Origin of the sequence: Celeribacter ethanolicus (assembly GCF_002407265.1) — a bacterium.
Taxonomy (GTDB): Bacteria; Pseudomonadota; Alphaproteobacteria; order Rhodobacterales; family Rhodobacteraceae; genus Celeribacter; species Celeribacter ethanolicus.
On record NZ_CP022196.1, the window covers coordinates 2,056,269 to 2,171,611 of the forward strand.

General features: G+C 62.0%; 94 protein-coding genes, 2 tRNA genes and 1 CRISPR repeat array (1 of these 97 only partly in view). Of the genes, 44 read left to right on the forward strand and 52 right to left on the reverse strand.

The features are described 5' to 3' along the window. The 5 genes from CEW89_RS10150 to lpdA form a co-directional block, all read left to right on the forward strand. On the forward strand, positions 1-1,223 hold the final stretch of the coding sequence (locus tag CEW89_RS10150) for a 2-oxoglutarate dehydrogenase E1 component (protein WP_066711074.1). It extends 1,738 nt beyond the left edge of the window; 1,223 of the gene's 2,961 nt are visible here — the last part of the coding sequence; its start codon lies beyond the left edge, outside the window; the stop codon is at positions 1,221-1,223. Positions 1,224-1,227: 4 nt separating this feature from the next. After that, entirely contained in the window at positions 1,228-2,733 is a 1,506-nt protein-coding gene (odhB, locus tag CEW89_RS10155) for a 2-oxoglutarate dehydrogenase complex dihydrolipoyllysine-residue succinyltransferase (protein WP_066710885.1), read from the forward strand. A gap of 63 nt (positions 2,734-2,796) precedes the next feature. Continuing rightward, positions 2,797-3,360 carry a GIY-YIG nuclease family protein gene (locus tag CEW89_RS20810; protein WP_157779822.1) on the forward strand — a complete coding sequence of 188 codons (564 nt, stop codon included), beginning with the start codon at positions 2,797-2,799 and terminating at the stop codon, positions 3,358-3,360. After that, the gene (locus CEW89_RS10160) at positions 3,357-3,752 is read left to right on the forward strand and encodes an MAPEG family protein (RefSeq protein WP_096805823.1); all 396 of its coding nucleotides are present in this window, start codon (positions 3,357-3,359) and stop codon (positions 3,750-3,752) included. The genes CEW89_RS20810 and CEW89_RS10160 overlap by 4 nt, the downstream gene beginning before the upstream one ends. A 90-nt stretch (positions 3,753-3,842) precedes the next feature. Further along, entirely contained in the window at positions 3,843-5,237 is a 1,395-nt protein-coding gene (gene lpdA / locus CEW89_RS10165; protein WP_096805824.1) for a dihydrolipoyl dehydrogenase, read from the forward strand. Positions 5,238-5,284: 47 nt separating this feature from the next. On the opposite strand, the gene CEW89_RS10170 is transcribed toward lpdA, so the two are convergent. The 3 genes from CEW89_RS10170 to CEW89_RS10180 all read right to left on the reverse strand — a co-directional run bounded on the left by CEW89_RS10170 (position 5,285) and on the right by CEW89_RS10180 (position 7,215). After that, on the reverse strand, positions 5,285-5,755 hold the full coding sequence (locus CEW89_RS10170; RefSeq protein ID WP_096805825.1) for an acyl-CoA thioesterase: 471 nt from the start codon (positions 5,753-5,755) through the stop codon (positions 5,285-5,287). Positions 5,756-5,834: 79 nt separating this feature from the next. Further along, complete coding sequence (locus CEW89_RS10175; protein ID WP_066710873.1) at positions 5,835-6,488, reverse strand: GntR family transcriptional regulator; 654 nt, start codon at positions 6,486-6,488, stop codon at positions 5,835-5,837. Positions 6,489-6,519: 31 nt separating this feature from the next. Continuing rightward, complete coding sequence (locus CEW89_RS10180; protein WP_096805826.1) at positions 6,520-7,215, reverse strand: M48 family metallopeptidase; 696 nt, start codon at positions 7,213-7,215, stop codon at positions 6,520-6,522. A gap of 163 nt (positions 7,216-7,378) precedes the next feature. Between CEW89_RS10180 and CEW89_RS10185 the strand changes: the two genes are divergently transcribed. Together CEW89_RS10185 and CEW89_RS10190 are read left to right on the forward strand one after the other, a co-directional pair. Next, positions 7,379-7,693, forward strand: a complete 315-nt coding sequence (locus CEW89_RS10185; RefSeq protein ID WP_096805827.1) for a TIGR02300 family protein — start codon at positions 7,379-7,381, stop codon at positions 7,691-7,693. Between the two features lie 152 nt (positions 7,694-7,845). Continuing rightward, positions 7,846-7,921 (forward strand) — tRNA-Ala (locus tag CEW89_RS10190). A gap of 99 nt (positions 7,922-8,020) precedes the next feature. Further along, positions 8,021-9,384: a CRISPR direct-repeat array (repeat unit 32 nt; unit sequence GTTTCTATCCACGCGCCCGGGTGGGGCGCGAC). Between the two features lie 174 nt (positions 9,385-9,558). Here CEW89_RS10190 and cas2 read toward each other — a convergent pair. The 9 genes from cas2 to CEW89_RS10230 all read right to left on the reverse strand — a co-directional run bounded on the left by cas2 (position 9,559) and on the right by CEW89_RS10230 (position 18,388). Then, on the reverse strand, positions 9,559-9,849 hold the full coding sequence (gene cas2 / locus CEW89_RS10195) for a CRISPR-associated endonuclease Cas2 (protein WP_096805828.1): 291 nt from the start codon (positions 9,847-9,849) through the stop codon (positions 9,559-9,561). Between the two features lies 1 nt (position 9,850). Then, positions 9,851-10,885 (reverse strand): type I-C CRISPR-associated endonuclease Cas1c, encoded by a 1,035-nt coding sequence (gene cas1c / locus CEW89_RS10200; protein ID WP_066710863.1) that lies wholly within the window; start codon positions 10,883-10,885, stop codon positions 9,851-9,853. Further along, positions 10,882-11,526: a CRISPR-associated protein Cas4 gene (cas4, locus tag CEW89_RS10205; RefSeq protein ID WP_096805829.1), complete on the reverse strand. Its 645-nt coding sequence runs from the start codon at positions 11,524-11,526 to the stop codon at positions 10,882-10,884. The genes cas1c and cas4 overlap by 4 nt, the downstream gene beginning before the upstream one ends. A gap of 15 nt (positions 11,527-11,541) precedes the next feature. Then, positions 11,542-12,453 (reverse strand): type I-C CRISPR-associated protein Cas7/Csd2, encoded by a 912-nt coding sequence (cas7c, locus tag CEW89_RS10210; RefSeq protein WP_096805830.1) that lies wholly within the window; start codon positions 12,451-12,453, stop codon positions 11,542-11,544. Beyond that, positions 12,450-14,261: a type I-C CRISPR-associated protein Cas8c/Csd1 gene (gene cas8c, locus CEW89_RS10215; RefSeq protein WP_066710854.1), complete on the reverse strand. Its 1,812-nt coding sequence runs from the start codon at positions 14,259-14,261 to the stop codon at positions 12,450-12,452. Before cas8c ends, cas7c begins: the two co-directional genes overlap by 4 nt. Beyond that, a complete protein-coding gene (gene cas5c, locus CEW89_RS10220) occupies positions 14,258-14,926 on the reverse strand; it encodes a type I-C CRISPR-associated protein Cas5c (protein WP_096807199.1) in 669 nt (222 codons plus the stop codon). Before cas5c ends, cas8c begins: the two co-directional genes overlap by 4 nt. A gap of 63 nt (positions 14,927-14,989) precedes the next feature. Next, positions 14,990-17,227: a CRISPR-associated endonuclease Cas3'' gene (locus CEW89_RS10225; protein WP_096805831.1), complete on the reverse strand. Its 2,238-nt coding sequence runs from the start codon at positions 17,225-17,227 to the stop codon at positions 14,990-14,992. 141 nt (positions 17,228-17,368) lie between these two features. Next, positions 17,369-17,503 (reverse strand): hypothetical protein, encoded by a 135-nt coding sequence (locus tag CEW89_RS21415; RefSeq protein ID WP_280522616.1) that lies wholly within the window; start codon positions 17,501-17,503, stop codon positions 17,369-17,371. A gap of 24 nt (positions 17,504-17,527) precedes the next feature. After that, positions 17,528-18,388: a DMT family transporter gene (locus CEW89_RS10230; RefSeq protein WP_096805832.1), complete on the reverse strand. Its 861-nt coding sequence runs from the start codon at positions 18,386-18,388 to the stop codon at positions 17,528-17,530. 166 nt (positions 18,389-18,554) lie between these two features. Between CEW89_RS10230 and CEW89_RS10235 the strand changes: the two genes are divergently transcribed. The 9 genes from CEW89_RS10235 (at position 18,555) to CEW89_RS21025 (ending at position 31,640) form a co-directional block, all read left to right on the forward strand. After that, positions 18,555-19,931, forward strand: a complete 1,377-nt coding sequence (locus tag CEW89_RS10235) for an aminotransferase-like domain-containing protein (RefSeq protein ID WP_244906047.1) — start codon at positions 18,555-18,557, stop codon at positions 19,929-19,931. A 204-nt stretch (positions 19,932-20,135) separates the two neighbouring features. Next, positions 20,136-22,064: a methyl-accepting chemotaxis protein gene (locus CEW89_RS10240; RefSeq protein ID WP_096805833.1), complete on the forward strand. Its 1,929-nt coding sequence runs from the start codon at positions 20,136-20,138 to the stop codon at positions 22,062-22,064. A gap of 487 nt (positions 22,065-22,551) precedes the next feature. Next, complete coding sequence (gene acs, locus CEW89_RS10245) at positions 22,552-24,495, forward strand: acetate--CoA ligase (RefSeq protein WP_198403549.1); 1,944 nt, start codon at positions 22,552-22,554, stop codon at positions 24,493-24,495. 177 nt (positions 24,496-24,672) lie between these two features. After that, positions 24,673-24,930: a DUF4212 domain-containing protein gene (locus tag CEW89_RS10250; protein WP_096805835.1), complete on the forward strand. Its 258-nt coding sequence runs from the start codon at positions 24,673-24,675 to the stop codon at positions 24,928-24,930. A 12-nt stretch (positions 24,931-24,942) separates the two neighbouring features. Then, the gene (locus CEW89_RS10255; RefSeq protein WP_096805836.1) at positions 24,943-26,697 is read left to right on the forward strand and encodes a sodium:solute symporter family protein; all 1,755 of its coding nucleotides are present in this window, start codon (positions 24,943-24,945) and stop codon (positions 26,695-26,697) included. A 119-nt stretch (positions 26,698-26,816) separates the two neighbouring features. Next, positions 26,817-28,634: a DUF294 nucleotidyltransferase-like domain-containing protein gene (locus tag CEW89_RS10260; RefSeq protein ID WP_096805837.1), complete on the forward strand. Its 1,818-nt coding sequence runs from the start codon at positions 26,817-26,819 to the stop codon at positions 28,632-28,634. An 18-nt stretch (positions 28,635-28,652) separates the two neighbouring features. Beyond that, on the forward strand, positions 28,653-29,144 hold the full coding sequence (locus CEW89_RS10265; RefSeq protein ID WP_096805838.1) for a hypothetical protein: 492 nt from the start codon (positions 28,653-28,655) through the stop codon (positions 29,142-29,144). Between the two features lie 11 nt (positions 29,145-29,155). Beyond that, positions 29,156-29,545: a response regulator transcription factor gene (locus CEW89_RS10270; protein WP_096805839.1), complete on the forward strand. Its 390-nt coding sequence runs from the start codon at positions 29,156-29,158 to the stop codon at positions 29,543-29,545. Further along, positions 29,535-31,640 carry a 3'-5' exonuclease gene (locus CEW89_RS21025; RefSeq protein ID WP_096805840.1) on the forward strand — a complete coding sequence of 702 codons (2,106 nt, stop codon included), beginning with the start codon at positions 29,535-29,537 and terminating at the stop codon, positions 31,638-31,640. The genes CEW89_RS10270 and CEW89_RS21025 overlap by 11 nt, the downstream gene beginning before the upstream one ends. Here CEW89_RS21025 and CEW89_RS10280 read toward each other — a convergent pair. From CEW89_RS10280 to CEW89_RS10305, 6 genes are all read right to left on the reverse strand, one after another. Beyond that, positions 31,637-32,242 carry an NUDIX hydrolase gene (locus tag CEW89_RS10280; protein WP_096805841.1) on the reverse strand — a complete coding sequence of 202 codons (606 nt, stop codon included), beginning with the start codon at positions 32,240-32,242 and terminating at the stop codon, positions 31,637-31,639. The two genes, CEW89_RS21025 and CEW89_RS10280, sit on opposite strands and share 4 nt — an antisense overlap. Before the next feature lie 21 nt (positions 32,243-32,263). After that, positions 32,264-33,430, reverse strand: a complete 1,167-nt coding sequence (locus tag CEW89_RS10285) for an HlyD family type I secretion periplasmic adaptor subunit (RefSeq protein ID WP_096805842.1) — start codon at positions 33,428-33,430, stop codon at positions 32,264-32,266. Positions 33,431-33,432: 2 nt separating this feature from the next. Beyond that, positions 33,433-35,571: an ATP-binding cassette domain-containing protein gene (locus tag CEW89_RS10290; RefSeq protein WP_244906209.1), complete on the reverse strand. Its 2,139-nt coding sequence runs from the start codon at positions 35,569-35,571 to the stop codon at positions 33,433-33,435. Between the two features lie 449 nt (positions 35,572-36,020). Beyond that, positions 36,021-37,364, reverse strand: a complete 1,344-nt coding sequence (locus tag CEW89_RS10295) for a TolC family protein (protein WP_198403404.1) — start codon at positions 37,362-37,364, stop codon at positions 36,021-36,023. 65 nt (positions 37,365-37,429) lie between these two features. Further along, positions 37,430-40,579 carry an Ig-like domain-containing protein gene (locus CEW89_RS10300; protein WP_096805844.1) on the reverse strand — a complete coding sequence of 1,050 codons (3,150 nt, stop codon included), beginning with the start codon at positions 40,577-40,579 and terminating at the stop codon, positions 37,430-37,432. Between the two features lie 241 nt (positions 40,580-40,820). Beyond that, entirely contained in the window at positions 40,821-43,259 is a 2,439-nt protein-coding gene (locus CEW89_RS10305; protein ID WP_096807202.1) for a heavy metal translocating P-type ATPase, read from the reverse strand. 101 nt (positions 43,260-43,360) lie between these two features. Between CEW89_RS10305 and CEW89_RS10310 the strand changes: the two genes are divergently transcribed. From CEW89_RS10310 to CEW89_RS10320, 3 genes are all read left to right on the forward strand, one after another. Further along, positions 43,361-43,561, forward strand: coding sequence for a heavy-metal-associated domain-containing protein (locus tag CEW89_RS10310; RefSeq protein WP_066702916.1), 201 nt, complete (start codon positions 43,361-43,363; stop codon positions 43,559-43,561). Positions 43,562-43,630: 69 nt separating this feature from the next. Further along, positions 43,631-44,371, forward strand: a complete 741-nt coding sequence (locus CEW89_RS10315) for a 2-dehydro-3-deoxygalactonokinase (RefSeq protein ID WP_096805845.1) — start codon at positions 43,631-43,633, stop codon at positions 44,369-44,371. After that, positions 44,368-45,363, forward strand: a complete 996-nt coding sequence (locus CEW89_RS10320; RefSeq protein ID WP_096805846.1) for an aldose epimerase family protein — start codon at positions 44,368-44,370, stop codon at positions 45,361-45,363. The genes CEW89_RS10315 and CEW89_RS10320 overlap by 4 nt, the downstream gene beginning before the upstream one ends. A gap of 34 nt (positions 45,364-45,397) precedes the next feature. Here the strand turns inward: CEW89_RS10320 and CEW89_RS10325 are convergent, their stop codons facing one another. Further along, positions 45,398-46,633, reverse strand: coding sequence for a urate hydroxylase PuuD (locus CEW89_RS10325; protein ID WP_096805847.1), 1,236 nt, complete (start codon positions 46,631-46,633; stop codon positions 45,398-45,400). Between the two features lies 1 nt (position 46,634). Beyond that, positions 46,635-46,994, reverse strand: a complete 360-nt coding sequence (uraH, locus tag CEW89_RS10330; RefSeq protein WP_096805848.1) for a hydroxyisourate hydrolase — start codon at positions 46,992-46,994, stop codon at positions 46,635-46,637. Positions 46,995-47,145: 151 nt separating this feature from the next. On the opposite strand from uraH, the gene puuE reads away from it, so the two are divergent. The 4 genes from puuE (at position 47,146) to CEW89_RS10350 (ending at position 51,180) form a co-directional block, all read left to right on the forward strand. Continuing rightward, positions 47,146-48,573 carry an allantoinase PuuE gene (gene puuE, locus CEW89_RS10335; protein WP_096805849.1) on the forward strand — a complete coding sequence of 476 codons (1,428 nt, stop codon included), beginning with the start codon at positions 47,146-47,148 and terminating at the stop codon, positions 48,571-48,573. 9 nt (positions 48,574-48,582) lie between these two features. Then, on the forward strand, positions 48,583-49,413 hold the full coding sequence (locus CEW89_RS10340) for a bifunctional allantoicase/(S)-ureidoglycine aminohydrolase (protein WP_096805850.1): 831 nt from the start codon (positions 48,583-48,585) through the stop codon (positions 49,411-49,413). Further along, entirely contained in the window at positions 49,410-49,904 is a 495-nt protein-coding gene (locus tag CEW89_RS10345; protein ID WP_096805851.1) for an ureidoglycolate lyase, read from the forward strand. Before CEW89_RS10340 ends, CEW89_RS10345 begins: the two co-directional genes overlap by 4 nt. A gap of 82 nt (positions 49,905-49,986) precedes the next feature. After that, positions 49,987-51,180 (forward strand): serine hydrolase domain-containing protein, encoded by a 1,194-nt coding sequence (locus tag CEW89_RS10350; RefSeq protein ID WP_096805852.1) that lies wholly within the window; start codon positions 49,987-49,989, stop codon positions 51,178-51,180. A gap of 92 nt (positions 51,181-51,272) precedes the next feature. Here CEW89_RS10350 and CEW89_RS10355 read toward each other — a convergent pair whose 3' ends face one another. Continuing rightward, positions 51,273-54,857: a hydantoinase B/oxoprolinase family protein gene (locus tag CEW89_RS10355; protein ID WP_096805853.1), complete on the reverse strand. Its 3,585-nt coding sequence runs from the start codon at positions 54,855-54,857 to the stop codon at positions 51,273-51,275. 163 nt (positions 54,858-55,020) lie between these two features. Here CEW89_RS10355 and CEW89_RS10360 point away from each other — a divergent pair. Beyond that, a tRNA-Met gene (locus tag CEW89_RS10360) sits at positions 55,021-55,097 on the forward strand. 127 nt (positions 55,098-55,224) lie between these two features. Here CEW89_RS10360 and CEW89_RS10365 read toward each other — a convergent pair. The 8 genes from CEW89_RS10365 to CEW89_RS10400 form a co-directional block, all read right to left on the reverse strand. Next, positions 55,225-56,394, reverse strand: a complete 1,170-nt coding sequence (locus CEW89_RS10365; RefSeq protein ID WP_096805854.1) for a M20 aminoacylase family protein — start codon at positions 56,392-56,394, stop codon at positions 55,225-55,227. Between the two features lies 1 nt (position 56,395). After that, positions 56,396-56,890: an L-2-amino-thiazoline-4-carboxylic acid hydrolase gene (locus CEW89_RS10370; protein WP_226553762.1), complete on the reverse strand. Its 495-nt coding sequence runs from the start codon at positions 56,888-56,890 to the stop codon at positions 56,396-56,398. After that, positions 56,887-58,188: an NAD(P)/FAD-dependent oxidoreductase gene (locus CEW89_RS10375; protein WP_096805855.1), complete on the reverse strand. Its 1,302-nt coding sequence runs from the start codon at positions 58,186-58,188 to the stop codon at positions 56,887-56,889. The genes CEW89_RS10370 and CEW89_RS10375 overlap by 4 nt, the downstream gene beginning before the upstream one ends. Further along, positions 58,185-59,810, reverse strand: a complete 1,626-nt coding sequence (locus tag CEW89_RS10380; protein ID WP_096805856.1) for an aminotransferase class V-fold PLP-dependent enzyme — start codon at positions 59,808-59,810, stop codon at positions 58,185-58,187. Before CEW89_RS10380 ends, CEW89_RS10375 begins: the two co-directional genes overlap by 4 nt. Positions 59,811-59,819: 9 nt before the next feature. After that, on the reverse strand, positions 59,820-61,466 hold the full coding sequence (locus CEW89_RS10385) for an ABC transporter ATP-binding protein (RefSeq protein WP_096805857.1): 1,647 nt from the start codon (positions 61,464-61,466) through the stop codon (positions 59,820-59,822). Beyond that, entirely contained in the window at positions 61,463-62,338 is an 876-nt protein-coding gene (locus tag CEW89_RS10390) for an ABC transporter permease (RefSeq protein ID WP_096805858.1), read from the reverse strand. The genes CEW89_RS10385 and CEW89_RS10390 overlap by 4 nt, the downstream gene beginning before the upstream one ends. Beyond that, positions 62,335-63,324, reverse strand: a complete 990-nt coding sequence (locus CEW89_RS10395; RefSeq protein WP_198403405.1) for an ABC transporter permease — start codon at positions 63,322-63,324, stop codon at positions 62,335-62,337. The genes CEW89_RS10390 and CEW89_RS10395 overlap by 4 nt, the downstream gene beginning before the upstream one ends. A 78-nt stretch (positions 63,325-63,402) precedes the next feature. Then, on the reverse strand, positions 63,403-65,016 hold the full coding sequence (locus tag CEW89_RS10400; protein WP_198403406.1) for an ABC transporter substrate-binding protein: 1,614 nt from the start codon (positions 65,014-65,016) through the stop codon (positions 63,403-63,405). Between the two features lie 198 nt (positions 65,017-65,214). On the opposite strand from CEW89_RS10400, the gene CEW89_RS10405 reads away from it, so the two are divergent. Genes CEW89_RS10405 through CEW89_RS10415 form a run of 3 tightly spaced genes read left to right on the forward strand, consistent with a single transcriptional unit; the run spans position 65,215 to position 67,319 of the window. After that, entirely contained in the window at positions 65,215-65,925 is a 711-nt protein-coding gene (locus CEW89_RS10405) for an SDR family oxidoreductase (RefSeq protein ID WP_096805859.1), read from the forward strand. Between the two features lie 24 nt (positions 65,926-65,949). Next, positions 65,950-66,810: a VOC family protein gene (locus CEW89_RS10410; protein ID WP_096805860.1), complete on the forward strand. Its 861-nt coding sequence runs from the start codon at positions 65,950-65,952 to the stop codon at positions 66,808-66,810. Next, positions 66,807-67,319 (forward strand): Lrp/AsnC family transcriptional regulator, encoded by a 513-nt coding sequence (locus tag CEW89_RS10415; RefSeq protein ID WP_081423757.1) that lies wholly within the window; start codon positions 66,807-66,809, stop codon positions 67,317-67,319. The genes CEW89_RS10410 and CEW89_RS10415 overlap by 4 nt, the downstream gene beginning before the upstream one ends. 18 nt (positions 67,320-67,337) lie before the next feature. Here CEW89_RS10415 and CEW89_RS10420 read toward each other — a convergent pair whose 3' ends face one another. Further along, positions 67,338-68,255 (reverse strand): LysR family transcriptional regulator, encoded by a 918-nt coding sequence (locus CEW89_RS10420; protein WP_096805861.1) that lies wholly within the window; start codon positions 68,253-68,255, stop codon positions 67,338-67,340. Positions 68,256-68,562: 307 nt separating this feature from the next. On the opposite strand from CEW89_RS10420, the gene CEW89_RS10425 reads away from it, so the two are divergent. From CEW89_RS10425 to CEW89_RS10480, 12 genes are all read left to right on the forward strand, one after another. Further along, on the forward strand, positions 68,563-69,342 hold the full coding sequence (locus CEW89_RS10425) for a 5-oxoprolinase subunit PxpA (protein ID WP_096805862.1): 780 nt from the start codon (positions 68,563-68,565) through the stop codon (positions 69,340-69,342). Positions 69,343-69,371: 29 nt separating this feature from the next. Further along, entirely contained in the window at positions 69,372-69,605 is a 234-nt protein-coding gene (locus tag CEW89_RS10430) for an acetyl-CoA carboxylase (protein WP_096805863.1), read from the forward strand. Between the two features lies 1 nt (position 69,606). Then, entirely contained in the window at positions 69,607-70,983 is a 1,377-nt protein-coding gene (locus tag CEW89_RS10435; protein WP_096805864.1) for an acetyl-CoA carboxylase biotin carboxylase subunit, read from the forward strand. After that, positions 70,980-71,855, forward strand: coding sequence for a 5-oxoprolinase subunit B family protein (locus CEW89_RS10440; RefSeq protein WP_096805865.1), 876 nt, complete (start codon positions 70,980-70,982; stop codon positions 71,853-71,855). Before CEW89_RS10435 ends, CEW89_RS10440 begins: the two co-directional genes overlap by 4 nt. Further along, positions 71,845-72,816, forward strand: coding sequence for a 5-oxoprolinase subunit C family protein (locus CEW89_RS10445; protein ID WP_096805866.1), 972 nt, complete (start codon positions 71,845-71,847; stop codon positions 72,814-72,816). Before CEW89_RS10440 ends, CEW89_RS10445 begins: the two co-directional genes overlap by 11 nt. A 132-nt stretch (positions 72,817-72,948) precedes the next feature. Beyond that, positions 72,949-74,013, forward strand: coding sequence for a TMAO reductase system periplasmic protein TorT (gene torT, locus CEW89_RS10450; protein ID WP_096805867.1), 1,065 nt, complete (start codon positions 72,949-72,951; stop codon positions 74,011-74,013). Positions 74,014-74,080: 67 nt separating this feature from the next. Then, positions 74,081-75,583 carry a sugar ABC transporter ATP-binding protein gene (locus CEW89_RS10455; RefSeq protein ID WP_096805868.1) on the forward strand — a complete coding sequence of 501 codons (1,503 nt, stop codon included), beginning with the start codon at positions 74,081-74,083 and terminating at the stop codon, positions 75,581-75,583. Beyond that, positions 75,580-76,596 carry an ABC transporter permease gene (locus CEW89_RS10460; RefSeq protein ID WP_066702812.1) on the forward strand — a complete coding sequence of 339 codons (1,017 nt, stop codon included), beginning with the start codon at positions 75,580-75,582 and terminating at the stop codon, positions 76,594-76,596. Before CEW89_RS10455 ends, CEW89_RS10460 begins: the two co-directional genes overlap by 4 nt. Before the next feature lie 450 nt (positions 76,597-77,046). Next, positions 77,047-78,666, forward strand: coding sequence for an OpgD/OpgG family glucan biosynthesis protein (locus tag CEW89_RS10465; protein ID WP_096807206.1), 1,620 nt, complete (start codon positions 77,047-77,049; stop codon positions 78,664-78,666). Between the two features lie 2 nt (positions 78,667-78,668). Beyond that, positions 78,669-78,851 (forward strand): hypothetical protein, encoded by a 183-nt coding sequence (locus CEW89_RS10470; RefSeq protein WP_155846059.1) that lies wholly within the window; start codon positions 78,669-78,671, stop codon positions 78,849-78,851. Between the two features lie 13 nt (positions 78,852-78,864). Then, positions 78,865-80,661, forward strand: a complete 1,797-nt coding sequence (gene mdoH, locus CEW89_RS10475) for a glucans biosynthesis glucosyltransferase MdoH (RefSeq protein WP_096805869.1) — start codon at positions 78,865-78,867, stop codon at positions 80,659-80,661. Continuing rightward, entirely contained in the window at positions 80,648-81,865 is a 1,218-nt protein-coding gene (locus CEW89_RS10480; protein ID WP_096805870.1) for an OpgC family protein, read from the forward strand. The genes mdoH and CEW89_RS10480 overlap by 14 nt, the downstream gene beginning before the upstream one ends. Positions 81,866-81,969: 104 nt before the next feature. Here the strand turns inward: CEW89_RS10480 and CEW89_RS10485 are convergent, their stop codons facing one another. From CEW89_RS10485 to urtA, 12 genes are all read right to left on the reverse strand, one after another. After that, positions 81,970-82,713 (reverse strand): sugar phosphate isomerase/epimerase family protein, encoded by a 744-nt coding sequence (locus CEW89_RS10485; RefSeq protein ID WP_244906048.1) that lies wholly within the window; start codon positions 82,711-82,713, stop codon positions 81,970-81,972. A 63-nt stretch (positions 82,714-82,776) separates the two neighbouring features. After that, on the reverse strand, positions 82,777-83,787 hold the full coding sequence (locus CEW89_RS10490; RefSeq protein WP_066702802.1) for an ABC transporter ATP-binding protein: 1,011 nt from the start codon (positions 83,785-83,787) through the stop codon (positions 82,777-82,779). A gap of 3 nt (positions 83,788-83,790) precedes the next feature. Beyond that, positions 83,791-85,083 (reverse strand): MGH1-like glycoside hydrolase domain-containing protein, encoded by a 1,293-nt coding sequence (locus tag CEW89_RS10495; protein WP_096805871.1) that lies wholly within the window; start codon positions 85,081-85,083, stop codon positions 83,791-83,793. Then, on the reverse strand, positions 85,080-86,291 hold the full coding sequence (locus CEW89_RS10500) for a carbohydrate ABC transporter permease (protein WP_066702798.1): 1,212 nt from the start codon (positions 86,289-86,291) through the stop codon (positions 85,080-85,082). Before CEW89_RS10500 ends, CEW89_RS10495 begins: the two co-directional genes overlap by 4 nt. Before the next feature lie 88 nt (positions 86,292-86,379). Beyond that, positions 86,380-87,627, reverse strand: a complete 1,248-nt coding sequence (locus CEW89_RS10505; protein WP_096805872.1) for a carbohydrate ABC transporter permease — start codon at positions 87,625-87,627, stop codon at positions 86,380-86,382. Positions 87,628-87,693: 66 nt separating this feature from the next. Further along, a complete protein-coding gene (locus CEW89_RS10510; RefSeq protein ID WP_096805873.1) occupies positions 87,694-89,043 on the reverse strand; it encodes an ABC transporter substrate-binding protein in 1,350 nt (449 codons plus the stop codon). Between the two features lie 25 nt (positions 89,044-89,068). Next, on the reverse strand, positions 89,069-90,163 hold the full coding sequence (locus CEW89_RS10515) for a LacI family DNA-binding transcriptional regulator (RefSeq protein ID WP_066702792.1): 1,095 nt from the start codon (positions 90,161-90,163) through the stop codon (positions 89,069-89,071). Positions 90,164-90,312: 149 nt separating this feature from the next. Then, positions 90,313-91,011: an urea ABC transporter ATP-binding subunit UrtE gene (gene urtE / locus CEW89_RS10520; RefSeq protein ID WP_096805874.1), complete on the reverse strand. Its 699-nt coding sequence runs from the start codon at positions 91,009-91,011 to the stop codon at positions 90,313-90,315. Positions 91,012-91,023: 12 nt separating this feature from the next. Continuing rightward, positions 91,024-91,773 (reverse strand): urea ABC transporter ATP-binding protein UrtD, encoded by a 750-nt coding sequence (urtD, locus tag CEW89_RS10525; RefSeq protein WP_096805875.1) that lies wholly within the window; start codon positions 91,771-91,773, stop codon positions 91,024-91,026. Beyond that, entirely contained in the window at positions 91,770-92,996 is a 1,227-nt protein-coding gene (urtC, locus tag CEW89_RS10530) for an urea ABC transporter permease subunit UrtC (RefSeq protein ID WP_096805876.1), read from the reverse strand. Before urtC ends, urtD begins: the two co-directional genes overlap by 4 nt. A gap of 3 nt (positions 92,997-92,999) precedes the next feature. Beyond that, a complete protein-coding gene (gene urtB, locus CEW89_RS10535) occupies positions 93,000-94,952 on the reverse strand; it encodes an urea ABC transporter permease subunit UrtB (protein WP_096805877.1) in 1,953 nt (650 codons plus the stop codon). A 64-nt stretch (positions 94,953-95,016) separates the two neighbouring features. Further along, positions 95,017-96,312, reverse strand: coding sequence for an urea ABC transporter substrate-binding protein (gene urtA / locus CEW89_RS10540; protein WP_096807207.1), 1,296 nt, complete (start codon positions 96,310-96,312; stop codon positions 95,017-95,019). Between the two features lie 510 nt (positions 96,313-96,822). On the opposite strand from urtA, the gene CEW89_RS21225 reads away from it, so the two are divergent. From CEW89_RS21225 to CEW89_RS10555, 3 genes are all read left to right on the forward strand, one after another. Next, positions 96,823-99,411 carry a methyl-accepting chemotaxis protein gene (locus tag CEW89_RS21225; protein WP_157779823.1) on the forward strand — a complete coding sequence of 863 codons (2,589 nt, stop codon included), beginning with the start codon at positions 96,823-96,825 and terminating at the stop codon, positions 99,409-99,411. Positions 99,412-99,614: 203 nt separating this feature from the next. Then, positions 99,615-101,006 carry a bifunctional enoyl-CoA hydratase/phosphate acetyltransferase gene (locus CEW89_RS10550; RefSeq protein WP_096805879.1) on the forward strand — a complete coding sequence of 464 codons (1,392 nt, stop codon included), beginning with the start codon at positions 99,615-99,617 and terminating at the stop codon, positions 101,004-101,006. Then, the gene (locus CEW89_RS10555) at positions 101,006-102,169 is read left to right on the forward strand and encodes an acetate/propionate family kinase (protein ID WP_066702768.1); all 1,164 of its coding nucleotides are present in this window, start codon (positions 101,006-101,008) and stop codon (positions 102,167-102,169) included. The genes CEW89_RS10550 and CEW89_RS10555 overlap by 1 nt, the downstream gene beginning before the upstream one ends. A 119-nt stretch (positions 102,170-102,288) precedes the next feature. Here CEW89_RS10555 and CEW89_RS10560 read toward each other — a convergent pair whose 3' ends face one another. Further along, entirely contained in the window at positions 102,289-104,799 is a 2,511-nt protein-coding gene (locus CEW89_RS10560) for an ABC transporter permease (RefSeq protein ID WP_096807208.1), read from the reverse strand. A 20-nt stretch (positions 104,800-104,819) separates the two neighbouring features. Beyond that, complete coding sequence (locus tag CEW89_RS10565) at positions 104,820-105,500, reverse strand: ABC transporter ATP-binding protein (RefSeq protein WP_096805880.1); 681 nt, start codon at positions 105,498-105,500, stop codon at positions 104,820-104,822. Here CEW89_RS10565 and CEW89_RS10570 point away from each other — a divergent pair. Then, positions 105,499-106,197, forward strand: a complete 699-nt coding sequence (locus CEW89_RS10570; protein WP_096805881.1) for an arylesterase — start codon at positions 105,499-105,501, stop codon at positions 106,195-106,197. The genes CEW89_RS10565 and CEW89_RS10570 overlap by 2 nt on opposite strands. On the opposite strand, the gene ccoS is transcribed toward CEW89_RS10570, so the two are convergent. The 8 genes from ccoS to ccoN all read right to left on the reverse strand — a co-directional run bounded on the left by ccoS (position 106,194) and on the right by ccoN (position 114,132). Next, positions 106,194-106,352, reverse strand: coding sequence for a cbb3-type cytochrome oxidase assembly protein CcoS (ccoS, locus tag CEW89_RS10575; protein WP_066702757.1), 159 nt, complete (start codon positions 106,350-106,352; stop codon positions 106,194-106,196). The genes CEW89_RS10570 and ccoS overlap by 4 nt on opposite strands. Further along, a complete protein-coding gene (locus tag CEW89_RS10580) occupies positions 106,349-108,526 on the reverse strand; it encodes a heavy metal translocating P-type ATPase (protein ID WP_096805882.1) in 2,178 nt (725 codons plus the stop codon). Before CEW89_RS10580 ends, ccoS begins: the two co-directional genes overlap by 4 nt. A gap of 9 nt (positions 108,527-108,535) precedes the next feature. Further along, a complete protein-coding gene (locus CEW89_RS10585; RefSeq protein WP_066702751.1) occupies positions 108,536-108,994 on the reverse strand; it encodes a FixH family protein in 459 nt (152 codons plus the stop codon). A gap of 3 nt (positions 108,995-108,997) precedes the next feature. Next, positions 108,998-110,443, reverse strand: a complete 1,446-nt coding sequence (ccoG, locus tag CEW89_RS10590) for a cytochrome c oxidase accessory protein CcoG (RefSeq protein ID WP_066702748.1) — start codon at positions 110,441-110,443, stop codon at positions 108,998-109,000. Positions 110,444-110,728: 285 nt separating this feature from the next. Next, on the reverse strand, positions 110,729-111,607 hold the full coding sequence (gene ccoP, locus CEW89_RS10595; protein ID WP_066702746.1) for a cytochrome-c oxidase, cbb3-type subunit III: 879 nt from the start codon (positions 111,605-111,607) through the stop codon (positions 110,729-110,731). Continuing rightward, the gene (locus CEW89_RS10600; protein ID WP_066702731.1) at positions 111,604-111,783 is read right to left on the reverse strand and encodes a cbb3-type cytochrome oxidase subunit 3; all 180 of its coding nucleotides are present in this window, start codon (positions 111,781-111,783) and stop codon (positions 111,604-111,606) included. Before CEW89_RS10600 ends, ccoP begins: the two co-directional genes overlap by 4 nt. A gap of 12 nt (positions 111,784-111,795) precedes the next feature. After that, the gene (ccoO, locus tag CEW89_RS10605; RefSeq protein ID WP_066702728.1) at positions 111,796-112,521 is read right to left on the reverse strand and encodes a cytochrome-c oxidase, cbb3-type subunit II; all 726 of its coding nucleotides are present in this window, start codon (positions 112,519-112,521) and stop codon (positions 111,796-111,798) included. Between the two features lie 15 nt (positions 112,522-112,536). Beyond that, the gene (ccoN, locus tag CEW89_RS10610; protein WP_066702725.1) at positions 112,537-114,132 is read right to left on the reverse strand and encodes a cytochrome-c oxidase, cbb3-type subunit I; all 1,596 of its coding nucleotides are present in this window, start codon (positions 114,130-114,132) and stop codon (positions 112,537-112,539) included. A 366-nt stretch (positions 114,133-114,498) separates the two neighbouring features. Between ccoN and CEW89_RS10615 the strand changes: the two genes are divergently transcribed. After that, positions 114,499-115,338 carry a universal stress protein gene (locus CEW89_RS10615; protein ID WP_066702719.1) on the forward strand — a complete coding sequence of 280 codons (840 nt, stop codon included), beginning with the start codon at positions 114,499-114,501 and terminating at the stop codon, positions 115,336-115,338. The last annotated feature ends 5 nt before the right edge of the window (positions 115,339-115,343 follow it).

The following is a 115,343-nucleotide window of genomic DNA, read 5'->3' on the forward strand; positions in this document are numbered from 1 at the left end:
GCGGCCAGACCGCCATTTCCGAAGAGACCATGGCGCAGGTCGGTCGGTCGCTGACCACCTCGCCCTCCGATTTCAACATCCACAAAACCGTGGCCCGTCAGCTCGAAGCCAAGGCGCAGATGTTCGAAACCGGCGAAGGCTTCGACTGGGCAACCGGCGAAGCGCTGGCCTTCGGCTCGCTTCTGACCGAAGGCTACCCGGTGCGTCTCGCCGGTCAGGACTCGACACGCGGGACCTTCTCCCAGCGTCACTCCGGTCTGATCGACCAGAAATCCGAAGAGCGCTACTACCCGCTCAACCACATTCGCGAAGGTCAGGCGCATTACGAGGTCATCGACTCGATGCTCTCCGAATATGCCGTGCTCGGCTTCGAATATGGCTACTCGCTGGCCGAACCGAACGCGCTGACGCTCTGGGAAGCCCAGTTCGGCGATTTCGCCAACGGCGCGCAGATCATGTTCGACCAGTTCATCTCTTCGGGTGAGCGCAAATGGCTCCGCATGTCCGGCCTCGTGATGCTTCTGCCGCACGGGTTCGAGGGCCAAGGTCCGGAGCACTCCTCCGCCCGTCTCGAACGCTTCCTGCAACTCTCCGCCGAGGACAACTGGATCGTTGCCAACTGCACGACGCCTGCGAACTACTTCCACATCCTGCGTCGCCAGTTGCACCGCTCCTACCGCAAACCGCTCGTCCTGATGACGCCGAAATCGCTTCTGCGTCACAAGCTGGCGACCTCCACGGCCAAGGACTTCCTCGAAGGCTCCTCCTTCCACCGCGTGCTCTGGGATGACGCCGATGCCAATTTCGGCACCGCGAAATCCGATCTCAAACTGAAAGCGGACAAGGACATCAAGCGCGTCGTGATCTGCTCCGGCAAGGTCTACTACGACCTTCTCGAAGCCCGCGACGCCGCCGGCAAGGACGACACCTATATCCTGCGTCTCGAACAGTTCTACCCGTTCCCGGCCCTCTCCATGGTCAAGGAGCTTGAGCGCTTCAAAAACGCCGAGATCGTCTGGTGTCAGGAAGAGCCGAAAAACCAGGGCGGCTGGACCTTTGTCGAGCCGAACATCGAATGGGTGCTGACGCGTATCGGCGCCAAGCACACGCGCCCGGTCTACGCCGGACGTGCCGCCTCCGCCTCTCCCGCCACGGGTCTGGCCTCTCAGCACAAAGCACAACAAACGGCGCTCGTGAACGATGCGCTCAATATCGAAGGATAACCACATGTCTGTTGAAGTCCGCGTCCCCACTCTGGGCGAGTCCGTCACCGAGGCCACCGTCGCCACCTGGTTCAAGAAACCGGGCGACACCGTGGCCGTCGATGAAATGCTCTGCGAGTTGGAAACCGACAAGGTGACCGTCGAGGTCCCCTCTCCCGCCGCTGGCGTGCTGGGCGAAATCGTTGCCGCCGAGGGCGAAACCGTCGGCGTCGACGCGCTGCTCGCCACGCTCAACGAAGAAGGCAACGCCGGTCCCGAGGAAGTCGCCCCGCGTCATCATTCCGAAATGATGGAAGACAAACCGGCCGCCGCCGGTGCCGCCGCGACTGTCGATGTCATGGTGCCGACCCTTGGCGAATCCGTGACCGAAGCCACCGTCGCCACCTGGTTCAAAGCCGTGGGTGACAGCGTTGCCGCCGACGAGATGCTCTGCGAGTTGGAAACCGACAAGGTCTCCGTCGAAGTGCCCGCCCCCGCCGCGGGTGTTCTGACCGCGATCCTCGCCGCCGAAGGCGCGACCGTCGCCGCCGGTGGCAAACTGGCCGAAATGTCCGCAGGTGCCGGCGCTGTTGCCGCTGCTCCGGCCCCGGCTGCCGCTCCGGCTGCACCCGCCGGTGACAAGGACATCGAAAACGCCCCCTCCGCCAACAAGCTGATGGCGGAAAAAGGCATCAACCCCGCTTCGGTCTCCGGCACCGGCAAAGACGGGCGCATCATGAAAGAGGACGTGCTCAAGGCGATGACCTCCGCCCCCGCTGGCACGCCTGCCCCCGTCGCCGCACCGCGTGCGCCGGTTGCTGCCGATGACGCCGCCCGCGAAGAGCGCGTGAAAATGACGAAACTGCGTCAGACCATCGCGAAACGCCTCAAGGAGTCGCAGAACACCGCCGCCATGCTCACCACCTACAACGAGGTGGACATGACCGAGGTGATGGCGCTGCGCAACCAGTACAAAGACCAGTTCGAGAAGAAACACGGCGTGCGCCTCGGCTTCATGTCCTTCTTCACCAAGGCCTGTGTCCACGCGCTGAAAGAAGTCCCCGAGGTGAACGCCGAGATCGACGGCACCGACATCGTCTACAAAAACTACGTCCACATGGGCGTGGCTGCGGGCACCCCGCAGGGCCTCGTCGTTCCGGTCATCCGTGACGCCGACAGCATGTCCTTCGCCGAGATCGAGAAAGCCATCGCCGAGAAAGGCCGCCGCGCCCGTGACGGCAAGCTCTCCATGGCGGAAATGCAGGGCGGCACCTTCACCATCTCCAACGGCGGTGTCTACGGCTCCCTGATGTCCTCCCCGATCCTGAACCCCCCGCAGTCCGGTATCCTCGGCATGCACAAAATTCAGGACCGTCCGATGGCCATCAACGGTCAGGTCGTCATCCGTCCGATGATGTACCTCGCCCTGTCCTACGACCACCGCATCGTCGACGGCAAAGGCGCCGTGACCTTCCTCGTGCGCGTCAAAGAAGCGCTCGAAGATCCGCGCCGTCTGCTGATGGATCTGTGAGAGCAAGAGGGCGGACCTTCGTGTCCGCCCATTTCGTTGCTCACATCCGCAAGGAAACTGTAGATGTCTTCAATCAAATGTTACGGCGTTCATTACGAACTCGAAATGGTTGAAAAAAACAACTTCAATATTTTTGGATGGGAACCAACCTACGAAGATTGGCGGAGTGAGCCAAGAGATCCAGAATTTGTCTTGAACGATCAAAGAGGCGTTTACATTTTACAGGATGTTAACAGAACGCCTCTTTACGTCGGGCGTGTTGGAACTGGGAAAAAACGGCTCGGGAACCGGCTTTGGGATCACACACGGAATGACAACCGAAAGAGATGGACACATTTCTCATGGTTTGGATTGAATGAACCCAGCCCGTATCAGCCAGCTGAGAACGCGAGTATCACTACGAGCGATCTGGGCGTGGTAAGTTTGGAGAACAAAGATGAAACTTCTTTGGAAGAACTCGAAGCATTCTTGATCTCTGCAATAGACCCACCGCTAAATAAAAAAGGTGGCGATTGGGGGAGTGCCCGGAAAATTCTACAATGGTCACCTTGGGAGAAAGTTTCTTTATCTGAACTCAGTGAAGAGCTTCATAAACTGCGCCGAGAACTAAAAAAGATTTCCCAATGACCCCCCTCCTCACCCTCCTCGCCCTCGCAGGCCTCTTGCACATCGCGCAATTCGTGGTGGCCTCTTACATGGCGAATGTCGATCTGGGGCCGGGGTACACCACCTCTCCACGCGACCGCGCCCCCTCGCGCGAGATGCGCCCCGCCACCGGACGGATGCTGCGCGCCTATGACAATCACATTCAGATGTTCCCCTTCTTCGCCGCGGGCGTGTTCCTGATCCACCTGACGGATCAGTCGAGCGCCGTCACGCTTGGCGCGGCATGGGTCTATCTGATCGCACGGGTGCTCTATGTCCCCGCCTATGCCTTCGGCTGGCAGCCGTGGCGGAGCTACATCTGGATGCTCGCCATGCTCTGTTGTGCCACCCTGTTTATCGCCGCGCTCGTCTGAGCGCTTAACCAAAAATGCCCGACGGATGTCCGACACAAGTCCGACGCAAATCCGACACTGAAAAACGACTTAAAGACCAAGGAGAAGACCATGGCATCTTATGACGTCATCATCATCGGCGCTGGCCCCGGCGGCTACGTCTCTGCCATCCGCTGCGCCCAACTGGGCCTCAAGACCGCCGTGGTCGAAGGCCGCGAGACGCTGGGCGGCACCTGCCTCAACGTCGGCTGTATCCCCTCGAAAGCGCTCTTGCACGCCTCGCACCTGCTGCACGAAGCGGAGCACAATTTCGCCGACATGGGCCTCAAGGGCAAATCCCCGTCCGTCGACTGGGACCAGATGAAGAAATACAAGGACGACGTCATCGGCCAGAACACCGGCGGCATCGAATTCCTGTTTAAAAAGAACAAGATCGACTGGCTCAAAGGCTGGGGTTCGATCCCGGCTGTGGGCAAGGTGAAAGTCGGTGACGAGGTCCATGAGGCCAAGAACATCATCGTCGCCTCCGGTTCCGTGCCGACCGCCCTTCCGGGGGTCGAAGTGGACAATGACAAGGGCATCGTCGTGGACTCCACCGGCGCTCTGGCCCTGCCGAAGATCCCGAAGAAAATGGTCGTCATCGGCGCCGGTGTGATCGGTCTGGAGCTTGGCTCCGTCTACGCCCGTCTCGGCGCGGAAGTGACCGTGGTGGAATACATGGACTTCATCACCCCCGGCATGGACGGCGAAGTGCAGCGCCAGTTCCAGAAAATCCTTGGCAAGCAAGGCTTTACCTTCATCCTCGGCGCTGCCGTGTCGGGTGTTGAAGCCTCGAAAACCAAGGCGAAAGTGAACTATAAGCTCAAAAAAGACGACTCTGAGCACTCGCTCGACGCCGACGTCGTTCTGGTCGCCACCGGGCGCAAACCCTTCACCGACGGTCTGGGTCTTGCCGAGCTGGGCGTCGAGTTCACCCCGCGCGGTCAGATCAAAACCGACGCGCATTGGGCCACCAATGTGCCGGGCATCTACGCCATCGGCGACGCCATTGTCGGCCCGATGCTGGCCCACAAAGCCGAAGACGAGGGCATGGCCGTCGCCGAGGTGCTGGCTGGCAAACATGGCCACGTCAATTACGACGTGATCCCGGGCGTGATCTACACCACGCCGGAAGTCGCCTCCGTCGGCAAAACCGAGCAGCAGCTCAAGGAAGAAGGCCGCGCCATCAAGGTCGGCAAATTCTCCTTCATGGGCAACGCCCGCGCCAAAGCCGTGCATCAGGGCGAAGGTTTCGTCAAACTGATCGTCGACAAGGACACCGACCGCGTTCTCGGCTGCCACATCATCGGCCCGGGTGCCGGCGATCTGATCCACGAGATCTGTGTCGCAATGGAATTCGGCGCCTCGGCGCAGGACATCGCCCTGACCTGCCACGCCCACCCGACCTTCTCCGAAGCGGTCCGCGAAGCCGCTCTGGCCTGTGGCGACGGCGCGATCCACGCTTGATGCGTTTGAAATCAAAAGAAAAGGCGCTCTCCGGAGCGCCTTTTTCGTTAGCCCTTTGCGGCCTCTTCCAACCGCTTGGCATGTTCGCGCCGCAACTCTTTGCGCAGCTCCGCTGCCCGCCAGCGTTGCTTGTCCACCTCGGTCTCCAGCGTGAATTGCGGCACAGTCACGGTCTTGCCGTCGTCATCCACCGCCACCATGGTGAAGTAACAGGAATTGGTGTGGCGCACCCGATGCGTTCGAATGTTTTCCGCCTCGACCCGGATACCGATCTCCATCGAACTGCGGCCCACGTAATTCACCGTCGCCCGGAAATGCACCAGCTCCCCCACATGGATCGGCTCCTTGAACATCACCTGATCAACCGACAGCGTCACCGCATATTGCCCGGAATAGCGCGACGCACAGGAAAAGGCGACCAGATCCAAGAGCTTAAGAAGAGCGCCCCCGTGCACCTTGCCGGAGAAATTCGCCATGTCCGGCGTCATGAGTTCGGTCATTTCCAGATAGCGCGCCATGGCAGTCCCCTTGCCTGTTCCCTTGCACCCAGAACACTCTGCGGCGCAGCAAAGGTCAAGCGCCCGGTCGCGCTTTGCCTCAAACCGCCAGCATCCGCAGCCCCTGCGTCACGTCAGACCGCACCGCAAGCCGAAGTCCCGGCTCATCGCCTGCCCTGAGCGCCGCCACGATCAGCCGGTGATTGTGTGGCACTTCCGTGCGGTTCAGACGGGCATATAACGCCCGCATCGTCGGCCCCAATTGCAGCCAGACGGTCTCCGTCAACGCCAGCATCGCCGGCGCCTGCGCCCGCAGGTAAAGCGTGCGGTGAAATTCGAGATTGGTACGGATATAACCCACGTCATCGTGTTTCGCGACCGCCTCGGCAATCGTGCTGTTGATCGCCTGAAGCCGGTCGATCAGCGCGATATGCGCCCGCGGCAAAGCGCGCGAGGCCAGTTCCGGCTCGATCAGCGCCCGGATCGCCGCCAGTTCCTCAATGCGCTCGTTCGACAGCTCCGGCGTCGACACCCGCCCCGAAGCCGAGAGGTTCAGCCCGCCATCCGCCACCAGCCGCCGCACCGCTTCGCGCGCGGGGGTCATGGAGACGTCGAACATCTTGCCGATGCCGCGCAGGGTGAGCGCCTCGCCTGGGCGAAATTCGCCATGCATGATGCGCGTGCGCAAGGCCCGGTACACCCGGTCATGGGCGGCGGAGGAATGGTCGGTCGGTCGGGGGGATGGATGGATCATGGCTGCTATGTGATCACAAAAAGCGGCAAGGTCAATCCGTCTCGAACCGCCAGCCATGCAACTGCTCACCCTCGCGGCGCAACCAGTCACGATGCGCCTTGTGTCCCGGACAGATGCGCGCCACATGCGCCCAGAACCGCTCCGAATGGTTCATCTCCAGCCGATGCGCCATCTCATGTGCCGCGACATAGTCCAGCACCTCAGGCGGCGCCATCACCAGCCGCCAAGAATACATCAGATTGCCCTGAGACGTACAGGATCCCCAGCGCGACCGCGGATCGCGCAAAGTGATCCGCCCGTAGCCGACGCCAAGCGCCTCCGCATAGCGATCAGAGGCCGCGCGCAGCCGCATCTGCGCCTCGAGCCTGAGAAAGGCCCGCACTTTCGCCGCCACGCTCTCGGGCCCGCCCGGCACCTGCAAAGCGCCGTCCATGACCTGCGCCCGCCGTCCCTGCCCCGGCATGATCATCAACTCACGCCCCAGAAACGGCAGATGCGCTCCGAACACCGGCATCCGGTCCGGGCTGCGCCCTGCGAGATGCTTGCGAATCCAGTCCTGCTTTTCCTCGACGAAGGCGATCGCCTCCGCCTCCGGCAGCCGCTGCGGCATCGACAGCGTCACCCGCCCGTCGAGACGCGACACCCGCAAAGACAGCCGCCGCGCCCGCGCGGAGCGCTTCAGCGTCACGGATACGGGCGGTTCCCCCGGCAATCGGATTTCGCGCATTTTTGACCTTTCGCCCCGGTTTTTCCTGCCATACCCTGCCTGTAGCGCCCAGACCATGGTCTTTACGGTTTTTTGAGGGAAAAGCCTTTGACACCTCTGTCACGATATGGCATGGCCCGCAAAATCTCCGCAATGGATCAGTGATTAACGAAAGGGATTCATCATGCCCAAAGAGGAATGGGGTACCAAACGGCTTTGCCCCACCACCGGCAAACGGTTCTATGACCTGAACCGCGACCCGATCGTGTCCCCCTACACCGGCGAAATCGTGACCTTCGACGCGAACAACAAATCGCGCGTCGCCATCGCCGAAAAAGTGCAGCCGCGCAACGACGAAGATCTCGACACCGATGACGATCTGCTGCTCGACGACGACGCCGACATGGATCTCGACGACGATCTGCTCGACGATGACGACGACGACGACAACGTGTCGCTCGACGACATCACCGATGTCGCGGCCAACGACGACGAATAAGCCGTCCAAAGTGGCGGGCTGAAAATTTCACAGGATTTTTTCAGGCCCGTCATTTTTTCGCTTGCAACCCCAGGCGAGACAAAATAGGAAGCGCGGGCGGACGGAAAACGCCCTCCCGCGAAACGCAAGACCGGCGTCACAACGGTCGATTTGGGGCCTTAGCTCAGCTGGGAGAGCGCTTGCATGGCATGCAAGAGGTCAGGGGTTCGATCCCCCTAGGCTCCACCAAATTTCCTTTGAAAAGCACCAGACGAGCCCGACTTTGTTGTCAGAGGATTTGCCTCTGCCGCGCAGACCGGTGTCGTTTTCCCTCAAAAATCTTATGCTGTTTCTATCCACGCGCCCGGGTGGGGCGCGACGCGACGAGGGTGTGCCGGTGATGTACGTCGGTTGGTTTCTATCCACGCGCCCGGGTGGGGCGCGACGCGGGATACGGCCTCACCGTCTGATCCAACCATTTGTTTCTATCCACGCGCCCGGGTGGGGCGCGACCCGCATCCCCGATGATGGGGCAATCATCAACTGTGTTTCTATCCACGCGCCCGGGTGGGGCGCGACCGCAGCCTCGTCGGCGTTGGTCTTGAAAAGGACGTAGTTTCTATCCACGCGCCCGGGTGGGGCGCGACGGGATATATTTCTTTTCCCGCTGCATCATCTCTGGTTTCTATCCACGCGCCCGGGTGGGGCGCGACCAATGTCTCCCGCCGCCTCGTCCGCGTTGGTTTTGTTTCTATCCACGCGCCCGGGTGGGGCGCGACTTCATCCCGTGGTGTAAAAAAAAGTGAGGCAATGTGTTTCTATCCACGCGCCCGGGTGGGGCGCGACGTCCGACACGTTCCGTTGACCAAAGACATACTGAGTTTCTATCCACGCGCCCGGGTGGGGCGCGACGGGTTTTTGTCGATCAAACGACGATAGATACGGGCGTTTCTATCCACGCGCCCGGGTGGGGCGCGACGTTTTGAGCGGCGGGCAGATGTAATGGAGGTTTGTTTCTATCCACGCGCCCGGGTGGGGCGCGACCAAGACCAAGATCATGAGCGACATTCTGAGCTACAGTTTCTATCCACGCGCCCGGGTGGGGCGCGACCCGTGGACCCGCCCCCCATCACGCCGCGTTGGTAGTTTCTATCCACGCGCCCGGGTGGGGCGCGACCGCGGTCCACGTCGCCAAACTCTGCCGATGCAAAGTTTCTATCCACGCGCCCGGGTGGGGCGCGACGTGCTGGGCAAAGCGCTGGCGTCGTCGGGCCGGATGTTTCTATCCACGCGCCCGGGTGGGGCGCGACAATTGCGCGCGGGCATATTCCTCGCTCGTGGAGCCGTTTCTATCCACGCGCCCGGGTGGGGCGCGACAAATGTGGTGCACGGTCGTGCCCTCCATAAAGATAAAGTTTCTATCCACGCGCCCGGGTGGGGCGCGACGATCGCGTCGTCCGTCGTGCTGGCGAACGCCGGGTTTCTATCCACGCGCCCGGGTGGGGCGCGACATTCGGTTGTGTCGCAACAGATCAAGCGAGATCTGGCGTTTCTATCCACGCGCCCGGGTGGGGCGCGACGAATTGTTGGTGTCGAGACCGATACCACGAACCGGTTTCTATCCACGCGCCCGGGTGGGGCGCGACTCGGTCACGCGATGGACACCGCCGACGGACTTCGGTTTCTATCCACGCGCCCGGGTGGGGCGCGACGCTCTCTTCATAACCCTTTGAATGCGCACGCGAAACAACAACTGCTCCGCGAACCTGAGGAAACAATCGACGCGCCCCATATCCTGCGATATCGAGATTCGCCATCCACTTGAAAGATAAGTATATTTCCGCGCGCGAACCCTCCCATGCCTGGCGGGGCGCTTGGGGTTCGCATCAGAAGATCAGGGGGCCATCGAAATCGGTCGCGGGTTTCGCCCCGACATGCTCCACCTTTGAGCGCCAGTTGGCGCCGAACATGTAAAACCGCAAGCTATCGTGCTCCGGCTCGATCAACGCGGTCAGGCGGGCGCGCAAAGCGGTCCAAAGCGCCGGGGGCAGGTCGCATTCGAACACCGAATACTGAACCCTCTGGCCGTAATCCTCACAGGCTCTGGCCACCTGTCTCAGACGTTTGCGGCCGGCCGGGGTGTCGGTGCGGACATCGTAAGTGATCAGGACCAGCATGTCACCTCCAGATCCAGGCGGGATAACCGTCCAGTTCGCCACGCAGGTGGCGGGCAAGGAGCTGCGCCTGCATCTGCGGGAAAAGGCCGAGCGGAACCGTTTCCTCGAAGAACGGGTGGCGGACGGTTTCACGCTTGCGGTCCTGCCAGGCCTTGAGCACCGTTTCACGCCCTTCGTCACTCAGCAGCACCGCACCGGTTTCCTCAGGTCGAAAATCACGGACGGACAACTGGCGACGATTGAGCAGGGTCAGGCAGGTGCGATCGGCCAGAGGCGCGCGGAACTCTTCCATGAGATCGAGCGCAAGGCTCATGCGCCCGGGGCGATCACGGTGCAGGAAGCCCATCTGCGGGTCGAGCCCATGGGTCTCGCAGGCCGCACGGCAATCTTGTGCCAACAAAGCGTAGAGCAAGGAGAGCACCGCATTGACCGGGTCGCGCGGAGGGCGGCGGTTGCGACCCTGAAAGGAGAAATCAGGGTTACGGAGAACCTGCGGAAAGGCGGTGAAATAGGCGTTGGCGGCCTCGCCTTCCTGTCCGCGCAGGCTGTCGAGATCCGGCGCGTCAAGGGCGAGGCGGGCGGCATCCGACAGGCGGCGTTCACAGCCGTCGAGCAGGGCGTAAGGCTCCGGCCCCATCGCCTTGCCGTAATCGCGCAGACCGCGGCGCAGCAGGCCACGCTGATTGGCGATCTTGGCGGCGACCATGGCCTGCGCAACAGGCAGGGCGCGTTCGGGATCGTCGGTCATCCTGTGCTGGGCCCGACGCAACAGGACATTGCCGGTTTGCGGCCCTTCGACCCGGGCAAGGAAGCGCCCGGTGGTCGAGAGGAAGGCGATGGAAATGCCGCTCTCGGCGCAAAACGCCATCAGGGGCGGGCTGATCACCGCCTGTGCGAAACAGACGATCTGCCCGAGCAGATGGGCGGGCGCGCGGCCCCGGTCATGGCCGTCGATGGCGATCACCACGGCCTGCCCTTCCTTGCGCAGGCTCGCCCCTTCAGACGTGACATAGAGCGTGTTGAGAAGTTTCTTCATTCGGGACCTTCCGGAACGGTGTCGCTGTCCAGCGCCCGGCTGAGCCAGGCACGGATCGCGGGCGGGTGTTCGAGGCTTTGCGGGCGACAGAGCTCCAGCAGGGAACAGGCCTTGCAACGCCCCGGAGCATAATGCGCAGGCGGCAGTTCCCCCTGCGCAAGCGCGCTGCGGGCCTCATCCGCGACAGACGATGTCAAAGAGCGCAGGTCCCGGTCGAACGCCACGACCACACGGCGCCGGGTTTCGCCGTAGAACAGGGCACCTTCGGGCACCGCTTGCCCCGTCATCTCCTCAAGACACAGGGCCTGGGCGCAGAGCTGCACCTCGTCGGCCTGGTGCGGTTTCGGGCGACCGCGCTTGTATTCGACCGGATAAAACCGATCGCCATGCACCTCGACCACATCGGCCACGCCATGAAGCCCCAGCCGCTCCGATCCGAGTTCGACCGCACGCAGGGTACGAATGCCCTTGTGCCGGTCGGTGGTGCCGCCATCGGCCCGGGCGTGCAGCACACGCCCCTCGGCCGTGAGGCTGTTCTCGGCCCAGAGCCGTTCGACATGGATCAGGGCACATTGGCGCGGACAATAAAGCCAGTGTTGCAGCGCCGAGATCGGCAGGCTCATCTGCTCCGCCGTCTCCATGTCACAGGGTCCATCTCACCATGGGCGCAAAAGCGTCACACCAGAGGGCAGATCCGTGTCATTCACCCGAATCTCGTAATCCGAGAAAGCCCGTGCCGGCGGCCAGTTGTGGCTGCGCGGATCGCCGACAGGAACAGTGTCCTCACCGGATTTTCGGAAGACCTCGATCCGCTCGAACAGGCGATGTGCCTGCGCATTCCCCAAGGCGCTGTCGTGTTTGAAGATGACCAGATCCTGCGCCGCCATCTCGCCGCGCGCCGCCGAGCGGTCGAAATCGAACATGTCGCGCAGAGCGGTCCAGAACAGATCGAGATCCTCGTCCGAAAACCCGGTCTTTTCCGCCAGTTTGGCGTTGATGAAGCCATGCACCACGTACAGGCCGAAGGGCACGATATGCTTGCGGCCCATTTCCCCTTCTTCCTTGTCGACGTCAGTGACACGGGTAATGGTCAATTCGAGTGGCATAATTGGCTCCACCGACCGTGCGAACCCAAGTTGAATCGGACCACGCACTTGGCCCGCATTCGGCCCAGTCGACATGACAGCACCAAACGCCCTGATGTCATAATACTGCGCGCAAAGCCATTCTTGCAGGAGGCGAATATCCTCTTGGGACCGTGTCTTGGCGAGCTTGGTTTCCCATTTCCCACTTGTATTTTGAAAAGTTGGCAGCTCTTTGACCTCGCAGGCTTCAGCGATTTTCTTGTTCAAGGGCTCCTTTTCCTTGATGAAAATCGCGTATCCTGGGCGCTCAAGCATATTGACATAATTGCGCACTTTACGTTTCAGCGCGACATCGGTGACCAGACCGTTGTTGGTCTCCGGGTCCATGCGCGGCAGGTTGCCCGCATCGGGATCGCCATTCGGGTTGCCGTCCTTGACGGTGAAGAACAGCGCGAAATCGTAACGATTGGTCAATGCGGTCATGTGGTTTCCCCCTCGACGACCGAAAGGTCGGACTCGGCGTCTTTCGGCTTTTTGTAAAATTTCTGATGGTAATACCCGGCCACGAACCGCCCCTGATCCTCCAGTGTCAGACTCCCCGGCAGGTTCGGGTCGAGCCCGCTCCAGATCTCGCCAATCTGCTCGTCGAACCAATACGCAAGCCCGCCCTTGTCGGACTTGCGCAGATTGGCGAGGTGATGGGTGGCCGTCTTGGTCAAAAGCGGAAAGACCCGTGCGGGCGTTGCCGAGGCGGCGGCGAAATACCGGTCACGGATCGTCGCGTTCAGCCCTGGCAACGCCGCCTGCTGGATGCTTTCGAGCACGGCAAAGAGGCGCCCGAGCCGATAGGCCGGGCTCGGGTTGTCTGGATCGAGGCTCACGGGAAACTCCTCCTTGAGATTGCGGGTCAGAACGGCTTTGCAAATGGCGGCACGGGCGCCATTGATCACCCCGTCGGCGCGGATGCGTCCGATCACGGCAGACAGCAGCGTGCGCGGATAAGGTGTCCCCATCAAGACGGCGCGCATGAGATCGCCGCCCAACCGGGGCGGAATATTTTCCGCCTTATGCTGCAATGCGGTCTCATACAGCAGCGCCCAGACGGCGGGCGGGCGCCGCCATGGCGCGGGTTCGATCCGCAGATCCTCGCGAAACCGCTCCACATGACGGGCAAAATCGCCCAGCGTCCCCGGCAGCCAGAACCGCACCGACAACCGCGCCGCATTGGGCGCAAGGCCCAGCACATAGACCCGTGTCGAGGGCGCAAATCGCGGATCGTCGGGCGCGCTTCCCCTGGCCAGAGCCTCCATGGTGATCTGCAACTTGCGATGCGCGGTCTTTTCATCTTCGCTCATGGCCTCGGTGTCGGGCGGATCGAAGAAATCAGCAAAAGCCATTTCCGCGGCTTCGTCGGTCTCCCGCCGGTCGGTCTCCGCCCAGAACACCGCCGTGGTCTCGCCGATACGCAGCGTGCGCCGCCCCGCCTTGCCGGAGCGCGCGAGCAGCGCGTTCAGAGCCGTGCCATAGGCGAAAGCCGCATGTTCCGAGACCGGTGCGTTGTCGCCTTGTTTGTGGCCGAAGGACTCAAAGGCCGAAGCGTTGAACGACACCAGAGAAGCGCCTGAGCTTTGTGACCCCATCACGCCCTTGATGCTTGGGTGCAGCCGCGCAGGCGCCGCCTGCGCCCCGGTCACGAGGCACAGCGGCCCCTTCGCCTCCGGTGCGCATGCGATCAGCGCACGGGCCGCAGCCCGACGATGCAGGTATTGACCACGCGCCTCGAAACTGAACACGACATTCTGGTCGAGCATCTCGCTTGGCAGGCCACGTCCAGAGAAATCCTCCCAATTCCAGTGATCGAGAAAGATCAGAAGGGCCAGCAAGCCCGGATCTTCGGCGCCACCGAGCCGTTCTCGATGCAGCGCAACAAAATGGGCATGTTCATCCGCCGTACGCCGCTCCTGACAGGGCTGCAATCGCCCCTCGGCATCGGCAAGAGGCTTTTTCTTCTCGTCCTTGAGCGCGGTCACGCCCAACACATAGGACGTCTTGTCCCACAGAAAATTCGGCGCAATCCCAGAGGACCGTTTGATCGCCGCCGGAACCGACAGGTTTTCCGGCACCATGCGCTTGCCATCCTGCGTCATAAGCGAATGCCACGCGATCAACTGCCCCTCGGCATCAATCACCAGTTCCGCACCGATCTTTTCCGTTGAATAGCCCGGGGCCGGGGCCTCCCCCGCCTCTTCCATGCGCTCATAAAGCGCCGCCAGAGCCGAGAGGATCGTCATCGCGCAAGCCCCTCTTGCCGGGCCTTCTCCAGGTCGATCACCCCGTCCTCCAGACGAGCATGAAAGAACATCGCCTCACGCCCCCGGTCATAGGCAATATCGTAGAGCATCCAGCCCAGATCGCGATTGCGCTCCGCCTCCGGCAGCGTGCTCTCCGGAAACTCCTCCACCAGTGTCACATCGGCGGGAAACTCGCGCACACCGAGGCAAGGCTGATGGAAATGCTGGCCTTTCTCCGCACGCCGTCGCGCCATTTCGATATGTTTGGCGGGATTGTCCTCCGCTCCGGCGCGTGGCGTCATTTCGAGATGCGCCTCGACGCCATAGACCACATGCCTGAGCGCCATCATGGCGCGTTGCTGGCGGTCCTCATCGACATTGAGATGCAGCCCCGACACGGTCCTCGCCTTCATCGCGGTTTTCACAGTGCTGGCGGAAATTTTCGACGCGATTTCATTGCGGCGGATGTTTTCAAACCGGACCGGCGCCAGAACGTGAATGCGGTCGATCACCCAGCGGATCGCCGGTTTCCAATGGATCGCTTCGATGACGCCGCGCGCCGCAGAAGGAGTCATCACATCGTAGGACACACGCTCGACCTTCATCTCCGGTCGCGTAAAACAGGCGTAATCGCCCTTGATCAAAAGTTTGAGGCCGTAAGACATTTCAAAATCCAAATTTGCCTCAGATTGGGACCGGTTCGGTCCCTCTGTCAAGCATACCGCGCTTTAGAAACTCAGAAACCCGAGATCATCCCAGTCGTCCCATTTCAGCCCCGTCTCGGGATCGTAAAGCTCCGGCCGATCGAGGATCAGGAACTGGTCTCCGAACTCCTCTGGCCGCAACACCGCTAGCAGCCCCGCGCCAAGCATCTTTTGCCGCACCTGTCTCGGCACCTGCACCTGATAGCTTTGCAGCCCCCGCGCGACGGCGCCCGCGCTGACGACATGCTGCATCGTCTGCCACTCCGCCTCCGGCACCCCCCAGTCGCCACCCCGGATCACCACCGGAAGCGCGCCCTCCGGAATCATCCGAAAAGCCTTTGCGACGGAGCCATAGGGCATGCCCTCCTTGTCACCGGCCTCCGCGATGCCAGAGAGGATGGGATACTCCCGGCCATCCACCTTGCCCGCATCCATCTTCTGCTTCTTCTCCCAGAAGACCTCCGCGAAATAGGACCGCACCGCCTCAAGCGACAGCGGATCGTCCGGGAAGAGCTCCAGCACACGGCGGGTCACCTCCGCCATCTGCTGCAATTCCATCGGCGGGCTGAACCCCTCGCCCGCTTCCGCCTCGAACACCACCACGCGCCCCAACTCCTCGCGTTCGGCATTGCGGTTGCAGCGCCCGGCCGCCTGCACGATACTGTCGAGCCCGGCAAGCGCCCGGTAGACAGTCGGAAAACTGACATCGACGCCCGCCTCGATCAGACTCGTGCTGACCAGACGCACCGGAGCGCCCTCCCGCAACTCTTGTCGCACCGTCTCAAGCACCGCCCTGCGATGGCGCGCAGTCATGTTGGTCGAAAGATGAAAGGCATGAGGACACGCCCGGAGCAGGTCGAAGACGGCCCGGGCCTGACGCCGGTTGTTGAGGATCGCCAGCCCACCCTCCCCCTTCGACAGCCGCCCGGCCAATGCTGCGTTGTCGAGTCCCCCCGCCTGCTCCACCCGCACCCGCTTCAGCGCCTCGTAGAGCGCCGCCGGGTCGGGCGCGAGTTCTCGCAGCGGCAAACCTCCCCCCCGCGACAGGGCTTCCGGGTGGGGGAATTTGTCTTCCTGCAAAACCGCAGGCTGGGTCGCCGTACACAGCACCAGAGAGCTGCGATACCCCCGGGCCAGTTCCCGAATGGCCGCCAGACTCGGACGCAGAAGATGCCGCGGCAGGGTCTGGGCCTCGTCGAGGATCACCACCGCATTGGCAATCCGGTGCAGCTTGCGACAGGGCGAGGTCCGTGCGGCATGAAGGCTTTCGAAAAACTGCACGGCAGTGGTCACGATCACCGACCGATCCCAGCGCTCAGCGGCGGTTTTGAGGTCGCGCGCCTCGTCGTCGCCCTGCCCCGGCCAGTCGAAGGCGGAATGGTGTTCGAGCACGATCTCGCCTTCGGGATCGCCCAGAACCTCGCGGAACACCGCCGCTGTCTGTTCCACGATGGAGGTGTAGGGAATGACGAAGATGACGCGCGCCTGACCGTGCCGGATCGCATGATCCAGAGCGAACCCAAGCGCGGCCAGCGTCTTGCCACCCCCTGTCGGCACAGTCAGGCTGAACAGCCCCGGATCGCACCCGGCCCTGTCGCGGACATGGCGGTGGATGTCCTGCCGGAGCGCATTGACCGCCCCCTCCCCCGACATCTGCGCCATATGGGCATCAAGTCGGTCGCGCAACTCCGTGAGCGAAACCGCGACCGGTTCGCAGACGACCCGCCCTTCGGCACGCTGGTAAAACGCCCGCGTCTCGCTGCGGTCCGCATCGACAAGCGCCGAAAACAGCATCCGTCCGAGAAACGTCACCGGGTAATTGACCTCCCCCCTGCCGAGCCCCCTCAGCGGCATCGGGAATTCGGTCATCCCCGGAATATTCCAGTCGTCAGGCGGGGTTATTTCCGCCTCCTCTTCGAGCCGGGCCTGAAAAATACGCCCCGCATCGCCCCCGTCGGCCAGTCCCGCGTGATGGCCAAGAACGACCTGCGCCATCACGGTGGACAAGAGCCCGGGCTGGCGAAAATACAGATAGCGTGCGCCCACGCCAGCATGCGGCTCATGGATTGCAGGATCGTTCAACCGTGCCTGAAACCGCGGTTTCATCTTGCCGAGATCATGTGCCCAGCCGAGAATCTCCGCCATTTGCGGCGCGAAACCCGCCGCATTGCGCCGCGCCGCATGTGCGACCGCGGCGGAGTGATCGAAAAGCGTTTCCCAGAGATCGGTCGAGCGATCCGGTAATGAATGCGCATAAATCATGCCGTTTCACGCTCCCTTTAGCGGTCGCATCTTCAATACGATGCCGGACACCCCCTGTGACCCGGCACGTCTCCTGCGCCGGGGGGATGACATCCATTCTGGCGGGGAACTGCGCCGCAGGCCATCTTTTTCGCACAGATCTCAGCGCCCGAACGCATCAGGCGCCTGCTTGCGCGTGCCCTGACGACACGCCTGACGCCGCTGCAAGCCGGCGGCGGCATCCAGCCCTGTCGCCCGGGACATCATCCGCAAAAACCAGAGAAGCATCTGAAACATGGCGATTTCCTTTGACCGTTCGCGTCAGGCGAGTTGTCTGGCACCGGCCACGCAGAGCACGGTGAGAACCGCGCAGGCGATCATCTGCCATGCAATCGGTTCGTGTAAGAGCAGGCCCGCCAGAAGGAACCCGAAGAAAGGCTGCAAAAGCTGCAATTGTCCAACCTGCGCGATGCCACCGAGGGCGAGACCGCGATACCAGAAGACGAAACCCAGCATCATGCTGAACACCGCCACATAGCCAAGGCTCCCCCAGGCCGCAGGAGAAATCGTCGTCAGCGCCGCAGGCCAGGTGATCCTCATCACGCCCACCATCACCGGGCACGCGATCAGCAGCGCCCAGGAGATCACTTGCCACCCGCCCAGGCGCCGCGACAGCGTCGCGCCTTCGGCATAGCCCAGACCGCAGACCGCGATGGCCGCCAGCATCCACAGATCTCCACGCAACGCGCCACTTGTACTTTGCGTCAGAGCAAAGCCCGAAACCGTTGCCGCACCGAGAAGCGAAAAGAGCCAGAAGCCGGGTTTGGGCCGCTCACCGCCGCGGAGCACACCAAAGAGCGCGGTCGACAGCGGCAGAAGTCCGATAAAGACGATCGAACGCGCCGCCGTGATGGATTGCAGCGCCAGCGCGGTCAGGAGCGGAAACCCGATGACCACACCGAGCGCGACCACCGCCAGCGCCACGAGATCACTTCGTTCCGGACGGCTTTGCCGCAGAACCGCAAGGCAAAGCACCCCCAGAAGAGCTGCAATCACCGCCCGCGCGGAGGTCAGGAACAGGGGCTCGAACTCCGCCACAGCCACCCGTGTCGCGGGCAGCGAGCCGCTGAAAATCAGCACACCGATCCCCCCGCTGCCCCAACCCGTCAGTTTTCGATCCATGCTGCCTCACCTCTTTGTCTCTTGGCCCTTTATCTCTGGGCCCTTTATCTCTGGGTAAGTGCGCACGGGTCGTGTAGACAGAGACAATTCCATACAATTCCTACAAACTGTATGGGATCACTGTGCGATACAATTTCGCGATGGAATTGCAAAATGGACGAGAATGATGGCCGGACCGAAAACGGAAAGCCTGATGCAGGCCCTGCGCGACCGGATCGCCAGCCGCGCCCTTGGGCCGGGCGATCGCATGCCGTCGGTCCGCCGCTTTGCCGCACAGATGAATGTGTCCCCGTCCACGGTTGTCGAGGCCTATGACCGGCTTACCGCCGAGGGCATGATCCGATCGCGGCCCGGTTCCGGCTTCTATGTGACGAACACACATCTTCCGCCCATGAAAGTCGCCGGGATGGGACCGCCGCGAGCGCGCAATGTCGATCCGTTCTGGGTGTCGCGGCAATCCCTCGACGCCCGCCCCGGCACATTGCAACCGGGCTGCGGCTGGCTGCCGGAAGACTGGATGCCGCAAGACGCGCTGCGCAAGGGACTGCGGGCGCTGGCGAAAAGCGATGCGGCCCTCCTGACCAACTACGCCTCGGCGCGCGGCTCGGAGACCTTGCGGCGCTGTCTTCTGGGCCGCTTTGCCGAAGATCATCTGAGCCCCACACCGGGCCAGCTCATGCTGACCGCATCCGCATCCCAGGCCATGGACCTGATCTGTCGGCTGTTGTTGCGCCCCGGCGACACGGTTCTGGTCGACGATCCGGGCTATTTCAACTTTCACGCTCTGCTCAGGACACATCAGGTCCGGATTGTCAGCATTCCCTACACCCATGACGGGCCCGATCTCACCGCCTTCCAATCCGCCCTGTCCGGGGCGCCCCGGCTCTACATCACCAATTCAGCCCTACACAATCCGACCGGCGCAACCCTCTCGCCGCAGGTCGCACATCGGCTGCTGTCCCTGACGGCACAGACCGATCTGACAATCGTGGAAGACGATACGTTCGCCGATCTCGAACCCGATCCCTCCCCCCGGCTCGCGGTGCTCGACGGGCTGAACCGGGTGTTGAGAATCGGCGGGTTTTCCAAAACCCTCTCGGCGTCCGTGCGCTGCGGCTATATCGCCGGGCGCGCCGACTGGATCGAGGCGCTCGTCGATCTTCAGGTCGCCACGAGCTTTGGCGGACCGAGTCCGGTCGCCACCGAATTGCTCGCCCAGGTGCTGACTGGCGGGAGCTACCGCAAACATATCGCCGAACTGCATCGACGGCTGGCCCGGGCACGCAAAACCGCGATCACACGCCTCGCCCCACTTGGCATCACCCCATGGGTCCTGCCTCAAGGGGGATTTTACCTATGGTGTCGCTTCCCGGAAGGCACCGACACCGGTCAGGTTGCACAACGCGCCATGGAGGCTGCCGTCATGCTGGCTCCCGGCAACGTCTTCAGCCCCTCACAAACCGCCGCAAGCTTCATGCGTTTCAACGTCACCCAAATGGACGCCCCCCGCGTCTATGACGTGCTGGCGGCCGCGATGCGCTAACCCCGGGAGGCCTGTGGGGCGGAATCTCCCCCTGCCATTCCTCAACCGTCGCACCGGAAAATCCCGTTCTTTGTCGCCCGGCAAAACCCAAGCGCCCCACTTTCCAACGCGAACTTTGACAATTTGCGACGGAATCCACAAAAAATTAACGGGTCGCCGTCAGGATGCAGCCAAATGACATCCAGTTCCAGAAAGCGGTCCACGATGCTTCGAGCCCACCTGTCCAAACTCTCCACACGCATTTACGCGATCGTTGCCGTTGCCGTCATCATGATCGCCGCACTCACGCAAATCATCCTCAACATCGCCTATGATTCCGCCTTCAGCATGCGGGAACAACACCTGAGCGATGTGGTCGACACCGCGATCTCAAGCCTGGAAGAGCTCCAGCAGGATGTCCAATCCGGCGCCCTGACCCCGGAAGAGGCCAGGGACACGGGGCGCGAGGTCCTCATGGGGCTGCGCTATGACGAGACCGGCTACTTCTTCGCACTCGACTTCAACAACCGCATGATCGCCCACCCGATCAAGACCGAATGGATCGGCCAGGATCAATCGGACTATACCGACACCCGCGGCACCCAGATCTTCGTTGCCATGTCCGATGTCGCCAAGGCTCAGGGCGGCGGCACCATCACCTATTTCTTCGACAAGCCGGACGGCAGCGGCGACGAAGAGAAAATCAGCTATGTCAAAACATTCGAACCCTGGGGCTGGATCGTCGGCACCGGCTCCTACCTTTCGGACATCCACGCCCAGCTCGCCTGGATGACGAAGATCGGCTATGGCGTTCTGATCGCAACCCTCGTGATCCTCCTGACCATTTCGACCCTGCTCGTCCGCAGCGTCACCCGCCCGCTCGACGCCATCAAGCTGCGCATGTCCCACATGTCCGAAGGCGACACGGAAACCCCCGTACCGATGACCGAAGCGGAAAACGAGATCGGGCAAATGGCCCGTGTCCTCGAAGTGTTCCGCCTGGCCCTGGTGGAACGTGCAGAACTGGAAAAAGCCCAGACTGCCAAGGACGCCGAACTGGCACGCGAGCGTGAGGAAAATGCCGAGCGCGAACGCCAGGCCCATCTGCGCGAGGAGGCCGCCGAAGCGAAACGTCGCGAAGAGCAGGACGCCGCGCGTCAGGAAAAAGAGAAGGCCCGCGAAGCCGCCGAACGAGAACGCGAGAAAAACCTGCAGGAACAACAACGGGTCGTATCTTCCCTCGCTGAAGGCCTCGGCGCCATGTCCCGCGGCGATCTCACCGTACGCATCGAGGAAAGTTTCCCCGAATCCTATGAGAAACTGCGCAATGACTTCAACGATGCCGTCGAAAAGATCGCACGTCTGGCAGGCACCATCGTCGAAGGAACGACAACGATCATCTACGAGACCGACAACCTGAACAGCGCCGCGATTGATCTGAGCCGCCGGACGGAGACACAGGCCGCCTCGCTCGAGGAAACCGCAGCCGCGATCACCGAATTGGCCGCTTCCGTCGACAGTTCCGCAAAGAGCGCACGCGACGCAGCGACAACCGTCGGACAAACCAAGCAACGCTCCATGGCCGGGCGTGACGTTGTCCAGCGCACAGTGAAGGCCATGAGCGACATCGCGGAAAGCTCCACTCAAATCTCGAAAATCACCAGCGTGATCGACGACATCGCCTTCCAGACCAATCTTCTGGCACTGAACGCCGGAGTGGAAGCGGCCCGGGCCGGCGAATCGGGACGCGGTTTCGCCGTCGTCGCCTCCGAGGTGCGCGCCCTGGCCCAACGCAGTTCGGAAGCCGCCAACGAAATCGCGAAACTCATCGAGACCTCCGGGCGTCAGGTGGACGAGGGCGTGGAACTGGTCAACGCCTCCGGCGATGCGCTGGTCGAGATCGAGACACTCGTGTCCAATCTCGACGCCTTGATGAGCACGATCGCCACCTCTGCCTCCGAACAATCCGTCGGCCTGTCGGAAATCACCACGGCGGTCGGGCAACTGGATCAGGTCACCCAACACAACGCGGCGATGTTCGAAGAAACCACGGCCGCCCTCCAGTCCCTGAAGGCTCAGGCAACCGCTCTGGAACGCGACAGCTCACAACTCAAGACCAGGCAGAACGATGAAGCGGTCAGACTCGCGTCCTGACCCCTGACATCGACATACCGGCGCCTCTGCCTGGTGCCGGTATTTTTGCACCGCGCATTTTTCACACTGCATTTCCACCGTGACAATCCAGCCCGGACGATCAGACCTGTCATGAAAGCCTGCGCGCGAGTCGCACACTCCCGTGCCCGGCGATGAAATGCCACGCGTTCCCGCCACATCCGGCTTGAAGGCCCCGCTTGTCAATCGCCCAGGCGTCGCGCGCCCCGATCACCAATCCTCTTCCGCGCTGAAAACCTAACAATCTGTAAAGTAACGCATTTTGTCCGAACTCAGCGATATTTGTAAATAAAATTAACTAAAAGTTGTAAAATTCGTCAATTACTTTACTAAAAAATCCATTCAATGCAGCAACTTAAAGGCAAGTTCACAAAAAGATTATAAAGATAAAGGCGAGGAGGAGGTCCGCGGGACAAGCGGGCCACATGTGATATTTCTGGGAGGCCACATGTCTGACGACACGAACAAGATGACCGTTCCCTCGGAGGCGTTTGCCTCAGAGGCCTTGATTTCCGCGACGGATTACGAGGATCTGTACCGCCGCTCGGTGGAGGATCCGGTGTCCTTCTGGGCCGAGCAGGGCAAGATCCTCGACTGGATGGAACCCTACACCCAGGTGAAGAAGACCTGTTTCGATTTCGGTCGCGTCGACATCAAATGGTATTCGGACGGCGTTCTGAACGTCTCTGCCAACTGCATCGACCGCCATCTGGCGCGCAAATCCTTGCAGACCGCAATCATTTTCGAGCCCGACGATCCCAACGAACCCGCCCGCCACATCACCTACAAGGAGCTCTCCGACAAGGTGAACCGCATGGCCAACGTGCTCCTGAGCCAAGGCGTCATGCGCGGCGACCGGGTTGTGATCTACCTGCCGATGATCCCCGAGGCCGCCTATGCCATGCTCGCCTGCGCCCGCATCGGCGCGATCCATTCCATTGTTTTCGCAGGATTTTCCCCCGACGCCCTCGCCAACCGCATCAACGACTGTGGCGCCAAGCTGGTCATCACCTCCGACACAGCACCCCGCGGCGGTCGTCGCACGCCTTTGAAGGCCAACACCGACGCCGCCCTGCTGCACTGTTCCGACAAGGTCCGCTGCCTCGTCGTCAAGCACACCGGCGACCAGATCTCCTGGGTTCAGGGCCGCGATGTCGATGTCAAATACCTGATGGAGCACGCCAGCCCCGATTGCCCGCCGCGTCCGATGAATGCCGAAGACCCGCTCTTCATTCTCTATACGTCTGGCTCCACCGGCAAACCAAAAGGCGTCGTCCACAGCTCCGGCGGCTACCTCGCCTATGCCGCGCTGACCCATAAATACGTCTTCGATTACCACGACGGCGACGTGTTCTGGTGCACCGCCGATGTCGGCTGGGTCACCGGCCACAGCTACATCGTCTACGGCCCGCTGGCCAATGGCGCGACCACCGTCATGTTCGAAGGCGTGCCGACCTACCCCGACGCGGGCCGGTTCTGGGCCGTTTGCGAAAAGCACAAGGTCAACCAGTTCTACACCGCCCCCACAGCGCTGCGCTCCCTCATGGGCCAGGGCAACGAATGGGTCGAGAAATACGACCTCTCCTCGCTCAAAGTGCTGGGCTCCGTCGGTGAGCCGATCAACCCGGAGGCCTGGAACTGGTACAACGAGGTCGTCGGCAAGGGGAACTGCCCGATCGTCGACACCTGGTGGCAGACCGAAACCGGCGGCCATCTTCTGACCCCGCTGCCGGGCGCGATCCCGACCAAACCGGGCTCCGCCACCCTGCCCTTCTTCGGCGTGCAACCGGTCATTCTGGATGCCACCACCGGCGAGGAAATGACCGAGACGGAGGCCGAAGGCGTCCTCTGCCTCAAGGACTCCTGGCCCGGCCAGATGCGCACCGTCTGGGGCGATCACGAGCGCTTCCAGGAAACCTATTTCCAGCAATACAAAGGCTATTACTTCTCCGGCGACGGCTGCCGCCGCGATGCCGATGGCTATTACTGGATCACCGGCCGCGTCGACGACGTGATCAACGTGTCGGGCCACCGCATGGGCACCGCCGAGGTCGAAAGCGCCCTCGTCGCCCACGCCAAGGTCGCCGAAGCGGCGGTCGTCGGCATGCCGCATGAGCTCAAGGGCCAGGGCATCTACGCCTATGTGACGCTGATGAACGACGTCGAACCCTCCGACGCGCTGCGTGCGGAACTGGAGAAATGGGTCCGCACGGAAATCGGCCCGATCGCCAAACCGGACTTCATCCAATGGGCGCCGGGCCTGCCCAAGACCCGCTCCGGCAAAATCATGCGCCGCATCCTGCGCAAAATCGCCGAGAACGACACAGGCTCCCTCGGCGACATCTCAACCCTCGCCGAACCTCAGGTCGTCGACGAGCTCATTCAGAATTCGCTTTACCAAAAATCTGCGTGATTTTTCACAGATATGGTAGGCTAATGTATCGCCCCCACGAAATGAGGGGCGGTGCACCCAAGGCCCAGAGGGCCATCAAGGAGAAAAAGAACGGTTTCCGCGAGGAGGCGGGGCCGTCACTTTGGAAGACCCGCCCCCATCGGGATCGCGGGTCGGGGACAAAAGGGAGGACCGCTCATGGCGGACAATTCAGACAACAACGCCTATTGGTCGGCAAACAAGCGGATCATCGGCATCTCACTGGTGATTTGGTTCATCTGCTCTTTCGGCTTCGGCATTCTGCTGCGTCCGATGCTTTCGGGCATCAAAATCGGCGGCACGGATCTCGGCTTCTGGTTCGCCCAGCAAGGCTCGATCCTTGTCTTCCTCGTGCTCATCTTCGCCTACGCGGCCCGGATGAACAAACTCGACAAAGAACACGGCGTCGACGAGTAAGGAGCGACATCCATGGATCAGTTTACCCTCAACCTCATCGTTGTGGGCGCGACCTTTGCGCTCTACATCGGGATCGCGATCTGGGCCCGTGCGGGTTCCACATCTGAATTCTATGCCGCCGGCCGGGGCGTTCACCCGGTTCTCAACGGCATGGCCACCGGCGCGGACTGGATGTCTGCCGCCTCCTTCATCTCCATGGCGGGGATCATTTCCTTCGGCGGCTACAATACCTCTGCCTATCTGATGGGCTGGACCGGGGGCTATGTGCTTCTGGCAATGCTTCTGGCGCCCTACCTGCGCAAATTCGGCAAATTCACCGTGCCCGAGTTCATCGGCGACCGGTTCTACAGCCAGACCGCGCGCACCGTGGCCGTCATCTGCCTCATCACCGCTTCCATCACCTACGTCATCGGCCAGATGACCGGTGTGGGCGTCGCCTTCTCCCGTTTCCTCGAAGTGGACAAGACGACCGGTCTTTTGATCGGCGCGGCCATCGTGTTCTTCTATGCGGTCATCGGCGGCATGAAAGGCATCACCTACACGCAGGTCGCCCAATACGTCGTCCTGATCATCGCCTACACCATCCCGGCGATCTTCATCTCCCTGCAACTGACCGGCAACCCGATCCCGCCGCTCGGCCTGTTCTCCGACCATGTCGGTTCCGGCGAACCGATCCTTGCGACGCTCAACGGCCTGCTGCAGGATCTCGGCTTTGCAGAATATACCAAGCAAAGCGACACCACCCTGAACATGTTCCTGTTCACCATGTCGCTGATGATCGGCACCGCAGGCCTGCCGCACGTCATCGTGCGCTTCTTCACCGTGCCGAAAGTGTCCGATGCACGGTCGTCCGCAGGCTGGGCGCTTGTCTTCATCGCGCTTCTCTACCTGACGGCCCCGGCGGTTGCGGCCATGGCACGCGTCAACCTGATCGACACCTTCTACCCGAACGGCACTTCGGAAGCTGCGCTTTCGCTCGCTGAAATCGAAGCTGGCGTCGACAATCAGGGCAATCGGGTCGACTGGGTCCGCAACTGGGAAACCACCGGTCTTCTCGCCTTTGACGACAAAAACGGCGACGGCCTGATCGAGTATAACGCCTCTGCCGAAAACGAGCTGACGGTGAACAACGACATCATCACGCTGGCGAACCCGGAAATCGCGAACCTGCCCGGCTGGGTGATCGCTCTGGTCGCCGCCGGTGGTCTGGCTGCCGCTCTCTCGACCGCTGCGGGTCTCCTGATGGCCATCGCCTCCGCCGTGTCGCATGACCTCATCAAGTCGCAGCTCAACCCGTCGATCTCGGAAAAAGGCGAGCTGATGGCCGCACGGATCGCCATGGCCGTGGCCATCGCGGTGGCGACCTACCTCGGCATGAACCCCCCGGGCTTCGCCGCGCAAACCGTGGCTCTGGCCTTCGGTCTGGCCGCCGCCTCGATCTTCCCGGCGCTGATGATGGGCATCTTCTCGAAGCGCATCAACAACAAGGGTGCGGTCGCGGGCATGGTCTCCGGTCTGGTGGTGACGATCGTCTACATCTTCCTGCACAAAGGTTGGTTCTTCATCGCGGGCACCAACTCCTTCACCGATGCCGATCCGCTGCTGCTGTCGATCAAATCGACCTCCTTCGGCTCCGTCGGTGCGCTGGTGAACTTCGCGGTCGCTTATGTGGTCTCCAACGCCACGGATGAGCCGCCGGCGGAAATCCAGGACCTGGTCGAAAGCATCCGCATCCCGCGCGGTGCCGGTGCGGCCGTCGATCACTGAGATCGGTTCGGGCTGGCCTTCAGGCCCGCCCCACACCATACTCGGGGCGCGGGGGCATTCAGCTTTCGCGCCCTTTTTCAAAGCCCCGCGTTTTACCGCCCCGATCGCTGGAGCCCGCGATGTCCGACACCGCCAAAATCATCGGCTTTCTCCAGACCACCCATCCCTATGACGTGCTGCCGCAGGCCGAGCTCGAAGAGCTGTCCGCCTCCTTCTCGCGGAAAAGCTTTCGCGAAGGCGAGACGATCTATGCCCATGGCGATCTGCTCGAAGGGCTCTATCTGATCAAGGACGGATCGGTCGAGATCACCGACGTCAACGGCGGGCAGGTTTCGCTCCTGCAAAAATCCAACCATTTCGGCGAACGCGGATTGCTGCGCGACGGGGTGGCCGCCACAACGGCCACCGCCGCCACCGACTGCACGCTCCTGCTTCTGACGCCCGAGGCGTTTAAAACCGAAGTCGCGGCCAACGCCGCCTTCGCCCGCTATTTCAATCGCGGTCAGGCCCGGCCCAAAGCCGCCTCCGGCCTGATGACCCAACATGTCTCCGATCTCATGGCCCATGCGCCCGTGACCTGCTCGGAGACCACGCCCATCGCGGATTGCGCGCGGCTGATGCGCGACGAGAAAGTGTCCTCCGTGGCCGTGACCGAGGGCGAGCGCCTTCTGGGCCTCGTCACCGTGCGCGACATGACGAACAAGGTTCTGGCCGAGGGCCGCGACACCGCCCTTCCCGTTTCCACCATCATGGCCCGCGATCCGATCACCCTCGATCCCGGCGCGCTTGGCACCGATGTGATCCACGTCATGCTGGAAAACCACATCGGCCATCTGCCCATCGTCGAGGGCGGCAAATTCGTCGGCATGGTGACCCAGACCGACATCACCCGGTTCTTCGGCTCGTCGCAGACGCAAATGGTCTTCGATCTGAGCAACGCCAAAACCATCGCCGAGATGGCTGCCGTCACCGCCCGCCTGCCCGACTTCCTAATGCAGCTCGTCGGATCGCATCTCGCTCATGACATCGTCACCCGCAAGGTCACCGACATCGCCGACATCGTCACCCGGCGGCTTTTGAAAATGGCCGAAGAGGAATTCGGCCCGCCGCCCGTGCCCTATCTCTGGGCCGCCTGCGGGTCTCAAGGACGGCGCGAACAGACCGGCGTGTCGGATCAGGACAATTGCCTGATCGTCGACAATGCGGCCACAGACGCCGACATGGACTATTTCCGCCGTTTCGCGCGCTTCGTCTGCGACGGTCTGGACGCCTGCGGCTATGTCTATTGCCCCGGCGAAATGATGGCGATGACCGAACGCTGGTGCCAGCGTCTCTCCGTCTGGGAGGGCTATTTCAACAAATGGATCGCCGCCCCGGACAACGAAGCCCAGATGCTCGCCTCCGTCATGTACGACCTGCGCCCCATCGGCGGCGACGAGCGCCTGTTTGCGCCCTTGCAAAAGACCGCGCTTGAGGCGGCGTCGAAGAACTCCATCTTCGTCGCCCATATGATCTCCAACTCGCTCAAACACACCCCGCCTCTGGGCCTTTTGCGCGGTTTCGCCACGATCAAATCCGGCGAGCACCGCAATGCGCTCGACATGAAGGCCAACGGCGTCGTGCCCATCGTCGATCTCGGTCGGGTCTATGCGCTTCAGGGCAAGCTCCCCGCCGTCAACACCCGCGCCCGCATCGTCGGCGCCATCGAAGCCGGGATCATTTCGGAAACCGGCGGCAAAGACCTTTTGGCCGCCTATGACACCATCGCCACCGCCCGTCTCGAACATCAGGCGGCGCAGGTGCGCGACGGTCAAAAGCCCGACAATTTCCTGAGCCCCTCTGCGCTTCCGGCCTTCGAACGCTCTCACCTGCGCGATGCCTTTGTCATCGTGCGCACCATGCAATCCTCGCTCGGCTCCGCGTCCGCGCGCTCATAACAGAAGGGACCAATCCCCATGCTCCTCGAATTCATCGCCACGATTTCCGCCGGTGTCGGCGCCGCCGGTCTCATGGTCGCCCTGCGCAAATTCACCCGTGGCGGCCTGCCGAAATGGCTGGCCCCCGCCGCCGCCGGTCTCGCCATGCTCGCCTTCACCATCTGGTCGGATTACTCGTGGTTCGCCCGCGCACAGGCCACTCTGGGTCCCGACAAGATCGTCGCCACCTCGGTCGAAAAGCAACAGATCTGGCGACCCTGGACCTATGCCGCGCCCGTGACCACGCAGTTCATCGCGCTCGACAAAGCCAAGACCACGGTCGACGGCGCCATGGTCGGCACCGACATGTACCTCCTGTCCCGGCGCGGCGACAGCGCCATCGTGCCCGTCACCTTCGACTGCCTGATGTCGCGCCGCACCGATGCGCATGGCGAACTGACCGGCGCGGATTGGATCAGCATGGATCAAAACGATCCGATCCTGCGCACCGCCTGCGACCGGCTGAGGTAAAGGAACTCATCATGGCCGGACCGTCCCGCATCCTGCTTGTCGAAGACGAGGACAACATCGCCATCGCGGTCGAGGTCCTTTTGTCGCGTCTCGGTCATGACATACTGCGCGTCGCCGATGGCGATCAGGCCCTGCCGAACATCCGCGCACAAACGCCCGCTCTGGTGATCCTCGACGTGACCCTGCCCGGCCGGTCGGGCTACGAGATCTGTCAACAGATGCGCCGCGACCCTGCCCTCACCCCGATCCCCGTGCTGATGATGTCCGCCCGCTGTTCCGAGCCGGAGAAACGCAAGGGCTTCGCCATGGGGGCCGACGCTTTCCTGAGCAAGCCCTTCGCCACCGAGGACTTGCGCGGCACGGTCACACGACTGATCGAAGGAGGCCGCCATGAAACTTGAGCACTGGTCCCTGCGCCTTCGGGTCTTCCTGTTCTTCGCCTTCCTCGCCGTGGTCGCGATCTCCGGCGAGGCGGTCGGGCTCTATCTCGGCTTCACCCGGATGGACGATCCCGCAGCCCTCGGGGGCTTCGTCTTTGCCGGTGTCATCGCGGGCTTCGCCACATTGGCCGTCGTCGCTTGGGTCTGGTTCCTGTTCGACGAACATGTCGCCCGTCCGATCCAGCGCCTCGCGGGCGCGCTTCTGGCCCGCGCGCATGCCGATGTCGAGGAGGCGCTCGATGCCAAAACCGCGCGCTACCTCGGCGATCTCGCCCCGGCAGCACAGGCGGTGACCGCGAATCTCGCCGCCACCCGCAACAAACTCGCCGAAACCGTCGCGCAGGAAACCACGCGCCTGGTCGAGGAAAAGCAAAAGCTCACCGCCCTGTCCGCCGAGATGCCGCACGGCGTTGTGCTGTTGTCCGGCCTGCACAAGATCGCCTTTTACAACGGTGCGGCGGCGGAACTTCTGTCCGCCGATCATCCTCCCGGTCTCGATCATTCGATCTTCGATCTGTTGCGCGCCCGTCCGATCCTCTCCGCCTATGCACGGCTTTGCGCGGGCGAAGGCGGCGACGGCCATGTCCTGCCGCTCACCGTGGCGACCGTGCATGGCGCCGAGGTGCTCTCCGCCCGGATGCGTCTCATGCATGCCCCCGACGAGGGCGATATTTCCCCGCCCTATGTGCTCACGCTCGATGACGTCACCGCCGATCTGGCACTACATGCCGAGCGGGAGCGCCTTCTCTCCCGTCTCTTCGACCGGCTTCGTCCCTCGCTCACCGCGCTGCGTACCGCACTTGCCGCCCGCATGGAAGAGAACGGGCAGGACGATCCACGGCTCGACACCGCCCTCACCTCCGAGATCGAGCGCCTCACCGATGAGGTCGCGGCGCTCGATGCCGAATACGAAGCGCATAAATCCGACTGGTGGCCGATGGCACAGGTCCGCGCCAGCGAGCTTTGCGATGCGCTCACCGCCCAACTCGCCGAAGAGGACATCGCGCTTGCCGCCGACACGACCGACCCCATGGCCCTGACGCTCGATGCCGTGCAGATCGTCGCTTTGCTCGCACACATCGTTCGCCGCCTGTCCGCCGAAGGGGCGCGCGCCTTTTCCTTTCTGATCAGCCGCGACGAAGACGCAGGCGCAATGCTGGCATTGGGCTGGAGCGGCGAGCCGCTTTCGGTCGATCTTCTGGAAAACTGGCTCAGGGAACCGCTCGACGTCGGTCTCGCGGACATGAGCGGTCGCGCGATCCTGCGCGTTCACGGCACCGAAGCCTGGCCCGAATTCGGACGCGGCTCGCGCGCGGTTCTGAAACTGCCGATCCGCGAGGCGCGTCGGCTGCGCCGCAGTTTCGGCGACGGTCGTCGCACCGCCACCTACGATTTCGATCTGCTGAGCCGCACCCCGCCCAAAGAGTTGATGGACAGCCCGCTGTCCGATCTCGCCTATGTCGTCTTCGACACAGAAACCACCGGGCTCCTGCCCTCGCAAGGCGACGAGATTTGTCAGATCGCAGCGCTTCGCGTGGTCAACGGCAAGGTGGTCGAGACCGAAAGCCTCGATCAACTGGTGAACCCCGGGCGCGCTATCCCGCCCTCGGCCACCGCCGTGCATCACATCACCAACGAGATGGTGAAGGATGCGCCAAAGATCGACGTGGTCGGGCGGCAATTGCACAGTTTCGCGCGCGGGGCGGTTCTGGTCGCCCATAATGCGCCCTTCGATCTCGAATTCCTGCGCCGTCACGAGGCCGGGATCGGTGCGAAATTCACCAACCCGGTACTCGACACCGTGCTTTTGTCCGCCATCGTCTTCGGCCAGTCGGAAGAGCACACGCTCGATGCGATCTCCACGCGGCTCGGCGTGAAAATCCCGCCAGAGGCCCGGCATACCGCCATGGGCGACACGATCGCGACAGCAGAGGTGTTCATCAAACTGCTGCGCATGGCAGAGGAAAAAGGCATTCGCACCTTTGGTGACGCGCTCACCGAGATGCGCAAGCACAAGCGGTTGTTGCAGGACGCGAACGAGAGAACCGACGCCTAAAACAGCGCTCTGATCTGTCCCACCGTGCCCCGGTGATCGTAGAACGGCACATGATCGGGCGGCATCGCCCGCCCGAACGCCGCTTCGATCTCCGCCAGAACCACACGGGTCACAAACGGCAGATCAAAGCCCCGCGCACCGTGCAGCGTCACCCATTGCAGATGCGACAACTCATCCTCGGCGGCGGAAAAATCGTCGGCATCGCAATCGAGATGCGCCGCATTCACCAGGAAGAAACGCGCATCGAACCGCCGCGGCCGCCCCGGCGGCGTGATGGCGCGAAAGACGAATTGCAACTCCGCCACGGAGGGCAGCACCAACCCGGTTTCCTCCCGCAACTCCCGCAGCGCGGCATTGGCCAGCGCCGCGCCCAGCCCCGGCGCGCTCTCCGCCGACAGCCGTCTCTGCGTTACCGGATCGAGCGCCCCGGGCAGAGGCGCCTCAAAATCCGCCGCGTCCACGGCCCCGCCGGGAAACACGAACTTGCCGGGCATGAACACCGCACTGCGCCCGCGTTGCCCCATCAGGACACGCGGCCCTTCCGCGCCCTCGCGCAAAAGGATGACCGTGGCGGCATCGCGGATCGGAAGTTCACTGCTCATGCCAGCAACCCTACCCGGCTCTCACGGTTCGCGAAAGGCCTCACGCGATTTGTAGAGCGGTTTCAGAAGATATTGCAGAAAGGTCTTCGAGCCGGTGTGCAGTTCCACCTGCGCCCGCATGCCGGGCCGGATCTCGATCTTTTGCTGCCGCTCGGTAAGGCTGTCGAGATCGACCGTTGCCGTCACCCGGTAATAGGGCTGGGCATTCGGGTCGCGCTCGTCCTTGAACGTGTCGGCGGAGACCACCTGCACCGTCCCCTTGAGAGAGCCGTAAATCGTGTAATCATAGGCAGATAGCTTGATCGTCGCCTCCTGCCCCGGCTCGACATGGGCGATGTCCTCGGGCCGCACATGCGCTTCTATGAACAGCTCCTCGTCGACCGGAATGATCTGAACCAACTCCTCACCGGGGCGGATCACGCCACCGATGGTGGTCACCGTCAGGTTGTTGACGATGCCGCGCATCGGCGCGGTAATCACCGTCCGCCCCAACTGGTCCTGCGCCAGAGTCAGCGCCTGTTTTACCGAGGCCAGTTCCTTGAGCGTATCGGAATAATCCTCCGCCCGCTCAAGCTCCGCCTGCGTCACGATCTCGTTGTATTTGAGCTGTGCGTCCGAATGCGCCTTGCGCGCCCGCGTCACCTCGATGAGCGCCACGACGTTTTTCTTGAGCATGTCCTCCATCATCGAACGCTCCGCCTCGGCCTGTTTCAAAACCGCCATGGCCCCGTCCTTGCGCGCCAGATAATCGTCCACCCGCGCCGACAAAAGCGCCTTCTCGGAGGCCAGAACATTGGGCACACGGGCCGCAAGATCATCGGGCACGTCAAAGGCGTCCTCGCCCGCCATCTCCGCCTCAAGCCTAAGCCGCCGGACCTCCAAAGCATCCAGCTTTTCCTGGAGATCATCGGCGGAGGTGCGAAATTCCGTGCCCTGCAACCGCGCAAGCACCTGCCCCTGCTCGACCTCCTGCCCCTCATGGACCAAAAGCTCCGACAGGATTCCACCTTCGAGGTTCTGCACGATCTGTGGCCGGGACGAGGAAATCATCTGCCCGTCGGCGCGCACGATCTCGTCCACCCGCGCAATCGCCGCCCAGATCAGGAACAAAAGCACCACGAGCGCAGAGATTTTGATCACCCATCCGGGACGATCCATATCGCGGGCCAGAACATCGTCGAACGCCATTCTCACCCGTCCTTCCGGCTCAGATGCGCCATGACCTGCTCACGCGGTCCATCGACCTTGAGACGCCCCTGATGGAACACCATGCAGCGATCCGTGAGCCCTACGATGGGCATGCGATGCGTCGCGATGATCGCCGTGCGCCCGGCCAGCCAGCCCTGTAACCGCGCAACCAGCGCGCTCTCAAGCCCCTGATCCAGCGCGGCGGTCGGCTCGTCCAACAGGCACACGGAGGGGTTCTGCAACCACAACCGCGCCCAGCCGATGGACTGGCGCTGCCCGACCGAAAGCCCCTCGCCGCCGTCACGGATCTCAAGGTCGAGCCCCCGGTGATGCGACCTCACAAAGGCCCCAAGGCCTGCGAAATCCAGCGCCGCCAAGAGCCGGTCGTCGTCGCGCTCCAGCCCCCCAAGATTGAGGTTGTCGCGCAGCGTCCCGGCAAACAACCGCACGTCCTGCCCGAGATAGCCAACATTGCGGCGAATGTCGCGCGGGTCGATCTGGCTCATCTCGGCGGCATCGAGCAGGATGCGGCCCTGCGACGGCGCATAAAGCCCGGCCAGAAGTTTCAGGAATGTGCTTTTTCCCGATCCATTTGCGCCAAGAACCGCAATTCTCTGTCCTTGTTTTACATCGACAGCGGGCAGGTCCAGCGTCGGCGCGCCTTCCGCATCGTAGCGAAACTGCACCTCGCGCAGGGCATAATCCCCCCGAATCTCCGGACGGCGCAAAAAGTTGCGATCCTCGCCCGCATCCTGTGGCGCAGTGGCAATCGCGTCGAGCCCGTCGAGCGCGGTTTTGACATTCGTCCAGCGCGCCATGGTGCCCGACAGTTGCGTCAGAGGCGCCAAAGTTCGCGAGGTCAGAATCCCCGTCGCGATGATCGTCCCCACGGTGAATTCCCCCGCGAACACAAGATAGGTCCCCGCAACCACGGCGGACACATAGGTCAGTTGCTGCACCCCCTGCGACCAGAAGGTCAGCATGCCCGAGAGCTTGCGTTGCTCCGAGGATTTCGCCGCCGACAACAGGTTCAGCTCGTCCCAGATCCGCCGCACCCGCTCTTCGCCGCGCTGGGTCTTGATCGTATCAAGTTCGAACACCGCCTCATGCAATAGGCGCGATGCTCTGGCAGAGGCGCCCTGCGTCTCCTGCGTCAGCCGCATCATGCGTTTCTGCATGACATATCCCGGCACCACCATGATCACCGCGCCCAAAAGTAGGATGAACACCACCGGCCCGGCGATGGAAGCCACCAGCGCGAAGAACAGAAAGATGAACGGAATATCCGCCACCGAGCCGATGGTCGAGGCCGTGAAAAATTCCCGCACCGAACTGAATTCCCGCATCGCCGAGAACAGACCCGAAGGCGTCGTCGGGCGCGCATCGGAGCGCATACCCAACAGCCGCCCCATCAGCATCGACTGCACCCGCATCTCGATCTGCCGTCCCGCGCCATCCATCAACCGCGACCGCGCGAGCTTGAGAACGGCTTCAAGCGCAATCGCCATGACCGCACCCAGAGCCAGCACCCAAAGCGTCGCCTGCGACTGGTGCGGGATCACCCGGTCATAGACCTGAAGCGAAAACATCGCGACCGCGACGGCCAGCATATTGGCCACCAAGGAGCCCAGAGCGATCTCGCCGATCTGGCGTCTGAACGCACCAAACTGACCCCAGAACCAGTGTTTTTTTGACAAATCCGGCACATATTGCGCCGAAATCGTCTCCAATGTTTTCCCGGCCCGGACCAGCACCCCGGTGAAAAACGGCGCGAATTCCGCAAGCGACACATCCGCGCGCTGATCCGGCGCGGTGGTGTCATGGATGGTCAGCACATCGCCCTTTTGCTTGAGCACAAGAACGACATGCCCCGAAGACATATAGACCAGCGCCGGCCAGAGCTTCGCCGTCAGAGCGCCCGGACGCGCCAGTTCGGCGGTCAGCCCCGTGCCCCGCACGGCGCGCAACATCGCCTCGGGAGGGATCTCCGCGCCGGTCTGATCGGCAAGGCTCTCGATGATGTCGGAGACCATCGCCCGTTGCCCGAGATGACTGGCCAGCGCCACGACCAGTTCGGCGCGCTGAATGATCTGCCGCGAAAACACCGGCTGGGCCAAGGGCGGCATGGCAGGCTCCGGCATCGGTTCCGCAACGGCTGAGGGCACGACTGCCATCTCCGGGGTCGCGCCCGGCGCAGGCATGGGCGCAGCCTCATGAACCGGCTCCCGCAGCTTTGCAGCAGCCGTGATCCCGGCGGTCGCATCCGCAGCCTGGCGTGCGCGCTCCAGCCTCTGTGCCTTCGCCGTCTCACGTCCCTCACGCTCGGCCTCGATCTCCCGCACACGTGCCGTTTCACGCTCCTGCGCCGCGCGCGTCGCCTCGGCCGCCTTGCGCCGGAGCGCCTCTTTGGCGGCCTGTTTCTTCGCCTCGACCGGATCGCTGGAAAGCTTAGGTTGCGCGGGCCGCGCCTCCACCTTCGGCGCGCCGAGATGCACCGTCAGAGGCGCGGGCGCTTTCGGATGGTTCGACACATCCTCAGGCACCTTGGGGCGCGCCGTGCTCAGGGTAAAGGCAAGTTTCGGGGACCGGCTCAAATCGCCCTCCCCTCGGCCAAGGCCCCTTTGTCGCGTGCGATCTCCAACTCGGTCAGAGCGATTTCGTATTTGAGATCGATATGTTTGAGCTCCTCGCGGATCATCTGCTCATAGACGTTCAGCACATCCATGACGGATTTCTGACCGGCTTCGAACTGATCCTGAAAAATCCGGTAATTGGCGCGGGTCTGCTGCACCAGATCGGCGGCGTCCCGCTCCTGACGGCGCAGCGCCGTCAAATGGCTTTCGGCCCGCGCGGCGCGGCGGGCGGCGGTTTCCTGCGCCTGCGCGACCGTGGCCTGAGCCGCCGCCTCACGCGCCCGGCTCGCTTCCATCTCGGCGGCGGTGCCCAGCCCCAGCCCGCCGCCTTCATAGCCAAGCCCCGAACTGTCCGATTGTCCGAGCAAGGTCGAAGCACTCAGCGTCGGCAACATCGCGGCCCGTTCCGCCTGTGCCTCGGCAACGGTACGTTTCGCCTCCGCCTCGGCGCGCAACACATCGAGAGGGATCAGCGCGCCCGACGGGGCCGCAATCCCCGTGGCCTGCTCCAGCACCGGAAGCGCCGCACCGCCGGTCAGTGTCGCAAGCTCCTCGCGCGCGCTGGTTTCGGCCTCGCGATGGGTGCGTGCCTCATGTTCCATTTCCGAGATGATAGACCCGACCACGCGCTGGTCCGACAGGCTCGACGCCCCGCCCTTGACGCGTTCGGTCACTACCCGGTTGAACTCGCGCATCCGGCCCAGACCGCGCTCGGCCATATCCGCCTTTTCGCGCGCCTCGGAAATCGTGATGTAAAGCGTCAGCCCCTCATAGACCCGGTCGTTCATGTCCTGCGACAGGGCGACGGCGGAGACCTCGACATCGGCGGCGGCAAAGGCGCGTTCCGCCTTGCGCTTGCCATTGTCATAAAGCGTCGCCTCGACCAGCAACCCGCCCGCCAGCTTGCCCAGAGAACTGAGCGAAATGTCCGGTCCGATGGTCGGCAGCCAGTTCTTCTCCCGCGCCACCGCGCGCATTTTCGAGGCCCGAAGCTCCGCCTGCGCCAGCCCCGAGGAGGTGGCGAGTACGGCGGAGGCAACCTGCCCGTAAGCGGAACCTGCGGGCAGGACCGACGGACGCGCCAAGAGATCGGAAATCAGCGGAGAACCCTCGCCTTCATTGGCGTCGGACAGGGCGTGGTCGGAGACCGGGGCTTGTCCCGATCCGCTGTCGAACCGGTCGGTCTTGAACATTGCAACCGGAGACAGGCCGGCCCCTGTGCCGCCGACACAGCCACCCAGCCCCATGGCGGAGACCAAAAGCGCACCGATCGCGATGCCGAACTGTGGTCGCACGCTCATGCCCTTGTTGCTCCTCACCTCCGTTGCCATACGGGCGGGATGCCCCCGCCCGTAGTCGGCCTGCCTCAGGGCAGAACGACTTCGATGTCGTGATCGACCAACACCTGATCGTCGCCCAGCGTATAGATGTCATAGGTGTTGCCATCCTCGGTCACGCTGCCGGAGAGTGTTGCGCTCTCCTCGAACACCACACGATCGTCTTCGCCACCGTGAATGGTCAGCGTGCCCTCTTCGCCCAGAAGCCGGTCGAGATCGGCGGAAGACAGGCTCACTTCGCCACCGTTGACGAACTGAAGATCAATCGCGCCGAGGTCGAACTGATCGAGGCCGGAATTGTCGAGATCCACTTCGAAATAGGCGCCATCGGGCCGTTCGTTCGTCGTATCGAGCACCAGAAGCGTGTCAGAGCTGTTCCCCGCCGCATCTTCGGCGGTGATGACGATCTGATCGCCGTTCGACACATGCTCACCGAAGCTCACGAACAGCGTGTCGCCGAGATCGGTATCCGTATGCGTGATCGCGCTGACCGTTCCGCTCTCGTCCAGGGCATAGACCGACATCTCGTCGCCCGTGTCGGTGACCATGACGGACCCGACCCCGTCGACATAGCGCATGACACCTTCGATACCGGTGCTGTCGATCTCCGTGTCGACGGTGATCGTCGTGGTCTCCGACAGGGTGTTGCCCGCCGCATCGGTCGCCGTCACCACGACATCGGTCTCGTAAGTGCCTTCGGCAATCTCACCCGAGGCAAAGGTCACGCTCCAGTTGCCATCCGCATCGACACTGGCCTGGCGGGTCACCCCCTCCAGCGTCACATAAACGGTGGAGCCGACCTCCACGATCCCGGTCAGGGTCGCGCCGTCATTGATTTCCTCGAGGTTGAGATAGAGATCGCCCCCCGCATCCGCCGAAAGCTCCAGCGCGTTCACATAGGTGTCGTAGCTCAGCGTCTCGGTCAGGGTCGATGTGTTGCCCGCCGGATCGGTCGCGGTGACCGACACATCCGCCGATCCTTCGCCCGACGGCAGCGCCGAGGCCGGGATCGCAGCGCTCCAGTTGCCTGAGGCATCGACCGTGGCGGTGTAGCTCTGGCCATTGAAGGACAGCACCACGGTGGACCCCACCTCGACCGTGCCCGAGAGCACGACGCCGGAGCTTGCTTCCGCCGCGTTGATCACGCCATCCGCGCCACCCTGTACGCCGGTTTCCGCGAAATTCGACACATAGGTGTCGATCTCCACCGCCGCCTGCACGGAGGCGGTGTTGCCCGCCGCGTCGGTCAGCGTTGCGGTGACCGTGCTGTCATACTCGCCCGCCGTGATTTCGGAGGCGGCGAAGAAGGCCGAATAGGTGCCGTCCGTCGTCGAGGTCACCGTGTGCGAGACCCCCGCCAGCGCCACGGTCACGGTTTCGCCCGCCGTCGCCGTGCCTGTGATCCAGACCCCGTCGGAGGCCTCGGTGGCGTTGATCACATTGTCCCCCTCGATCGGCGTCGTCAGCGTGATATTGCCCGCAACCGTGTCGACATGCACCACGCTGGTGCTGCTCGCCGTATTGCCCACCGCATCGGTGGCAACGGCGGTCAGGGTGGTATCATATTCACCGCCCGCCAGCGTTCCCGCCGCATAGCTCGCGGTCCAGGTGCCAGTGTCATCGGCCATGGTGGTGACCGACACGCCTGCCAGCGTCACAACGACCGTCGCCCCCGCTTCCGCCGTGCCGGTAAAGCTCATCGTCTGCTGGCTCTCGGAAAGGTTGACGGTCTCATCGCCGCCGGAATGGCCCGCATCAATCGCAACGCCCGTGGTGGTGTCGATGTGGAACGTGCCGGTCGCGGATGTGCTGTTCCCGGCCAGGTCGGTCGAGGTCGCGGTGACCTCCGTGCTGTAGGTGCCTTCCGGCAACGTGCCGCTCTCATAGGTCACCAACCACGATCCGTCCTCCGTCACGGTCGTCGTGCGCGACACACCCTCGACCGTCACCGTGACCGACGCCCCCGCCTCGCCCGTGCCCGTGAGCGTCACACCGCCAGCCATTTCGGAGGCATTCACCGTGCCGTCGCCGCCCGCGCTGTCGTCGTCCACGGTCAGCGAGGTCTCAAGGTCGATGGAAATCTCATGCGTGTAGGTCGCGGCATTGCCATAGGCATCGGTGACCGTCGCGGTGACCGTGCTGTCATAAGTGCCCGCGGGCAGGCTGCTGCCATCGAAGGTCACCGACCAGGTGCCATCTTCCGCCACGGTGGTCTCGACCGTCTGACCTTCGAGCTCGACCACCACGGTCGCGCCCGCTTCGGACTGGCCGGAGACGATCACATCGTCGGAGGCTTCCGCGATATTGACCACATCGTCGCCCTCGACCGTGTCGAAACTCAGATCCTCCGCCTCGGTGTCCACGACCAGCGTGTCTGTCACCGTGGTCGAGTTCCCCGCCGCGTCCGTCGCCGTGACGGTGACGCCGGTGGTGTATTCGCCCGTGTCGATGGAGCCGCTCTCGAAGGTCGTGCTCCAGGTGCCGTCCGTGCCGACCACGACCGTTTGCGTCGTCCCGTTGATCTCGACCGTGACCGTGGCCCCAACCTCGCCCTCACCGGAAATCACATAGCTGCCGCTGTCGTAAATCGCGCCGTTCACATAGTCGCCGGAGCTTTCCACGCCCGACAGGATCGACACATCCGGCGCCGTCGTGTCGGCATTGCCATTGCCGCCCTTGCCGCCGCCATCGCCATCCAGCAGGTCGTCCACGACCGCAATCCCGGCCACACCGGCCGCCGCCACCCCTGCACCGCCGAGCCAGCCGAACCCTGCCGCCGCAATCGGCGCGACCACCGGCTCGACCCGTTCGAGATCGAGGAAGGCAAGCTGATCATATTCGCTCCATTTGCCGCTCAGGTCGATGTCCTGATACCCCGCGACAAGCGGTCCTTCGCCCTCGTCCACGAAATCGACCCGGGTCATCGCCCCGTGCTCGGAGAGCAGCAACTCATGCTCGCCCTCGAAATAGCCTTCAAGAACAATCGTCTTGCCACCGACAAGCCCGATCACCAGATCGCCGCCCTGACGGGTATAACCGCTGACCGCGGCGCTCGACATGTTCAAAGAGATATCTTCGACGTCCTGAACCGCGATCACTTCGCTGTTGCCGGACAAGGAAAGCGTGCCTGTGCTAACGCTGCCCGCATGATCGCGGACGGAATATTGCAATCCCAACATTTTACCAATTCACTTCTGCTCGAGGAACATCCGCGTCCGGGGAAATCCGCCGCGGCTTTTCGTTTCTGTCGCGCAGAAATTACGGGAAAGGCGATTCTCAGGCTAGGGGAGAAATGCACAGCCGTTAACCATTTTGACCTTTTCGCCACAAAATCAACGCAAGGTTGTGGCTCCCCCTCCAGATGTTGCGAAATGGCCAAGATATTGCAGCCACGCCGCAACTACCGCCCTTCCAGCCGATTCAAAATGCCGCAGCCATCCGTCGCAGCCTGAGCGCATTCGACACCACGAACACCGAAGACATCGCCATCGCACCCGCCCCCAGCATCGGCGAAAGCTGAAGTCCGAACCCGGGATAGAGCACGCCTGCCGCCACCGGGATCAGCACCGCGTTATAGGCAAAGGCCCAGAACAGGTTCTGCCGGATGTTCACCATGGTCTTGTGGCTGACGTCATAGGCGGTCACCACCGCCGACGGGTCACCGCCCATCAACACTACATCCGCCGCCTCGATCGCGACATCCGTGCCGGTCCCGACCGCGATGCCGACATCCGCCGAGGCCAGCGCCGGCGCGTCGTTGATCCCGTCACCGACGAAACCGACCGCGCCATGGGTCTCCTTGAGCGCCGCGACGATCTTGGCCTTGCCCTTGGGCAGCACCTCTGCCTCGACATGATCAATCCCGAGATCCCGCGCGATCACTTCGGCGGCGCGGCGGGTATCCCCCGACACCATCGCCACCTTGATGCCGCGCGCATGAAGCGCCTCGACCGCCTTGCGCGAAGCGGGCCGCACCGGATCGGAAATCCCGATCACCATCACCGCCACGCCATTGCGGGCCACAAGAACCGGCGTGCGCCCCCGGTCTGCCAGCGCCGCCAACGGCACCTCGAACGGCGCGGTGTCGATCTTTTCGCGGGTCATCAGCCGCATGTTCCCGACATGCAGCGTCACGTCGCCGATCTCCGCCTTGATCCCGTGCCCGGCAATCGCCCGTGCCTTGTCGACCTGCGGCAAAACCAGCCCCCGCGTCTCGGCGGCACGCTCGATGGCCCGCGCGATGGGATGTTCGGATTTCGCCTCGACCGCCGCGACCTCGGAAAGAAGCGCGTCTTCCTCGCCCGCCAGAACCGTCACCTCGGTCACATCCGGACGGCCCTCGGTCAGCGTGCCGGTCTTGTCAAAGGCAATCACCTTGACCTCCTGCAAGCCCTGCAACGCATCACCCTTGCGAAACAACACGCCAAGCTCGGCGGCCCGCCCGGTGCCCACCATGATCGAGGTCGGCGTTGCCAACCCCATGGCACAGGGGCAGGCAATGATCAGCACCGCAACGCCCGCGACCAGAGCATGCGCCAGCGCAGGCTCCGGCCCGAAGATCAGCCAGACCAGCACGGTCAGCGCCGCCAGCCCCATCACGACCGGAACGAAATACATCGTCACCTTGTCGACCATCGACTGGATCGGCAGTTTCGCACCCTGCGCGTCCTCGACCATGCGAATGATCTGCGCCAGCATGGTGTCGGCGCCGACCTTTTCGGCCAGATAGGTCATCGTGCCTTCGCCATTGACCGTGCCCGCGATCACCGGCGATCCTTCGGCTTTCGCCACCGGAAGCGGTTCGCCCGAAATCATCGCCTCATCGACATGGCTGTCGCCCGACAAAACCTTGCCGTCCACCGCGATCTTCTCGCCCGGACGCAGGTGCAGCACATCGCCCACCTTGATCTCTTCGATCGGAACCTCGACCACCGCGCCGTTCCGCTCGACCCGCGCGGTCTTGGCCCGCATCCCCGCAAGTTTGCGGATCGCCTCGCCCGTGCGCCCCTTGGCCCGCGCCTCAAGCCAGCGACCCAGCAGGATCAGGGTCACGATCACGGCGGCAGCTTCGAAATAGACGTTCTGCGCGCCCATCGGCACGGCACGGGGCCAGAAGGTCACCACCGTCGAAAACAGATAGGCCGCGCCTGCGCCCAGCGCGACCAGCGCGTTCATATCCGGCCCGCCCTTCAGGAGCGCAGGAATGCCCTTGGCAAAGAACACCCGCCCCGGCACCGCAAGGATCACCGTCGTCAAGGCAAATTGCACCATCCGCCAGAGCCATTCCGGCACGGACATCATCCACCAATGATGCAGAGCCGGGATCAGATGCCCGCCCATCTCGATCAGGAAAATCGGCAGGGTCAGCACAGCGGCGAGGATCAGCTTGCCGCGGATCTCCCGCGCTTCGCTTTCCTTGCGGTTCACCGGTTCGGCCGTCGTATCGACCCGCGGCTTTGCCTCATAGCCCGCCCCGGCGATGGCCTTGGTCAGGCTTTCGGCATCCTGCACGCCCGTCAGATACGTCACCGTCGCCGTCTCGGTCGCGAGATTGACGGAGGCTGCCGTCACCCCCTCGACCGCCTGCAAGGCCCGTTCGACCCGCCCGACACAGGAGGCGCAGGTCATGCCCTGCACATCGAACGTCAGTTCCTCCACCCGCGCCGGATAGCCCGCCTTGTTGAGCACCTCGACCAGACGCGCCACATCGACACCGTCGCCGAAGCGCACATCCGCCGTTTCGGTCGCAAGATTCACATTGGCCGCCTCAACGCCCTCCGTCCCCTTCAAAGCGCGCTCGACACGCCCCACACAGGAGGCGCAGGTCATACCTTCGACGGAGAAACGGGTGCTGTGCATCTTTTCCACTCTGGTCTTCTGACGGATCGGAGTTAGATATAGTGCAGAGCCACGGCGCGTTCGAGCGATCCGTGCGGTTTTCTCAAACAAGGGTCTAAAATATGTCCGTCTTTTCCGTTCCCAACATGACCTGCGGCCATTGCAAGGCCGCCATCACCGAAGCGCTCGAAGCCATCGACGACACGGTCGAGATCGAGGCCGATATGAACGCGCACGAAATCGACGTCTTTTCTGAGGCCGGCGACGAGGCCATTCTCGACGCGCTGAAAAAGGCGGGCTACCCGGCCGAACTCAAAAGCTGATCGACGCCAGCGCCCCATTGCAACCCCGTGCCCCCCGCGCCATAACGGTGTGACACGAGGGAGGCACGGATGAGCGCACAGGCGGGGATCTTCGACGGGACGGAGCTATGGCTCTGGGATCTCGAAAGCGCCTCCTCCGCCCCGCTCCTCTCCGAAGCCACGGAGCGCAGCGGCCTTTCTGTCATCGCAGGCACCTCTGCACCCGCCCGCAATCTGCCCTGCACCGCCCTGCCCGACGCTCTGCCCTCTCCCGACATCCCGCCGCTGTCGCAGGATCATCCCCGCACCGTCACACAGGGCGAAGAGGTGACGCTGGCCGGGTTCATCGCGCAAAATCCGAAATTCGACGGCATCCTCTGCCTGCCCTCCGCCACGTCGACCCTCTGGGCCCATGCCAGCGCCGAGGAAATCGTCTCCATGCGGCGGTTTCTGACCGGCACCATGGTGAGCGCCGCCTTCGACGGGCTGACACTCGGCGACCCAGAGGCCTTTACCGAGGCGCTTTCCGACACCATGTCCCGCCCGGAACATGCCGCGCTGCGGCTTGCCACCCTGAAAACCCAACGCGATCTGGACGAGATCACCCCCACAGAGGCCGCCTCCCGCGCCACAGCCGCAATGATCGGCGCCGAACTGGCCGCCACGCGGGCCTATTGGCTTGGCCAACCCGTGGCCATCATCGCCCCCGCTCCCCTCCGCGCCCCCTATCGCGCCGCATTGGAGAGCCAGTTCGTTCCGGTCTCACAGGCAGATGGCAATGTCATGACCCTCGCCGGGCTCAGATTGGCCCGCGAAAGGCGGCGCGCATGAAGGAACTTTTCGGTCATCTGAAAGACGGGCGCCGCGTCGACGCGATCACACTGACCGCTGGTGATCTGAGCGTCACCATTCTGTCCTATGGCGCAATCCTCAACGACGTGCGCCTGCGCGGCGTGCCCTATGGGCTGACGCTCGGCGGATCGGAAATTGCCGCCTATGAACACGGACCAATGGAGTATTTCGGTGCCATCGTCGGCCCGGTTGCCAACCGGATTTCCGGCGCGCGGGCGGAGCTTGACGGGCGGGAACTGGGGTTCGAAGCCAACGAGGGCGAGACGCTCCTGCATGGCGGCCCCCAAGGGCTGCATACCGAGCTGTGGAAGATCGCCGCCCTGAGCGCCACCTCCGTGACGCTGACCCTGACCCTGCCCGACGGCAAGGGCGGCTTTCCCGGCAACCGCCTGATCACCGCGCGCTATACGGTCGAGGCCCCCGCGACGCTTCGTCTTGAACTCACCGCCACCACCGATGCGCCGACGCTTTTGAACCTCGCCAACCATTCCTATTGGAACCTCGACGGCACGGCGACCACCGACGGCCATTGGCTTCAGGTCTTCGCCGACCGCTACACCCCGGTCGACGGTCGGATGATCCCCACCGGCGTGCTGGACGTCAGCGGCACGGGTTTCGATCTGAGCGAAGGCCATGTGCTGCGCCCCTCGGACGCCCAGCGCTATGACCACAATTTCTGCCTTGCGGACGGGCCGGGCAAGATGAAACCCGCTGCGATCCTGCGCGGCACCAGCGGCGTAACGCTGCGCATGAACACGACCGAACCGGGGCTTCAGGTCTTCGACGCCGCTCCCATCGGCAGCGGCGAGATGAACGGCCATCGCGGCGTGCCCGAGGTCGGATTTTGCGGCGTGGCGCTTGAGGCCCAGCGCTGGCCGGATGCGCCGAACCGCTCCGATTTTCCTTCGGTCCGTCTCGATCCCGAAGACACCTACCAGCAGGAAACCCGCTGGTCCTTCTCAAAGAAATAAGGCGGGGAAGACCCCGCCCTTTTTATCCCTCAAGTTATCCCTCAAGCCCCGCTTCGTACCATCTGCGAATGGCCGCCCGGCTCTCGTCATCAAGGGCCATGTAACTGCCCGCAGGCGGCATCGCGTGCGTGACCCCGGCCTGAAGCCAGATCTCTTTCGCCAAGGTCGCCACCTCCTGCGTGGTCTCGAGCCGCACACCTTTCGGCGGAGAGGCCATGCCCTCCCAATAGGGTTCGGTCGCGTGGCACATGGAGCAGTTGGTGGTGACGATGTCATGCACCTCCTCGAACCCGGCCGCCGAGGCAAAGCGCTGCGCCATCGGGCCAAGGGCGGCTTCGTCTTCGCCCTCGTCCTGCATGTAGATGCCTGCGGTCGACAACCACATGACGGCGAGGAAAAGCCCCACGGTCAGCCCCCAGGTCCACCACAGCATGCCCCCGCGTTTGTGCATCGTGTTGAAGAAATGCCGGATCGTGACCCCCATCAGGAACACCAGCGCGGCGATGATCCAGTTGTACTTGGCGGCGAAGGCCAGCGGGTAGTGGTTCGACAGCATCATGAAGATGACCGGCAGGGTCAGGTAGTTGTTATGGGTCGAACGCTGCTTGGCGATCTTGCCGTATTTCGGATCGGGCGTGCGCCCGGCCTTGAGATCCTCGACCACCACCTTCTGGTTCGGAATGATGATGAAGAACACGTTGGCGCTCATCACCGTCGCGGTAAACGCCCCGAGATGCAGGAAGGCCGCTCGACCGGAAAACACCTGCGTATAGCCCCAGGCCATCGCCACAAGGATCACATAGAGAATGACCATCAGCCAGGTGTCGTCCTTGCCCAACATCAGCTTGCAGATCGTGTTATAGACGATCCAGCCAAAGGCCAGCGAAGCCACGGAAATCGCGATTGCGGTCCAGCGCCCCATTTCCATCACGTTGGGATCAATGAGAAAAAGCTCCGCCCCCATGTAATAGACCACCGCCATAAGTGCGAAACCCGTGAGCCAGGTCGAATAGCTTTCCCATTTGAACCAGATCAGGTCCGAAGGCATCCGCGCAGGCGCGACCATGTATTTCTGAATGAAATAGAAGCCGCCGCCATGGACCTGCCATTCCTCGCCGGAGACGCCCTGGCGTCGGTCCGACGAGGGCCGCAACCCGAGATCGAGCGCGATGAAATAGAAAGACGACCCGATCCACGCAATCGCGGTGATCACATGCAGCCAGCGCAGGGCAAACTCCGCCCATTCCCAGAAAATCGGCATCAACGTCATGTTAGCTCCCCCGATAGGTCGAATAGCTGTAAGGCGACAGCAACAGCGGCACGTGATAATGGATCTCCGCCTCATTGATCCCGAAACGGATCGGGATCTGATCGAGGAACAGGGGTTCCACGGTGACTTGCCCCGTGCGCCGCAGGTAGTCACCTGCATAGAAAATCAGTTCATAAGTGCCGGTCGCAAAGTCTCCGGCGGGCAGAATCGGCGTATCGGTCCGGCCATCGTCATTCGTGACGGCCGTGGCGATCTTCTCGCGACTGTCCCCGTTCACACGGAAAAGCACAATCTCGATCCCCTCGGCCGGCAATCCCTTGGCCGTATCGAGAACATGGGTGGTCAAAAAACCGGAAGTCATGGCGAAGCTGCCCAAATAGTTAGCGTTTCGTTTGGAGACTGTCGGAAAGCTGCGGTGGCAGCAACAATCAATCTCGTCAGATTGGATACAAAAGAGTATTCGATATCCAACAAGCCTACCAATTAGTCAAAAAACACGAAGGCCAAAGGAAATGCCGAAAAATCCACCGCGCTATGTTCGAAACATGTTGGGCTACGGGGCCAATGCGCCCGATCCGCAATGGCCCGGAGGCGCGAAGGTCGCGGTGCAATTCGTGCTGAACTATGAGGAAGGCGGCGAAAACTGCGTGTTGCATGGCGATGAGGCCTCCGAGGCCTTCCTCTCGGACATCGCGGGCGCGGCCATGTGGAAGGGCCAACGCCACTGGAACATGGAATCGATCTATGAATATGGGGCACGCGCCGGGTTCTGGCGTTTGCACCGGCTGTTCACCGAAGCCGACATCCCCGTGACGATCTACGGCGTCGCCACGGCCCTCGCCCGCTCCCCCGAACAGGTCGCGGCGATGCAGGATGCCGGATGGGAGATCGCGTCCCACGGCTACAAATGGGTCGAACACAAGGACATGCCGGAGGAGGAAGAACGCGCCTCCATTCAGGCGGCGATCAAGCTGCACGAGGAAGTCACCGGGGAACGCCCCTACGGCTGGTACACCGGGCGCTGTTCGGCCAACACCGTGCGTCTCGTATCTGAGGAAGGCGGGTTCGATTACGTGTCCGACACCTACGACGACGACCTGCCCTATTGGCTCGAAGTCGGCGATCGCGATCAACTGATCATCCCCTACACGCTTGAGGCCAACGACATGCGCTTCGCCACCAGCCCAGGCTGGATCACCGGCGAGCAGTTCTTCACCTATCTCAAGGACGCCTTCGACACGCTTTACGCGGAGGGTACGACCAGCACGCCGAAGATGATGAACATCGGTCTGCATTGTCGCCTGATCGGGCGCCCCGGCAAAATGGCGGGCCTCAAACGCTTCATCAACTATATCCAAACCTTCGACGGCGTCTGGACGCCCCGCCGCATCGACATGGCGCGCCACTGGGCCAAGGTGCATCCGCACACCCGCAAGGAGCGTCCGTCTGAAATGACCAAAGACGATTTCGTCGCGAAATTCGGCGGCGTGTTCGAGCATTCCCCCTGGGTGGCCGAACGCGCCTGGACCCTCGAACTCGGCCCGGCACATGACAGCGCCGTCGGCGTCCATTCCGTCCTCTGCCGCGCCTTCCGTGCCGCCTCCGAGGCCGAGAAAGACGGCGTGCTGATCGCCCACCCCGATCTCGCCGGAAAACTCGCGCAGGCCAAACGCCTCACGGCTGAGAGCGCCACCGAACAGGCCTCCGCCGGTCTCGACGCACTCACCGACGCAGAACGCACGACCTTCGAGACCCTTAACACCGCCTATACCGAAAAATTCGGCTTCCCCTTTATCATCGCCGTGAAAGACAATACCAAGGCGACAATCCTCGACGCATTCCACACCCGGCTCGGCAACGACCGGGACGCCGAATTCAAGACGGCCTGCAAACAGGTCGAACGGATCGCTTGGCATCGTCTGAAGGACATGGATCTCTGAGAAACGCGAATGAGCACCGAATACACCTACTGCGCCCCCACAGGCGGGCTGCCCGATCAAAACAACCACGCCCGCGAGCGTGCCGTCTTCACCAATTCCTATGCGGTCATCCCGCATGGGGTGATGTCCGACATCGTCGTGAGCTACCTGCCCGGCTGGGACAAGACCCGGGCCTGGGTTTTGGCCCGCCCGCTCACCGGCTTTGCCGAAACCTTCGCGCAACTGATCGTCGAGGTCTCTCCCGGTGGCGGCTCCACCGAGCCCGAACCCGATCCGATGGCGGAATGCGTGATCTTCGTCCTCGCCGGTCACATGCGCCTCACTCTCGGTGCCCGCGCCTATCAGCTCGACCCCGGCAGCTATGTCTTCGTCGCCCCCGGCGACACATACACCATCGCCAATGACAACGACACGCCCGCGACCTTCGTCTGGATCCGCAAGCGCTACGAACCCGCGCCGGGCATCGACACACCCGAAAGTTTCGTCACCGCCGATATGGAAAAGCCGCCGGTCGAAATGCCCAACACTTCCGGCTATTGGTCCACGTCGCGCTTCGTCGACCCGCACGATCTGCGCTACGATTTCCACGTCAATATCGTGACCTTCCTGCCGGGCGGCACCATTCCCTTTGCCGAAACCCATGTCATGGAACATGGGCTCTATGTGCTTCAGGGTCGCGGCGTTTACCTACTGAACCAAGACTGGGTTGAAGTGTCAGAAGGCGATTTCCTCTGGCTCCGTGCCTTCTGCCCGCAGGCCTGCTACGCCGCCGGTCGCCGCCCCTTCCGCTACCTCCTGTACAAAGACGTCAACCGTCACGCCAAGCTGGAACTGGGATGAGTCGCGTCATCACAACCGAACCACTGACCCCCGAGGCTTTCGCCCCTTACGGCGATGTGCTCGACGCGGTCGGTGCCCCGGACAGGATCATCAATCAGGGCAAATGCGGTCGCTACCACGACCGCGCCTTGGTCAATGTGACGCCCGAGACCGGTGGTCGCGTCGGCATTTCGATCTTCCATGCCGAGCTGCGGGATTTCCCCTACACGCTCGACCTGATCGAATGCCACCCGGAAGGCTCCCAAACCTTCGTGCCGATGTCCGCCGATCCGTTCCTCGTGATCGTCTCCGACGGTCCTGACGTCCCGCCCCGTGCCTTCGTCACCGATGGCGCACAGGCGATCAACTTTCACCGTGGCACATGGCACGGCGTCCTGACGCCGCTTTCCGGCAACGGTCTTTTCGCCGTCATCGACCGGATCGGGGACACCCCGAACCTCGAAGAACATTGGTTCGACACGCCTTGGATCGTTACCTCTGACGCATCGTAACCGGACTGCAACCTACGGGAAAACCTCGACACAGCCTTGCTTCCCCTGCACAGTTTCATGGAAACGACAGCAGGGGACAGCCATGCAAGCTTCGGCACTGATCGACACCGCGAAAATCATCGGTGAGCGCCTCCTCCGGCTCGATATAACCGGCATCAAACGGCTCTCGCGGGTCAACAGCCTGTTTGCACCGCAAAAGATCGTCTGGAATTTCTCCCATCTCGACCAGCTCTTCCACGCCCTGCCCTTCGACATGCCAAGCGCGGTGCCAAGCCCTTTGCCAGAAGCGAAAGGGCCAATAACAACCAGCGTTGATCTCGACCGCTATTTCATCGACCGAAACGTCAAAAGCTTTCTCGTCCTGAAAGACGGCGCCATCCGCCACGAGCAGTATTTTCACGGCACCCGGCCCGAAGACCGCAATATCTCATGGTCCATGTCGAAAAGCGTCACAGCACTACTCCTCGGCATCCTGATAGACAAAGGGCTGATCCCCGCCGACATTCTCGAAGCCGAGGTGCAGGACCATCTGCCCGCGCTCAAGGGCAGCGGTTATGACGGTGTTCGCCTCCTCGATGTGCTCACCATGTCGAGCGGCGTGCGCTTCGACGAGGACTATGTCGATTATCATTCCGACATCAACCGCATGGGTCGGATCATCGGTGTCGGCGGCTCGATGGACGATTTCGCCGCCACGCTCACCCGGCAATGGCCGCCCGGCACCTATATGCATTACGTGACCGTCGACACCCATGTCATCGGCATGATGATCCGGGCGCTGACCGGTCAAAAGATGATCGACCTGCTGAACGCCCATGTGATCCGCCCCATGGGGTTCGAGCACAGTGGTTTCGTCATCACCGATGAGGAACAAGAGCCTTTCGTCGCGGGCGGTTTCAACATGAGCACCCGCGATTATGCCCGCCTTGCCCAGATGATGCTGCAAAAAGGCGCATGGAACGGCACGCGGATCGTGTCCGAGGCCTGGATCGACCGCATGACACAGCAGACCGCGCCCCTGCCCGATCCCGAGACCGCAAAAATCCCCGACGGGCAATTGCGCTATGGCCTGCAATGGTGGCTGCCGCCCGAGGCGCGCGCGGGCGAGTTCTTCGGCATCGGCATCTACGGGCAGTACATGTACATCCACCGGAGCGCGGGCGTGGTGATCGCCCAGAACGCCGCCGACACGGATTTCCGGGTGGGCGATGGCGCGATCAACCTTGAGACCCTCGCGATGTTCCGGAAGATCGCGGAGGATTTGGCGGGCGCTTAGGCTCGCTGCCCCGCGCGTTTCGTGCCCGACAAAAGTCCGACACAAATCCGACGCTTTGCCGACAGTCATTTCGGAGCGATTTCGGGCGCCGATCAGACCGCCCCAAAGCCCCCGCCACCGGGCGTTTCCATCACGAAAATTCCGCCTGCCGGAAGGTCGATCTCGTCATTGCCCTGAAGCGGAATTTCAGTTCCGTCCGGCAGGATTGCAGAGTTCCGCCCCACCCTCCCCGGCGCACCGCCATCGACGCCGAAAGGCGGTATGAGCCGGTGCGAACAGAGCGTGGTCACGGTCACCGGCGTCAGGAATTCCATCTTTCGGATCAATCCGTTACCGCCATGATGCGCGCCTTGACCGCCCGAATTCGGACGGATGGAAAATTCCAGAAGCCGCACCGGGAACCGCGCTTCGAGAATTTCGGGATCGGTCATACGGGTGTTGGTCATATGCGACTGCACCGCGTCACAGCCATCGAAATCCGGTCCCGCCCCCGTGCCGCCCGCGATGGTTTCATAATTCTGGAAGTCATTATTCCCCCAGACAAAATTATTCATCGTCCCCTGCGAACCAGCGATCACCCCCAAGGCCCCGAACAGCGCATTGCACGCCGCCTGCGACACCTCCGTGTTGCCCGCAATCACCGCCGCCCCCTCGCCCGGATTGAGCATAGAACCCTCCGGCACAATGATGTTGAGCGGCTTGAGACAGCCCTCGTTCAGCGGGATGTTTTTGCCCACAAGTGTCCGGAAAACATAGAGAACCACCGCGCGAGAGATCGACAGCGGCGCATTGAAATTGCCCTTGTGCTGCGGCGAAGTGCCTGTGAAATCCACAGTCGCCGAGCGGGTGGTCGCATCGACCGTAAGACGCACCTTGATCTCTGCGCCATCGTCCATCGGATAGGTGCATTCCCCATCTGAGAGCCGGTCGATCACCGCGCGCACGGAGGCCTCGGCATTATCCTGCACATGCTGCATATAGGCCGTGACCACCTCCGCACCATAGCGGGCGACAACGCCCATAAGCGCTTGTTTTCCCGTCTCATTCGAGGCCACCTGCGCCTGAAGATCGGCGATGTTCTGGTCGATATTGCGCGCCGGATAGCGCCCCGAGGCGAGCAGCGCGCGCATTTTCTCTTCCTCGAATGTTCCGGCGCTCACAATGCGCGTGGTCTCGATCACGACACCCTCTTCCTTGAGCGTCGTGCTGTCGGGCGGCAACGACCCCGGTGTCCGCCCCCCGACATCCGCGTGATGCCCGCGCGCACCCAGCCAATAGGCCGGTTTTCCGTCCACAAATACCGGCGTCACCACAGTGATGTCCGGCAAATGCGTACCCCCACGATAGGGCGAATTGAGCACGAAAGCATCGCCCTCGGCGACGTCGGGAAACTGCCCAATCACCGTCTGCACAGAATCGGACATCGACCCGAGATGCACCGGCACATGCGGCGCATTGGCAACGAGCCTCCCCTGAGCGTCGAAGACCGCACAGGAAAAATCGAAACGCTCCTTGATGTTGACCGACCAGGACGTGTTTGCGAGCGTCGCGCCCATCTGATCGGCCACCGACATGAACAGGTTCGACATGACTTCAAGCAGAATCGGATCGGCTTCCGTCCCTGCGGCACGGGCACGGGCGGCGGGTGTGGCACGAGTCAGGATCAGGTTGCCTTTCTCGTCGAGCCGTGCAGCCCAGCCGGGTTCAACCATATTCGTTCCGGTCGGTTCGGAAATGACCGCCGGGCCATGAACCTCCGCCCCCCGCGGCAGGCTCAGACGATCATAAAGCGGCACCTCGCCCCAGCCCGACGCAGTGACGGAAATCATCGCTTTGGCCACGACCTCTCCCGCATGTATCGGCGGCACCATCGGCGTTTCACCGGTTTCCCCCACCGCCTCCACGGCCAGCATATCGAGGATCAGGGCCCGTCCCGGCGGGGCAAAGCCGAACCGCGCCTTGTGCGCGGCCTCAAAGGCCGCCGTCATCTCCGACACCGTTCCAAACGGCACATCGAGCGTCTGATGCGAGCCGGTGTAGCGCAGATGCGCGCGGGTCAGCGTCCGGATTTGCGCCACACCCTGCGCGGCCACCTCGGCCTCTGCCTCCGCCCCCAGGGACACGCGCGCCGCCTCTGCGGCTGTCAGCTCGGAGAGCGGCAAATCCAGTTGCACCTCCCGCAGCGCCCGGATGTCCGCCAGCCCCATGCCATAGGCCGAAAGCACCCCGGCAAAGGGATGAACCAGCACCTGCGTCATGCCGAGCGCATCGGCCACGAGACAGGCATGTTGTCCGCCCGCGCCGCCGAAACATTGCAGCGTATATTGCGACACGTCGTGTCCGCGCTCGACAGAGATTTTCTTGATCGCATTGGCCATATTGTCGACCGCGATCCTCAGGAAACCTTCGGCCACCTCTTCGGGCGTCAGCTCTTGCCCCGTCGCGGCGTTGATCTCCGCCGTGAGCGCCTCGAACCCGCGCCGGGTCGCCGCAACGTCGAGCGGCTCATTGCCCTCCGGTCCAAAAACATGCGGAAAATGATCGGGAGAGAGCTTGCCCAGAAAGACATTGCAATCGGTGACCGTCAGAGGCCCGCCCCGACGATAGGCGGCGGGACCGGGGTCGGCCCCCGCGCTTTCGGGGCCGACCTGAAACCGCCCGTCACGAAAGCTACAGATCGAACCGCCACCCGCCGCCACCGTGTGAATATCCATCATCGGCGCACGCAAGCGCACGCCCGCCACCTCGGTCTCGAAGGTGCGTTCATAAAGTCCTGCATAATGCGACACGTCGGTGGAGGTGCCTCCCATGTCGAAACCGATAAGCCGGTCGAACCCCGCCGCCTCGCCGGTGCGCACCATGCCGACGATGCCGCCCGCAGGCCCGGAGAGGATCGCATCGCGGCCCTGAAACAGCGCCGCATCGGTCAGCCCGCCATTGGATTGCATGAACAGGAGGCGGTCGCAGGCATGGCCCAGCGACAGCGCATCCGCCACCTGATCGACATAGCGGCGCAGGATCGGGGACAGGTAGGCATCGACCACCGTGGTGTCGCCGCGCGACACGAGCTTCGCCAATCGTGAGGTCTCATGCGAGGTGGAGACTTGTGTATAGCCGATCTGGCGCGCGATCTCCGCAACGCGGATTTCATGCGCGGGTTCGAGATAGGCGTGCAGAAAGGCAATGGCGACGGCGCGGATGCCCCGATCGAACGCCGCTTGCAGGGCAGCCCGCGCCGCGCGCTCATCGAGTGGCGTGACCACGGAACCATCGGCAGCCAGCCGCTCCGGCACCTCCGCAACAGTCTCATAGAGCAATTCCGGGCGCTTGATCTCGAGCGCGAAGAGATCCGGGCGTGTCTGGTAACCGATGCGCAGCAGGTCGCGAAAGCCCTCGGTGATCAGCAAAAGCACCTGCTCGCCCTTGCGCTCCAGAAGCGCGTTGGTGGCCACCGTCGTGCCCATCTTGACCGCCCCGATGGCGCGCTCAGGGATCGGCACGCCGGGTGCAAGCCCCAGAAGATCGCGAATCCCCTGTTCGGCGGCATCGCGATAGCGTTCGGGATTGTGCGACAGGAGCTTGTGGGAATGAAGCCGCCCCACCGGATCGCGCCCCACCACATCGGTGAAGGTGCCGCCCCGGTCGATCCAGAAATCCCATTGTCCCGTGCTGCCCATATCCGCCCCACTTTTCGCCTGTCGCGAGAGGTTAGGAGATCGTGGCACGGGCAACAAGACGGGGTGAGGATCGCGGGCGTGGCTCTGAGCCGAATTTTCTGCCGGATTTCGTCGAAATCCCTCTTGACCCCCGCAGTCGCTCCATCTATCTACGCGGCACTTCGGCGGAGTAGCTCAGTTGGTTAGAGCAGCGGAATCATAATCCGCGTGTCGGGGGTTCAAGTCCCTCCTCCGCTACCATATCCCCTAACATCTCTAAAACGCAGTCTATCGCTACGTGGCGAAACCAGATCGAATTGTGTTTATCCAATAGAAAACGCGCCGCCCCTGTCTGGCCCGGCGCGTCTTGGCTCTTGTGGATATGCTCTCAACCGAGCGGAAGACGTTGGCGCACCAAGGTCGTCCAATAGGAACTCCCCCAGGCGATCACATCGTCGTTAAAATCGTATTTCGGGTGATGCAGCGCCGCCGACGGGCCGTTGCCGACATTGATCATCGCACCGGGCACCTCGTTGAGCATGAAGGAGAAATCCTCCCCGCCCAGCGTCTGCGGCATATCGAGATGGACATTCTCGACGCCCGCCACCTCCTGCGCCGCTTTCGCCGCCAACTCGGTTTCGCGCGCGTGGTTCACGGTCACCGGATAGTGGCGCGTGTACTCGGTCTTGCCCACCGCGCCGTAAGCCGCCGCGATGTGCTCGACCATGGCCGACAGCCGCTCCTCGATCATGTCACGCACCTCTTCGCGCAGCGTCCGCACCGTGCCGGTCAGGGTGACGTCCTGCGGAATGACATTGAACGCATTGCCCGCCTGAATGGTGCAGAGCGAAATCACCGCACTGTCGATGGGGTCCATATTACGCGAGGTCAGCGTCTGAACCGCCTGCAACAGCGCGCCCGCGATTGGCAGCGGGTCGATGGTCTGTTCGGGCCGGGCCGCATGACCGCCACGTCCGGTGATGGTAATTTTCACCTCATCGACAGAGCCCATGATCGGACCCGAATTGATGGTGAATTGCCCAACCGGAAGGTTCGGACGGTTGTGCATGCCGTAGACCTCATTACAAGGCCAGCGGATGAACAGCCCGTCCTCGATCATCGCGCGTGCGCCCGCGCCGCCCTCTTCGGCAGGTTGGAAGATCACCACCACAGTCCCGTCAAAGGCCCGGCTTTCCGCCAGATGCCGCGCCGCGCCCAAAAGCATCGTCGTGTGACCGTCATGCCCACAGGCGTGCATCTTGCCAGGAATTTGCGAGGCGTAGGGCTTGCCGGTTTCCTCAATGATAGGAAGAGCATCCATATCGGCGCGCAGGCCGATAGAACGCCCGGAGACATTGCTCTGCCCCCGGATCACCCCGACAACACCGGTCTTGCCGATGCCTTCATAGACCTCGTCGACCCCGGCGGCCCGAAGCGCCTCGGCCACCTTCTGCGCCGTGCGCTCCACGTCATACAAAAGCTCCGGGTTCATATGCAGATCGCGGCGGAACTCCGTCAGTTCAGCAACCTGTTTGGCGATCCAATTCTCGACAGCCATCTCAGGCCTCCTTCTTCATTCTGTAGCGGAAATCGCAGTGGCTCGCGCCTTTCATGATCGTCTGGGTCCGGGTCATTTCGATCTCAGGATTATAGCCGATACAGAAATCACCATCGCGGTTGCAGGACAAGAGGTGGCCGATGTCGCCCAGCCCCATCTCCTGATACATCTCCGCGTATCGGCATTTCACCACATTGAAATCCATCTTTTCCTCGGACATCTCGAGGGTCTCAATTCGGAGCGCATCCTCGCGGGTCCAGTTCGGCTGGATCGCAGCAAAATCCGTCAGATCGGGCGCATGGCCCAGCTCTTCGGCCAGCATCGCGCCCTGTTCGATGGCGGATTTTGAACAAGCCGCACCGATCACGGCCTCGGCCTCTTCGCGGCCAGACCGCTCGGTGATCACGTCGAGCACATGTTTGAGGATCATCGCCTCAATCCGGCGGCGCAGCAGGATCGGAACGTCGTTCAAGTCCATCTTTTTTTCTTCGGTCATAGGTTCACTTCCTTATGGTCCTGGCGCTTGAGCCAGGCCAGATAGGTGGGGGCAAAGCGGCGCACAAAGCTATGCACCGGGAAAGGATGCGGCTCGGTCACCGGCAGGGCCAGTTCGTCTTCGGGTTGGCCGGTGGCGGCGCGGGCCAGTTCGCGGCCCAGTGAGGTGCCAAGCGCGACGCCGCGCCCGTTACACCCGACCCAAGCCCAGCCATCGGGGCCGAGTTTGTGAACACGCGGGAAGCGGTCCCAGTTCATGCCGATATAACCCGACCAGACGTGGGTCATCTCGGGCACGCCCAAGTCGGGGAAAGCCTCGGCGAGACTTTTCGCGGCTTTCTTGCGCACACGGTTGGCAACGTCAAAGGACCCCATCACGGCGCCCCCGGTGATCAACCGATTGCGCGCGTCATAACGGAAAAACCGCAAATCCCCTCGGGTATCGGAAACCGCCTGTCGGCCCGGCAGGATTTTCTGACGCAGATTGTCGCCCAGAGGCTCCGTCGCCATTTGCCAACTCAGAACCGGCACGACAGAGCGCGCAATTCGAGGCGCCAGACGCGGGGCCAGCTCCCCGGTGTAGGCATTGGTCGCGAGAATCAGTGCCCGAGCCTTGAGCGTGCCCTGCGCGGTCTTGATCACCCATTCTGAGCCGATCCGCTCATAAGACACCACGGGGCTGTCCTCATGGATCACCGCGCCCAGATGTTCCGCCACCCGCGCCATTTCCCGCGCGAGAGCCAGCGGATTGATATGCCCGCCCGTCGGGTTGAACATGCCGCCGTACCAGAAGTCAGTGCCGAGAATGTCAGCGCATTGTTGCGCGTCTTTCAACTCCGCCGGAAAGCCATAGCGCTGCCACGCCTCGACCCGTTTTTGTGACAATTTCACACGTCCGGGGCTATGCGCAGGTTGGAACCAGCCGTTCTGTTCCGCCTCCGCCTGCATGTCGAATTCGCGGACCAGATCAAAGAGCACATCACCGGAATTGCCGATCAGCCGCACCATGCGTTTGCCCGCCTCGCCATAGCGCGAGACCCAGACATCGGGTTCGGCGGAGGTGAGGATCGGAATGACCTGACCGTTGTTGCGGCCCGACGCGCCCCAACCTGCGGCTTTGCCCTCGACAACCGTGACAGCATGGCCGCGTTTGCGGGCCTCGATGGCGGCAGACAGGCCTGTGAACCCCGCGCCGATCACGACGACATCGGTTTCCTCGACGCCTGCAAGTGGCGCGGACAGCGGACGGTCTGGCGCGGTGGCGGCCCAGAGGGATTTGGGAAACTCGACAGACATCATGCCGCTCCTTCCGGGATCAAACCGGTGACTTCCTGCGGCAGCCAGAACCAGCGCAGCGCCTCTTCTTCGGCGGAGAGATCCGGCCCGGCACAGCAGTCCAGCGTTTTGGCGCTCTCGGCCAAAGCTTCAGCCTGCGCGAGGCATGTGGTGAAGTCGGGCACAGAGTTCGTTTGCGTCGCCTGGCTTTCCCAAAGGGCGGAGAGCACAGAAGGACAGGTGTCCTCGAAAGCAGGCGTCGCGCGCCAGATCCCTTCGACGGCATCGAGTTCGTAATAGGCCAGCATGTCGAGACCGTGCTCTGCGACAAAGCGGATCGCGGCGGCAATCTTGTCCACGTCTTCGTCGTCGAAGAACCAGTTTACCCCAAACCGTGCCCAGCCGGGACGGAAGATCGAATGACCGTGCTGCACGGCGGCCTCGTGACGGGCGCTTGTGGTCAGGTCAATGTCGAGCAGCGCGTGCCCGTAAGGCCCGGCACAAGAACAACCGCCACGGGCCTGAATGCCGAAGAGATCGTTGAGCAGCGCCACGACATAGTTGTGATGCAAGAGCTTGCCTTTGACCCGCAGGTTGAAGGAGAAAATCCCCAGACGCGGCACATTCGATGGCCCCAAAAGCTCCATCCCCGGAATGGCGCGCAGCGCGTCTTCCATCCGACGGGTCAGGACGGTTTCGCGCGCTTCGACGCGGGCCTCATCCATATCGCGTTTGAGCTGCATCACCATGCCGGCGCGGATGTTGTCGACGATGGCGGGCGTACCACCCTCTTCGCGGTGCTCGGGATCGGTTATGTAGCTGTGGCCTTCGGAGGTGACATAGCTCACCGTGCCACCGCCCGTCAGCGTCGGACGCGCGGTGTCGAACAGGCTGCGGTCCGCGATCAGCACACCGGAAGCCCCCGGACCGCCCGGGAATTTATGCGGCGAGATCACAGCCGCGTCGATCCGGTCGCCTGCACCCTCAGAGGTTGCCGAAAGTTCCACCGGCATATAGGGTGCGGCGGCGGCGAAATCGGCGATACAGAAAGCCTCATGCGCATGGAGCAGCTTGGCGATGGCCCGCAGATCGGTGCGCACGCCGGTGACGTTTGAGGCGGCCGAGAAAGCCCCGATTTTGAGCGGCGCGTCGGCATGGGTTTTGAGGGCCTGCTCCAACGCCTTAAGACAGATCGTGCCCGCCGCGTTCAAAGGAATGCGCACCAGTTCTGCGCCGCTCTCACGCCAGGGCAGATCGTTGGAGTGATGCTCATAGGGGCCGACAAAAACGACCCCCTCAGAGAGACCTTTCATCGCGAAGGCCCGCACCAGCTTGTCGACCGCGCCCGTGGCGCCCGAGCCTGTGAAAATCACCGCATGGTTTTCGTCCGCATCGACCGCCGAACGCACCGCTTCGCGCGCCATTTCACGCAGCTGCGTGGTGCGCCGCCCGACAAAGGAGGTCTCCGTGTGGGTGTTGCCATAGTAAGGCAAAACATGGGTACGGATCGCGTCTTCGATAAACCCGAGCGCGCGGCCGGAGGCAACATAATCCGCATAGATCAGCGCCCGCGGACCGAAGGGGCCGGACATCGCCGCCCCCTCGCCGATCAGAGCGCTGCGGATATCTTTAAATTCCAGTGACATCATAAATCCTCAGGCGGCATCCGTGTGCAGCGACGGGGGTGTCCAGTCGCGGCCCGGAATGGAAGAGAGCAGGTTTTGCGTATAAGGGTGCTGCGGGTTGGCGAAGACCTCGGCGGTGGGCCCATGTTCGACGATTTCGCCCTTTTGCATGACGATGATCCGGTCACAAAGCTGAGCCGCGACGCGCAGATCGTGGGTGACGAAGAGCAAGGACAGGTTGAGCCGGTCGCGCAGGTCTGCGAGCAGTTTCAGCACCTGCGCCTGTACCGACACATCGAGGGCGGAAACGGGTTCATCGGCGACGATCACCTTCGGCTCCATCGCAAGCGCGCGGGCGATACCGATGCGCTGACGCTGACCGCCGGAGAACTCATGCGGAAAACGGTTCGCGGCGGCGGGGGACAGTTCGACCAACTCCAAAAGCCGCTTCGCATCCTCGCGGGCCTTTTTCGGATCGGCCCCATGCACGATAGGCCCCTGCGCGATGAGATCGACCACGCGTTTGCGCGGATTAAGCGAGGCCATCGGGTCCTGAAACACCATCTGAATATGCTGACGCAGGGCACGCAATTCTTTCGGCGTTGCGGCCAAAAGATCGGTGCCGTCCAACTCGACGGAGCCGTGATCGCATTCCAAAAGACGTGTGACGATGCGCGACACGGTGGTCTTGCCAGAACCACTTTCGCCGACCACACCAAGGGTTTCACCCTGACGCAGTTCAAAGGTCAAATCCTTGACCGCCGTCACCGCCTTGCGCTTGCCCGAAAGCAATCCACCACGCGCGGCAAAGGTCTTTTTCAGACCCGTGCCCTTCAGCACGACAGGCGCGTCAGAGGCGGCTTTAACCGGCGGCGGGGTCAGCGCCGGAACGGCGCCGATCAGCGCGCGGGTATAGGGGTGTTGCGGGCGGTTGAGCACGGCGTCCGTCGTGCCGCTTTCGACCAGCTCACCACGGCAGAGCACAGCCACCTTGTCGGCGATCTCCGCCACCACGCCAAAGTCATGCGTGATGAAGAGAACCCCCGCGCCCTCTTCTTCCTGCAACTCACGAATGAGTTTGAGGATTTGCAACTGGGTCGTCACGTCGAGCGCCGTGGTCGGTTCATCCGCGATGATCAGTTTCGGCGAAAGCACCAAAGACATGGCGATCATCACCCGCTGACGCTGGCCGCCGGAGATTTGATGCGGGTAGGCGTTATAGGCCGACGCGGGCTCAGGAATGTGGACACGCTCCAACATCTCAAGCGCGCGGGCCTTGCGCTCCGCCTTGGTCATTTTGGTGTGAAGACGCAGCACTTCGTCGATCTGCCAGCCCACGGTTTTCTGCGGGTTGAGCGCGGTCATAGGTTCCTGGAAGATCATCGAAATATCTGCGCCGCGCAGTTTGCGCATCTCGGCGTCCGATTTCCCGCGAAGCTCTTCGCCCATAAACCGGATCGCACCACCGGTGACGCGCACATGCGGTTCCGGCAGAAGGCCCATGATGGCGCCCGCGCAAAGCGATTTACCGGAGCCACTTTCGCCGACGAGACAGACAATCTCGCCCGCATTGATGGTCAGATCGAGGCCTTCGAGGGCATAGCGGCGATCCGCGCCCTTGGGCAGGGAAATCTCCAACTTGCACAGATCGAGGACGGGAGGAGGTGTCTTGGTCATTTCTTCTGCCTCGGATTGAGTGCATCGTTGAGCCCCTCGCCCAGAAGCGAGAAGGACAGCACAGTGAGGATGATCGCCACGCCGGGGATCACGGCGCAATAGGGGGCAGAGCGCAGCACGGCGCGGCCCTGGCCGATCATATTGCCCCAGCTCGCGTAGTTCGGATCGCCCAGCGCCAGAAACGCCAGAGCGCTTTCCATCAGGATCGACAACGCCATGATGACGGAGGCGTAAACCACGATCGGCGGCATGGCGTTGGGCAGGATTTCGCGAAAGATGATCGAGGTGTTCGACACGCCGAGATTGCGGGCGGCATCGACGAATTCGCGATGCCGCAGCGACATAAATTCGGCACGCACCATACGGGCAGGCGCGGTCCAACTGACGATGCCGATGGCGATGGTGATCCATTCGATTTTCGATCCCATGATGGCGACGAGCGTCAGCAAAAGGACAAAGTTCGGGATGGTTTGAAAGGCCTCGGTGATGCGCATCAGCACGTCATCGACCCAGCCGCCAAAGTAACCCGCCAGCGCGCCGATGACGACGCCAATCACGATGGCGACAAGCGTGGCAACGACGCCAATCAAAAGCGAGATACGGGCACCGTAGAAGACACCGGAGAGCACATCACGGCCAAGCTGATCGGTACCGAGGGGCGTGTCCCAGTTCATGAAGGGCGGGGTCAGCGGCTCGCCCGCGCGGCGGAGCGGATCGCCGGGATCAATGATGCCAGCGGTCAATGCCATCAGCACGACAAGGGCAAACAGGAAGAGGCCAAGCAGAGCGGCGCGGTTGCGTTTGTAGCGGCGCCAGAACATGACATAGCGCGGCGGCTCGGGCGGGGCGATTTCAGTATCGGCGAGGGTCATGCGAGTTCGATCCGGCTGTCGAGACGTGCGTAGAGCAGGTCGGTGAGGAAATTGACGACGACCACGATGATGGCACAGAGAAAAATGATGCCCATCAAAGTGTTCATGTCGCGCTGGACGACGGACTGGTAGGCGAGCTGCCCAAGTCCCGGCAGGGTGAAGATGGTTTCAACCACGATGGAACCGCCCAGAACGGTGGAGAATTGCAGCCCCAAAAGCGTGACCACCGGCAGGAGCGCGTTGCGCATGATGTGGTGGGTCATGAGACGGCCTTCGCGAGCGCCCTTGGCGCGGGCGGTGCGGACGTAGTCGAGATCGGCAACCTCCATCACGGAGGCTCGCATCAGACGCAGGTAGAAGGCCAGATAGATCAACGACAAAGCCGTGGTCGGCATGATCAGGTGGCGCACCACATCCCAGACGTGATCCCAGCCGGTGTAGAAGGCGGCGATGGTCTTGATCCCGCCGACGGGCAGCCAGCCGAGTTTCACGGAGAAGACCAGCATCAGCATCAGCGACAGGAAGAACGACGGTGTGGCGTAGAACACGAGGCCGAGGATGGAAATCAGGTTGTCGGTCGCGGAATAGGCGCGGCGTGCGGCAATGGCGCCCAAAACGATCCCGGCGGTAAAGGCGATGCTCAAAGAGGCGGCCATCAACATCAGCGTGGTGCCGATCCGGTCCAGCAAGACGGTTGCGACAGGTTGCTCATAAACAAAGGACCAGCCGAAATCGAAGCTCGCCAGTTTGACCATATAGCGCCAGAGCTGCACCCAAATGGGTTGGTCAAGACCGTATTCGGACCGCAGCCGTGCGATGAAGGCGGCATCCGCGCCGCCCATGTCGCCGACAAGCGCATCGACCGTGTCGCCGGGGGCCAGTTTGAGCAAAAGAAATGTGCCGATCATGATCAGGATGACCACGGGAATGGCCTGAACCAGACGCCTCAGCGCGTAGGTCAGGATCGGGGGCATGTGCAGTGTCATTGTCTTTGGATCCTTCGGGATCATGGGCAAATGTCAAAAGAGCGGGCGCGCAGGGACGACGCGCCCGCCGGCGTCAGATCACTGTTCGAGCCAGAGATCGTACCAGCTCGACGAGTTCCACCGCGGCGTATTGTGGTGGTTGTGGAGCTTTTTGGAGGTGACCGAGATGAACGGGTGTTCGATTGCGAAGATCACCGGCAGTTCTTCCATCTCTCTGGCCTGAATCTCGTGATACATCGCGGCCCGTTTCTCGACATCAAGCTCGGAGGCGGCGGCGTCGATCATCGCGTCCATCTCCTCATCCTTCCAGCCGAACTGGTTGGTCCAGGGCGTGCCTTCCGGCTGACCGGAGCGCAGCCACACCATGGTGGAGACGGCCGGGTCGGAGCGGAACTGGTGCCAGCCGTTCGCCGTGTCGAAATCGTGGTCGCGATAGACACCGTTCAAGAAGCCCGGCGCGTCGTTGGTCAGAATCTCGACGTCGATGCCGATCTCTTTCATCGCCTGCGCATAATATTCGGCCCAGAGCTGGGTATACTCACCCCAGGGCGCCGGACGGTGGCGCAGGTGGAAGCGATAGCCGTCTTCCAGAACCGGATACCCCGCCTCGTCGAGCATCTGCTTGGCCAGTTCCGGGTCATAGTCATAGATCGGCACATCGTCGGTGTAGTTGATGCCACCGGCGCTGGGGATCGGGCCGCGCCCCGGTTTCGCATAGCCATGCATGATGGTCTTGATCGCATAGTCGATGTCGAGCCCGTGATACATCGCCTGACGCACTTTCAGGTCAGCGAGGATCGGGTTGCGATGGTTGAACTCGACGGTCGAGTGGGCGACGTTGTTTTCATAGCCCATGGTGCCGACCTCGAACCGGTCATCCTGGCTGAACCGTTCGACATCGGCCATGGAGACGCCGATGAAACCGGATTCCTGCACCTCACCCGCCTCCAAGGCGGCGGCTGCGGCGGACTTGTCCTTGATGAAACGCCAGACGATGCGGTCGAGATAGGGATAGCCCTCGCGCCAATAGTCCTCGTTCTTTTCGGCCATCACATATTGACCGCGCTCGTATTCGACAAATTTGAACGGGCCGGTGCCGACAGGCGCGGTGTTATACTCGTTCTTGAGAATATCCGTGCCCTCAAACAGATGTTTCGGCACCGGGTGACCCAGATCGGGCATGGCGGCGACGAAGAGTTCGAGCGGCATCGGTTTCGAATAGTTGAACACCGCCGTGTGTGGGTCCGGGCAATCGACGCTTTCGAGGTTGGCCTGAAGCGCGGAGGAGTAGTTCAGCAGCTTTTTCCAAAGCTCCATCGCCGAAAACGCCACGTCGTCACAGGTGAAATCCACGCCATCGTGCCATCTCACCCCTTCCCGCAATTTGAGCGTGATCGTCAGGCCGTCGTCGGAGCCGGACCATTCGGTCGCCAGCACCGGCTCATAGCCCTCATAGCTCTTGTCGATCAGCGGCTCCATGATCTTGCCGGTGATATTATAGACCCCGGTGGAGGCGCGCAGGCCCGGATTGAGGATGCGCTGTTCGGAAATCATGTGGATGACGGCGGTGCCGCCCTTCTGGACCTCTTCCTCCGCATGGGCCGCAAAGGCCACGGAACTCAGGGCCCCGGTCATGGCGAGCGCCAGCCCCGCCTGTTTCATCGTGCCCGCCTGTTTCATCGTGAAAGTCATCTTGTCTGGTTCTCCCGGTCGGTTGATCGCCCGTTTACGGGCCTCTGCGGTCGTCTTGCCCCCTCACCTGACGGAAGCTTGCCGCACACGTCAACATCAAAAACCAATTTTTGAAATAAGATTGGAAAAAAATTCTACACAATGATTAAATATTGGTGCTAATATTCCTAGCAATCTGGAAACACTGGGACAGAACATATGTTGAAAACTGCATGGATCACCGGCGCGGGGTCCGGCATCGGCGCCGCCATGGCACGGGGTTTTGCGGAGGCCGGGTATCGCGTGGCGCTGACTGCACGAGGGCGTGACAGTCTTGAGGCCGTAGCCGCCACCCTGCCAGATCCCGAGGCCGCTCTGGTCCTGCCCGGTGACGTCACCGACCGCGCAGGCATGGCCAAGGCCGCACAAAAGATCGCGGACTGGTCGGGCGGGTTGCATGTGCTGTGCAACAATGCCGGACTGAACATCCCGAAACGCAGTTGGGCCGATCTCGATTGGGAGAGCTGGGATCGGGTGATCGACGTGAACATCACCGGTGCGCTCAATGTGATCGCCGCCTGCCTGCCGATCATGCGCGCCCAGAAAGACGGCGTGATGATCCATACGTCGAGCTGGGCCGGGCGGTTTCATTCACCGGTCAGCGGCGTGGTCTATGGCGCCTCGAAACATGCGCTGTCCGATCTCTCGCTCAGCCTCAATGACGAGGAGGGCAAGAACGGCATCCGCTCCACCGCCCTTTGCCCCGCCGAGGTGGCGACGCCGCTTTTGGCGAAACGCCCCGGCTTCGATGCCGCACAAATGGCCGCGATGATCCAACCGGAGGATATGGCGAAAACCGCGCTCTTCGTCGCCGAAATGCAGCCCGGCATCTGCCTGCCGGAAATCGTTCTGAGCCCCGTTCGCTCCTAAACGCATATATAAAGGGACACGCACATGACCCATCCCATCAAAGGCATCGACCATTGCTTTGCCCTCGTTGACGATCTCGACAGCGCCGCCGCGCAGTATCAGGCGCTTGGCTTCACCCTGTCGCCGCGCGGCACCCATTCCGCCGCCAAGGGCACGGCGAATTACACGATCATGTTCCCGGACGACTATTTCGAACTCTTGGGCATTCTGACGCCGACCGAGCTGAACGCCTCGCGCCGGGAGACTTTGGCCACCATGGGACAGGGGCTTCATGCCATCGCCTGCCGGATCGACGACGCCGAAGCCGCCGCAAAAGCGCTTGGCGATCTGGGCATCACCACGCAGGGGCTCGGAAGTTTCTCGCGCCCGGTGCCGCTGCCCGATGGTTGCGAAGGCATCGCCGCCTTTTCCACCGTCAGCTTTACCCCCGAGGAGACCCCATTTGGCATGGTCTTCATGTGCCAGCACAAAACCCGCGAAACGGTTTGGATTCCCGAGCTTCTGGAGCACCCCAATACCGTTTGCGGTATTGACGCGATCCTTGCGATCTCCGAGACACCCGAAGAAGACGCCCTAGGCTTTGCGCGCCTATGGGCCAAGGGCACTGTACATACCGAAGACGGGCTGACGGTGATTGAAACCGGCCCGAACTCTGCCCCCCTGATCCTCGCCACGGCGGCGCGCATGGCCGCGCTCTATCCCGGCCTCGACCTGACCGGCACCACGAAAGGCGCCTTCACGGCGCTGCGCCTGAAGGTCCGCGACATGGACGCCGCAAAGCATTGCCTTACGGATGCGAATGTGGCCATGTGTGAGACCACCGACGGCCTCGCCGTTGGTCCCGAATTTTCAGCAGGTGTAATTTTGGAGTTTGTTCCCGCATGACAGAGACCCGCCCCCGCAAAACCGGATCGAAGCCGATCGAAAGCATGACCTTCGATGAGATCGACCAGCAAATCCTCACACTTTTGCAAGAGGACAGCGACACGCCGATTCAGGCGATTTCCGAGGCGGTGGGCCTGTCGACCAACCCGTGCTGGCGGCGGATCAAGCGGATGGAAGAGGCGGGGGTGATCAAGAAACGTGTCGCCCTCGTGGATCAGACCCGCGCCAATGTGCCCCTCACGGTGTTCATCGGGGTCAGCACTTCGCACCATGAGATCGACTGGCTCAACAGGTTTCGTGAACTGATCGACGAGATCCCCGAGGTGATGGAGGCCTATCGCCTCACTGGCACAGTGGATTACATCCTCAAGGTCGTGGTGCCGGACATGGCCTCATACGATGCGGTTTACAAACAGATGATCCAGAAGCTCGAATTCAGCCAGGTCAATTCGATGATCTCGATGGAAGAGTTGAAATTCACCACGGCAATTCCGACGAGCTACCTCTGAAGGGGGCAGGCCCGCGCATCAGACCCGCTGTGCCTGATGACCCATCTGCGGCTCAAGGAACACTTCGGTGAAATAGTCGTAAAACACCCGCGTCGCCTCGCTCCACGCCTGCCCCTTGTGCCAGGCGAGGCCGACATCCATCGACGGGATCTCCAGATCGGTCGTCACCGTGCCGATCCGCCGCCCCTCGAGCGACCAGGGCCGATGCACCATGTCCGAGAGGATCGTCACCCCCTGCCCGTTGGCAACCATGGAGCGCACAGCCTCGGTGGAGGAGGTCCGCAGCTTGATCTTGGGCGACAGCCCCGTCGGCCCCCAGTATTTCATCGAGGTATGCGCGGCCTCGTCGACGGTCAGCATGATGTAATCCTCTTCCGCGATCTCCGCGAATGTCGCCAGCCCCTTGAGCTGCAACGGATGGTTCTGCGGCACCCAGAGACGCCGTTGCGACCGGAGAAGCGTCTGGGTTTCAAGCTCGGGATTGGCGGTGTTCGAGGTCAGCAGCACCGCCATGTCGAACCGGTTGGTGATCAGCCCCTCCTCAATGCTCTCCCGGTTCAACTCGCTGAGCCGGATGTCGAGCTTTGGAAAGCGGTGGTTCAGCCGGTCAAGATGGTAGGGCAGGAAATACCCGATCACCGTATAAGTGGCGGCGATGTTGATCGTGCCCTCGATCTCCGAATGGCTCTGCACCACATTGCGCGCCATTTCGACCTTTTCCATGATCTCGCGCGCCGCGCCCAAAAGCTCCCGCCCCGGCGGGGTCAGCTCCATGCCATGAGCTGTGCGCACGAAGAGGATCACATCGAGATCCTGCTCCAATTCGCGCACGGCGGTGGTGATCGAGCTTTGCGAGATCCTGAGCTCGCTGGCGGCGCGGCTGACCTGACCGAGCTCGGCGGTGGCGATGAAATATTTCAACTGGCGCAGATTCATGGTGCTGTCCCTGTTCGGAGTCTCCGATACCCATCGGCGGTTTATTCCGAAACATCCTGTCGCAGGAGCACGGAAACGTAAATTTCGAATTTGTAGATATACATTATCTTTAAATCAGAACAACTTTCAGGCGATTTCGTTTCAATTTCGCCCATTTTTGCGTCAAACCCCTATTTCAAGCGATTTCCAGATGATCTCTTTCCCGCTCTTTCATTCTGATTTTTCGATAATGTGAAAACAATATTTTGAATTTTACAACAGTAAGATTTTTTTCAGAGGATGGGTCCAAAGAAATTAAGGACCGAACATGCGAAAGATCATCGACTTGAATTGCGACATGGGAGAGGGCTTCGGACATTGGGTTCTGAGCGACGCCCCCGATGAAGAGCTGATGGCTCTGATCTCCTCGGCCAATATCGCGGCCGGGTTTCATGCCGGCGATCCGAACTCCATGGATCGCGTGATCAAACTGGCGCAGACCTACGGCGTGGGTCTTGGCGCGCATCCCGGCTACCGCGACCTTCAGGGCTTTGGCCGCCGCTACATCAAGACCACACCCGAAGAGCTGGTCAATGACATCATCTATCAGGTCGGCGCGGTGCGCGAATTCGGGCGGCGTCACGGCATCCGCCTGCAACACGTCAAACCCCACGGCGCGCTTTACATGGAAGCCGCCGTCAACGAAGACCTGTCGCGCCACATGATCGAAAGTCTGGCGGCGATCAGCGGCGATCTCTTGATCTTTTGCATGGGGGGCTCGAAAACCTATGAGGTGGCCAAACGTCTGGGCCAGCCGGTGATCCGGGAATTCTACGCCGACCGCGACTATGGCGACGACGGGTCCATCGTCTTTACCCGCCGCGTGTCGCGGCCCGATCCCGAAGAGATCGCCCGGAAATGTCTGCGTGCCTGCGTCGAAGGCAAGGTGACCACCGTCACCGGCAAAGATATCGACATCGCGTTCGAGTCCATCTGTTTCCATTCCGACACCCCCGGCGCGGTTGAGATCGGGCGCGCCATCCGCGCCGCTCTCACCGAGAACGGGATCAACATCGCACCGGCCTCCGCCGTGCTCGAGACCGCCTGAACCGGTCCAAACAACAGGGAAAACACATCATGAGCGACATCCAGTCCCCCCTCCCCGGCACCTTTTATCACAAGCCCTCCCCCGAAGAGCCGCCGTTCAAGGCGCCGGGAGATGCGGTGGCCGTGGGCGACCAGATCGGCCTGATCGAAGTGATGAAAACCTTCATCGCTGTGACCGCCGACATCGCGGGCACCTTCAAAGGCTACAGCGTCGAAGACGCCACCCCCGTCACCGCAGGCGCCGTCCTGGCGGAGCTTGACTGACATGGCGATTGAAAGACTGTTCATCGCCAACCGTGGGGAGATCGCCGTGCGCGTGGTGAAAGCCGCGAAAGCCCTCGGCATCCACACGATTCAGGCGCATTCCGAAGCGGACACAGAGATGTTGGCCGTCAAACTTGCCGATGAGGCCATCTGCGTCGGCCCCGCGCCCTCGAAAGACAGCTACCTCAACATCCCCGCCATTCTGGAAGCCGCAAAAGCCACCAAGGCGGACGCGATCCATCCGGGCTACGGCTTTCTCTCCGAAAGCCCGGCCTTCGCCCGCGCCGTCGAAGAGGCCGGTCTGATTTTCGTCGGCCCCTCCGCCGACACGATCGAGCGCATGGGTGACAAGGTGGCGGCGCGTCAGGCCGCCGAGGCCGCTGGCGTGCCGGTCGTCCCCGGCTCCGACGGGCGCATTGATGTCTCAGAGGCGGTATCTGTCGCCGAGAAGATCGGCTATCCGGTGATGATCAAAGCCGCCGCCGGGGGCGGTGGGCGCGGCATTCGCATCGCGAAAGACGAAGCCGAGTTGAAAACTCTGGCCCCGCAAGCCAAGGCCGAGGCCGAAGCCGCCTTTGGCGACGGGGGTCTCTACATCGAACGCGCAATCCTCTCGCCCCGCCATATCGAGGTGCAAATTCTGGGCGATGGCGAAACCGCCGTGCATTGCTATGAGCGCGAATGCTCACTGCAACGCCGCCGCCAAAAGGTCTGGGAAGAAGCCGGGGCCATGTGCCTCGACGACGAGACCCGCGAAAGCCTCTGTGCCTCAGCCGTGGCGCTGGCGAAAGCGGTGAACTACCGCGGCGCGGGGACGCTTGAGTATCTCTACGACGAAGCGGCGAATGAATTCTATTTCATCGAGATGAACACCCGCATTCAGGTCGAACACCCCGTGACCGAGATGGTCACCGGCGTCGATCTTGTGGCCGAAATGATCAAGGTCTGCGGTGGCGCAAAGCTGTCGATGACCCAAGATGAGATCAAAAAGACCGGCCACGCCATCGAAGTGCGGCTCTGCGCCGAGGACCCGTTCCTGAATTTCATGCCCTGGCCCGGCGTCGTGTCCACGCTCAAGGACCCCACCGGCGACGGCGTGCGGTTCGATCACTTCCTCTCCGAGGGCTATCAAATCCCGCCCTTCTACGACTCTCTGCTGGGCAAGGTCATCGTCCACGCGGACACCCGCGAGGCCGCCATCGACAAGCTGGTGGAGGCGCTCGAAAGCATGGAAATCGGCGGCACGAAAACCACCGCGCCGCTGCATCTGGCCCTGGCCGCCGACCCGGAGGTGCGCAAAGGCGCCTTCCACACCCAGTGGCTCGAGCCCTGGCTTGAGGCCGGAAACCTGTCCGCAACCAAAGGAGACGCCGCATGAAAACGCGTTACACATATGGCGGGGACGAACATATCTATGTCGAGATCGACGATGAAATGTCGCTCGACGCCTTCTTCATCGCGCTCTCTTTGTCGAACATGGTGCGCGAGGCGAATATCCCCGGCGTGACCGAGATCCTTCCCGCCAACGCCTCTTTCGAAGTGCGTTTCGACCCCGATGTGATCGCGCCGGACTCGATGATGGAGAAGATCAAAGCCTTTGAACATCAGGCCGAAGCACAGGAAAAGCGCCTCGACACCCGGATCATCGAAATTCCGGTCTATTACGAGGACCCCTGGACCCACGAGACCCTGATGCGGTTCCGCGAACGCCACCAAGACCCGACCGGCAGCGATCTCGATTACGCCGCGCGGATCAACGGCTATGAGACGGTCGCCGATTTCATCGAGGCGCATCACAGCCAGCCGTGGTTCGTCTCCATGGTGGGCTTCGTCTCCGGCCTGCCGTTTCTCTACCAACTCGTCGAGCGCGACAAACAGCTCGAAGTGCCGAAATACCTGCGGCCTCGCACCGACACGCCGAAGCTGACGGTGGGCTATGGTGGCTGTTTCTCCTGCATCTATTCCGTGCGCGGTGCGGGCGGCTATCAGATGTTCGGCATCACGCCGATGCCGATCTACGATCCGGAACAAAAGATCAGCTATCTCAAAGACTTCATGGTCTTCTTTAAACCCGGCGACATTGTGAAATGGAAACCCATCGATCGCGCCGAATACGACCGCATTACCGAGGCGGTCGAGGATGGCACCTACACACCACGCATCGCCGAGGTCGAGTTCGATCTCGACGCGTTCAACGACGACATGACCGGCTTTAACGCCAAGCTGATGGAGGCCCTCAATGACGCTTGAGATCATCAAACCCGGTCTGGCAACGACCATTCAGGACCTTGGCCGCCCCGGTTATTTTCACCTCGGCATTCCCGAAGGGGGCGCGATGGACCGCCTCGCGTTCCGGGCCGCGAATATGCTCGTGGGCAATGACGAAGGGGCCGCCGGTTTGGAGGCCGTCTTCATGGGGCCGGAGATCAAATTCGGCGCCGAGATGAGCGTGGCCGTGACTGGCGCCGAGATGCCCATGTTCCTTGATGGTGAGCCGCGCGAGACATGGACCTCCTTTACGGTGAAACCCGGTCAAGTGCTGTCCTTCGGCTTTCTGAAAACCGGCGCGCGCATCTATATTGCGGTCTCCGGCGGCATCGACACGCCGCCCGCGCTTGGCTCGCGCTCGACCTATCCGATTGGTGCCTTGGGTGGGTTCGAAGGCCGCGCCATTGCCGCAGGCGATGTGATCCCTGTCGGCGACGGGCCGGTGGTGGCAGAAGGGCGCGTGGTCCCCGACGCGCTCCGCCGCCGCCCCGGCACCCCGACCGAATTGCGCGTCCTGACCGGGCTTTATTGGCACCGCCTGACGGAAAAGAGCCAAAAGGCGTTCTTTGACGACGATTGGGTGGTCGCGCCCGAGGCCGACCGCATGGGCTACCGCTTCCGTGGCGGCCAGCCGATGGAATTCGTCGACCGCCCACAGCCCTTCGGCGCCGGCTCCGATCCGTCGAACATCGTCGATGGCTGTTATTCCTACGGCTCCATTCAAGTGCCGGGCGGGCTTGAGCCCATCGTGTTGCACCGCGATGCGGTGTCGGGCGGCGGGTATTTCACCCTCGGCGCGGTGATCTCCGCCGATATGGACCTCATTGGGCAATTACAGCCCAACACGCCGGTCAAGTTCAAACGCGTCGAGATGGACGAAGCACTTGCCGCCCGTGCCGAGCGCAAAACCATGATTTCAGAAATTCGTCAGTCCCTCTCCTGAGGGGCCGACGTCACCCCGGGGGCATAGGCCCCCAAACCACCCATGGGGCTTCGGCCCCGCCTCGAAAGCCAGACCACAACAACAAGCGGCACAAAGCCGCCTTCCCTGATGAACCAACAAGGAGTCAGAACCATGAAACTCGCCCTGATGACAGGTGCGGCGCTTGCCGCGCTGGCCACCGCTCCCAGCTTTGCCGAAGACTGGTATCCCTATGAGGCCGAAGAGGTGACCCCCGCCTTCTCGACCGACGGGACCGCCAGCGCCGTGACTTACACGCCGCTCGAAAAAGCCGATGAAGCCTATGACATCTGCGTGTCCTTCCCGCATATGAAAGACGCCTATTGGCTGGGTGTGGACTATGGCGTCACTGAGGAAGCCAAGCGCCTCGGTGTCAAGATGAACCTCGTCGAGGCGGGCGGCTACACAGAGCTCGCCAAACAGGTGAGCCAGATCGAGGATTGTGTGGCTGCCGGCGCCGACGCGGTGATTATCGGCGCGATTTCTTACGATGGTTTGAACAACGTGATCAAAGAGACCGCCGCCAAAGGCATCCCGGTGATCGATGTGATCAACGGCGTCTCCTCGCCCGACATCTCCGCCAAATCGCTGGTGTCCTTCTACACGATGGGCTTTGAGACCGGCAAATATCTGGCCGACAAACACCCGGCGGGCAGCGATCCGGCCAAAGTCGGCTGGTTCCCCGGTCCGGCAGGCGCGGGGTGGGTCGAAGCAGCGAACTCCGGCTTCCTGGAGGCTGTCAAAGGCTCCGCCGTCGAGGTTCTGGAACCGCGCTACGGCGACACCGGTAAGGAAGCCCAGCTCAAACTCGTCGAGGACGTTCTGCAATCCGACCCGGATGTGAGCTACCTCGCGGGCACCGCCGTCACCGCCGAAGCCGCACAGGGTCTGTTGCGCGAACGCGGCCTGACGGATGAGATCGGCCTTTTGGCCTTTTACATGACCCCCGGCGTCTACATCGGCATCCAGCGCGGCATGATCGCGGCGGCGCCGGCGGACTCGATGGTCATTCAGGGCCGGATCGCTGTGGACCAGGCCGTGCGGATCATCGAAGGCAAGGACTACGTCAAACACGTCGGGCCGAAAATCTTTGTCGTCGACAGCGACACCATTGGCGATCTGTCCCGCGATGCGATCCTGCCGCCGGAAGGCTTCCGCCCCGTCTTCTCCGTCGAGTGATCGCCTGATCCCTCTTTGATCCGAAGACACGGGTGAGGCCTTGCCGTCTCACCCGATAGGAGGCCCCATGACTCTTCCTCTACTCACGACCCACAATCTGACCAAGACTTACCCCGGCGTGCGTGCCCTCGACGGCGTGGATTTTGACCTCATGGCGGGCGAAGTGCATGTTTTATTTGGTGAAAACGGCGCGGGGAAATCCACGCTGATCTCCATGCTCGCAGGCGCCAACACGCCCTCCGAGGGCAAGATTTATCTCGAGAACCGCGAGGTCGCTTTCGACTCTGTGGCCCGCGCCAAGGCACATGGTGTCTTCACCGTGTTCCAGGAATTCTCCCTCATCCCGACCCTGACGGTCGCCGAGAACATGTTTCTCGGACAAGAACCCCGCACCGGGTTGCTCGTCGACCACGCCGAGATGCGCCGCCGCGCGCAGGAGATTTTCGACACTTTGGGCTTTCCCATTTCGCCCACTGCGCAGGTCTCGTCTCTGTCGCGGGCGCAACAGCAGATGCTGGAAATTTCCAAGGCGTTTCATGGCGATCCCAAGGTGTTGATCCTCGACGAGCCGACCGCATCGCTCACCGATCGCGAGGTGGATCACCTGTTCCATTTCATCGAGAGGCAAAAGGCCAAGGGTGTCGGCATCATCTACATCTCGCACCGGATGCAGGAATTCAAACGCATCGCCGACCGCATCACCGTACTGCGCGACGGGGCCAAGATCGGCACGGTCGAGATGGCGGGCACCGATGAGGCGGCGCTGGTCGAGATGATGACCGGACGCGCGATTGCCGAGATTTACCCAACGATTGCGACCGAGCCGGGCGAGGTGGTGCTTGAAGTGCAAAACCTCGCAACTTCCAGTGTCGCACCCTCCTCGCTAACGCTACGGCGGGGCGAAGTTCTGGGCGTTGCGGGGCTTGTGGGCTGTGGCAAATCCCGATTTTTCCGCGCGATGATGGGGCTTGGTCCCCGGCGCTCCGGCACGGTTGCGCTCAAAAGCCAAGACATCACCGGGCGACCAACCCGCGAGATCATTCGCTCTGGCCTTTATTACCTTTCTCCCGACCGCAAACACGAAGGCCTGGACCTCGCCAAGACCTCCGACGAAAACCTTGCGCTCAATGTCGTGACCTCCGGCGCGCCCGTCAAACGCGGTTGGATCGACTGGCGCAAAGTTCGCGACACGGTAGCCGGGATCGCCACGCGGGTCGAGCTGCCCGACGCCTATCGCGCTCGCCGCGTGTCGCAACTCTCGGGCGGCAATCAGCAAAAGGTTCTGTTCGGCAAAGCCTTTGGTCAGGAGGCCGATGTCTATATTTTCGACGAACCCACCGTGGGCGTCGATATGGGCACCCGCGCCGCCCTTTACCTGAAAATCAAGGCCCTGGCCGAAGCCGGAAAAGCCGTGGTCGTGATCTCCTCCGACCTGCCCGAAGCGATCAACCTGTCCCACCGCATTCTTGTCTTCGCCAATGGCCAGGTCTCGGCAGAGCTGCCGCGCGCAGAGGCCAGCGAAGACACCGTCCTGAAATATTTCTTCACCGAAAGCGAGCCCGTCCAATGAGCGATGCAACCGCACCGGCGCAGGTCACACCGCGCGCCAATCCGATCAAAACCCTGTTCATCCGCGTGGGCGTTTTGCCGTTCTTTCTGGGCATCGCGCTTGTGGTGTTCTCCTTCCTGTCCGACAAATTCCTGACCGGGCAAAATCTCGTCAACGTCGCACGCCAGTCCGTCTATCTGGTGCTGGTCTCTCTGGGGCAGATGCTGGTGCTGGTCTCGGGCGGATTCGATCTCTCCGTCGGGACGGCGATTGCGCTGACCTCCGTCGTCTCTGCGCTCTCGATGACATGGGCGGCGGGCGTGTTCGACTCCGTCTTCTTGATCATCGCCATCGGCATCGCGGCGGGCGGCATCGTGGCGCTGATCGTCGGGCTGATCAACGGCGTGGGCGTTGCCTATTTCGAGGTCTCCCCCTTCATCATGACGCTGGGCGTCTCCTCCGTCGGCGCGGGGCTTGCGCTGTTCATGACCGGCGGCATCCCGATCTCCGGCCTGCCTTTCGCCTTTGGCGACACGTTCGGCTTTGGCAAATGGTTCGGCGTCCCGGTCCCCGTGTTCATTGCACTGATCTGCATCGCGGTCATGTGGCTGGTGATGGCGCGCACCCCCTTGGGCACGCGGCTCTATGCGGTCGGCGGCAATATCAAGGCGGCACATCTTTCGGCGATCGACACCCGGAAAACCCTCGTGCTGGCCTATGTGATCTGTTCGCTGATCGCAGCGCTTGCGGGCGTGCTTTTGACCGCGCGGGTCGAAAGCGGCGAGGCGAACCTCGGCGGCACCATGGCGCTCGAATCAATCTCCGCCTGCGTCATCGCCGGCGTGTCGCTTCGGGGCGGCATCGGGCGGGTGCAGAACGTGGTTCTGGGCGCCTTCTTCATCGTTATGGTGCAAAACGGCATGAACCTCGCCAAGATCAGTTCATACATGCAGATGGTGCTTCTGGGCGGACTGTTGATCCTCGCGGTGATCTTCGACCAGATGCGGTATCGGATGATCATGCAGGGCCGCTGAGGACATCCATATGAACGGCAAGGGGGCTGCATCGCGGCCCCCTTTGTCATGCCCGCCCCCCACCGCGGGGTGAGTCGCGACACGGACGGGACCGGCAACGGGGAGTTGTGTGCATTTTTCACACTGGAATCTCCCCGCACCAAAAGTGTAACACTTTTACGAACAGTTATGCTGCAAGTGCGAAATCACTTCCCGCTGACTCTATGGGGAATCCGCCCCCGCGCGAAGAATCCCACTTGCGCGATGGATAAAAAAGGTCAAAAGGCGTTGAGAATAGGAGGAATTCCGCCCGCTTTGAGCAGCTTTCCGCCAGAGACACCCGCAGATTGGCATTTTCTGCTGCAGAGCAAAATCCACGCCCTATCTACTGCCCTGACCATGATTTTACGGAGTGCCAGTTTGACGATCCTTGCCGGTTCCACCGCCGCAACCGAGAAGACCCCTGATGAAATGCGCCGCCGCCGCTTCCTCGCGACGCTTGCGGGCTCTGTCGCCCTGTCTGCGGTGATGCCTCATGCGCTGCGCGCTCAAGACGCAACGCCCGAGGTTCAGCCCGAGGTCCAGCCGGTCGACACGCCCCCCGCTCCGGTCGCCGAAACGCCCGAATTGCCGCCCTTCAGCTTCGACGTGCTGACCGAAGAGATGCGCAAAGCCGCTGGCGAAAACTGGCATGACGCTGAGAAGATCGAAGGCGCTCTGGCCGGTCTCGATTACGACGCCTACCAACGCATCCGCTTCCGCCCCGATCATGCCCGCTGGCAGGACGAAGGGCAGGAATTCCGCCTGCACGCCTTCCATCTCGGCTGGCTGTTCAAGGAACCGGTGCATATCTACGAGATCGTCGACGGCAGCGCCCAGCCGATGGCCTTCAGCACACACGATTTCGAATATGGCGGCAATGTCAGCGAACAGATCCCCGAAGATACACCGATGCCGGGAGTGGCCGGGTTCCGTCTGCACAACCCGCTCAACCGTGCCGATATTTTCGACGAGCTGATCGCCTTCCTTGGCGCGAGCTATTTCCGCGCTCTGGGCCGCGGCAATGTTTATGGTCTTTCGGCGCGCGGTCTGGCGGTCAACACCGCGATGCAGGGCGGCGAGGAATTCCCGCGTTTCACCGATTTCTGGCTCGAACGCCCGGTGCCGGGGGCCAATACGATCACGGTCTATGCCGCGCTCGACAGCAAATCCGTGACCGGCGCTTACCGCTTTGTCATCACGCCGGGCACGACCACCGAGATGGAGGTCACTGCCCGGCTGTTCCTGCGCGAGAAAACCGACCAGATCGGCATCGCGCCGCTGACCTCGATGTATCTTTTCGGCGGTGCCGACCCGCGCGGCTTCGACGATTTCCGCGCCTCGGTGCATGACAGCGAATATCTCGTGCTCAACACGCGGGGCGGCGAGACTTTCCTGCGAGCCCTGAACAACCCGCCGCGTCTGGCGAGTTCCTATCTCGGTGCGGAAAACCCGCTGTCCTTCGGCCTCGTGCAGCGCAGCCGCGATTTCGACGATTACCTCGACGCGCAGGCGCATTACGAACGCCGACCGTCCTTGATGGTCGAGCCGATCGGTGACTGGGGCAAGGGCACCGTGCGTCTGGTGGAGATCCCCTCGAAACTCGAAGGCAATGACAATATCGTCGCCTTCTGGGTACCCGAGGGCAAGATGGAAAAGGGTGCCGCGCTCGAATATGCTTACCGTTTGCACTGGGGCATGGCGCCCGAGGGCGACCGCAGCGTGGACCGCGCCCGTATCCTGCGCACCCGCGTCGGCGAAGGCGGTGTGGCGGGTGTCGAGCAAAAGAGTGACACCCGCAAATTCGTGATCGACTTCGAAGGCGGCATCCTGTCATCGCTGCCCGCCGATGCCGAGCTTGTCCCGCAGGTCAGCATCGGGCGCGGCGAAATCAAACAGGCGATTGTCAGCAAGGTCAGCGACACCGATATCTGGCGTCTGGTGATCGAGGCCAAGGCCGATCCCGGAAATGTGGCGGAACTCAAAGCCACCCTGACGGGTTATGACCAGACACTGACGGAAACATGGCTTTACCAATGGGTGAGGGAATGATTGTGACTCACACTCCGAACAACACCGAATTCGCGACGGACACCAACGCTCTTCTGGACGCGTCCCAAGACTGGATGCCCCCCGAAGCGCCGCTCGACATGCCGCAGCAGGTGCTCGAACACGACCGCGTGCGCGCAGAATGGCCACGCCTGTTGCGCCTGATCCTGCCCGGAAAGCCCGTCTGAGGGGATCACAACAATGTCGTCTTCCCCTCGCAAGGCACTGGCCGCCGACCCGCGGACCAGGCTTTTGCGCTTTCTGGCCCTGAGTTTCGCACTTCTGGCCGCGCTCACCGCCTCCACGCTTCTGGCCGACGCCGCGATTCAGGACGGCGTCGATGTCTGGGACGTGGTACGCGGTCTTCTGATTTTCGTCACCACCGCCTGGCTGGCCTGGGGCGCGACCCTGTCCTTCGTCGGTCTCGCGCCGCGCGTGCTCAAACGCCGCCCGACACCGGAGCTGCAATCCCCCGCTCCGCGCCTCGTGGTTTTGGTGCCGATCTGCAACGAAGACCCGGTGACGACCTTTGCCCGCATCGCCGCGATGGATCATTCGATCCGCGCCGAGGGTCTCGCCGCCGACATCGCGATTCTATCCGATACCCGCAATGAAGAGGCCGCGCTTCTGGAACGCCAGACCTACCTGCGCCTGATCGCGGAGACCCAAGGCGAGGGCCGGATTTTCTATCGTCGTCGCAGCGACAACCGGGGCCGCAAGGCGGGCAATATCGAAGATTTCATCCGTCGCTCCGGCGGCGCCTATGATTTTGCGCTGATCCTCGATGCCGACAGCCTGATGGAGGGCCGCGCCGTGCGCGAGATGGCCGCCAGGATGCAGGCCGATCCGCAGCTCGGGCTTCTCCAGACCCTGCCGAAGATCATTGGCGCGCGGTCGTTCTTTGGCCGCGCCATGCAATTCGCGGCAAGCTTTCACAGCCCGATCTTCACCCGGGGTCTCGAACGTCTTCAGGGCAACACCGGCCCGTTCTGGGGCCACAACGCCATGGTGCGCCTCAAAGCCTTTGCCGAGAGCTGTGCCCTGCCGGAACTGGCCGGGCCGCCGCCCTTTGGCGGGCATATCCTGAGTCACGACTATGTCGAAGCCGCACTTCTGGCCCGTGCCGGATGGCGCGTTCAGGTCGATCACAGCATCGGCGGCTCCTTCGAGGAGGGGCCGGAGAACATCCTGTCCTATGCCAAGCGCGACCGCCGCTGGTGTCAGGGCAACCTGCAGCATTCCCGCCTTCTGCTCGCTCCGGGTCTGGCGGCATGGTCGCGCTTCGTGTTCCTGCAGGGCATCTTCGCCTATCTCGTCTCCGTGCTCTGGGCCGCCTTCCTGATCACCTCCGTGGTGGCGACGATCCTTGCCCCGGTGCCGAACTATTTCCCGGAACCGCATATGCTCTTCCCTGTCTTCCCCGATGACCGGACCAAGGAAATCACCGCGCTGATCGTCGGCATCATGGGTCTTCTGATCCTGCCGAAATTCGCGATCCTCTACGAGGCCTCCGGCACCCGGCGCACAGCGCGCTTCGGCGGTTCCGTGCGCGCCGGATTTTCCGTCATTGCCGAAATCCTCCTCTCGTCGCTGATCGCCCCTCTGATGCTGATGTACCAGACCAAGGCGGTAATGCAGGTGCTCTCTGGTCGCGATGGCGGTTGGCCCGCCAACCAGCGCGGTGAAGGCGCCCTGACGCTGGCCGAAGGCTTCCGCGCGGGTCTCTGGATCATGCTCACCGGCGGCGCGGCTCTGGCCCTCGTCGCCCGTGTGGCGCCCGATCTGACACTGTGGCTCCTGCCCGTGTGCCTGCCGATGCTGGCTGCGCCGTTCCTGATCGCGTGGACCTCGCGCCCACTCACCCACAGACTGTTTCTCGTGCCCGAGGAACGCCGCCCCGCCCCGGTGATCCGCTGCTATCGCGAGATTGTTGGTCGCTGGCAGGCCGACCCGCACGCTGAAACCGTGACCCCGGAGGTGACACATGTCCCGGCATGACATCGCGGTGCCCGACGAACTCGCGCAACCCGCCAAACGCCCACGCGATCCCCGGATCGACGCCTTTCGCGGCCTGGCGCTCCTGATGATCTTCGTCGATCACTCACCGGAGAACCCCTACGAATATCTCACCGTGCGCAACATCGGTTTCTCCGATGCGGCGGAGGCCTTCTTCATCATGTCCGGCGTTGCCGCCGGACTTGCCTACACCGGCCGGTTTCAGGCGCGCCATGAGAAAGGCCTGTGGCAGGCCGTCGCGCCCATGTGGAAACGCTCCTGGACGCTCTATCTGGTGCAGATCCTGCTGACCTCGCTGGCCATCGCAATCTTTGCCGCGGGCGCCACATGGTTCGGCGTCGACGAATTGCTGACCAAGATCAACCTGCGGCAGGTGTTTGGCAACACCGCCGAGGCGATGATCGGCATCCCCCTGCTCGGCCATCAGCTCGGCTATGTGAACATCCTGCCCGCCTATTCGGTGCTGCTCTTTTGCGGCCCCCTGATGATCCTTCTGGGGCTTTGGCGACCGATGTTGCTTTTGGGCCTCTCTGCCGCGCTCTGGCTGGCCGCCGGCATCTGGCGGCTCAATCTGCCGAATTACCCCAATCCGGGCGGCTGGTTCTTCAACCCTGTGGCGTGGCAATTCATCTTTGTCGTAGGCCTTCTGACCGGCATCTTCCTGCGCCGAGGCCAGCGTTTCGTGGCCAAGACACCCTGGCTGTTCTGGCTCGCGACCGGGTGGCTCGCCGTCGTGCTGGCATGGCGTTATGTGCCGGGGTTCGGGCCGTTCATGAACCACCAGATGGCAGTTCTGGGCAAGGCCGGCCTGCCGTTCAACATGGTGTCGCATGACAAGACCTTCCTCGCCCTGCCGCGCATGACCCATGCGCTGGCATTGGCCTATGTGCTGTCCTGCCTGCCCTGGGTGACGCGGCTGACCGGGTCGAAAGCCCTGTCTTTTCTGCGGCTTCTGGGCCGTCAGGGCCTTCTGGTCTTTGCGACCGGCACGATTCTTGCGCTCTTCAACCATGTGATCATGGGCTATTATGCAGACTCGCAGTGGCTCGGTTGGGTGCTCATGCCTCTGGGCGCGCTGATCCTGATTGTGGTGGCCTGGCTCGGCGACATTCAGAAAAGCGCGAAACAACAGAGCGCCACGACACACCCCTCCGCCTTCACCGCCCGAACCATGCCCGCCGAATGACGATATGATCTCTGGATCGTCACAGGATTGTCACTGGCCGAGACCTTCTCGGCTCAGCCAGTCCATCGACCGCTCGATCCCAACCGGATCGCGCAGCTCGAGGATCAGACGCGGCTCCGTCGCCTGCTCCGCCAGCGCGCGAAACACCTCGTGCCACCGGATCGTCCCCTCGCCGATCGGCAGTGCCGGTCCGCGAACCCGTCGGCGTCCTGAAGATGGACATGGCCCAGCATATCGCCCGCCGAACGGATGAAGTGATCGACCGGACGCGCGCCGGTGGCGCCATGCGCATAATGGGCATGACCGGTATCGACGGACAGCCGGATCGCCTCTGAATCGAAACTCTGTGCAAGGAGCTTGCGATCCTCCGGTTCGATGTCTTCGATATTCTCCAGCATCAGGGTCAGGCCAATATTCTCGGCGCGTTTCACCACGTCGACAAGCAGCTCCTGCGCCATCGCAATGCCCCGCTGACGCGCGCCGGGATGCATGTCGAGATTGTGCCAGTCCCAGGTCGTATAGGGCGAATGGATCACCATGAACCGCGCACCAAGCGCCTCGGCGATCTCAAGCCCCTGCATCATGCGCGTTTTGACCACCGCCCGAATGTCCGGATCGGGATTGGTGAACGACAGCCCCCAGAACGGGCCGTGGATACCCAGCCGCCCCTTGTAGCCATCGAGATGTCTCCTGGCCTCCGCCACGAGATCGTGCCAGTCGCCCTTGATCAGCATCTCCGGCCAGATAAAACTCTGGATCTCCAGATCGCGGTCTTTCTCGAACAGCCAATCCCGGAAACCCGGCAAGTGCTCGACATTCAGGGCAGCACCGATCACAGGCAGGGTCATGTGTTTCTCCTTCGTTCAGGTCAGCCCCTTTTTAGGAACCGACCGTCACGAAAGGATGACAGCTCAGCGGATCGCCAAACCTTTCTCGTCGAACAGATGCGTGCGCCCTTCGCCGAATTTCAGCCCGACCTTTTCGCCCGGCTGATGCGGCGCGTCTCCAAGATCGCGAACGGTCATCTGCCCGGCCCCGTTTTCGGCATCGACGATGATGTAGGTGTCGGCCCCAAGGTATTCGACCACATCGACCACACCGTCGAGATCGCCCTGCCCGGCGGGCACGATGGTGATGTGTTCAGGGCGAATGCCAAGATCCTTGCCCTTCTCGCCAAGCCCCATTGCGGCGGCGGGAATGACGTTCATCTTGGGCGAGCCGATGAACTGTGCCACGAAGAGGTTGCCGGGACGTTCATAAAGCTCCTTGGGAGAGCCGACCTGAGCGATCTTACCCGCTTCCAGAACAACAATCCGGTCGGCAAGCGTCATTGCCTCCACCTGATCGTGGGTCACGTAGATCATCGTGCTCTGAAGCGAACGGTGCAGCTTCGCCAACTCATAGCGCATCTCGACCCGAAGCGCCGCATCGAGGTTCGACAGCGGCTCATCGAACAGGAACGCCGTCGGATCGCGCACGATGGAACGCCCGATGGCCACCCGCTGACGCTGCCCGCCGGAAAGGTCTTTGGGGCGCCGATCAAGATAATCGGTGAGCTTCAGCACATGCGCCGCCTCATCGACTTTCTTGGCGATGACATCCTTCGGCTCGCCTGCGGCCTTAAGCGCAAAGCCTACGTTGTCACGCACCGACATATGCGGATAGAGCGCATAGGACTGGAACACCATGGCGAGACCGCGTTTCGACGGCGGCTCGGCGGTGGCGTCACGCTCTCCGACGAAAATCTTGCCGCGCGAGGTCTCTTCGAGCCCGGCAATCATCCTGAGGAGAGTCGATTTCCCACAGCCCGAGGGGCCGACGAAAATGATGAATTCGCCCTCGTCGATCTTGAGATCGACGCCCTTGATCACCTGCACATCGCCGAACCATTTTTCGACGGCCTGTAACTCAATGCTAGACATGTTTTACTCCTTCCCTGCCGCAAGCGGGGTACGGTTCACACCGCACCAAGTCAGCCAGACGGCAGCCGTCCAGCCAAAGGACGGCCCGCCACAGGGCGCGCCATCCATCGGATCGTAATATTCCCAGAACCCACCGCCCTCGATCAACCGGGCGGTCTCGTCGCGCAGACGCGCTTCGGCCTCTTTGCGGCCCATATCCTTGAGCCCCATGGCGATCAGCGAATTGACCACCGGCCAGACCGGCCCGCGCCAATAGCGGCGGCGTTCGAACCTCTCGCTCTCCGGGTCCGCCGAGGGGATACCGTAGGCGACCTTGTCCCAACTTCGCGCAAAATGCGCATCGAGCGCCGGGCGGGAGACGCCCGCGAGATAGGCAAGAAACGCACCCGATCCGAGCACACCCGCGAAAGCCCCGCTCCGCAGATCATAGGCATCGAACCAGCCCGTCTCCGGGTTCCAGAGCTTGTCCGCCCCGTCGCGCAGCCTAGCCTCCTGAGCCACAAGACCGGAGGTGTCTTCGCCCAGAACGCGTCCCAGCTCGATCAGATCGGCGAAGGCACGCAGAAGCACGAATGTAATCCCCGGATCGGCCATCAGGAACGGCCCATTCTCGATCATCTCCCGATCCTCCCAGTTCACGGAACGTCCGAAAGCAAGGATCGCAAGATAGCGGTCATAATCGGAGGCCACGGGGCGCTGATCGGCATTCAAGAGACCAAGATCGCGCCGCTTGTTCTCCCGCGCTTTTCGGATGAACGGATCGCTGTCATCGACCGGCACATGCGCCATGCCGATGTCCCAGTCCGGGCAATTGTCGCGCCCGGATTCCCACGGATGCACAATGGCCACCGGCCCGTCCTGGCACCGTTCCCTCATCCACCAGTCATGCCATGCAACGAGCTTGGGATAGAGCGATTGGAGATGCGGCAGGCCCGTTTCGGGATCGGCCTCGTAGATCTTGCGAATGAGCGTCGCAGCCACGGGCGGTTGCGAGATACCGGAGGTCGGCGGGCTTTGATCCGCGCCCCAAACCTCGGGACCGGGGAAGTAGTCCGGATCGACCTCATGGAAGACCATATGGGGCACCATGCCGGTCGCCCATTGGCTGGCGAACAAAAGCTCCACTTCCTGCCACGCCCGCGCGATGTCGAAGGTGGAATAGCCCCAGGCCGAGAACATGCTGTCCCAATTCCATTGGAACGGATAAAGCCGCGCCGTCGGGATGGTATAGCCGCCGCGATCATTGCCCAAGAGCACGTCTTGGGCGGCCTGGTCGAGTGGGTTTAGAACTGTCATCCCTTCACACTCCCTGCCGTCAGCCCCTTGGTCATGAATTTCTCCAACCCAAGGAACAGCGCCATGATCGGCACGGTGGCAATCACCGATCCGGCCATGAGGTGTTGTCGCGGAATTTCCGACGAGTTGAGCGAGGCGATCCCCCGCGTCAGGGTAAATTTCGACGGATCGTCCAAGAGCATGAAGGCCAAAAGAAACTCGTTCCACGCGATCATGAAGACGTAAAGCGACACGGAGGCGAGCGCCGGGAGCGACAAAGGCAGGGTGATTTTCCAGATCACCTGAAGCCGGGAGAGCCCATCCATCAATCCAGCTTCCTCGATCTCTGCGGGCAGACCACGGAAATAGCCTTGCAGCATATAGAGCGCCACGGGGATGGTCGTCACCGGATAGATCATCACGATCCCCGCTACGGAATTGCGCAGCCCCATCATCGAAAACGCGATGTAGATCGGCAGCGCCAAAACGATCATCGGCACCATATAGATCAGCAGGATCGAACGCGAAAACGTCGCCTGCCCCCGGAATCTGAGCCGCGCCACGGCATAGGCGCCAGGGATCGCGAAGAGGAGCGTGATCAGCACGGTCAGCACGGAGATGTAGAACGAGGTCCACATGTAAGTGCCGAAATTGAACTCCGTCATCAGCTCGACATAGGACCGGAACAGCCCCCAGCCTTTCGACAGATCAATCGAGAAATCGAGCGGGTTCTGCATCAGCTCGGCCTGATTTTTCAGACTGGTCATTACCATGACGTAGAAGGGAATGACCACGATGGCCGTGAAGAACACATAGCCGAAGCCCTTGAGCGCCTTGATTACCGCATCTTCGAACTCATGCCGCGTCAGCGTGCCCATGGTCAGGTCCCTGAGATAGACCACGAGCGGCCAGCCGATCCCGATCCCAAGGAAAAGCGCCGCCACGACGCGCGCGATCAGCGACACATTACCGGTCAGGACAGGCCCAACGCCCAGCGAAAGGGCGACGAAATACACCACGGTCAGGACTGCGGAAGCGATCACAACCTTGCCGCGCCAGACAAGCGCTAATCCGGTGGGAATGCCGAACATCAGCGCGCCGATGATCGACGGACGAAAGGCCTCACCCGTGGCAAAACTCATCGCCACCGCGACCGTTACTGCCACGACAAAAGTCCAGAGCACGCCAAGAAGCGGGCCGGTCACATATCCGAAACGAAGGTATTTCATGATGGCCTCCCTTCTTTTGTCTGAAAATATCCTGGGGGGAGCGCCAAAGGCGCGGGGGGCAAAGCCCCCGAACAGTGTGCGGCAAGTGTCATAGCCCCTCCTCCTTCGACATGAATTTGAAGAAGAACACGGAGAACAACAGCAGACAGGCAAAGATCACCACGGCCACCGCCGCCCCCGCGCCGATATTCGACACCGCAAAGGCCTGTTCATAGACGTTCACCGTCAACACCCGCGTGCCCGCGTTGCCGCCGGTCAAAAGGAAAATGTCGTCGAACTTGTTGAAGGTCCAGATGAAGCGCAACAGGAACAGCACCGAGAGGATGCCCAGAAGCTGCGGCAGGCTGAGATACCAGAATTGCTGGAACGGCGAAGCCCCGTCCATATCGGCGGCCTCGTACATATCCGTCGGAATCGACTGCATCCGCGCAAGGATGAAGAGGAACGACAGCGGGAAATAGCGCCAGATCTCAAAGAGCGTCACCATGATCAGCGCCAGGGGCCGCTCGCCAAAGAAGTTGATCGCCTGATCCGTCACCCCCATCTGCACCAAAAGCGCATTGGCGGAACCGGAGAACGGATCGAACAGCAAAATCCACGCAAAGGCCACGGCGATCACCGGGGCCACATAGGGGAACAGGTAGAGCCCGCGCAAGATGCCCTGCCCCTTGAAGGAATGATTGAGCAACATGGAGGCGAAAAGTCCCATGATCATCGCGCCCAAGGTGCCAAAGATGGTGTAAAACAAGGTCACTCCAAGCACGGACCAGAATTCGCCCCCATCAAAGACCGACACGAAATTCTCCAGCGTGAACTCTCCATTGGTGAGCACGAATGAGGCTTTACCATCGACCTCGGCCGGTGTGTCCTCGACATCAGCGCCCGCATCGAACCACGCCTGTTCGGTCACGACGGGAATGTTGAGCGTCTCGCGATACCCGCCTTCCCAGTCGCCCAGATCACACAACAGTTCACCCTCGGCAATTTCACAGCGCGGATCGAGATCGCCCGCGAGCCTCAGCCCCTCCGGCCAGGTGTCAGTGAGCGTCACGCCGGTGATTTCCGAGGTCGGTGAGGAATTTCGAAGCCGGTAGCGCAGCGTCGCTTCGTCGCCCTCCGCCGCGGGTCGTCCGCGCAAGTCCTCGCGCACAACCGTCTCCGGCGCGCGCAGATCGGCAAGCGAGACCGGTTTGACGGAAATCCAGAACACCGCCAGAAGCGGCAGGATTACCACAAGAGAAACCGCGAGAATGGTCGGGGTCAAAAGCCCCCAGGCAAGCCGCGCTTCGGTACGGGCCAAGGGCCCGGTGCCGCGCGGCGGTCCGATGTCCGACATGGGGAACTCCCTGTCTTTGAAAGCAAAATGGCGGGGCGGATCGGGCCGCCCCGCAAGAGAGCGGCGTTACTCGATCGCGCTCAACTCGGCATTCAGATCCGCCACGGCGGTTTTCGCGTCGATCTCGCCGTCGATGAACTGACGCACGATCCGGTTGATCACCTGCGAGTTGTTCATTTTGGACGCCAGACCGAGCTGACCTTCCTTAACACCCCAACGCTGCGCCACATCGAGACCGCCGACGATTTCGTCGATCATATCCTGCGCATAGAGATCGCCGAGCGGCGCTTTGCGATCGACACCCACCGGCAATTTCGCCCATTCGGTGATGAAATAAGTCGGGTCTTCCTCGGTGCCTCGACGGGTCGGGAACATGCCTTCCGGCGCGATGGACAGGGTTTCGAGATAGCCCTCATCCATCGAGAATTCCACGAATTCCTCGGCGGCATCGGTCGCGGCATCGGTGGTGATGCCGAAATAGTTGATATTGGCATAGGCCGCGCCATCCGGGTTCGACGGACCGGAGAAGTTGGTCACAATGCCGGTTTTCGACGCAAGTTCCGTCGAGGTCGGATCGTCGTTGATCGTGGGCGGGGCGCTGTCGCGAAGGCCCGCAAGCTCATCGAGGATAAAAGGCGACCAGAAGACCATCGCCGTGTTGCCGGAGAAATAAAGCGTCCGCGCCTGATCCCAATAGAGATCGCCCGGAGGCGAGGCATTGGCGATTTTCTTGTAGAACTCAAGAACTTCGATGGTCTTCGCTTCATCGAGCGGGGCAAAACCGTCCTCGTCCACCGGGCTCACACCATTGGCGAGGAACACATGTTCGAGCACCTGCGACATGAAGGCCTCGTCCACCTTCGTCGCGGCCACGAAACCGTACATTTCCGGCGGATTGTGTAGCTTTTCGATGGCGGCTTCGACGGCGGCATAGGAGGTCGGCGCCGCAAGGCCCGCAGCGTCGAAGAGGTCTTTGCGATAGACGATCATCTGGGTCCAGCCATTGGCGGGCACGGAGGCGTAACCGTCATCCATCGCGGCCATGGCGAGCGCGCCGGGGGCGAACGTGTCGGCGCCGAGCGCTTCGATCACATCGGTCGCGGCGTCCATATCGAGGATGCCGGCTTCGGCCCAGGGCAGCGCATATTGCAGCGAGTGATAGATCACATCCGGCAGATCACCGGCGGCAAATGCGGCGGTCGCCCGCGTGCCAAGCTCGGATTCCGTGACCGGGATCACTTCGACCTTATTGCCGGTCTTGGCTTCGAATGCCTCTGCCATCGCCTCCTGCTTGGCCAGACGATCCGGTTGTTCTTCCGTGGTCCAGAAGCGCAGGTTCTCGGCCCCTGCCGCCATGCTCGACAGCGCAAGCACCGTGGCGGCACTCGTCAGAAGGGTCAGTTTTTTGAAAATCATCTCTCTCTCCCTGAGTTGATGGAAATTACGCAGTCACAGCGGCCAGATTGGCCAGATGCCGCGCCAGTTGATCTGACGTCAGCGTGGGCCGTCCCGTGGAACCGCCCGGTGTAAATGTGGCCCGGATCACGCCTTGGGTCGCAGGAGCCTCCGGGTCCTGCATCCGGGCAATGAACATTGCGCCAAGCCGCGCGCCCGCTTGCCGGTTGTCGACGGCAAAGGTCGCGAGACGCGGCCACATGGCCTGCCCTTCGGGGGCGCCGTCATAGCCGACGACGGAAAGTTCCGACCCGATTTTGAGGCCAAGCGTGTTCGCCACCTCATAGACCCCACGCGCGAGTGTATCCGTTGCACAGAGGATCGCCGTCGGCGGTGTCTCAAGCGCCAAAAGCTGCCGCGTCGCTTGGGCCGCATGATCGGGAGACAGCGCGCCCTCGACCACCAGCCTGGCGTCATAGGTCAGCCCCTCGGCGGCGAGCCCGGCGCGGTAGCCATCCCGGCGGGCGTGAGAATAGGCATAGTCCGGCGCGGACCCGATATAGCCGATACGCACATGCCCGAGACGGGCCAGCCAGGTGATCGCATCGGCCATGGCGGCCTCGCTCACAACATCGAAATAAGACACTTTTTCACGATTTTTGGGCCGCCCATAGCATATAAAGGGCACGTTTTCGCGTTCGAGATAGGCGATGCGAGGGTCCTCCCAAAGCACCCTCTGAAGGATGAACCCGTCGGCTTTGCGGTCGCGCACCAGATCGCGCATGATGCGGATCGTGTCCGTTTCGCTTTCAGAGGTGGCGATGGTGAGGGTCCAGCCTTCGGCAGAGGCGGCCTGTGTCAGACCGGCCAGAAATTCGGCGAGGAAGGGGCGGTGGGCATCGTATTGCGACAGTTCGACCACCAAGCCAAGCGAACAACTCCGCCCGGTCTTGATCGCCTGGGCCTGGCTGAGCGGACGATAGCCCATAGCTTGCGCTGCGCGAATGACCCGGTTGCGGGTGGCCTCCGAAATGTCGGGGTAACCATTGAGCGCGCGCGAAACAGTGCCTTTGGTCAGGCTCAGGGCCCGGGACAAATCCGATATCGTCACCCGCGCAGTGTCGCGCGCACGACGGTCCATGGTTCCGTTTGACCGCACTTGATTCGCCTCCTCCCGGTCACATTGCGTTTCCGAAACCGGTTTCGGCAATGTTTTTTATCAAATAGTCCGATTGCGCAGATGAACAACTTTCTGCGCAGCATTTTCGGACAGGTTCGACGAAAAGGGGATCAGGCGATGCGGAAAACCTTGGCGGCATCCTCCTTGGATATTTCCGATTTCTCGTGGGAGGATGTGACCCGCCCGCGCTCCATGAAAACGAGCTGATCGGCGAGGTCGTAAGCGAATTCGAAATATTGTTCGACCAGCACGATCGCCATATCGCCCCGATCGCGCAAAAGCGAAATCACCCGACCGATCTGTTGAATGATATTGGGCTGAATGCCCTCGGTCGGCTCATCCAGGAGCAGCAGCTTCGGCTTGATGATCAGCGCACGGGCGATGGCGAGTTGCTGTTGCTGCCCACCCGAAAGGTCGCCGCCACGACGATGCATGAACTCCTTGAGGATCGGGAACAGTTCGAAAATCTCATCCGGGATGAAATGTTCGGATTTCGGCAGACAGGTAAATCCGCTCTCCAGATTTTCCTTCACCGTCAGAAGCGGAAAGATCATTCGCCCCTGCGGAACGCTCGCAACGCCCTTATGCGCCAACTCATGCGCCGGAGCTTTGCCGACGTCTTCGCCGTCGAGCCTCATAGAACCGCCGGAGCGCGGATGCGTGCCGGAGATCGCTTTCATGAGGGAGGTTTTGCCCACCCCGTTGGTGCCCATCACACAAGTGACCTTGCCCGCCTGCGCCGACAGATCGACGTCATAGAGAATTTGCGAACCGCCGTAATGGAGCGAGAGGTTTTTAACTTCGAGCATGCTATTCCCTCCTCAGCGCCCCAAATAGACGTCAATCACGTCCTGATTTTTCGTCACGTGATCGAGCGAGCCTTCGGCCAAAACCGATCCCTCATGCAGCACGGTCACCTTACAATCGAGCCGCCGGACGAAGTCCATGTCGTGCTCTACGACCACCACAGCACGGGTTTTTGCCGCCTCTTTCAAAATATCGGTGGTGTGTTCCCGCTCACCAAGCGTCATCCCCGCCGCCGGTTCATCGACCAGCAAAAGCTTCGGATCCTGCGCCAGAAGCATGCCGATCTCCAGCCATTGCTTCTGCCCATGCGACAGCTCGCCGGACTTGCGCGACAACTGATCGGCGAGACCGATCTCGGCGGCAAGTTCCTCGACCTTCGCGAAATCCTTGAACTTCGGACGAAAGAACAGAACCTTGAGCGGATTGCGGTCGTTTTTGACCGCCATCAGCAAGTTTTCGAACACGGTCTGATCCTCGAACACGGTCGGGCGCTGGAATTTTCGCCCGATCCCCGCACGCGCGATCTTGGCCTCGTTCATGCCGATCAGGTTGCGCGACATCTCCCCCCACAACACCTTGCCCTCATCGGGTTTGGTCTTGCCGGTCACGATGTCCATGAATGTCGTCTTGCCCGCCCCGTTCGGCCCGATGATGGCGCGCAGCTCGGCGTGGCCGATGTTGAACGACAGGTTGCTGATCGCCCGGAAGCCGTCGAAAGTGACGGAAATGCCGGAGACTTCAAGAAGTGTGCCAGCGCCGCTCATTTCTCCGCCTCCTCTTCACGCAAACTGCTTTTGTCGGGTCCGAGGGGGACGCCATGACGGTTGGGCGACATGCGGCCAGAGATCAGATCGAACAAGCCGCCGATGCCTTTCGGGGCGAAGAGCGTCACGAGGACAAAGGAAAGGCCCAGAAGCACCAGCCACCAATCGACCCATTTGATCGTGTAGACCCCGAAGTTGATATCGGGCGCTTGACCGCCGGTGAAATAGGTCGAGACCAGCGAGACGAAGGCGGCGCCGATCACCGCGCCGTAGATGCGGCCACGTCCACCGATGGCAACCCAGACCGCGAGGTAGATGGAGGCGATAGGGGCAATTTCGGCGGGGTTGATGATGCCCGCTTGCGGATAGTAGAGCGCGCCCCCGATGGCGGCGATCACGGCGGTGAGGGTAAAGACGAAAAGTTTGAAACCTTCGACGGAATAGCCAAGGAACCGCACCCGTGCCTCGTCGTCGCGGATGCCGCGAATGACGGAGCCGAATTTGCCGGAGACGATGAAGGCCGCGACCAGATAGGTGAGCAAGAGCGCGAAGGCAGACGCCCAGAAGAACCAGATCGAGATATAATCCTGCGACACCCCGTCCGCGCCTGGGAGGTTTTGCAGGCCCGAAAGCCCGTTGTTGCCGCGCAAGCCGCTGTCATTTTGAAAGAGGTAAAGCGAGAGCGCGAGGGTCATTGCCTGGGTCAGGATCGACAGGTAGACGCCGGTCACCCGCGAGCGGAAGGCGAGCCAGCCGAAGACCAGGGCGAGGATGCCGGGCACAAGAACGACCAAGGCGATCTGCGCCCAGAAACTATGGGCGAAATACCAAACCAGAGGGAAATCGCTTGAGCCCACGACGCCGAAAATCTGCGTTCCGATGGCGTCCGAAATCTCAGACGCGGTCGGCGGCAGGGGCGCATTGGCGAGGCTGTCGAGCACGATCAGTTTGGTCCGCGCATACATCAGCCACATGCCGATCATGTAACCGCCCAGCCCGAAAAAGGCGAAATGACCAAGGGATAGAATGCCCGTATAGCCCCAGACCAGATCCATCGCGATGGCCACCAGCGCGAGGCAGAGCGTTTTGCCCAAAGTCTTGACGAAAGAGGTGGAAATCGCCCCTGCGCCATAGGCCTCCGACAGGAAGGTCACGGCGAGGGTAAAGATCACCAGAACGGCGATAAAGACCGGCAGTGAGGGATTTTTCTTAAACATATCCATGGATCAATCCCCTGCTGCACGACCTTTGAGGGCGATGATGCCCTTGGGCCGGAACTGGATGAAAATGATGATGAAGATGATCATATAGGTCTGCGCCGCCAGCGTGTTGGACGGGTTGAACCATTCGATCCCCTTTTGCAGGAAGCCGATCAGACCGGCACCCAAAAGCGTACCCCAGATATTGCCGACACCGCCGACAACGACGGTCATGAAGCTTTGGACGATATAATCGGAGCCAAGCTCGGAGGTGACTTTCGCATAGAGCCCGATGGCCACCCCCGCGATCCCGGCGATGCCGGAGCCGAGACCGAAGGTCAGCATGTTCACCTTGTCCGGGTTGATCCCCATGGAGGCCGCCATGCGCGGGTTCTGCGTCACGGCGCGGGTTTCGAGACCCAGACGCGTTTTCTTCATGATGAAGAGGAACACGCCAAGGAAGATCAGCGCCAGAACGAAAATCGCGATGCGGATATAAGAGATCGACACCACATCGTTGAAGGTCAGCGCCCCGTCGAGCCAGCCGGGCGAGGTCAGCGGACGCGCCTGCGTGCCGAAGATGTTCTTGGCGAGCTGCTGAAGCGCGATGGACACGCCGAAGGTCGCGAGAAGGGTCTCAAGAGGCCGGTTATACAGCCAGCGGATGATCAGCCGCTCCATCGCCACACCGGCGGCAAAGGTGACGGCGAAGGCCAGCGGGATCGCGAGAATGATCGAGACGGTGTAATCCGGCACGATCTGTTGCACGACATAGCCGGTATAGGCGCCCATCATGATGAACTCGCCATGTGCCATGTTGATCACGCCCATGACCCCGAAGGTGATCGCCAATCCGATGGCCGCGAGAAAATAGATCGAGGCCAGAGACAAACCATCGAGCGACAGATCGAGGAACTGGTTCAACCCGACCGCCCGGTTGATCGACCCGAGCGTCGCCTCCGCCGCATCGGTCACGGCTTTGGACGGTTCGTCATAGACCTCCGCAAACGGCGCGCCCTTGACGACAGTTTCCTCGGAAAAATTCACATCATAGGCCGGAACCTGCCCCGCCTCGGCCAGTGCCGCATAGGCGCTGTCGCGAGACTCTTGAGTGTTGAGGTCCGCCACAGGCCTGCCACCGACCTTGCCATCGACGATATGGGCCTCAAGCGCCGCTTTGCGCTCGGCCACACTCGGCGGCGGCGTCGCGGCCCCGGCGGCAACCATCAACGCAAAGGCATCAGAGACCAGAATGTCTTTGCCGGGTTTCAGAGCCCGTTTGATATTGGCCCCGTCCGGCAGACCCTCTGCATAAACGATCTTTGTGGTGACAAGCGGATTGAGCGCCGCTCGGGCATCCAGCGACAGCGCACCACGAAAGCCTTCAATCGCCGCAACGCGGCTCGCTTCATCCGGGTCGAAACGAATGGTCAAAAGCCGTTCGGTGGTCTCTTTCAGCGCTTTGATCGCCGGATCGGTCTCGCCTTCGATGGAGGCGCGGAGCGGGGCAAGATGGCTCTCTTCCCCATCGCGCTGAATCGCCAAAAGCGCCTCGCGACGACGCGCCGGATTGGGATCGTTGAGCTGAAACTGTACCAAAGCAGCACCGATCATGGCGCGAATGCCGGAGTTCGGTTTGAGCTGATCGAGATCGCCCTTGTCGACCGCCCCCACCTCGGCACCGCTGTCGAAATCGAACAGCGTGTAGGTTCCGCCCGCGCCTGGCGCCGCGTAGAAAAACAGCCCGTCAGCCTTGCGCTGCCACATATCCTTGTTCTGCCAAGTCTCAAGCACGGTCTGCGCGGCAGACAGGCCGGAATTGGCGATGGCGTCGATAGCGGGGCCGATGGTTTTGCGCGAAGATTTTTCAATCTCGGCGCGGTGCTCCTGAAGCACTTCCTGAATGGTCCTCTCCTGCGCCTGTGCCGTGAGCGCACAGGTGAGCAAGATCAGACACGCAGCGATAAGGCGGCGGATCATGAAACTCTTTCCAACTGGGAGGAGATGGAAGGGCGGCACACCGCCCCTCCCTTGTCAGCTCGGATCAATAGTTGGATTTGATCTGCACACAGGTCTCGGTCTCGGTGTTGTACATGCCGCAACCGAGGTCCTTCCAATCGGATTTCAGCACGGCGGATTCCGGCAGGTAATCGGTCCATGCATCGCCCGGAACCGGATCGGTTTCCGAGATGATGTCGAACTGACCGTCGGCCAGAATTTCGCCGATCAGCACCGGTTTGGAGAGGTGATGGTTCACCCCCATCACGGCGGTGCCGCCCGTGAGGTTCGGGAATTCCTGACCCCACATGTGCTCACGCACGGAGTCGACATCGGTGGTGCCCGCTTCGGTCACCGCGTTCACCCACATGTTGAAGCCGATGTAATGCGCTTCCATCGGGTCGTTGGTCACGCGCGCATCGTCACCGATGAAGGCATGCCACTGGTCGATGAAGGCGGCGTTTTCCGGCGTATCGGCGGACATGAAATAGTTCCATGCCGCGAGGTGCCCGACGAGGTTGGTGGTGTCGAGACCGGACAGTTCTTCTTCCCCCACGGAGAAGGCCACGACAGGAATGTCATCGGCGGAAATACCCGCGGCGGCAAGCTCCTTGTAGAACCCGATGTTGGCGTCGCCGTTGATCGTCGAGATCACACCGACCTTCTTGCCATCCGCGCCAAGCGCCACGACATCCGCGACGATCTTGGACCAGTCGGAATGACCGAAGGGCGTGTAGTTGACGAAGATATCCTCTTCCGCGATGCCCTTGGCTTTCAGGTAGGACTCGAGAATGTTGTTCGTGGTGCGCGGGTAGACGTAGTCGGTGCCAAGCAGAGCGAACTTTTCGACGCCCAGCTCATCAAGGAAATAATCCGTGGCCGGAATCGCCTGCTGGTTCGGCGCCGCCCCCGTGTAGAACACGTTTTTCGAGCTTTCCTCGCCCTCATACTGCACCGGGTAGAACAGCAGACCGTTGAGTTCCTCGATCACAGGCAGCACGGATTTGCGCGACACCGAGGTCCAGTTGCCGAAAATCACGTCGACATTGTGCACGGTCAGAAGCTCGCGCGCCTTCTCGGCAAAGAGCGGCCAGTCAGACGCCGGATCGACGACAACCGCCTCCAGATCACAGCCCAGAAGGCCTCCTTTTTTGTTCTGTTCGTCTACCAGCATCAGCATGGTGTCCTTCAGAGTCGTCTCCGAAATCGCCATCGTCCCCGAGAGCGAGTGCAGCACACCGACCTTGATCGGACAGTTGGCGGCAAAGGCGCTGGTGGCCAGCGCTGTGCTGGCGAAAAGTGCCGAAGCCAGAGTGCTCTTGAATTGAATTTTCACGTCCATGTTCCCCTTGTTTGATGCTGCAAGACCCAAGGCATCGCGCACAGCGCTCATATCCATATGCTTGGACTTAAATGAAAAACGCCAACGACCTCCTGTGCAGCGTCGGATGGTTTCCTCTTCGCGCAAAGGACCAGCCGGCAAGTCGGCCTTCTGCGCACGCCCTGCCCCCGTATCCCCGTAGAAACGGTTTTTATGATCGTGGGCATGGGACGCGTTCCAGAGTGTGTCCGGGCAAAACACGCACACAAGACTGTATACAACCGCACAGGCGACAATAAGGGAGGGCACGTCAATATGCCTGCTTTTTGCACAGATACCGCCATTCTTGTCGCTTTGCTGCGCAGATTTCAAAAGCGTGATCGCCCGGACAGGGCAGAATGATTCCATACTTTCCGGCAGGAGCCGTCCAGGAGGCGGTCCCCTCCGCCTTTCACGTACATCTAAACCGAATATCAGGAGCTTGCTGCCACCTTCCTCACATCTTCCAAAATGGCTCAGGCAGGGCTTCGTATGAAAAACTGGATCGGCAATCTTCTGGGATCGGTCGCGGCCAAGATCCTCGGCATACTCTTCGCGCTTGTCGGCACGACACTGGCCGCCATTCTGGTCTCCGGCTCCCTGATTTCCACGATCCGGGACGAGACGGATCGCCTGGTCAGCGACTCGCTCCCACCGCTTCAGATCGCCGCTGGCATCTCCAACGCCGTGTCCGACCTCAAGACCGGCATCGGCACGCTGTCCGGCACAACCGCCCAGAATGAGATCGAGGGGGCCATCGCCGATCTCGAAAACGCCGCCACGACGCTCGATCAGAGGCTCCGGCAGGTCGATCACACCGCCTATCCGGGCCTCGACGAGGACATGCAGGCGCTGCACGCCGACATCGCCACGCTCAACAACGCCCGTCGTCGCGAACTCGAAGCCCAGGCGCGGAACCTGAAGGCCCAGAGCCAGCTCAACGCAGATTCGCGCGCACTCGGTGAAATGTTGCAGAAACAGATCAGCCAAGCGTCCTTCGCCCTGCTTCTGGCCGGAAACGACGCCTCGCCCGCCACGAACCGCAACCTGAGCCAATTACTGCAACGCGATGTCGAGGCCCTGAAACTGGCCCTGATGTTCAAGGCCGAGCTGAACCTCTCCGTCGGGCTGATCCAGACACTCCTGGAAACCAATGATTTCGGTATCCGCACTGAGGTTCTGGACCAAACCCGTGCCGCCCATGAGCGCATCGAGGCCTTGCTCAAGGATATGACAGCCAATGATACAGTGCAGGGAAAGGTGCCGGAACTGCGCGAGGCGCTGACTTTTCCATCCGGGTTTCTCGACCTCTCGCCTGCAGACATGAAAATCCGCGCGCGCCTCCTGCATCAGGCACAGAATGAGTTGAACACCCTGTCGAGCAAGCTTGTGGATCACGTGCTCTTCACCCTGGACATGGAAAGCGCCGACGCGCTCAGCAAGAATGAGGTCGTTCTCCGCACCCTGCTCGACAAGGATGTGCGCAACATCACCGATCTGGCGCGGCTCGACAGCACAGCAAAGACCATTTTGATCAAGGCCATGCAGGGCGCGGCCTCGGTCGAAACCGGCGCCGTGCTCGGCCTTCAGGCGGAAATCGACAAGCTCACCCCCGAATTGCGCGCCCGCAGCGTAACCCTGCCCGAGGACTTCAAGGGGCTGGTCGCCTCCGTTTTACGGGAAACAGATCCGCAAACCGGCCTGCTGCACGCCCGCGCAGAGGTGCTTGAAGCGCGCAGAGCCGGATTGACCGCGAGTGCGGATGTTGCTTCGGGTTTGCTGCGCATTTCCGACGCGGTGATCACGATTTCGGACGCCTCGCTCTTCGGCATCGCAACCGCCAGCCAGACCCTGACGACCACGGCGGAACATGCACAGAAGACCATGAACGGGATCGCTGTCATTGCCGTTGTGATCGTACTGATCGCGCCGATCCTGACCTACATGTTCATCATGCGCCCGCTCACCGCCGTCACCGCCCGCACCGAGCGTCTTGCCATCGGCGATATGTCGGACATACGCCGTGTTGGCGGTCGCTACGGTGAAATCGCCCGTCTGTTTGCTGCGCTCTCCGTCTTCCGTAACAACCTCGTCGGGAAGGAGCGCATGGAAACGGAAGCCCACGCACGTCAACTGCGCGAAGATCAGGCCAAAGCACAGGCGGAGAAAGAAACCCACGACCGCGAGGCCGCCGAACGCGCGCGTCAACAGGAACAGGCCGAACGTGACCACGCACGCGATGCGCGCAACGAGGCGGAACGTCAGGCGATCGAGGCCAAAACCGCCGCCGAGCGTCAGGCTCGTCATGCCGAACAGACCCATGTCGTCGGCGCACTGGCCGAAGGCCTGCGCAGGCTGTCACAGGGCGACGTCCGCCTCACCCTCGACGAAGCCTTCCCCGAAAGCTACGAACAATTGCGACAGGACTACAATGCCGCCGTCCTGTCCTTGCGCTCCGTGATTGGGCGCCTGTCCGGCACCGCCCGTACGATCCACGACAATTCAGGCGAAATTTCCAATGCCGCCAAGGATCTCTCGCACCGCACCGAGCGTGCCGCCTCGATGTTGGGAGAGACCGCCGCCGCGCTGACCCAACTGACTGCGTCCGTCAAATCCGCTGCCGATGGCGCGGCTCTGGCCAACCGGACCGTGACGGGGTCGAAATCCAACGCGCAATCGGCGAGCAAGGTCGTGCAGCAAGCGATCTCCGCCATGGACGCCATCTCCGAGTCCTCTGACAAGATTTCCCGGATCATCTCCGTCATCGACGACATCGCCTTCCAGACCAACCTTCTTGCCCTGAACGCCGGCGTCGAAGCGGCCCGTGCAGGCGAGGCCGGGCGCGGCTTTGCCCTGGTCGATCAAACCGGCCACGCCCTGCGCTCCATCGTCGAGGACGTCAGTGCCATCTCCGCTCATATGTCGGAAATCGCCACATCCGCGGAAGAACAATCCGCTGGCATCTCCCTGGCGCAGGAGGCCACCATGCTCAATCAGATCGTCGTGGAATTCGTGCTGGACGATGGCGCCTCCTTGCCCGACAGCGATAATGCGCCGCATGACCTGAGCAAGGTGTCCTGACGCAACGCGCCCTGCGCGCGCCTTGCTCAGAGGCGCTGAAATTCGGCGACACATTCAAAGAACTTCATGAAACTTAGAGAAAGGCTTGATAGAACAGGACGAGATAAACGACACTCAAGCGGGTTTTGCCGATCGGGTCCACAGACAGGGCAAGACCAAACGAGAGCAGGGGCCGGACGAAGCACGGCCAGACAGAGCAAGGATTGCACGTGACGATATTTGAAAATGTCCCCTTCGATGATCTCGAAGTCGGGATGGAAGCCGAAAACCGCCGCCTCTGCGTGGCAGACGACCTCTACGTTTTTGCCCATGCCTCCGGCAACCTCAACCCTCTGCATCTGCCGCATGAAGACGGCGACAAGGATGGCAAACCGGAAGCCGTTGCGCCCTCCTTCTGGGTGGCCTCACAGATTTCTTCCGTGCTGGGCAACAAGCTTCCCGGGCCGGGCACGCTCTACAAGTCCCAGAACCTCCGGTTTCACGCCCGCGCGCATGCCGGCGACGAACTCGTCGCCCGCGTCAAGCTGATCCGCAAAACCGAGGCAGGCAGCGCGGTTTTCGAAACCTCTGTCACGCTCTCGGACGGCACCGTGCTTGTCGAGGGCGAGGCAGAGGTGTTCGCCCCGACCGAAAAGCACAGCTTCGACATCCATGACGTCCCCGGCCTGACCGTGGAAAGCCATCGCCATTTCGACAAGTTGCTCGAAATGGCCGAAGCCCTGCCTACCGTGCGCATGGCTGTCGTCGCGCCGGAAGAGGAAAATTCCCTGCGTGGCGCCCTGATGGCCGCACAACACCGTTTGATCATCCCCGTTCTGATCGGCAGTGAAACGAAAATCCGATCCGTGGCCGGACAAAACGGCTTGTCGCTCGATGGTGTCGAGATCGTGGATTGCCCCAGCCATCCGGAGGCCGCGCAAATCGCCGTCACCATGGTGCATGAGGGCCGCGCCAGCGCCATCATGAAGGGGCATCTGCACACCGACGACCTCTTGCGCCCGATCCTGCGCTCGAGCGGCGGGCTGAAAACCGGTCGCCGGATCAGCCATATCTTCGTGATGGACGTCCCCGGCCTCAGCCACCTCCTGCTGGTGACCGATGCGGCGATCAACATCGCGCCCGATTTGCCGACCAAGGTCGACATCGTGCAGAACGCCATCGACCTTGCGCAAAGTCTCAGGATCGAAACGCCCAAGGTCGGGGTGCTCTCGGCGGTGGAAACCGTGAACCCGAAAATCCCCTCGACCCTCGATGCCGCCGCATTGTCGAAAATGGCCGACCGAGGCCAGATCACCGGCGGCATGGTCGATGGTCCGCTCGCCATGGACAATGCCGTCAGCCTCGCGGCGGCCCGGACCAAAGGACTCAAAAGCTCGGTTGCCGGACAGGCGGAAATCCTTGTCGCTCCGAATCTGGAGAGCGGCAATATGCTGGCCAAGGAGTTGTCCTTCATCGCCCATTCTGAAGCTGCGGGTGTCGTCATCGGCGCGCGTTGTCCGATCGTGCTGAACTCGCGGTCAGACAGCGACAAATCCCGGCTTGCCTCCTGTGCCGTGGCGGCCCTCCATGCACAACGAGTGGGGGTGCAGCACTGATGGGACAACGTATTCTGACGGTCAATGCCGGCTCATCCTCGGTCAAATTCGCACTCTACAAAACGGCAGAGACACCGGAATGTATCGCGCGCGGACAGGTTCAGGGGATCGGGTCGACCCCGAGTTTTCAGTTCAAATCCGGCGGACCGAAGGGATCGGAACCGATTGACGCCACGGATCAGGGACGCGCGCTCGAGGTCATTCTCGACAAGATCACTCCTCTTCTCGACGGTCAGGAGGTGGCCGGTGTCGGGCACCGGATCGTCCATGGCGGCCCGCTGCGCGCGACGCCCACGGAGCTGACCGACGAGGTGATGGCCGATCTCGCCACCTTCAACCCGCTCGCCCCCCTGCATCAACCGCACAACCTGTCTGCGGTTGCGGCGGCACAGCGCGCCTTTCCCTATGCGTTGCAGATCGGCTGTTTCGACACCGCATTTCACCGCAATCACCCATGGGAAAACGACATTTACGCCATTCCGCGCAAATTCTACCAACAGGGCATCAAACGCTACGGCTTTCACGGGCTGAGCTACGATTACGTATCGCACCAACTGATCCGCGAACGCCCCGATCTGCATGGCAAGCGCATCATCATCTGCCATCTCGGCAGCGGCGCCTCGATCTGCGCGGTCAACGGCGGCCATTCGATTTCCTCGTCCATGGGGTTTTCGCCGCTCGACGGCATCCCGATGTCGACCCGCTCCGGTCATCTCGACCCCGGCATCCTGCTCTATCTGCTGGAAACCGAAGGCATGACGCCACAGGAGCTGACCCATATGCTCTATTACGAATCCGGGCTTCTGGGCCTGTCGGGTATCAGCCATGACATGCAGGTGTTGGAGGCTTCCGACGCGCAGGGCGCGAAAGACGCAGTCGAGTATTTCGTCTACCGGGTGCGTCGCGAGATCGGTGCCATGGCGGCAACGCTGTCGGGCATCGACGCGCTTGTGTTCTGTGGCGGCATCGGGGAAAATTCTCCCAACATCCGCCAACAGATCATCGAGCGTCTCGGCTTTCTCGGCATCCTTCCCGATGCAGAGGCCAATGCGCAGAACGCGAGGGAAATCGCCAAAGGACCGACGCCCGTGTTCGTCCTGCCGACCGATGAGGAACAGGTGATTGCCGACGCCGTCGCCAAAGCCCTCGCACCGGCGCATTAAAGCGTTACGCCTTTTACCTGAGACATCAGACAAAGGCGAGGTGCGTGCAACGCTTATATCTTGCACAGCGCTCCGCCAAAAACTGTGTCTCAGGTTTTGGCGGACCGCTTTAACGGATCTTATCCCTCGGACGCCCGAAGCACCCGCGCCGGGCGGACTTGCATCGCGCGCCAGGAGAACCAAAGCGAGGTGAGCGAGGTCATCGCCACACCGCCCAGAACGATCCAGAGTGCGGCGCCAAGCGAGAGATTGAACTCCGCCTCCATCACGAAATGGATCACTGCCCAGGCGCCAAGCGCCCCGGTGATCAGCGCCACGATCCCCGCCCCGGCACCGAGGATCAGAGCGCGAAGCGCAAAACTCGTCAGGATTTTCCTGCGCGACGCGCCAAGCGTCTTGAGCACAGCCGCCTCGTACCGCCGCCAGTCCTCGCCCGCCGCTGCGGCCCCGATCAACACAATCGCCCCGGTGATCAGGGTCGCCGCCGCCCCAAGGGTCGTGGCCGCCGCAATGCTTTCAAGGATCGCCACCACCCGATCGATGGCATCGCGCACACGAATGGTCGTGATGTTCGGATAGGCCTTGGCCAGATCACGGATCAGCGGGGCCTCCGTCGCCGGATCGGCATAGATCGTGGCGATCCATGTGTGCGGTGCACCGGCAAGTGCCGCCTCGTTCATGGTCAGGATAAATCCCATCCCGGCGCTGGAGAAATTGACGTCCTGAAACGAGGTGATCGTCCCGGTGATGTCACGTCCGAGAATATTGATCGTGATCGTATCCCCAAGGCTCAACCCCATCTCCTCGCCTTCCTTGGCGGCGAAACTGATCTGCGGCTCCGTGTCGTCGGGCGACCACCACGCCCCCGACAGGACTTTGACATTATCCGGTTTTGCCCCGGCATAGGTCACGCCACGATCTCCGCGCAGAACCCAGTGCGGCCCGGCCACGGTCTCGGCATCCTGACCGTTGATCTTGGTGATCAGGCCACGCAGCATCGGCGCGCTTTGGAACCGCGTCACGCCGGGGTCGGTCGTGACCCGTTCCGTCAAACCGTCGATCTGATCCGGCTGAATATCGACCACGTAATAGGACGGCGCGCGTTCCGGCAGATCGCGGGCAATCGCACCACGCATATTGGCGTCGATCTGGCCGATGGCGGAAAGCACCGTAAGACCAAGCCCAAGCGAGAGCACCACGGACACCGCCTCTCCCCCCGGCCCACCGACGGAGCCAAACGCCAGACGCAGGGGCAGATGGCGGCGCAGTGCCTTGAGACGAGTTAACCGCCGTGACAGGCGCGCAAGCCCACGCCCAGCCGACACAAGCGCCACAAAGGCAATCGCCAGTCCCAGGAAGGTCCAGAGCACCAGCCGCCGATTGTCGGACAGCACCGCAGCGGACGCAATGAGGGCGGCAAGCAGCAAAAGTATGGTCACCAGATAGGGCCAACGCGGCAGGCCCTTCAGCCCGAACAACGCATCGCGATAGAGCGCGGCGGGGCGGATCCGTTCGGCCCGCGACAGCGGCCAGAGCACGAAAATCGCGCTGGCAAGAACGCCATAGAGCGCCGCCTCCAGCAGGGGGGCGATCTGCACACCGCGCGCAACCGGCACCGGCAGAAGCGTCTGGATGAACGGCATGGCAAAGAGCGGCACCAGCCCACCCAAGATCACACCCGCAACAATCGCGCCGCCGGTCAGCACACCGATTTGCAACAGGTAGGTGAGAAAGATCGTGCGCCGGGTGGCGCCGAGGGTCTTGAGCGTGGCGATAACGGCGATCTTTCGGTCGAGATAGGCCCGAACCGCCGCCGAGACGCCAACGCCGCCCACCGCCAGCCCCGCGAGACCGACAAGGACCAGAAAGGAGCCGAGTTGTTCGACAAACCGGTTCACGCCTGGTGCGCCATTGCGCGCATCGCGCCAACGGAACCCTCCACCGGCCACCTCCGCCTCGGCACGAGCCTTCATCGCATCAAGATCAGTGCCCTCAGGCAGATCAAGACGATAGGCGCTCTCGAACAGGGTGCCGGGGGCGAGCAATGTGCTGTTTCGGAGGGCAAAAAGCGCCACGATACTGCGCGGCCCGAGGGTGAACCCGGCCCCCGCCCCATCCGGTTCGCGCGTCAGTTCGGCCATGACAACAAAGGGCAGATCGCCAATTCGCACCTCGTCGCCAAGGACCAATCCCAACCGCTCCATCAGAACCGGGTCGAGCACGATCCCCGGCAAATCGCCCTCTCCTGCCAGCGCCTGCGCCAGAGGCATCTCGGGCGCGAGCCCAACTGTACCGATCAACGGATAAGCGGCGTCCACAGCCTTCACCTGCGTCAGGGCACGCTCCTCGCCAACGCTCAGCATGGAACGGAAATCGGCAATCTCGGACAGACGCTCAGAGCGCCCTTCCATCCATGCACGCTCATCATCCGTGGCAAACCGGTAGGTGAATTCCATCTCCGCATCGCCCCCCAGAAGCGCCGCCCCTTCGCGGGCAAGCCCTTTGGAAATGCTGTCGCGCACGGAAGTCACGGCCGCAATGGCGGCCACCCCGAGCAGAAGGCACAGAATCAGGATGCGGAACCCGCCAAGCCCGGCGCGTAACTCGCGCAGGGCGATGGTCCAGGCCATGCTGACGTCCGAGCGCAGGCTCACGCCGGAACCTCCGTTTCCAACTGCCCGTCCCGCAACCGGATCACCCGGTCACAGCGCGCGGCGAGTTCAGGCGAATGTGTCACCATGACAAGCGTCGCACCATGACGGTCGCGCAGCCCCATCAGAAGCTCCATGATCGCTTCGCCGGTCGTACCATCGAGATTGCCGGTCGGCTCGTCCGCCAATAGAATCTCCGGGCGCGGGGCGGAGGCGCGGGCCAGGGCCACGCGCTGTTGCTCGCCGCCGGACATTTGCGCGGGGTAATGATCGAGACGCGCCCCAAGACCAACGCTCTCAAGCTCGGCCTGCGCACGCGCGAACGCATCGGGCACGCCCGCCAGTTCGAGGGGGATTGCGACATTTTCCAAAGCGGTCATGGTGGGAATGAGGTGGAAGGATTGGAACACCACCCCCATATGATCCCTGCGGAAGCGCGCCAGCTCGTCCTCGTTCATCGCGGTGAGATCGCGCCCAAGCACGGAAATCGTCCCGGCGCTGGCCATTTCGAGCCCGCCCAACAACATGAGGAGAGAGGATTTGCCCGATCCGGAAGGCCCGATGAGTGCCAGCGTTTCGCCGCGCGCGACCTGCAATGAAATGCCACGCAAAATCTCGACCCGCCCCGCGTTGCCATCCAGTGTCAAATGCGCGTCCTCTGTGGCAATGATCGGGTCCATGGGCTTCCTTTCAAATCTCTTGCAAAAATATGGGGCCGCAGGGCGCAACGGCAAGCACCGGCTCGGTCTTTTGGTCAAGATTTGGGTGATGCTCTGGGCCACCGCCGCCACCGCCGATCCTGTCCGCATCGCCGCTTTGGGAGACAGCCTCACACAGGGCTACGGGTTGGTGGCACAGAACGGCTTCACGGCACAATTGCAAAACTGGCTCGACACCCATGAGATCGAAGCAACCATCGTCAACGCAGGAGTGTCCGGCGACACCTCGGCAGGGGGCCTTTCGCGGGTGGACTGGACACTGACGCCCGACATTGGCGCGATGATCGTGACGCTTGGCGGTAACGATCTTTTGCGCGGATTGTCTCCGGATCTGACCCGTGCCAATCTTGCGGGCATTCTCGATGCCGCCAAGGCGAAAGACATTCCCGTGTTGCTCGTCGGCATGCAGGCCCCGGGCAATTACGGCGCGGACTACAAGGCCGCTTTCGATGGGATCTACTCGGATTTGGCCGCAGACTATGACACGTTGTATTTCGAGGGCTTTCTGAAGCCGCTGACCGATCTCGCCCCTTGGGGGCAGGTTCTGACGCAGTATATGCAACCCGACGGCATTCACCCCAACGCCGCGGGGGTTGCGCTCATCGTCGAGGCCATGGGCCCGAAGGTGGCCGAACTGGCAGAGCGTGCCGGCAATTAGGGCTTCGGGTGGTCGTCATATTCGCCGGTCAGGATGCGCTGCGCGTCTCCGTCCGGGTCGTCATATTGCCGCGACCGGATCGACCAGAAAAACCCGGCTAACCCAAGCCCGCCGAGAAAGATCGAGATCGGGATGAGATAGACGAGAACGTTCATGATTTTCCTCTGAGCCGGAGCGCGTTGAGCGACACGGTAATCGAACTGGCCGACATCGCCAAGGCCGCAGCCAAGGGTGTCGCGTAACCGGCAAGCGCGACCGGAATGGCGACGAGGTTATAAAGCGTCGCGATGTTGAAGTTTTCCTTGATCCGGCGGGTGGCAGACACCGACACCCGCGTCGCCTCGCCGATGGGGGCAAGCGATTTGCCCAAAAGCACCATGTCGGACACCACGCGCGTCGCCTCCAGAGCGGAGGCGGGCGAGATCGACACATGAGCGGCGGCAAGCGCTGCGGTGTCGTTGAGACCGTCACCGACCATCAAAACCTTGCGGCCCGAGCGGGTCAGTTCGGCCACGCGCAGCGCCTTGGCTTCGGGCAGGCATTCGGCATCCCAGGCCTCGATCCCGATGCGATGCGCGATGTCCGCGACGGCGGCGGGCGCATCGCCGGAGAGCAGAACAACATCCATGCCCTGACGTTTGAGCGCCGCAACCGCATCGGCCGCGCCTTCGCGCAGATGATCGATGAAGGTGAAAGCGATGGGCGCCTCCTCCCCGATCTTGAGATAAGTCGCGGTTTGCGACAGGGCCATGGCATTAAGCCAGGTGGCACGCCCCAAGCGCACGGTCTGATCGCCCAAACGGCCCTCGACGCCCTGCCCCGGCACTTCGCGAATCTCGATAACAGGCGCGGGCGCGATGTCCGCCGCTTTCGTCGCCTCGAACAGCGCGCCCGAGAGCGGATGGGCGGACCCGGCGGCTAGAGCCATGGCGACAGAGCGGGCATGCGGAGGAATGTCGCGCAGGTTCGCAAGCTCCGGCTTGCCCTCGGTCAGCGTGCCGGTTTTGTCGAACACCACCGTATCGACCTCGGCCAGACGTTCGATGGCCGTCGCGGATTTGATCAGCATCCCCGCCCGGAACAGACGCCCGGAGGCGGCGGTGGTCACGGCCGGCACGGCAAGCCCCAACGCACAGGGGCAGGTGATGATCAGCACCGCCACCGCAACATTGATCGAATGACGCAGATCGCCGGTCGCCACCATCCAGCCGATGAAAGCCGCCAGCGACAGAAGATGCACCGTCGGCGCGTAAATCTGCGCAGCGCGGTCGGCAAGCGAGGTATATTTGTTGCGCGAGGTTTCGGCCATGGCCACAAGATCGGCCATGCGGTGCAGAGAACTGTCTTCACCTGCGGCGGTGACCTTCACGATCAACGGCCCGGTCAGGTTGACCTCACCCGCGGAAACAATGCTGTCGACACCTGTCTCAACCGGAAGACTTTCCCCGGTCAGAAGCGAGCGATCCAGCTCGGAGGCCCCCTCAACTACGATCCCGTCAACCGGCACACGCGCCCCCGGAACGACGCGGACAAGCGCGCCTTTGGCCAGATCCTTGATCGAAATCACCGTGCCGTCCACGAGCGTCACACGCGGCACTTCGAGCGCGGCGAGTTCTTCGGCGGCGGAGCGCGCCACCGAACGCGTGCGGTAATCGAGATAGCGCCCAGCCAGAAGGAAGAAGGTCAGGGACAGCGCCGCGTCGAAATAGGCATGCTGCCCGGATTCGATGGTTTCGAACAGGGACATCCCACCCGCGAGGAGAATGGCGAGCGAGATCGGCACATCCATGTTGAGCCGTTTCGCCTTTAGCGCCGTCCAGGCCGAACCGAAAAACGGCTGCGCTGCATAGGCGATGGCCGGGAGCGCGATGGCGGCGGAAACCCAGTGGAACATATCGCGCGTCACGTCAGACGCCCCGGACCAGACCGCGATGGACAAGAGCATCACGTTCATCATCGCAAAGCCTGACACCGCAATGCGAGTCAGGATCGCTCGGCCTTTTTTGTCGGTCTCGGTGGCGGAAATGGCGCTGGCGTCGAGCTCATAAGCCTCGTAACCCGCCTTGGTCAGCGCACCGATCAGGGCATCGACGGAGACGTCTTCATCCGCTTCGACCTGCGCGCGCTTGAGCGTCAGGTTCACCCGCGCAGCCCGCACGCCGGGCTGTTTGGTCAATTCGCGTTCGACGCCCGAAATACAGGCCGCGCAATAGATCGCGGGCAAAGACAGCACGAAACGCGCGTCGCGAACGTCCCGCGCGTGTGCCGTTTCCTCGGCGGCCGGAGCGGCCACACAGGCCGGACAGGCCGAGATCTGAACCTCGGACATGGGTGTGCCTTACCGTTTGACGTGGATGACGATCCGCTGGGTGAAATGGGTGCCATCCAGCGCAGTGGCCGTCATCCGGTAGTTCCAGTTGCCTGCCGCCAGCATTCCGGTTTTCGCCACATAGGCCTCGCCGTTGAAGCTGAATTCCGGCTGCTGATCGTCCACGACAGTGGTGGCGCGGCCCAGCGTGCCGCCGATCTCGGCGACTTCGACGGGCCGGCCTTCGGCGTCACGGATGAAGACGAACAGGTGCTCCTGATCGTCCACCGCCTCGACCGTCCAGCCCAGGGCTTCCTGGGCTTGCTTGTCGCGGTTGAAGGTCTGCGACACGCCATAGGAGTTGGCGGTCTCGAGCCCCGGGAAGGTCTTCACGGCCTGAACGGCCATGAAGATGTTGACCCCGATGATCACGGCAAAGGCCGACACCGTTCCGATGAGGACATGTTTGCCCGTGATTTCGCGTGCCATGTTCTATTGTCCCTTACCGTTGAACACCGAGTCGACAGAGACCCGCTCATTGGCAATACCATCCTCGACCCAGAAGGTGAATTCCGTGCGGTCGGAAGTGGCGGCTTTGGACCCGGCAGGCGCCTCGACATAGGCGCGCACGATACGCATCTCGTCGGCCTTCACCGCAATCGTATCGCCTGCGGTCGTGTCGGAATCCTGCAAGGTCACCGTCAGGGTGTCGTCGCCCGTGACGCTCACACGGAACTCACGCTCTTCGCCATGCTTGTTGCGCAGACGCAGGTCGTAAATGTTGCGGATCGCTCCGTCGGACTGCATCACATAGGTCGGGTTGCGCACCGGCGCGACCGTCATGTCGATGTCCGCGCGGGCAAACAGCGCCCAGATCAGCGCGACACCGACACCGCCCCAGAGCACGGTGTAAAGGATCGTGCGCGGACGGAAGATGTGTTTCCACACCGGTTTCGGCGTCTCGCCCGCGATCTCGCGCGGTTCGTCGGTCAGCGCCATGTAGTCGATCAGGCCACGCGGCTTGCCGATCTTGTCCATCATCTCGTTACAAGCGTCGATGCAGAGCGCGCAGGTGATGCATTCGAGCTGTTGCCCGTCACGAATGTCGATCCCCATCGGGCAGACGTTCACGCAGGCCATGCAGTCGATGCAATCGCCAAGCTCGGCGGCGCCTTCGCCCTTACGGTGTTTGCCGCGCGGCTCGCCGCGCCAATGACGATAGCCGACGGTCAGCGTGTCCTCGTCCATCATCGCGGCCTGAATCCGCGGCCAGGGACAGGCGTAGATACAGACCTGCTCACGGGCGATGCCGCCGAAGAACACGGTGGTCGCGGTCAGGATCGCCATGGTCATATAGGCCACCGGATGGGCCTGTCCGGTCACCAGATCGACCAGCAGCGTCGGCGCATCGGTGAAATAGAACACCCAGGCCCCGCCGGTCGCCAGACCGATCAGAATCCAGGACAGATATTTTTCAACCCGCAGGCGGAACTTGCGGAGGTCCATTTTCTTTTGACGGTGCAGACGCAGGCGGGCGTTGCGGTCGCCCTCGATCCAGCGCTCCGTGAGGATGAAAAGGTCGGTCCAGACGGTTTGCGGACAGGCATAGCCGCACCAGATCCGCCCGGCGGCGGAGGTGAACAGGAAGAGGCCGAGACCGGCCATGATCAGAAGGCCCGCGATGAAATAGAACTCATGCGGCCAGATCTCGATCCAGAAGAAGAAGAAACGACGGTTCGCGAGGTCGATCAGGATCGCCTGATCCGGCAACTCCGGCCCACGGTCCCAGCGGATCCAGGGCGAAAGGTAGTAAATCCCCAGCATCACAATCATCAGGACCCACTTGAGCGACCGGAATTTCCCCTTCACGCGACGGGGAAAGATCGGCTCTCGGGAGGAATACAGCTTATGTTCGGGAGAGTTGTCGGTAGAGCTCATGGAGCGGTGCCTTTTCGACTGTTCGCGGTTTTGTCCCTTAATGGGAGCGACACTTTTTCACAGCCTTGATGTGCATCAAACTTTTGTGACGGCCGGTTAAAAGGTGCATCAAAAACACGCCTTGGACTTGTGGCATCCTGCCACATCTCGTCCGTGAAACTTAAGAGAAAACCGCAGCATGAGACGCTGCGGTTTGTGTTTGTGGGCACCGACCCTGAAGAAACGCGCGAACAGGATCGAGGGCCGGTGCCGCAACCCGGGCGTTTCCGCCCGGATTTCATGTGCTCATTGACCGCCGCCCAACTGGTGGACGTAGAGAGCGGCCGCGTTGACCTCGGCCTGCGACAGGCGCAGCCCCCAGGCAGGCATCACGCCGAAACGGGCATAGGTGACCGTTTCGTGGATGGTGTCGCGGTTGCCGCCATAGAGCCAGATCGCATCGGTCAGGTTCGGCGCCCCCTGATAGATGTCGCCCGTGCCGTCTTCACCATGGCAGGAGGCACAGTTCTCTTCGAAAACCACAGCACCTTCGGACGCCAGAGCGGCATCGTAGCTATGACCGGAGATGTTGGTGCCGTCCCCGTCCGGATCGGACAGCGACATCACGAATTCGACCACCTGGTTGATCTGCTCGGGTTCGAGCAGCTCGTCGACGCCGAATTTCGGCATCTCGGAATAGCGGGCATCGTCGGTTTCGTTGCGAACGCCGTGCTGCACGGTGTAGGCGATCTCGTCGATCGTGCCGCCCCAGAGCCAGTCATTGTCGAGAAGCGTCGGATAGCCGACGTTGCCCTGAGCACCAGAGCCGTGGCACTGCGAACAGTTGGCACGGAACACGGACGCGCCCATGTTGACGGCGTAGTTGTAGACATCGGAGCCCGGCATCACTTCGGTCACGTCGGCTGCGGCCAGTTCGGCCTCGACACCGGCGTTCATCTCCTCGAAGGAGGCGATCTTCTCGGCGACCTGCGCACGGGTGGACCAGCCGAGCACGCCGGCAGTCGCCCCTTTGATCATCGGCCAAGCGGGCATGGCAATGGAATAGCCGATGCCCCAGATGATGCAGATATACCAGATGATCAACCACCAGCGCGGGAGCGGGTTGTTGTACTCTTCGATCCCGTCCCAGGAATGTCCTGTGGTTTCGACTTCTTTCTTACTCATGTCCTCGCCTCCTCTTCGGCGGGTTTGTCTTCATGCCGGAAGATGACGTCGGCCGTGTCGCGATGTTGCTTGCGGGAGCCCGGGCGAAACGCCCAGACCACCGCGGCAACGAAGAACACGAACATGGCCAGTAACACCCAGCTGTCGGCAAATTCGCGAAGGATGTGATAATCCATCTCTTCTGTTCCTTAGCGGGACGCATCCGGAGTGAAGGTCGAGAAATCGACCAAGGTGCCCAGCATCTGCATGTAAGCGATGAGCGCATCCATCTCCGTGATTCCGTCCTGACCGTCGAAGTTCCGCACCTGCGCATTCGGGTAGCGCTCGAGGAGACCCTCGCTGTCGCTCCACGGATCCGCTTGGTTCACGAAGTCTTCTTTCGCGACTTCGATCATCTCGTCGGTGTAGGGCACGCCGACAATGCGGTGGGTTTTCATCAGGTCCTCGATATACTCGGGCTCGATGTAACGGTCCGCCAGGAAGCCGTATTTCGGCATCACCGATTCAGGCACAACGGACTGAGGATTGGTCAGGTGGTCGACATGCCACTCGTCGGAGTAGCGACCGCCCACACGGGCGAGGTCGGGCCCCGTCCGCTTGGACCCCCACTGGAACGGGTGATCGTATTTCGATTCCGCTGCCAGCGAGTAGTGACCGTAACGTTCCACCTCGTCGCGCATCGGGCGGATCATCTGCGAGTGGCAGACATAGCAGCCCTCCCGCACATAGATTTCCCGACCCGTCAACTCCAGCGGGGAGTAGGGGCGCACGCCCTCCACGTCCTCGATGGTGTTTTCGAGATAGAACAGCGGGGCGATCTCGACGATTCCGCCGACGGTCACCACAAGAAGCGCACCGACCAGAAGCAGGGTGCCGTTGGTTTCGATGATCTTATGTTTGTCGATAAGAGCCATGTTTGAAACCCTCCCTTATTCAGCCGGAGCCAGAGCCGACTCATCCGCTTTCACGGGAGCACGACGCACGGTCATATAGAGGTTGTAGCACATGATCAGCGCACCGGTGAGGTAGAGCACCCCGCCCGTCGCACGCACCACATACATCGGGTGTTTCGCGGCCACGGTGTCGGCAAAGGCGTTCACGAGGAAACCCTGGCTGTCGACTTCGCGCCACATCAGGCCTTCCATGATGCCCGTGACCCACATCGACGCGGCGTAGAGCACGATGCCGATGGTGGCGAGCCAGAAGTGCCAGGACACGAGACCGAGCGAGTAGAGACGCTGACGGTTCCACAGCGCCGGCACGAGGTAATAGAGCGCGCCGAAGGTGATCATGCCGTTCCAGCCCAGAGCACCGGAGTGCACGTGACCGATGGTCCAGTCGGTGTAGTGAGACAGCGAGTTGACCGCGCGGATCGACATCATCGGACCTTCAAAGGTCGACATGCCGTAGAAGCCAACGGAGATCACCATCATCCGGATGACCGGGTCGGTGCGGAGTTTGTCCCAGGCGCCCGAAAGCGTCATCAGACCGTTGATCATGCCACCCCAGGAGGGCATCCACAGGATCACGGAGAACACCATGCCCAGCGTCGAGGCCCAGTCGGGCAGCGCGGTGTAGTGCAGGTGGTGCGGACCGGCCCAGATGTAGATGAAGATCAGCGCCCAGAAGTGGATGATCGACAGCTTGTAGGAGAACACCGGACGTTCGGCCTGTTTCGGCACGAAGTAGTACATCATGCCCAGGAAGCCTGCGGTCAGGAAGAAGCCCACGGCGTTGTGGCCGTACCACCACTGCGTCATGGCGTCCTGCACGCCGGACATCACCATCACGGAGCGGGAGCCCAGAATGGAGACCGGAATCGCCAGGTTGTTGACGATGTGCAGCATCGCGATGGTCACGATGAAGGACAGGTAAAACCAGTTCGCAACGTAGATGTGCTTTTCCTTACGGGTGAAGATCGTCCCCATGAAGGCCATCAGATAGGCCACCCAGACGATGGTCAGCCACAGGTCGATATACCATTCCGGCTCGGCGTATTCCTTGGATTGGGTCACACCCAGCACATAGCCGCTTGCGGCCAGCACGATGAACAGGTTGTAGCCCCAGAACACGAACCAGCCGAGGTTGCCGCCCCAGAGACGCGATGCGGAGGTCCGCTGAACCACGTAGAAGGAGGATGCGATCAGGGCGTTGCCGCCGAAGGCGAAGATCACCGCAGAGGTGTGCAGCGGACGCAGACGCCCGAAGTTGCCGTGGCCTTGCAGGAATTCAAAGTTCAACTGCGGGAAGGCGAGCTGAAACGCGATGAACGTCCCGGCGAGAAAGCCGACGACGCCCCAGATGGCCGTTGCGATGACACCCGCGCGCACGACGCCGTCGAGATAGCCGGTCGGAGCCGGTTTGACGTCGCCTGCCACCCGCAGGGTGTAGATAAAGGTCATGGCCGCCGCGGCCATGAAAATGAGCGCGTGCACCTGATAGGCAAAATCGCGCCCGTAGTTCGCGGCAAGGCCGAAAAGGATCACGGCGATCCCCAGCACTGCCAGCTTGATATAGTTCCACATATTGCGTCCCTTCGTTCTTTCGCCCTCGTCCATAGGGCATAGCCGTCCCGCATTCGACCCACGGGGTTCGACATCTTGCGATTTGTCTCACATCTTTGTGAAGATCATTGATCTGAGTCAAAGCACCATCATTTACGATTTTTGTGCACCAGAATGACAGCAGGCATCTGTATGCCCGCGCCAATCGGTCGCACCCTGTTCGCATGGACAAATTTGCCGCAAAAAAGCTATTCCGAAAACTTATATTTCCAATAGACCTTTACTCGGGCGCCAAAACCGCGTTTTTTGTTGATCTCCGTCAAGGCGAGATTTCCTTTGCGGGACCATGATTTCGGCAATGAGACACACCACCCGAAGGAGGCGGACATGCCCTTCAAAACCATTACAACCATCATGTGCAACATGGAGGCCGACCGCCACGCTCTGGATGCGGCGGTGGCCCTCGCCCGGAAGGAAGAGGGGCATCTCGATGTGATCTGCCTCGGCCTCGACCGGACACAGCCGGGCTTCTATTACGCCGGCACCAACGCCATGGCGCTTCAGGACAACCTGCAACAGGCACAGGCCGACAGCAAGAAAATCGAGGAAGAGGTCAACGACTACCTCAAAGCCGAAGAAATTCCGTGGTTCACCAACCCGGTCACGGCGCAAATGGCCGGCCTGACTCCGCAGCTCGCGCATTTCCTGCGCTTCTCGGATGTCGTCGTCCTGCCCCGTCCCTACGGTCAGGGTCGCGGTCATGAACATGAGGAAATCCTCGAAGCCGCGCTGTTCTCCGGTCACGTTCCGGTGCTCGTCGTGCCCGATGGCGTCAGTGTCCCGGACAACATCGACCGTGTGGTCGTCGCCTGGAACGAAAGCGCCGAAGCGCTCGGTGCGGTGCGTGCCGCCCTGCCGATCCTGCAAAAGGCCGATCTGGTGGACATCACCATCATCGACCCGCCGCAACACGGCCCCGACCGTTCCGACCCGGGCGGCTCGCTCTGCCAGATGCTCGTGCGTCACGGCGTGCGCGCCGAGGTCTCGGTGCTCGCCAAAACCATGCCGCGCATCTCCGACGTACTTGTGCGTCAGTTGAAAGACAAGGATGCCGACATTCTGGTGATGGGTGCCTATGGCCATTCGCGCTTCCGCGAATCCATCCTCGGCGGCGCAACGCGCCACATGCTCGAACTGGCCGACATTCCGGTTCTGATGTCGCACTAAGACGT

Bases quoted from the DNA above. Each gene is read 5' to 3' on its own strand.
- CEW89_RS10465 (WP_096807206.1), top strand. From the start codon at position 77,047: ATGCGCCGCCGCCGCTTCCTCGCGACGCTTGCGGGCTCTGTCGCCCTG.
- CEW89_RS10365 (WP_096805854.1), bottom strand. From the start codon at position 56,394: ATGGCTGTCGAGAATTGGATCGCCAAACAGGTTGCTGAACTGACGGAG.
- CEW89_RS10440 (WP_096805865.1), top strand. From the start codon at position 70,980: ATGAAAACGCGTTACACATATGGCGGGGACGAACATATCTATGTCGAG.
- CEW89_RS10345 (WP_096805851.1), top strand. From the start codon at position 49,410: ATGAGTCGCGTCATCACAACCGAACCACTGACCCCCGAGGCTTTCGCC.
- torT (WP_096805867.1), top strand. From the start codon at position 72,949: ATGAAACTCGCCCTGATGACAGGTGCGGCGCTTGCCGCGCTGGCCACC.
- ccoG (WP_066702748.1), bottom strand. From the start codon at position 110,443: ATGAGCTCTACCGACAACTCTCCCGAACATAAGCTGTATTCCTCCCGA.
- CEW89_RS10350 (WP_096805852.1), top strand. From the start codon at position 49,987: ATGCAAGCTTCGGCACTGATCGACACCGCGAAAATCATCGGTGAGCGC.
- CEW89_RS10160 (WP_096805823.1), top strand. From the start codon at position 3,357: ATGACCCCCCTCCTCACCCTCCTCGCCCTCGCAGGCCTCTTGCACATC.
- CEW89_RS10300 (WP_096805844.1), bottom strand. From the start codon at position 40,579: ATGTTGGGATTGCAATATTCCGTCCGCGATCATGCGGGCAGCGTTAGC.
- urtA (WP_096807207.1), bottom strand. From the start codon at position 96,312: ATGGACGTGAAAATTCAATTCAAGAGCACTCTGGCTTCGGCACTTTTC.
- CEW89_RS10570 (WP_096805881.1), top strand. From the start codon at position 105,499: ATGGGCTTCCTTTCAAATCTCTTGCAAAAATATGGGGCCGCAGGGCGC.
- CEW89_RS10615 (WP_066702719.1), top strand. From the start codon at position 114,499: ATGCCCTTCAAAACCATTACAACCATCATGTGCAACATGGAGGCCGAC.
- CEW89_RS10460 (WP_066702812.1), top strand. From the start codon at position 75,580: ATGAGCGATGCAACCGCACCGGCGCAGGTCACACCGCGCGCCAATCCG.
- CEW89_RS10385 (WP_096805857.1), bottom strand. From the start codon at position 61,466: ATGACCAAGACACCTCCTCCCGTCCTCGATCTGTGCAAGTTGGAGATT.
- CEW89_RS10480 (WP_096805870.1), top strand. From the start codon at position 80,648: ATGTCCCGGCATGACATCGCGGTGCCCGACGAACTCGCGCAACCCGCC.
- CEW89_RS10295 (WP_198403404.1), bottom strand. From the start codon at position 37,364: ATGAGCGTGCGACCACAGTTCGGCATCGCGATCGGTGCGCTTTTGGTC.
- cas5c (WP_096807199.1), bottom strand. From the start codon at position 14,926: ATGTCTTACGGCCTCAAACTTTTGATCAAGGGCGATTACGCCTGTTTT.
- CEW89_RS10270 (WP_096805839.1), top strand. From the start codon at position 29,156: ATGGCCGGACCGTCCCGCATCCTGCTTGTCGAAGACGAGGACAACATC.
- cas2 (WP_096805828.1), bottom strand. From the start codon at position 9,849: ATGCTGGTCCTGATCACTTACGATGTCCGCACCGACACCCCGGCCGGC.
- uraH (WP_096805848.1), bottom strand. From the start codon at position 46,994: ATGACTTCCGGTTTTTTGACCACCCATGTTCTCGATACGGCCAAGGGA.
- CEW89_RS10415 (WP_081423757.1), top strand. From the start codon at position 66,807: ATGACAGAGACCCGCCCCCGCAAAACCGGATCGAAGCCGATCGAAAGC.
- CEW89_RS10235 (WP_244906047.1), top strand. From the start codon at position 18,555: ATGGCCGGACCGAAAACGGAAAGCCTGATGCAGGCCCTGCGCGACCGG.
- CEW89_RS10230 (WP_096805832.1), bottom strand. From the start codon at position 18,388: ATGGATCGAAAACTGACGGGTTGGGGCAGCGGGGGGATCGGTGTGCTG.
- CEW89_RS10170 (WP_096805825.1), bottom strand. From the start codon at position 5,755: ATGGCGCGCTATCTGGAAATGACCGAACTCATGACGCCGGACATGGCG.
- CEW89_RS10340 (WP_096805850.1), top strand. From the start codon at position 48,583: ATGAGCACCGAATACACCTACTGCGCCCCCACAGGCGGGCTGCCCGAT.
- CEW89_RS10555 (WP_066702768.1), top strand. From the start codon at position 101,006: ATGGGACAACGTATTCTGACGGTCAATGCCGGCTCATCCTCGGTCAAA.
- ccoS (WP_066702757.1), bottom strand. From the start codon at position 106,352: ATGAACGTTCTCGTCTATCTCATCCCGATCTCGATCTTTCTCGGCGGG.
- CEW89_RS10485 (WP_244906048.1), bottom strand. From the start codon at position 82,713: ATGACCCTGCCTGTGATCGGTGCTGCCCTGAATGTCGAGCACTTGCCG.
- CEW89_RS10580 (WP_096805882.1), bottom strand. From the start codon at position 108,526: ATGTCCGAGGTTCAGATCTCGGCCTGTCCGGCCTGTGTGGCCGCTCCG.
- CEW89_RS10225 (WP_096805831.1), bottom strand. From the start codon at position 17,227: ATGATTTATGCGCATTCATTACCGGATCGCTCGACCGATCTCTGGGAA.
- CEW89_RS21025 (WP_096805840.1), top strand. From the start codon at position 29,535: ATGAAACTTGAGCACTGGTCCCTGCGCCTTCGGGTCTTCCTGTTCTTC.
- cas4 (WP_096805829.1), bottom strand. From the start codon at position 11,526: ATGGAGACGGCGGAGCAGATGAGCCTGCCGATCTCGGCGCTGCAACAC.
- acs (WP_198403549.1), top strand. From the start codon at position 22,552: ATGACCGTTCCCTCGGAGGCGTTTGCCTCAGAGGCCTTGATTTCCGCG.
- urtD (WP_096805875.1), bottom strand. From the start codon at position 91,773: ATGAGCGGCGCTGGCACACTTCTTGAAGTCTCCGGCATTTCCGTCACT.
- CEW89_RS10430 (WP_096805863.1), top strand. From the start codon at position 69,372: ATGAGCGACATCCAGTCCCCCCTCCCCGGCACCTTTTATCACAAGCCC.
- cas7c (WP_096805830.1), bottom strand. From the start codon at position 12,453: ATGACCGCATTGACCAATCGTTACGATTTCGCGCTGTTCTTCACCGTC.
- CEW89_RS21225 (WP_157779823.1), top strand. From the start codon at position 96,823: ATGAAAAACTGGATCGGCAATCTTCTGGGATCGGTCGCGGCCAAGATC.
- urtE (WP_096805874.1), bottom strand. From the start codon at position 91,011: ATGCTCGAAGTTAAAAACCTCTCGCTCCATTACGGCGGTTCGCAAATT.
- CEW89_RS10505 (WP_096805872.1), bottom strand. From the start codon at position 87,627: ATGTCGGACATCGGACCGCCGCGCGGCACCGGGCCCTTGGCCCGTACC.
- CEW89_RS10515 (WP_066702792.1), bottom strand. From the start codon at position 90,163: ATGGACCGTCGTGCGCGCGACACTGCGCGGGTGACGATATCGGATTTG.
- CEW89_RS10455 (WP_096805868.1), top strand. From the start codon at position 74,081: ATGACTCTTCCTCTACTCACGACCCACAATCTGACCAAGACTTACCCC.
- CEW89_RS10250 (WP_096805835.1), top strand. From the start codon at position 24,673: ATGGCGGACAATTCAGACAACAACGCCTATTGGTCGGCAAACAAGCGG.
- CEW89_RS10510 (WP_096805873.1), bottom strand. From the start codon at position 89,043: ATGATTTTCAAAAAACTGACCCTTCTGACGAGTGCCGCCACGGTGCTT.
- CEW89_RS10255 (WP_096805836.1), top strand. From the start codon at position 24,943: ATGGATCAGTTTACCCTCAACCTCATCGTTGTGGGCGCGACCTTTGCG.
- CEW89_RS10180 (WP_096805826.1), bottom strand. From the start codon at position 7,215: ATGCGCGAAATCCGATTGCCGGGGGAACCGCCCGTATCCGTGACGCTG.
- cas8c (WP_066710854.1), bottom strand. From the start codon at position 14,261: ATGACGATCCTCTCGGCTCTGGCGGCGCTTTATGAGCGCATGGAAGAG.
- CEW89_RS10185 (WP_096805827.1), top strand. From the start codon at position 7,379: ATGCCCAAAGAGGAATGGGGTACCAAACGGCTTTGCCCCACCACCGGC.
- CEW89_RS10445 (WP_096805866.1), top strand. From the start codon at position 71,845: ATGACGCTTGAGATCATCAAACCCGGTCTGGCAACGACCATTCAGGAC.
- CEW89_RS10495 (WP_096805871.1), bottom strand. From the start codon at position 85,083: ATGACAGTTCTAAACCCACTCGACCAGGCCGCCCAAGACGTGCTCTTG.
- CEW89_RS10315 (WP_096805845.1), top strand. From the start codon at position 43,631: ATGAGCGCACAGGCGGGGATCTTCGACGGGACGGAGCTATGGCTCTGG.
- CEW89_RS10420 (WP_096805861.1), bottom strand. From the start codon at position 68,255: ATGAATCTGCGCCAGTTGAAATATTTCATCGCCACCGCCGAGCTCGGT.
- CEW89_RS10425 (WP_096805862.1), top strand. From the start codon at position 68,563: ATGCGAAAGATCATCGACTTGAATTGCGACATGGGAGAGGGCTTCGGA.
- CEW89_RS10395 (WP_198403405.1), bottom strand. From the start codon at position 63,324: ATGACACTGCACATGCCCCCGATCCTGACCTACGCGCTGAGGCGTCTG.
- ccoN (WP_066702725.1), bottom strand. From the start codon at position 114,132: ATGTGGAACTATATCAAGCTGGCAGTGCTGGGGATCGCCGTGATCCTT.
- ccoP (WP_066702746.1), bottom strand. From the start codon at position 111,607: ATGAGTAAGAAAGAAGTCGAAACCACAGGACATTCCTGGGACGGGATC.
- CEW89_RS10490 (WP_066702802.1), bottom strand. From the start codon at position 83,787: ATGTCTAGCATTGAGTTACAGGCCGTCGAAAAATGGTTCGGCGATGTG.
- CEW89_RS10565 (WP_096805880.1), bottom strand. From the start codon at position 105,500: ATGGACCCGATCATTGCCACAGAGGACGCGCATTTGACACTGGATGGC.
- CEW89_RS10320 (WP_096805846.1), top strand. From the start codon at position 44,368: ATGAAGGAACTTTTCGGTCATCTGAAAGACGGGCGCCGCGTCGACGCG.
- urtC (WP_096805876.1), bottom strand. From the start codon at position 92,996: ATGGATATGTTTAAGAAAAATCCCTCACTGCCGGTCTTTATCGCCGTT.
- CEW89_RS10390 (WP_096805858.1), bottom strand. From the start codon at position 62,338: ATGACCCTCGCCGATACTGAAATCGCCCCGCCCGAGCCGCCGCGCTAT.
- CEW89_RS10290 (WP_244906209.1), bottom strand. From the start codon at position 35,571: ATGCCGGAGCCTGCCATGCCGCCCTTGGCCCAGCCGGTGTTTTCGCGG.
- CEW89_RS10500 (WP_066702798.1), bottom strand. From the start codon at position 86,291: ATGAAATACCTTCGTTTCGGATATGTGACCGGCCCGCTTCTTGGCGTG.
- CEW89_RS10375 (WP_096805855.1), bottom strand. From the start codon at position 58,188: ATGATGTCTGTCGAGTTTCCCAAATCCCTCTGGGCCGCCACCGCGCCA.
- CEW89_RS10410 (WP_096805860.1), top strand. From the start codon at position 65,950: ATGACCCATCCCATCAAAGGCATCGACCATTGCTTTGCCCTCGTTGAC.
- mdoH (WP_096805869.1), top strand. From the start codon at position 78,865: ATGTCGTCTTCCCCTCGCAAGGCACTGGCCGCCGACCCGCGGACCAGG.
- lpdA (WP_096805824.1), top strand. From the start codon at position 3,843: ATGGCATCTTATGACGTCATCATCATCGGCGCTGGCCCCGGCGGCTAC.
- CEW89_RS10175 (WP_066710873.1), bottom strand. From the start codon at position 6,488: ATGATCCATCCATCCCCCCGACCGACCGACCATTCCTCCGCCGCCCAT.
- CEW89_RS10325 (WP_096805847.1), bottom strand. From the start codon at position 46,633: ATGACGTTGATGCCGATTTTCTGGGAATGGGCGGAGTTTGCCCTGCGC.
- urtB (WP_096805877.1), bottom strand. From the start codon at position 94,952: ATGATCCGCCGCCTTATCGCTGCGTGTCTGATCTTGCTCACCTGTGCG.
- CEW89_RS10370 (WP_226553762.1), bottom strand. From the start codon at position 56,890: ATGACCGAAGAAAAAAAGATGGACTTGAACGACGTTCCGATCCTGCTG.
- ccoO (WP_066702728.1), bottom strand. From the start codon at position 112,521: ATGGCTCTTATCGACAAACATAAGATCATCGAAACCAACGGCACCCTG.
- CEW89_RS20810 (WP_157779822.1), top strand. From the start codon at position 2,797: ATGTCTTCAATCAAATGTTACGGCGTTCATTACGAACTCGAAATGGTT.
- CEW89_RS10240 (WP_096805833.1), top strand. From the start codon at position 20,136: ATGCTTCGAGCCCACCTGTCCAAACTCTCCACACGCATTTACGCGATC.
- CEW89_RS10380 (WP_096805856.1), bottom strand. From the start codon at position 59,810: ATGTCACTGGAATTTAAAGATATCCGCAGCGCTCTGATCGGCGAGGGG.
- odhB (WP_066710885.1), top strand. From the start codon at position 1,228: ATGTCTGTTGAAGTCCGCGTCCCCACTCTGGGCGAGTCCGTCACCGAG.
- cas1c (WP_066710863.1), bottom strand. From the start codon at position 10,885: ATGAAGAAACTTCTCAACACGCTCTATGTCACGTCTGAAGGGGCGAGC.
- CEW89_RS10560 (WP_096807208.1), bottom strand. From the start codon at position 104,799: ATGGCCTGGACCATCGCCCTGCGCGAGTTACGCGCCGGGCTTGGCGGG.
- CEW89_RS10400 (WP_198403406.1), bottom strand. From the start codon at position 65,016: ATGACTTTCACGATGAAACAGGCGGGCACGATGAAACAGGCGGGGCTG.
- CEW89_RS10600 (WP_066702731.1), bottom strand. From the start codon at position 111,783: ATGGATTATCACATCCTTCGCGAATTTGCCGACAGCTGGGTGTTACTG.
- CEW89_RS10355 (WP_096805853.1), bottom strand. From the start codon at position 54,857: ATGGGCAGCACGGGACAATGGGATTTCTGGATCGACCGGGGCGGCACC.
- CEW89_RS10260 (WP_096805837.1), top strand. From the start codon at position 26,817: ATGTCCGACACCGCCAAAATCATCGGCTTTCTCCAGACCACCCATCCC.
- CEW89_RS10310 (WP_066702916.1), top strand. From the start codon at position 43,361: ATGTCCGTCTTTTCCGTTCCCAACATGACCTGCGGCCATTGCAAGGCC.
- CEW89_RS21415 (WP_280522616.1), bottom strand. From the start codon at position 17,503: ATGTTTCAGATGCTTCTCTGGTTTTTGCGGATGATGTCCCGGGCGACA.
- CEW89_RS10285 (WP_096805842.1), bottom strand. From the start codon at position 33,430: ATGGCGTTCGACGATGTTCTGGCCCGCGATATGGATCGTCCCGGATGG.
- CEW89_RS10585 (WP_066702751.1), bottom strand. From the start codon at position 108,994: ATGGCACGCGAAATCACGGGCAAACATGTCCTCATCGGAACGGTGTCG.
- CEW89_RS10305 (WP_096807202.1), bottom strand. From the start codon at position 43,259: ATGCACAGCACCCGTTTCTCCGTCGAAGGTATGACCTGCGCCTCCTGT.
- CEW89_RS10280 (WP_096805841.1), bottom strand. From the start codon at position 32,242: ATGAGCAGTGAACTTCCGATCCGCGATGCCGCCACGGTCATCCTTTTG.
- CEW89_RS10265 (WP_096805838.1), top strand. From the start codon at position 28,653: ATGCTCCTCGAATTCATCGCCACGATTTCCGCCGGTGTCGGCGCCGCC.
- CEW89_RS10435 (WP_096805864.1), top strand. From the start codon at position 69,607: ATGGCGATTGAAAGACTGTTCATCGCCAACCGTGGGGAGATCGCCGTG.
- puuE (WP_096805849.1), top strand. From the start codon at position 47,146: ATGCCGAAAAATCCACCGCGCTATGTTCGAAACATGTTGGGCTACGGG.
- CEW89_RS10405 (WP_096805859.1), top strand. From the start codon at position 65,215: ATGTTGAAAACTGCATGGATCACCGGCGCGGGGTCCGGCATCGGCGCC.